This is a genomic window from Mycobacterium sp. NGS67 (assembly GCF_059812185.1).
Map to the genome: position 1 here is coordinate 110,796 of NZ_JCALCF010000001.1, position 115,343 is coordinate 226,138.

The 115,343-nt window shown below is 67.1% G+C and carries 97 protein-coding genes, 3 tRNA genes and 4 pseudogenes (2 of these 104 cut by a window edge); 55 read left to right on the forward strand and 49 right to left on the reverse strand.

Annotation, left to right across the window (positions count from 1 at the left end):
• Nucleotides 1-454: the end of an NADPH:quinone oxidoreductase family protein gene (locus AC5Y4D_RS00610; RefSeq protein WP_499943149.1), read on the forward strand. 515 nt of this gene lie to the left of the window's left edge; only the last 454 of its 969 coding nucleotides appear in the window; its start codon lies beyond the left edge, outside the window; its stop codon occupies nt 452-454.
• Between the two features lie 67 nt (nt 455-521).
• Here the strand turns inward: AC5Y4D_RS00610 and AC5Y4D_RS00615 are convergent, their stop codons facing one another.
• On the reverse strand, nt 522-2,396 hold the full coding sequence (locus tag AC5Y4D_RS00615; protein WP_499943148.1) for an alkyl/aryl-sulfatase: 1,875 nt from the start codon (nt 2,394-2,396) through the stop codon (nt 522-524).
• A 143-nt stretch (nt 2,397-2,539) separates the two neighbouring features.
• Here AC5Y4D_RS00615 and AC5Y4D_RS00620 point away from each other — a divergent pair, with 143 nt between their 5' ends.
• Nucleotides 2,540-3,013, forward strand: coding sequence for a lipoprotein LpqH (locus AC5Y4D_RS00620; protein WP_499943147.1), 474 nt, complete (start codon nt 2,540-2,542; stop codon nt 3,011-3,013).
• Between the two features lie 35 nt (nt 3,014-3,048).
• Here the strand turns inward: AC5Y4D_RS00620 and AC5Y4D_RS00625 are convergent, their stop codons facing one another.
• From AC5Y4D_RS00625 to AC5Y4D_RS00645, 5 genes are all read right to left on the reverse strand, one after another.
• Nucleotides 3,049-4,527 (reverse strand): sensor histidine kinase, encoded by a 1,479-nt coding sequence (locus AC5Y4D_RS00625; RefSeq protein ID WP_499943146.1) that lies wholly within the window; start codon nt 4,525-4,527, stop codon nt 3,049-3,051.
• A complete protein-coding gene (locus AC5Y4D_RS00630; protein WP_499943175.1) occupies nt 4,505-5,209 on the reverse strand; it encodes a response regulator transcription factor in 705 nt (234 codons plus the stop codon). The genes AC5Y4D_RS00625 and AC5Y4D_RS00630 overlap by 23 nt, the downstream gene beginning before the upstream one ends.
• A gap of 171 nt (nt 5,210-5,380) precedes the next feature.
• Complete coding sequence (locus AC5Y4D_RS00635) at nt 5,381-5,536, reverse strand: hypothetical protein (RefSeq protein ID WP_499943145.1); 156 nt, start codon at nt 5,534-5,536, stop codon at nt 5,381-5,383.
• A gap of 10 nt (nt 5,537-5,546) precedes the next feature.
• Nucleotides 5,547-5,810 (reverse strand): hypothetical protein, encoded by a 264-nt coding sequence (locus AC5Y4D_RS00640; RefSeq protein ID WP_499943144.1) that lies wholly within the window; start codon nt 5,808-5,810, stop codon nt 5,547-5,549.
• 80 nt (nt 5,811-5,890) lie between these two features.
• Nucleotides 5,891-6,304 (reverse strand): MmcQ/YjbR family DNA-binding protein, encoded by a 414-nt coding sequence (locus AC5Y4D_RS00645; RefSeq protein WP_499943143.1) that lies wholly within the window; start codon nt 6,302-6,304, stop codon nt 5,891-5,893.
• A gap of 85 nt (nt 6,305-6,389) precedes the next feature.
• Between AC5Y4D_RS00645 and AC5Y4D_RS00650 the strand changes: the two genes are divergently transcribed.
• From AC5Y4D_RS00650 to AC5Y4D_RS00660, 3 genes and pseudogenes are all read left to right on the forward strand, one after another.
• Nucleotides 6,390-7,217: a hypothetical protein gene (locus AC5Y4D_RS00650; RefSeq protein ID WP_499943142.1), complete on the forward strand. Its 828-nt coding sequence runs from the start codon at nt 6,390-6,392 to the stop codon at nt 7,215-7,217.
• Nucleotides 7,218-7,370: 153 nt separating this feature from the next.
• Nucleotides 7,371-7,475, forward strand: a pseudogene (locus AC5Y4D_RS00655) (nuclear transport factor 2 family protein); the annotation flags it as partial.
• A 32-nt stretch (nt 7,476-7,507) separates the two neighbouring features.
• The gene (locus AC5Y4D_RS00660; RefSeq protein WP_499943141.1) at nt 7,508-8,542 is read left to right on the forward strand and encodes a phosphotransferase family protein; all 1,035 of its coding nucleotides are present in this window, start codon (nt 7,508-7,510) and stop codon (nt 8,540-8,542) included.
• A 240-nt stretch (nt 8,543-8,782) separates the two neighbouring features.
• Here the strand turns inward: AC5Y4D_RS00660 and AC5Y4D_RS00665 are convergent.
• Nucleotides 8,783-9,823, reverse strand: a pseudogene (locus AC5Y4D_RS00665) (phosphatase PAP2 family protein); the annotation flags it as partial.
• A 77-nt stretch (nt 9,824-9,900) separates the two neighbouring features.
• Between AC5Y4D_RS00665 and AC5Y4D_RS00670 the strand changes: the two are divergent.
• Nucleotides 9,901-10,296 (forward strand): YchJ family protein, encoded by a 396-nt coding sequence (locus AC5Y4D_RS00670; RefSeq protein WP_499943140.1) that lies wholly within the window; start codon nt 9,901-9,903, stop codon nt 10,294-10,296.
• On the opposite strand, the gene AC5Y4D_RS00675 is transcribed toward AC5Y4D_RS00670, so the two are convergent.
• Nucleotides 10,270-10,342, reverse strand: a tRNA-Arg gene (locus AC5Y4D_RS00675). The two genes, AC5Y4D_RS00670 and AC5Y4D_RS00675, sit on opposite strands and share 27 nt — an antisense overlap.
• A 29-nt stretch (nt 10,343-10,371) precedes the next feature.
• Nucleotides 10,372-10,463, reverse strand: a tRNA-Ser gene (locus AC5Y4D_RS00680).
• Nucleotides 10,464-10,545: 82 nt separating this feature from the next.
• On the opposite strand from AC5Y4D_RS00680, the gene AC5Y4D_RS00685 reads away from it, so the two are divergent.
• Nucleotides 10,546-11,616, forward strand: a complete 1,071-nt coding sequence (locus AC5Y4D_RS00685; protein WP_499943139.1) for an aromatic amino acid aminotransferase — start codon at nt 10,546-10,548, stop codon at nt 11,614-11,616.
• On the forward strand, nt 11,613-12,074 hold the full coding sequence (locus tag AC5Y4D_RS00690; RefSeq protein WP_499943138.1) for a DUF4334 domain-containing protein: 462 nt from the start codon (nt 11,613-11,615) through the stop codon (nt 12,072-12,074). Before AC5Y4D_RS00685 ends, AC5Y4D_RS00690 begins: the two co-directional genes overlap by 4 nt.
• 64 nt (nt 12,075-12,138) lie before the next feature.
• Here the strand turns inward: AC5Y4D_RS00690 and AC5Y4D_RS00695 are convergent, their stop codons facing one another.
• A complete protein-coding gene (locus AC5Y4D_RS00695; RefSeq protein ID WP_499990914.1) occupies nt 12,139-12,738 on the reverse strand; it encodes a TIGR03086 family metal-binding protein in 600 nt (199 codons plus the stop codon).
• Nucleotides 12,739-12,762: 24 nt separating this feature from the next.
• On the opposite strand from AC5Y4D_RS00695, the gene AC5Y4D_RS00700 reads away from it, so the two are divergent.
• Entirely contained in the window at nt 12,763-13,587 is an 825-nt protein-coding gene (locus AC5Y4D_RS00700) for a crotonase/enoyl-CoA hydratase family protein (RefSeq protein WP_499943136.1), read from the forward strand.
• Here AC5Y4D_RS00700 and AC5Y4D_RS00705 read toward each other — a convergent pair.
• Entirely contained in the window at nt 13,574-13,960 is a 387-nt protein-coding gene (locus AC5Y4D_RS00705; protein WP_499943135.1) for a hypothetical protein, read from the reverse strand. The two genes, AC5Y4D_RS00700 and AC5Y4D_RS00705, sit on opposite strands and share 14 nt — an antisense overlap.
• A gap of 25 nt (nt 13,961-13,985) precedes the next feature.
• Here AC5Y4D_RS00705 and lipE point away from each other — a divergent pair, with 25 nt between their 5' ends.
• Entirely contained in the window at nt 13,986-15,227 is a 1,242-nt protein-coding gene (gene lipE, locus AC5Y4D_RS00710) for a lipase LipE (protein ID WP_499943134.1), read from the forward strand.
• A 39-nt stretch (nt 15,228-15,266) separates the two neighbouring features.
• Nucleotides 15,267-16,373: an Rv2629 family ribosome hibernation factor gene (locus AC5Y4D_RS00715; RefSeq protein WP_499943133.1), complete on the forward strand. Its 1,107-nt coding sequence runs from the start codon at nt 15,267-15,269 to the stop codon at nt 16,371-16,373.
• A gap of 16 nt (nt 16,374-16,389) precedes the next feature.
• On the opposite strand, the gene AC5Y4D_RS00720 is transcribed toward AC5Y4D_RS00715, so the two are convergent.
• Nucleotides 16,390-16,476, reverse strand: a tRNA-Ser gene (locus AC5Y4D_RS00720).
• A 23-nt stretch (nt 16,477-16,499) separates the two neighbouring features.
• On the opposite strand from AC5Y4D_RS00720, the gene AC5Y4D_RS00725 reads away from it, so the two are divergent.
• Nucleotides 16,500-17,468 (forward strand): NAD(P)H-quinone oxidoreductase, encoded by a 969-nt coding sequence (locus AC5Y4D_RS00725; protein WP_499943132.1) that lies wholly within the window; start codon nt 16,500-16,502, stop codon nt 17,466-17,468.
• Nucleotides 17,469-17,475: 7 nt separating this feature from the next.
• Here the strand turns inward: AC5Y4D_RS00725 and AC5Y4D_RS00730 are convergent, their stop codons facing one another.
• Nucleotides 17,476-18,672 carry a cysteine desulfurase-like protein gene (locus tag AC5Y4D_RS00730; protein ID WP_499943131.1) on the reverse strand — a complete coding sequence of 399 codons (1,197 nt, stop codon included), beginning with the start codon at nt 18,670-18,672 and terminating at the stop codon, nt 17,476-17,478.
• A 129-nt stretch (nt 18,673-18,801) separates the two neighbouring features.
• Between AC5Y4D_RS00730 and AC5Y4D_RS00735 the strand changes: the two genes are divergently transcribed.
• From AC5Y4D_RS00735 to AC5Y4D_RS00805, 15 genes are all read left to right on the forward strand, one after another.
• Nucleotides 18,802-20,763 carry a DUF6541 family protein gene (locus AC5Y4D_RS00735; RefSeq protein ID WP_499943130.1) on the forward strand — a complete coding sequence of 654 codons (1,962 nt, stop codon included), beginning with the start codon at nt 18,802-18,804 and terminating at the stop codon, nt 20,761-20,763.
• A gap of 28 nt (nt 20,764-20,791) precedes the next feature.
• On the forward strand, nt 20,792-21,319 hold the full coding sequence (locus tag AC5Y4D_RS00740) for a bacterial proteasome activator family protein (protein ID WP_499943129.1): 528 nt from the start codon (nt 20,792-20,794) through the stop codon (nt 21,317-21,319).
• 4 nt (nt 21,320-21,323) lie between these two features.
• Nucleotides 21,324-22,121, forward strand: a complete 798-nt coding sequence (gene wzt, locus AC5Y4D_RS00745; RefSeq protein ID WP_499943128.1) for a galactan export ABC transporter ATP-binding subunit Wzt/RfbE — start codon at nt 21,324-21,326, stop codon at nt 22,119-22,121.
• Complete coding sequence (glfT1, locus tag AC5Y4D_RS00750) at nt 22,114-23,028, forward strand: galactofuranosyltransferase GlfT1 (protein ID WP_499943127.1); 915 nt, start codon at nt 22,114-22,116, stop codon at nt 23,026-23,028. The genes wzt and glfT1 overlap by 8 nt, the downstream gene beginning before the upstream one ends.
• Nucleotides 23,025-23,855, forward strand: coding sequence for a galactan export ABC transporter permease subunit Wzm/RfbD (gene wzm / locus AC5Y4D_RS00755; RefSeq protein WP_499943126.1), 831 nt, complete (start codon nt 23,025-23,027; stop codon nt 23,853-23,855). The genes glfT1 and wzm overlap by 4 nt, the downstream gene beginning before the upstream one ends.
• Nucleotides 23,856-23,862: 7 nt before the next feature.
• Nucleotides 23,863-24,720, forward strand: a complete 858-nt coding sequence (locus AC5Y4D_RS00760; protein ID WP_499943125.1) for a class I SAM-dependent methyltransferase — start codon at nt 23,863-23,865, stop codon at nt 24,718-24,720.
• A 97-nt stretch (nt 24,721-24,817) separates the two neighbouring features.
• Nucleotides 24,818-25,279, forward strand: coding sequence for a GTP cyclohydrolase I (locus AC5Y4D_RS00765; protein WP_499943124.1), 462 nt, complete (start codon nt 24,818-24,820; stop codon nt 25,277-25,279).
• Between the two features lie 2 nt (nt 25,280-25,281).
• Nucleotides 25,282-25,809: a 6-carboxytetrahydropterin synthase gene (locus AC5Y4D_RS00770; RefSeq protein WP_499943123.1), complete on the forward strand. Its 528-nt coding sequence runs from the start codon at nt 25,282-25,284 to the stop codon at nt 25,807-25,809.
• A gap of 111 nt (nt 25,810-25,920) precedes the next feature.
• Nucleotides 25,921-26,406: a GreA/GreB family elongation factor gene (locus AC5Y4D_RS00775; protein WP_499943122.1), complete on the forward strand. Its 486-nt coding sequence runs from the start codon at nt 25,921-25,923 to the stop codon at nt 26,404-26,406.
• Nucleotides 26,407-26,492: 86 nt separating this feature from the next.
• On the forward strand, nt 26,493-26,858 hold the full coding sequence (locus AC5Y4D_RS00780; RefSeq protein WP_499943174.1) for a GtrA family protein: 366 nt from the start codon (nt 26,493-26,495) through the stop codon (nt 26,856-26,858).
• A 32-nt stretch (nt 26,859-26,890) separates the two neighbouring features.
• Nucleotides 26,891-28,264 (forward strand): decaprenylphosphoryl-beta-D-ribose oxidase, encoded by a 1,374-nt coding sequence (dprE1, locus tag AC5Y4D_RS00785; protein WP_499943121.1) that lies wholly within the window; start codon nt 26,891-26,893, stop codon nt 28,262-28,264.
• A complete protein-coding gene (dprE2, locus tag AC5Y4D_RS00790; protein ID WP_499943120.1) occupies nt 28,265-29,029 on the forward strand; it encodes a decaprenylphospho-beta-D-erythro-pentofuranosid-2-ulose 2-reductase in 765 nt (254 codons plus the stop codon).
• 2 nt (nt 29,030-29,031) lie between these two features.
• A complete protein-coding gene (locus tag AC5Y4D_RS00795) occupies nt 29,032-31,107 on the forward strand; it encodes a galactan 5-O-arabinofuranosyltransferase (RefSeq protein ID WP_499943119.1) in 2,076 nt (691 codons plus the stop codon).
• A complete protein-coding gene (locus tag AC5Y4D_RS00800) occupies nt 31,107-34,382 on the forward strand; it encodes an arabinosyltransferase domain-containing protein (protein WP_499943118.1) in 3,276 nt (1,091 codons plus the stop codon). Before AC5Y4D_RS00795 ends, AC5Y4D_RS00800 begins: the two co-directional genes overlap by 1 nt.
• 144 nt (nt 34,383-34,526) lie before the next feature.
• Nucleotides 34,527-38,693: a serine/threonine-protein kinase gene (locus tag AC5Y4D_RS00805; protein WP_500036133.1), complete on the forward strand. Its 4,167-nt coding sequence runs from the start codon at nt 34,527-34,529 to the stop codon at nt 38,691-38,693.
• A 12-nt stretch (nt 38,694-38,705) separates the two neighbouring features.
• On the opposite strand, the gene AC5Y4D_RS00810 is transcribed toward AC5Y4D_RS00805, so the two are convergent.
• Complete coding sequence (locus tag AC5Y4D_RS00810) at nt 38,706-39,836, reverse strand: BTAD domain-containing putative transcriptional regulator (protein WP_500036134.1); 1,131 nt, start codon at nt 39,834-39,836, stop codon at nt 38,706-38,708.
• A 202-nt stretch (nt 39,837-40,038) separates the two neighbouring features.
• On the opposite strand from AC5Y4D_RS00810, the gene AC5Y4D_RS00815 reads away from it, so the two are divergent.
• Both AC5Y4D_RS00815 and embB read left to right on the forward strand, forming a co-directional pair.
• The gene (locus tag AC5Y4D_RS00815) at nt 40,039-43,365 is read left to right on the forward strand and encodes an arabinosyltransferase domain-containing protein (protein WP_500036135.1); all 3,327 of its coding nucleotides are present in this window, start codon (nt 40,039-40,041) and stop codon (nt 43,363-43,365) included.
• On the forward strand, nt 43,362-46,643 hold the full coding sequence (gene embB, locus AC5Y4D_RS00820; protein ID WP_499943115.1) for an arabinosyltransferase EmbB: 3,282 nt from the start codon (nt 43,362-43,364) through the stop codon (nt 46,641-46,643). The genes AC5Y4D_RS00815 and embB overlap by 4 nt, the downstream gene beginning before the upstream one ends.
• On the opposite strand, the gene AC5Y4D_RS00825 is transcribed toward embB, so the two are convergent.
• Nucleotides 46,640-48,112 (reverse strand): arylsulfotransferase family protein, encoded by a 1,473-nt coding sequence (locus tag AC5Y4D_RS00825; RefSeq protein ID WP_499943114.1) that lies wholly within the window; start codon nt 48,110-48,112, stop codon nt 46,640-46,642. The two genes, embB and AC5Y4D_RS00825, sit on opposite strands and share 4 nt — an antisense overlap.
• 64 nt (nt 48,113-48,176) lie before the next feature.
• Here AC5Y4D_RS00825 and AC5Y4D_RS00830 point away from each other — a divergent pair, with 64 nt between their 5' ends.
• The 3 genes from AC5Y4D_RS00830 (at nt 48,177) to AC5Y4D_RS00840 (ending at nt 51,628) form a co-directional block, all read left to right on the forward strand.
• A complete protein-coding gene (locus AC5Y4D_RS00830) occupies nt 48,177-49,052 on the forward strand; it encodes an SGNH/GDSL hydrolase family protein (RefSeq protein ID WP_499943113.1) in 876 nt (291 codons plus the stop codon).
• Nucleotides 49,053-49,350: 298 nt separating this feature from the next.
• Nucleotides 49,351-49,803, forward strand: a complete 453-nt coding sequence (locus AC5Y4D_RS00835) for a hypothetical protein (RefSeq protein ID WP_499943112.1) — start codon at nt 49,351-49,353, stop codon at nt 49,801-49,803.
• A gap of 25 nt (nt 49,804-49,828) precedes the next feature.
• Nucleotides 49,829-51,628: an acyl-CoA dehydrogenase family protein gene (locus tag AC5Y4D_RS00840; protein ID WP_499943111.1), complete on the forward strand. Its 1,800-nt coding sequence runs from the start codon at nt 49,829-49,831 to the stop codon at nt 51,626-51,628.
• A gap of 57 nt (nt 51,629-51,685) precedes the next feature.
• Here AC5Y4D_RS00840 and AC5Y4D_RS00845 read toward each other — a convergent pair whose 3' ends face one another.
• The 11 genes from AC5Y4D_RS00845 to glf form a co-directional block, all read right to left on the reverse strand.
• Nucleotides 51,686-53,260: an acyl-CoA carboxylase subunit beta gene (locus AC5Y4D_RS00845; protein WP_499943110.1), complete on the reverse strand. Its 1,575-nt coding sequence runs from the start codon at nt 53,258-53,260 to the stop codon at nt 51,686-51,688.
• Between the two features lie 27 nt (nt 53,261-53,287).
• A complete protein-coding gene (pks13, locus tag AC5Y4D_RS00850; RefSeq protein ID WP_499943109.1) occupies nt 53,288-58,528 on the reverse strand; it encodes a polyketide synthase Pks13 in 5,241 nt (1,746 codons plus the stop codon).
• A gap of 22 nt (nt 58,529-58,550) precedes the next feature.
• A complete protein-coding gene (gene fadD32 / locus AC5Y4D_RS00855; RefSeq protein ID WP_499943108.1) occupies nt 58,551-60,440 on the reverse strand; it encodes a long-chain-fatty-acid--AMP ligase FadD32 in 1,890 nt (629 codons plus the stop codon).
• 290 nt (nt 60,441-60,730) lie between these two features.
• Entirely contained in the window at nt 60,731-61,744 is a 1,014-nt protein-coding gene (culp6, locus tag AC5Y4D_RS00860; RefSeq protein WP_499943107.1) for a carboxylesterase Culp6, read from the reverse strand.
• Nucleotides 61,745-61,925: 181 nt separating this feature from the next.
• Nucleotides 61,926-62,825: an esterase family protein gene (locus AC5Y4D_RS00865; RefSeq protein WP_499943173.1), complete on the reverse strand. Its 900-nt coding sequence runs from the start codon at nt 62,823-62,825 to the stop codon at nt 61,926-61,928.
• A gap of 132 nt (nt 62,826-62,957) precedes the next feature.
• Nucleotides 62,958-63,992 (reverse strand): esterase family protein, encoded by a 1,035-nt coding sequence (locus tag AC5Y4D_RS00870; RefSeq protein ID WP_499943106.1) that lies wholly within the window; start codon nt 63,990-63,992, stop codon nt 62,958-62,960.
• A gap of 346 nt (nt 63,993-64,338) precedes the next feature.
• Nucleotides 64,339-66,318 (reverse strand): terminal beta-(1->2)-arabinofuranosyltransferase, encoded by a 1,980-nt coding sequence (gene aftB / locus AC5Y4D_RS00875; RefSeq protein WP_499943105.1) that lies wholly within the window; start codon nt 66,316-66,318, stop codon nt 64,339-64,341.
• Entirely contained in the window at nt 66,305-67,219 is a 915-nt protein-coding gene (locus AC5Y4D_RS00880) for a decaprenyl-phosphate phosphoribosyltransferase (RefSeq protein ID WP_499943104.1), read from the reverse strand. The genes aftB and AC5Y4D_RS00880 overlap by 14 nt, the downstream gene beginning before the upstream one ends.
• Entirely contained in the window at nt 67,216-67,764 is a 549-nt protein-coding gene (locus AC5Y4D_RS00885; protein ID WP_499943103.1) for a phosphatase PAP2 family protein, read from the reverse strand. Before AC5Y4D_RS00885 ends, AC5Y4D_RS00880 begins: the two co-directional genes overlap by 4 nt.
• Nucleotides 67,757-69,652 carry a glycosyltransferase gene (locus AC5Y4D_RS00890; protein WP_499943102.1) on the reverse strand — a complete coding sequence of 632 codons (1,896 nt, stop codon included), beginning with the start codon at nt 69,650-69,652 and terminating at the stop codon, nt 67,757-67,759. Before AC5Y4D_RS00890 ends, AC5Y4D_RS00885 begins: the two co-directional genes overlap by 8 nt.
• Entirely contained in the window at nt 69,649-70,860 is a 1,212-nt protein-coding gene (gene glf / locus AC5Y4D_RS00895; protein WP_499990910.1) for a UDP-galactopyranose mutase, read from the reverse strand. The genes AC5Y4D_RS00890 and glf overlap by 4 nt, the downstream gene beginning before the upstream one ends.
• Before the next feature lie 230 nt (nt 70,861-71,090).
• Here glf and AC5Y4D_RS00900 point away from each other — a divergent pair, with 230 nt between their 5' ends.
• The 3 genes from AC5Y4D_RS00900 to AC5Y4D_RS00910 all read left to right on the forward strand — a co-directional run bounded on the left by AC5Y4D_RS00900 (nt 71,091) and on the right by AC5Y4D_RS00910 (nt 75,792).
• Complete coding sequence (locus tag AC5Y4D_RS00900) at nt 71,091-72,122, forward strand: hypothetical protein (RefSeq protein WP_499943100.1); 1,032 nt, start codon at nt 71,091-71,093, stop codon at nt 72,120-72,122.
• Between the two features lie 124 nt (nt 72,123-72,246).
• Entirely contained in the window at nt 72,247-73,866 is a 1,620-nt protein-coding gene (locus tag AC5Y4D_RS00905; protein WP_499943099.1) for an N-acetylmuramoyl-L-alanine amidase, read from the forward strand.
• Nucleotides 73,867-73,875: 9 nt separating this feature from the next.
• Nucleotides 73,876-75,792 carry a spermine/spermidine synthase domain-containing protein gene (locus tag AC5Y4D_RS00910; protein ID WP_499943098.1) on the forward strand — a complete coding sequence of 639 codons (1,917 nt, stop codon included), beginning with the start codon at nt 73,876-73,878 and terminating at the stop codon, nt 75,790-75,792.
• On the opposite strand, the gene AC5Y4D_RS00915 is transcribed toward AC5Y4D_RS00910, so the two are convergent.
• A complete protein-coding gene (locus AC5Y4D_RS00915) occupies nt 75,789-77,168 on the reverse strand; it encodes an HNH endonuclease signature motif containing protein (RefSeq protein ID WP_499990909.1) in 1,380 nt (459 codons plus the stop codon). The two genes, AC5Y4D_RS00910 and AC5Y4D_RS00915, sit on opposite strands and share 4 nt — an antisense overlap.
• Before the next feature lie 244 nt (nt 77,169-77,412).
• On the opposite strand from AC5Y4D_RS00915, the gene AC5Y4D_RS00920 reads away from it, so the two are divergent.
• A complete protein-coding gene (locus tag AC5Y4D_RS00920; protein ID WP_499943096.1) occupies nt 77,413-78,930 on the forward strand; it encodes a PE family protein in 1,518 nt (505 codons plus the stop codon).
• Here the strand turns inward: AC5Y4D_RS00920 and AC5Y4D_RS00925 are convergent.
• The 7 genes from AC5Y4D_RS00925 to AC5Y4D_RS00955 all read right to left on the reverse strand — a co-directional run bounded on the left by AC5Y4D_RS00925 (nt 78,927) and on the right by AC5Y4D_RS00955 (nt 84,648).
• Nucleotides 78,927-79,385: a DUF350 domain-containing protein gene (locus AC5Y4D_RS00925; protein ID WP_499943095.1), complete on the reverse strand. Its 459-nt coding sequence runs from the start codon at nt 79,383-79,385 to the stop codon at nt 78,927-78,929. The genes AC5Y4D_RS00920 and AC5Y4D_RS00925 overlap by 4 nt on opposite strands.
• A gap of 13 nt (nt 79,386-79,398) precedes the next feature.
• Entirely contained in the window at nt 79,399-80,565 is a 1,167-nt protein-coding gene (locus tag AC5Y4D_RS00930; protein WP_499943094.1) for a glutathionylspermidine synthase family protein, read from the reverse strand.
• Nucleotides 80,562-81,368: a hypothetical protein gene (locus AC5Y4D_RS00935; protein ID WP_499943093.1), complete on the reverse strand. Its 807-nt coding sequence runs from the start codon at nt 81,366-81,368 to the stop codon at nt 80,562-80,564. The genes AC5Y4D_RS00930 and AC5Y4D_RS00935 overlap by 4 nt, the downstream gene beginning before the upstream one ends.
• Nucleotides 81,369-81,435: 67 nt before the next feature.
• A complete protein-coding gene (locus AC5Y4D_RS00940) occupies nt 81,436-82,260 on the reverse strand; it encodes an HAD family hydrolase (protein ID WP_499943172.1) in 825 nt (274 codons plus the stop codon).
• Nucleotides 82,261-82,291: 31 nt separating this feature from the next.
• A complete protein-coding gene (locus AC5Y4D_RS00945) occupies nt 82,292-83,095 on the reverse strand; it encodes a lysophospholipid acyltransferase family protein (protein ID WP_499943092.1) in 804 nt (267 codons plus the stop codon).
• Between the two features lie 32 nt (nt 83,096-83,127).
• Nucleotides 83,128-83,871: a lysophospholipid acyltransferase family protein gene (locus AC5Y4D_RS00950; protein WP_500036136.1), complete on the reverse strand. Its 744-nt coding sequence runs from the start codon at nt 83,869-83,871 to the stop codon at nt 83,128-83,130.
• Nucleotides 83,872-83,874: 3 nt separating this feature from the next.
• Nucleotides 83,875-84,648: a lysophospholipid acyltransferase family protein gene (locus AC5Y4D_RS00955; RefSeq protein ID WP_499943090.1), complete on the reverse strand. Its 774-nt coding sequence runs from the start codon at nt 84,646-84,648 to the stop codon at nt 83,875-83,877.
• Between the two features lie 98 nt (nt 84,649-84,746).
• Here AC5Y4D_RS00955 and AC5Y4D_RS00960 point away from each other — a divergent pair, with 98 nt between their 5' ends.
• Complete coding sequence (locus AC5Y4D_RS00960; protein WP_499943089.1) at nt 84,747-86,297, forward strand: Rieske 2Fe-2S domain-containing protein; 1,551 nt, start codon at nt 84,747-84,749, stop codon at nt 86,295-86,297.
• Nucleotides 86,294-86,632, forward strand: coding sequence for a hypothetical protein (locus tag AC5Y4D_RS00965; RefSeq protein WP_499943088.1), 339 nt, complete (start codon nt 86,294-86,296; stop codon nt 86,630-86,632). Before AC5Y4D_RS00960 ends, AC5Y4D_RS00965 begins: the two co-directional genes overlap by 4 nt.
• Nucleotides 86,633-86,697: 65 nt before the next feature.
• Here AC5Y4D_RS00965 and AC5Y4D_RS00970 read toward each other — a convergent pair whose 3' ends face one another.
• A complete protein-coding gene (locus tag AC5Y4D_RS00970) occupies nt 86,698-88,278 on the reverse strand; it encodes a phytoene desaturase family protein (protein WP_499943087.1) in 1,581 nt (526 codons plus the stop codon).
• Between the two features lie 60 nt (nt 88,279-88,338).
• Nucleotides 88,339-88,950: a TetR/AcrR family transcriptional regulator gene (locus tag AC5Y4D_RS00975; RefSeq protein ID WP_499943086.1), complete on the reverse strand. Its 612-nt coding sequence runs from the start codon at nt 88,948-88,950 to the stop codon at nt 88,339-88,341.
• 72 nt (nt 88,951-89,022) lie between these two features.
• Between AC5Y4D_RS00975 and AC5Y4D_RS00980 the strand changes: the two genes are divergently transcribed.
• On the forward strand, nt 89,023-89,517 hold the full coding sequence (locus AC5Y4D_RS00980; protein WP_499943085.1) for a DUF2834 domain-containing protein: 495 nt from the start codon (nt 89,023-89,025) through the stop codon (nt 89,515-89,517).
• Here AC5Y4D_RS00980 and AC5Y4D_RS00985 read toward each other — a convergent pair.
• Nucleotides 89,514-90,650, reverse strand: a complete 1,137-nt coding sequence (locus AC5Y4D_RS00985; protein WP_499943084.1) for a GGDEF domain-containing protein — start codon at nt 90,648-90,650, stop codon at nt 89,514-89,516. The two genes, AC5Y4D_RS00980 and AC5Y4D_RS00985, sit on opposite strands and share 4 nt — an antisense overlap.
• Before the next feature lie 87 nt (nt 90,651-90,737).
• A complete protein-coding gene (gene serS / locus AC5Y4D_RS00990) occupies nt 90,738-91,997 on the reverse strand; it encodes a serine--tRNA ligase (protein WP_499943083.1) in 1,260 nt (419 codons plus the stop codon).
• A gap of 89 nt (nt 91,998-92,086) precedes the next feature.
• On the opposite strand from serS, the gene AC5Y4D_RS00995 reads away from it, so the two are divergent.
• The 3 genes and pseudogenes from AC5Y4D_RS00995 (at nt 92,087) to AC5Y4D_RS01005 (ending at nt 94,121) form a co-directional block, all read left to right on the forward strand.
• Nucleotides 92,087-93,490 carry a septum formation family protein gene (locus tag AC5Y4D_RS00995; protein WP_499943082.1) on the forward strand — a complete coding sequence of 468 codons (1,404 nt, stop codon included), beginning with the start codon at nt 92,087-92,089 and terminating at the stop codon, nt 93,488-93,490.
• Between the two features lie 4 nt (nt 93,491-93,494).
• Nucleotides 93,495-93,912, forward strand: a pseudogene (locus AC5Y4D_RS01000) (metallopeptidase family protein).
• Nucleotides 93,909-94,121, forward strand: coding sequence for a hypothetical protein (locus tag AC5Y4D_RS01005; RefSeq protein ID WP_499943081.1), 213 nt, complete (start codon nt 93,909-93,911; stop codon nt 94,119-94,121). The pseudogene AC5Y4D_RS01000 and the gene AC5Y4D_RS01005 overlap by 4 nt, the downstream one beginning before the upstream one ends.
• Here AC5Y4D_RS01005 and AC5Y4D_RS01010 read toward each other — a convergent pair.
• Complete coding sequence (locus AC5Y4D_RS01010; protein ID WP_499943080.1) at nt 94,098-94,808, reverse strand: histidine phosphatase family protein; 711 nt, start codon at nt 94,806-94,808, stop codon at nt 94,098-94,100. The genes AC5Y4D_RS01005 and AC5Y4D_RS01010 overlap by 24 nt on opposite strands.
• Before the next feature lie 2 nt (nt 94,809-94,810).
• Nucleotides 94,811-95,734, reverse strand: coding sequence for a prephenate dehydratase (gene pheA, locus AC5Y4D_RS01015; protein WP_499943079.1), 924 nt, complete (start codon nt 95,732-95,734; stop codon nt 94,811-94,813).
• A 97-nt stretch (nt 95,735-95,831) separates the two neighbouring features.
• On the opposite strand from pheA, the gene AC5Y4D_RS01020 reads away from it, so the two are divergent.
• From AC5Y4D_RS01020 to AC5Y4D_RS01030, 3 genes are all read left to right on the forward strand, one after another.
• Nucleotides 95,832-96,617, forward strand: a complete 786-nt coding sequence (locus tag AC5Y4D_RS01020; protein ID WP_499943078.1) for a DUF2470 domain-containing protein — start codon at nt 95,832-95,834, stop codon at nt 96,615-96,617.
• 48 nt (nt 96,618-96,665) lie between these two features.
• Nucleotides 96,666-97,802: an LCP family protein gene (locus AC5Y4D_RS01025; RefSeq protein ID WP_499943077.1), complete on the forward strand. Its 1,137-nt coding sequence runs from the start codon at nt 96,666-96,668 to the stop codon at nt 97,800-97,802.
• A gap of 142 nt (nt 97,803-97,944) precedes the next feature.
• Nucleotides 97,945-98,499: a ferritin gene (locus tag AC5Y4D_RS01030; RefSeq protein WP_499943076.1), complete on the forward strand. Its 555-nt coding sequence runs from the start codon at nt 97,945-97,947 to the stop codon at nt 98,497-98,499.
• Here AC5Y4D_RS01030 and AC5Y4D_RS01035 read toward each other — a convergent pair.
• Nucleotides 98,496-99,314, reverse strand: a complete 819-nt coding sequence (locus tag AC5Y4D_RS01035; protein ID WP_499943075.1) for a glycerophosphodiester phosphodiesterase — start codon at nt 99,312-99,314, stop codon at nt 98,496-98,498. The two genes, AC5Y4D_RS01030 and AC5Y4D_RS01035, sit on opposite strands and share 4 nt — an antisense overlap.
• 4 nt (nt 99,315-99,318) lie before the next feature.
• Nucleotides 99,319-100,353: a DUF4328 domain-containing protein gene (locus AC5Y4D_RS01040; RefSeq protein WP_499943074.1), complete on the reverse strand. Its 1,035-nt coding sequence runs from the start codon at nt 100,351-100,353 to the stop codon at nt 99,319-99,321.
• Between the two features lie 423 nt (nt 100,354-100,776).
• Here AC5Y4D_RS01040 and AC5Y4D_RS01045 point away from each other — a divergent pair, with 423 nt between their 5' ends.
• From AC5Y4D_RS01045 to rraA, 8 genes are all read left to right on the forward strand, one after another.
• On the forward strand, nt 100,777-100,929 hold the full coding sequence (locus AC5Y4D_RS01045) for a hypothetical protein (protein WP_499943073.1): 153 nt from the start codon (nt 100,777-100,779) through the stop codon (nt 100,927-100,929).
• A gap of 127 nt (nt 100,930-101,056) precedes the next feature.
• The gene (locus tag AC5Y4D_RS01050) at nt 101,057-101,680 is read left to right on the forward strand and encodes a superoxide dismutase (protein WP_499990888.1); all 624 of its coding nucleotides are present in this window, start codon (nt 101,057-101,059) and stop codon (nt 101,678-101,680) included.
• Between the two features lie 171 nt (nt 101,681-101,851).
• Nucleotides 101,852-102,385 (forward strand): peptidase, encoded by a 534-nt coding sequence (locus tag AC5Y4D_RS01055; protein WP_499943071.1) that lies wholly within the window; start codon nt 101,852-101,854, stop codon nt 102,383-102,385.
• Nucleotides 102,386-102,946: 561 nt separating this feature from the next.
• Complete coding sequence (locus AC5Y4D_RS01060; protein WP_499943070.1) at nt 102,947-103,345, forward strand: transcriptional regulator; 399 nt, start codon at nt 102,947-102,949, stop codon at nt 103,343-103,345.
• 99 nt (nt 103,346-103,444) lie between these two features.
• A complete protein-coding gene (locus AC5Y4D_RS01065) occupies nt 103,445-104,101 on the forward strand; it encodes a DUF6474 family protein (RefSeq protein ID WP_499943069.1) in 657 nt (218 codons plus the stop codon).
• 7 nt (nt 104,102-104,108) lie between these two features.
• Nucleotides 104,109-104,285, forward strand: coding sequence for a hypothetical protein (locus AC5Y4D_RS01070; protein WP_499943068.1), 177 nt, complete (start codon nt 104,109-104,111; stop codon nt 104,283-104,285).
• Nucleotides 104,286-104,365: 80 nt separating this feature from the next.
• Nucleotides 104,366-104,827 carry an Rv3852 family protein gene (locus AC5Y4D_RS01075; protein ID WP_499943067.1) on the forward strand — a complete coding sequence of 154 codons (462 nt, stop codon included), beginning with the start codon at nt 104,366-104,368 and terminating at the stop codon, nt 104,825-104,827.
• An 8-nt stretch (nt 104,828-104,835) separates the two neighbouring features.
• Nucleotides 104,836-105,321, forward strand: coding sequence for a ribonuclease E activity regulator RraA (gene rraA / locus AC5Y4D_RS01080; RefSeq protein WP_499943066.1), 486 nt, complete (start codon nt 104,836-104,838; stop codon nt 105,319-105,321).
• A 10-nt stretch (nt 105,322-105,331) separates the two neighbouring features.
• On the opposite strand, the gene AC5Y4D_RS01085 is transcribed toward rraA, so the two are convergent.
• The 3 genes and pseudogenes from AC5Y4D_RS01085 to AC5Y4D_RS01095 all read right to left on the reverse strand — a co-directional run.
• Nucleotides 105,332-106,801: a flavin-containing monooxygenase gene (locus AC5Y4D_RS01085; protein ID WP_499943065.1), complete on the reverse strand. Its 1,470-nt coding sequence runs from the start codon at nt 106,799-106,801 to the stop codon at nt 105,332-105,334.
• A 50-nt stretch (nt 106,802-106,851) separates the two neighbouring features.
• Nucleotides 106,852-107,394 carry a hypothetical protein gene (locus tag AC5Y4D_RS01090; RefSeq protein ID WP_499943176.1) on the reverse strand — a complete coding sequence of 181 codons (543 nt, stop codon included), beginning with the start codon at nt 107,392-107,394 and terminating at the stop codon, nt 106,852-106,854.
• Nucleotides 107,395-107,502: 108 nt separating this feature from the next.
• Nucleotides 107,503-107,601: pseudogene (locus AC5Y4D_RS01095) on the reverse strand (DUF2510 domain-containing protein); the annotation flags it as partial.
• A 119-nt stretch (nt 107,602-107,720) separates the two neighbouring features.
• Between AC5Y4D_RS01095 and dinB the strand changes: the two are divergent.
• Nucleotides 107,721-108,920: a DNA polymerase IV gene (gene dinB, locus AC5Y4D_RS01100; protein ID WP_499990880.1), complete on the forward strand. Its 1,200-nt coding sequence runs from the start codon at nt 107,721-107,723 to the stop codon at nt 108,918-108,920.
• On the opposite strand, the gene AC5Y4D_RS01105 is transcribed toward dinB, so the two are convergent.
• Both AC5Y4D_RS01105 and AC5Y4D_RS01110 read right to left on the reverse strand, forming a co-directional pair.
• Nucleotides 108,917-109,927, reverse strand: a complete 1,011-nt coding sequence (locus tag AC5Y4D_RS01105; RefSeq protein ID WP_499943063.1) for a PHP domain-containing protein — start codon at nt 109,925-109,927, stop codon at nt 108,917-108,919. The genes dinB and AC5Y4D_RS01105 overlap by 4 nt on opposite strands.
• Nucleotides 109,927-110,352 carry a hypothetical protein gene (locus AC5Y4D_RS01110; RefSeq protein ID WP_499943062.1) on the reverse strand — a complete coding sequence of 142 codons (426 nt, stop codon included), beginning with the start codon at nt 110,350-110,352 and terminating at the stop codon, nt 109,927-109,929. The genes AC5Y4D_RS01105 and AC5Y4D_RS01110 overlap by 1 nt, the downstream gene beginning before the upstream one ends.
• Before the next feature lie 39 nt (nt 110,353-110,391).
• Between AC5Y4D_RS01110 and AC5Y4D_RS01115 the strand changes: the two genes are divergently transcribed.
• On the forward strand, nt 110,392-111,240 hold the full coding sequence (locus AC5Y4D_RS01115) for an LLM class F420-dependent oxidoreductase (protein ID WP_499943061.1): 849 nt from the start codon (nt 110,392-110,394) through the stop codon (nt 111,238-111,240).
• A 320-nt stretch (nt 111,241-111,560) separates the two neighbouring features.
• On the opposite strand, the gene AC5Y4D_RS01120 is transcribed toward AC5Y4D_RS01115, so the two are convergent.
• Both AC5Y4D_RS01120 and gltB read right to left on the reverse strand, forming a co-directional pair.
• On the reverse strand, nt 111,561-113,027 hold the full coding sequence (locus AC5Y4D_RS01120) for a glutamate synthase subunit beta (protein WP_499943060.1): 1,467 nt from the start codon (nt 113,025-113,027) through the stop codon (nt 111,561-111,563).
• Nucleotides 113,020-115,343, reverse strand: partial view of a glutamate synthase large subunit gene (gltB, locus tag AC5Y4D_RS01125; protein WP_499943059.1) — the 3' portion only. Its footprint extends 2,260 nt past the window's final position; the window shows 2,324 of its 4,584 coding nt (coding positions 2,261-4,584); its start codon lies beyond the right edge, outside the window; the stop codon is at nt 113,020-113,022. Before gltB ends, AC5Y4D_RS01120 begins: the two co-directional genes overlap by 8 nt.

The window sequence follows — 115,343 nt, forward strand, 5'->3', positions numbered from 1 at the left end:
GGAAAAGCTCGACCTGTGCCGGCAACGTGGCGCCGAAGCCGCCGTCGACTACGACAACGAGGACTTCAAGCTACGCATCCGCGAACTCACCGGTGACAGCGCGCGCGTGGTGCTCGACCCGGTGGGCGGGTCCTACGCGGAGCCGGCGCTGCGCGGTCTGGCCCGCGGCGGGATCTTCGTCACCCTGGGCTACGCCGCCGGTTCCATTCCGGCCATTCCGCTGAATCTGGTTATGCTGAAGGACATCACGATCCGCGGCATGGAAATTCGCACCTTCATGAGCGACTACCCGAAGCAGTGCACGCGGGACATCGCCGAGCTGTCGAAGTTGTTCGCGGACGGCAGGATACGGCCTCATATTGGCGCCCGCTTCCCGTTGGCCCAAACCGCCGCCGCGCTGCGCTATGTCGCCGACCGCAAAGTGCTCGGCAAGGTGATCATCGACGTCCCGTAACCCCGGCGAGCAGACGCAAAAGCCCCTCAATTCGGCACGAATTGGGGGCTTTTGCGTCTGCTCGCGCTCAAGGGGTGACGATGTTGAAGTTCGGGTCCGGATCGTCGAGCGCCCCGATCAACGACTGCAGCGCCGCCTGATCGCCGGATAACTCCAACCCGGGTGAGGTGAAGTCGCCGATCGCCACCAGCAGCAGCCGAGACTTGTTGGCCAGCTTGACAGTAACGGTCGCGGTGTCGGGATCTGCCGGTGTGCGGCGATGCACGAGCACGCCGTTGCGCAGGCTCAACCGGTAGTTGACATCCGCGTCGGTGAAGGTGACGTCGACGGAGAGGTCGAGATCCCAGCTGCGGGGGCCGTTCACCCGAATGGCCAGGCTGTCGAACACCTGATCCGGGGTCAACTGCGACAGCAGAGACGGCGAGGTGATCTGCGTCGCCGTGCCGAAATTGCCCACCCGCAGTTCGGTGGCGCCACTGACGAAGAAGTTTCGCCACGTCGCGTTCTCCGCGCCGTAGCCCAACTGTTCCAACGTATCGGCATAGAGCTCACGCGCCGCCGCGTGGTGCTCGTCGGTGAACATGGCGTGATCGAGTAGCGTTGCGGCCCAGCGGAAGTCGCCGGAATCGAATGCGGCCCGGGCAAGTTCGACGACTCGGTCAATGCCGCCGATGGCCTCGACGTAGCGCGGACCGAGGGCTTCGGGCGGGTGCGGCCACAACCGGCCCGGGTTGCCGTCGAACCAGCCCATGTAGCGCTGGTAGACCGCTTTCACGTTGTGGCTGACCGACCCGTAGTACCCGCGGGCATGCCACGCCTGGTCCAATGCCGGTGGCAGTTGGAACATTTCGGCGATCTCCGCCCCGGTATAGCCCTGATTCAGCAGCCGCAGCGTCTGGTCGTGCAGATACGCGTAGAGGTCTCGCTGCAGCGACAGGAATTCGACGATCCGGTCGTGGCCCCAGGTCGGCCAGTGGTGGGAGGCGAACACTACGTCGGCGCGATCGGCGAAACTGTCGATCGCTTCGGTGAGATAACCCGACCAGGCACGCGGATCGCGGACCAGTGCACCGCGCAGCGTCAGCAGGTTGTGCAGGTTGTGGGTGGCGTTCTCGGCCATGCACAGCGCGCGGAATCGCGGGAAATAGAAATGCATTTCGGCGGGCGCCTCGGTGCCGGGCGCCATCTGAAACTCGATCTCCACCCCGTCGATGGTGTGCGTCTCCCCTGTCGTCCGGATGTCGACGGTGGGCACGATCAACGCGACTTCACCTACCGATCCAGCCTGGCCCAGCCCACAACCGACCTGCCCCTGCGGCCCACGATCCAGCAACGAGCCGTACATATAGGACGCGCGGCGCGTCATCGCCGGCCCGGCATAGACGTTCTCCTGGACGGCGTGCGCGGTAAACCCTTCCGGCGCCAGCACCGCCACCTTTCCGGCATCCACGTCAGCCTGCGAGGTGACTCCGAGCACGCCACCGAAATGGTCACCGTGGCTATGGGTGTAGATCACCGCGACGACGGGACGCTCACCGCCGCGATGGGTCCGGTACAACTCCATCGCGGCCGCGGCTGTCTCGGTGGAGATCAGCGGGTCGATCACGATCACTCCGGTGTCGCCCTCGATGAAGCTGATGTTGGAGAGGTCCAGTCCGCGGACCTGGTAGATGCCCGGCACCACTTCGTACAGACCCTGTTTGGCCGCCAGCGTCGATTGCCGCCACAGGCTGGGGTGCACCGACGTGGGCGCCGGACCGTCCAGGAAGGCGTAGGCGTCGTTGTCCCACACCACCCGGCCGTCGGCTGCCTTGATCACGCACGGGGACAGCGCGGCTATGAAACCACGGTCGGCGTCGTCGAAATCCCTTGTGTCGTGCAGCGGTAGCGAGTGCTTGCCGTGCGCCGACTCGATGACTGCGGTAGGGGGCTTGTGGTCCATCGGTCCTACCTTTCCACCCTCGCGGGACGCCAGAAAGAGGAAAATCTTTTTCGTTCTGCCTAGCAATTCAGTCCACTTTCCGCGCATACTGCCGTGGCGGACCGCACTGAAGACGGGCCGTTTCATTGGGCAAAGGAGCACAGGTGAAGCGTGGACTGACGGTCGCGGTGGCCGGAGCGGCCATTCTGGTCGCGGGTGTTTCGGGTTGTTCGAGTGACAAGCCAAAGTCGAGCAGCAGCAGTTCTTCGTCGGCAGCCAGCGGAGGCGGCGGCGCTTCCGGCACCAAGGTCCTCATCGACGGCCAGGACCAGAACGTGACCGGGACGACGGTATGCACCAATGCGGGCGGCACCGTCAACATCGCGATCGGCGGCTCGGCCACCGGTATCGGCGCGGTGCTCTCCGACGCCAACCCTCCCGAGGTGAAGTCGGTCGCGCTCGGCAACGTCAACGGGGTTTCCCTCGGCTACGCCCCCGGGACACCTGACGCCAAGGCAGAGGCGACCAAGAACGGCAACTCCTACAAGATCAGCGGCACCGCCACCGGCGTGGACATGGCCAACCCCATGCAGCCGGTCAAGAAGTCGTTCGAGATCAACGTCACCTGCTCGGGCTGACGATCTGAGGCGAGGGCGCGGGCGGTTGCCGGCCGCTAAGAGACATTGCCGGGCAACCGCACCGCGAACTCGGTATGACCGGGCGAGCTGTTCACCGTGATCGTGCCGTTGTGGGCTCGGACGACGGCGGAGACGATCGCCAGGCCCAGCCCGGTGCTGCCGGCTTTACGTGAGCGCGAGCTGTCGCCGCGCACGAATCGCTCGAACACCTCCGTCTGCTGTGCCGCCGGGATCCCGGGGCCGTCGTCGATGACCTGTAGCAGGACGTGATTCGGCTCTGTGCTCAACCGGGTGGTGACAACGGTGCCGGCGCTGGTGTGGACGCGGGCGTTGGCAAGCAGATTGGCCAGCACCTGGTGCAACCGCGCGTCGTCACCCACCACCAGCACCGGTTCGGGGGGCAGGTCGAGTTCCCACTGGTGATCCGGTCCGGCGACGTGCGCATCACTGACAGCGTCGACCGCCAGACGCGACAGATCCACCGGTTCGCGCTCCAGCGGCCGGCCCGAGTCGAGCCGGGCCAACAACAGCAGGTCCTCGACCAGGCGGGTGATCCGCTCGGTCTCGGAGGCGACCCGGCTCATGGCGTGCTCCACGGCTGCGTGGTCGTCACCCATGCGCTGGGCGAGTTCGGTGTAGCCGCGGATCGCGGCCAGCGGGGTGCGCAGTTCGTGGCTGGCGTCGGCGACGAATTGGCGCACCCGGGTCTCGCTGGCCTGCCGCGTCGACAACGCTGCGGCGATGTGGTCGAGCATCCGGTTGAGCGCCGAACCGAGCTGGCCCACTTCGGTTTCGGGGTTGGCATCGGATTCGGGCACCCGCACCGGAAGTTCGACTTCACCGCGGTCCAGCGGCAGATCGACGACTTCGGTCGCGGTTTGTGCCACCCGCCGCAGCGGCGCCAATGCCCGCCGGATGATCACCGCGCCGGCGGTGGTCGCGGCCACCAGCGCCACGACGGTGACAATGCCGAAGATGACCAGCATCCGAAGTTCGGTGGCGTCGATATTGGACATGGACAGGCCGGTGACGATCACGTCGGCCCGATTGCGGCTCGGGGCCGCCACCACCCGGTAACGACCCAGGCCGTCGAGATTCAACGTCACCGGCGTACGGCTACCGGCGATCTGCTCCAGCTGCGCCTTGGCCGTCGGAGTCAGGGCGTCCCGGGCACCACTGCCGGTCAGATATCCCGCGTCCACCGTTTCGCCGTCGCTGACAACGGCGGCGACCATGCCCGCCGGTTGTCCCGGGGCATCGAGGAACCTAGGACCAGGACCGGTCTTGACATAGCGGGGTTCGTGGCGGCGCGACTCGGGGTACATCAGCGACGAGCGGTACGAGGTGCCGCTGAGTTGGCTGTCGAGTTGCGCCAGCAGATGATGTCGCAGCGCGAGTTCGGTGGCCACCGTGATCCCGACACAGACGATGGCCAGCACGGCGACCTGACCCACCAGCAGCCGCAGTCGCAGCGACCACTCGCGCGGCGGCCTAGCGCGCCGGCTTGAGGACATACCCCGCGCCGCGCAGCGTGTGGATCATCGGTTCGCGACCACTGTCGATCTTCTTGCGCAGGTAGGAGATGTAGAGCTCGACGATGTTGGACCGGCCGCCGAAGTCGTAACTCCATACCCGGTCCAGGATCTGCGCCTTGCTCAGCACCCGCTTGGCGTTTCGCATCATGAACCGCAGCAGCTCGAACTCGGTGGAGGTCAACGTAATCGGTTCGCCGGCGCGCGAGACTTCGTGGCTGTCTTCGTCGAGCACGAGATCCCCGACGACGAGTTGCGCGCCGCTGTCGACGGTGGTTACCCCGGTGCGTCGCAAGAGGGCACGCAACCGCAGCACCACCTCTTCGATGCTGAACGGTTTGGTGACGTAATCGTCTCCGCCGGCGGTCAATCCGGCGATGCGGTCCTCCACCGCGTCCTTGGCCGTGAGCAACAGCACCGGAAGGCGCGGATTGTCTTGCCGCAACTTCCGCAGGACGTCCAGGCCGCTCATGTCCGGCAGCATCACGTCGAGGACCACGACGTCGGGTCGTTCGGCGCGAGCGGTTGCGATGGCCGACGAACCATCGCCGGCGGTTGCGATATTCCAGCCCTCGTACCGCAGGGCCATCGAGACCATCTCGGCGAGCACGGGTTCGTCGTCGACCACGAGCACGGTGACCGGTTGACCGTCGGTGCGGCACATGACGACCCGCTCGACGGAGGTTCTGGGAGACGCCACGCGTTCCAGTATCCGCTCAGGCCGATAGGGCGAAGCTATGGCGTCACTGTGTGTCAGCTGTGAAACGACGCGGCGAAACTAGAAAGGTCGCGCGACCGCTGCTGCGATCACGCGACCGTTCTATCGACGAAGAAGTCAGTACCAGTTACGCCGTCCGGCCACCGGACGACCGACCGAGCCCAAGGCCCACATCACCGCGCCGATGACCAGCAAGACGACTCCGAGGACCGTCAGCACTTTCACGCTGAAGACAAATCCTAAGATGAGCAAGATTGCGCCGACGAGAATCATGACATTTCCTTTACAGAGCAGGGATGTGATCGATTGATTGCATCGCACTGGGTTCCGGCAAACGTGGCGTATGGCAATTCGTCACTTTTGGATTTACGCCCATGTAATTCAGCGGGCCTGCAATCACCGTTACCGCAACGGTTCCCGCTGAAGCACAACTGGTGGCCTCGCCTTTGAAGTATCCGCGCTGCCAGGTCGCGAGGACTCCGATGAGCAGCCACACCAGCACAATTGCACCGAGTATTCCGCGACCGCGCACCATAGTTACCTCCATTGATCCCGAAACCAATTTGACGTGTGATGAGCGTTGCCCGTCGGACCTGTGTCTAAACATGAATGGGGTCCGGCGGCGCACTAACCGAGTCGATCGGCGAGCCAGATCTGGGCGCGTCTTTTCGATGCGCGCGACAACCACGCGTCGGCCACCAACTCGCGCAATTCGGCGACGCCGATTTCACTCAACCGACTGCCCCGAACCAACACCGACGGATGCCCGTCGAAGCGGGGAGTGGTGAAAAACGGCGACCCGGGATCCTGTACCAGCGCGAGCTTGTCGCTCTCAGAGTCCACCCACAGCATGATCACGTCGGCATAGCGTGCGCCGGTCTGCGGATCGGCGCAGTCGGGCTGAGGGGTGCGGAAGAACACGAACGACTTGCCGCCCACCTGGTAAATGGAGTTGCCCTTCGGGCCCTCGATGCGCTTGACATGAGGCATCGACGCGGCCAATTCGTGTACGTCAGCAACCCGCGCCGGTCGATCGGCCATAGCGACCAGGATAGTCGCCGGCACCCGTGATCGGGATCGGTAGCATGATGCGACAACCCTTGCAGCCAAGGAGGTTAGCGGCGCCGTGCCCGACACGCTGTTCGCGGACGTCTCGGAATATCAAGTGCCGGTGGATGACTCGTATCCGTATCAGGTGCTGTCGATTCGCGTCTGCGACGGCACCTATCGGGACCACAACTTCGCGCGCAACTACGCGTGGATGCGCACCGCATTGGACAGCGGCCTAATGACTTTCGGCATCGTCTACACCTACGTCCGGCCGAACTGGCTGGCCAACGCCAACACCGTATGCTCGATGATCGACGCCCAAGGCGGGTTGCATCCGCGGGTGTCGTTGATGCTCGACGTCGAGTCAGGCGGCAATCCGCCGGGCGACGGGTCGGGCTGGATCAACCAGTTGTACTGGAATCTGGCCGAATACGCGGGATCGGCGGCGCGAATTATTGGATACGCCAACGCCTACGACTTCTTCAACATGTGGCCGGTGCGACCGCCGGGTCTGCGGGTGGTGGCAGCCGGTTACGGGTCCAATCCGAATCTGCCCGGTCAGGTCGCCCACCAATACACCGACGGCCAGGGGTACAGCCCGAATCTGCCCCAAGGTGCGCCACCATTCGGCAGGTGCGACATGAACTCCGCGAATGGACTGACACCGCAACAATTTGCCGCCGCATGCGGCATCGCGACGAACGGAGGACCGTTGATGGCGCTCAGTGACGAGGAACAACGCGAACTGTTGACCAAGGTGCGCGAGATCTGGGATCAGCTACGCGGACCCGAGGGTGCCGGCTGGCCGCAGCTCGGGAAGAACGATGCGGGCCAGGACCTCACGCCGGTGGATGCGATCGCTGAGATCAAGAAAACAGTGGAAAAACTCCCGTCCTCGACATAGCGCGCACGAAACCCATTCGGACACAACATCTTAAGGCCGCGTTGATCATCGGCAGGCGGCCGGCGGCGCCTAAAGCCGGATCGGCGCGTGCGGAGGTTCGGCAAGGGTCCCCTACGCTTTTGGCAGACGGTCGACAAGTTGCAAAGGAGCAGCATGGCTCGTACGCCGCAGGAAGTGTTCGCCGATCATGGCCAGGCGCGCGGCAAGCAGGAGATCCGCGCGGTGTTCGTCGAGGGTCTCGACGATCTGCCCGACGCCGACGGTCCGGCCCGACACACCCCGCGCACCAAATGACCGCCGTCGATTTGGATGCGGTAGCCCGGTGGATGTCCGAGCAGGGCCTGGGCGAAGGGCCGTTGCAAGACGTCGCCCCCATCACCGGCGGGACGCAGAACGTGATGTTGCGCTTCGCCAGGTCGGGCCGGTCCTATGTGCTGCGTCGGGGTCCTCAGCACCTGCGCGCCCGCACCAACAGCGTGATACTGCGGGAAACCAAGGTGCTCGCCGGGCTGGCGGGCACCGACGTGCCACATCCGCGCTTGATCGCCACGTGCGCCGACACCGCCGTGCTCGGCGACGCGGTCTTCTACCTGATGGAACCCATCGACGGTTTCAACGCCGGCGAGGGTTTGCCGCCGCTGCATGCCGGTGACGCCGCGGTGCGGTTCGGCATGGGTCTGTCGATGGCCGACGCGCTGGCCAAGCTCGGCGCGGTCGACCACGTCGCCGCCGGGCTCGCCGACTTCGGTAAGCCGGAGGGATTCCTGGAACGTCAAGTGCCGCGGTGGCTTTCGGAGCTGGAGTCCTACCAGGAGTACGAGGGCTACCCCGGCCCGGACATCCCGGGCATCGACGAGATCGCGGGCTGGCTGGAGAGCAACCGACCGACGAGCTGGAAACCCGGCATCATGCACGGCGACTACCACGCGGCCAACGTGATGTTCTCCCGCACCGGCCCGGAGGTGGTGGCTATCTGCGACTGGGAGATGTCCACCATCGGCGACCCGCTGCTGGATCTCGGTTGGCTGCTGGCGACCTGGCGGCAGGACGACGGGTCAGCGGTCTTCAGCCACGCCCTGGGCGGGACCGACGGATTGGCCAGCACCGACGACCTCGTGCAGCGCTACGCCGCGAACACCACCCGGGACCTGTCGAACATCACCTGGTACACCGTGCTGGCCTGCTTCAAGCTCGGCATCGTGATCGAAGGCACGCTGGCGCGCGCGTGTGCCGGCAAGGCCGAGAAGGCGGTCGGCGACATGCTGCACGCCGCCACGGTGCACCTGTTCGAGCGTGCCCTCGGCATGATCGAGACCCGGGCCTGACAGGACTGCGTTCCCGGCGCCGAGGAAAACGGCGTAGAAACCGAGGCTGAAGAGCACCATCGCCGCGACCAGGAGGGCGCCGGAGAACGCCGGATGGCGCGCCATCGCCGGTGCCAGGAACCGGCAGCACGCCAGCAGGACCGCCAGAAAAGCCACACCGGAGCCGACCAACGCCGGGCGCGACCATTTGTTGCCTCGCACCGGCTCGCGCAAGGCCGACTCCAACGTCAGGCACAACACCGCACCCGCGATCAGATCCACGCCGTAGTGATAGCCGAAACCAAGCGTCGCCACGACGGTTCCCACCAGCCAGAACGCGCCTCCCCACCGCAGCCAGCGCGGACCGCCGCGGGAATGCAGGAACACGGCCAGCGCCCAGGCGGTGTGCATCGACGGCATGCAGTTACGCGCCGTCAGCTCGTCGAACGCTATTGCCTGCGGCGACAGGATCCGCGGCAGGGTGTGGGGCCAGAAGTCGCCGACCTGGAAGCCGCTGCCGGCGGGGCCGAAGGCGAACTCCGGGCCGACCACCGGAAACACCACATAGATCAACGGTCCGACCAGGCCGAGTATCAGAAACGTCCGCACCAGGAAGTGGCGCGGCCAGCCGGCGGAGTTGACGTGGCGCAGTTGATAGACCACGACGACCATGGCGGCGAGAGGCAACTCGATGTACACCCAGTGCAGCACGGCGGTGAGAACCGGGCCGCCCGCCTCGAACAGCCGACCGACCAACCACGACGGTTGCCCGAGCGCGTGATCGGCAAGGAAGGCGTATTCGTCGAGAACCGTCGGCCGGACGACAGCGGTGATGCGCAACCAGGTGTCGCCGACCTTGGTCGCCATGATCACCAGGAAGCCGAGGGCGATCCCGTGCAGGGCGGTCGCGCGCCGGACGCCCGTCCAGCGCCACCATGCCACGAAGACCAGCCCGGTCAGCACGATCATCGGTCCGTTGCCGAACGTCAACGCCGCACCGCGCAGCCAGCGCTCCGCAGCAAAGACGACGTCGAGCGCCACGGCTAGCGACAACGCCCAGATCCGGCATCGGGTGGACACACCCACGATGCCCACGGCCAGCCCGACCCACGAGACCGTTGTCGACTTCGGGGTGGCGATGTAGTCGCTGATCAGGCTGTGTAGCGGACCCTGGAAACCCCAGCAGCTGGCGACGATCTGCAGACCCACCAGCAGCGCCGTACCCGCCACGACGACGACCGTGACCCAGCTCGGCGCCGACCGGGCACGCAACTGCGGTCGTCGCGCGTGGTCAGTGAACACCAGTCGGATTTTAGGTGTCGTACAGGGGTCAGAGCTATCGATTCAGCCAGTCTTTATCAACCGACTAAGTTGGCCGAATGACCGAACTGCTCGGGCCCGAGTGTCCGTGCGGCAGCGGCGCCGGCTATCCGGCGTGTTGCGGACCGTTGCATCACGGCGATCGGCAGGCCCGCACGGCGGAGGAATTGATGCGGTCGAGGTACTCGGCATATGCCCGCGGCGACGCCGACTATGTGTTCCGGACCTGGCATCCGCGGACGCGGCCTCCGGACGTCGCTATCGATCCCCGGATCAGGTGGACGCGGCTACGGGTGACCGATGTCGGCGACGAGGTAGTGGAGTTCGTTGCCAGCTTCGAGTTCGACGGGCGGGTTGACGAGATGCGCGAACGCAGCCGGTTCGAGCGGCGGGCCGGGCGATGGTTTTACGTCGAGGACGAAATGCAGCGCGCCCGAAGGGATTCGAACCCCTAACCTTCTGATCCGTAGTCAGATGCTCTATCCGTTGAGCTACGGGCGCCGGTCTTTAGTTGTACAGCGGGTGTTGCGTGGCGGAGGCGAGAGGATTTGAACCTCCGGTTCCCTTTGAGGGGAACAACTCATTAGCAGTGAGCCCCATTCGGCCGCTCTGGCACGCCTCCATGGCCTTCCAAAGGGTACCCGACCCCGGAACCCGGAGCCGCCGGAGGCATAGCGTACACAGCCGCGTCATATGCTGTCGAAGTGACCGCCCGCCTGCGGCCCGCGCTGGCCGGGCTGCCAGTTTACGTTCCCGGCAAGACCGTGCCGGGCGCGATCAAACTGGCCAGCAACGAAACGGTGTTCGGCCCGCTGCCCAGCGTCCGCGCCGCCATCGGGAACGCCACCGAGCTGATCAACCGGTACCCGGACAACGGATGCGTACAGCTCAAGGCCGCGCTGGCCCGTCATATCGGTCCCGACTTCGCACCCGAGCACGTCGCCGTCGGCTGCGGTTCGGTCAGCCTGTGCCAGCAGTTGGTGCAGATCACCGCGTCGGTGGGCGACGAGGTGATCTTCGGGTGGCGCAGCTTCGAGCTGTACCCGCCGCAGGTCCAGGTCGCCGGCGCCATACCGGTCCAGATCCCGCTGACCGACCACACCTTCGACCTGGACGCGATGCGGGCCGCGGTCACCGAGCGCACCCGGCTGATCTTCGTCTGCAACCCCAACAATCCGACGTCCACCGTCGTCGACCCGGACGCGCTGAGCCGGTTCGTCGAGGCCGTGCCGTCGGACATCCTGATCGTCATCGACGAGGCCTATGTCGAGTACATCCGCGACGGCATGGCGCCGGACAGCCTGGGACTCGTGCGCGCGCACGACAACGTCGTCGTGCTGCGCACCTTCTCCAAGGCCTACGGGCTGGCGGGGCTGCGGGTGGGTTACGCGATCGGCCACCCCGACGTGATCACCGCACTCGACCAGGTCTACGTGCCGTTCACCGCGACGAGCGTCTCGCAGGCCGCGGCGATCGCCTCGCTGGACGCCTCCGACGAACTGCTGGCCCGCACCGACGCCGTCGTCGCCGAACGTCGACGGGTCAGCGCGGAGTTGCGGGACGCCGGCTTCACGCTGCCGTCGTCGCAGGCCAACTTCGTCTGGCTGCCACTGGGCCCCCGCACCCGCGACTTCGTACAGCAGGCCGCCAACGCGCTGATCGTGGTCCGCCCCTACGGCACCGACGGTGTCCGGGTCACGGTGACCGCCGACCCATCCGAGAACGACGCCCTGCTGCGGTTCGCCCGCGGCTGGATTGGAGGAGACGCACGATGAGTGTTGCCCGCAAGCAGTTCACCGAATTCAAGGAACGCGACGGCGTCATCCCGGACGCCGAACTCGACGATTTCTGGGCGACACTCGAGCCCGCGACCGTCGACGGCATGCTCGGTGAATGGGAGGGCGGCGAATTCGTCACCGCCCACCGCGCCGTCGGGTCCCTGGCCAAGATCAACTGGTTCGGCAAGACCTTCAAGTCGGTCACCGACGTGCAGCCGTTGGTCTGCCTGGACGCCGAGGGGAACAAATACTCCAACGTCGAGCGGATGAACGGCGAGGCCAGCCTGTGGCTGGAGGAATTCCGCGGCGAGGTGACCGCCACGATGGTCTACGACGGCGCTCCCGTCCACGACCACTTCAAGAAGATCGACGACGACGCGGTGATGGGCATCATGAACGGCAAAGGCGTCCTGGACGGCGGTCGGTACTACTACTTCTACCTGGAACGGGTCTAGCCGCTTCGGCGTTCGTCGCCGAGCGTGCCGCCACTGCGAAAAAACGGCAAGTTTTTCGCAGTAGTTACACGCTCGGCGCGGACCAACCCGGGTCGCGTCCGGTGAAAGCGACCAGCCGGTCCAACGGCGACGCATCCGCCGGCACCGGGACGGGCTGATCGAAACCGGCTGCACCGCGCTGTTCCGGGCGGATTATCTGCTGCGCCAGCCCGAGCACGTACTCCGACAGCGAGTCCGGGGCGTGCACGTCGTGACCCACCGCCACCGCGTAATCCCAACCGTGCACCAGGAATTCGATCGAGAACACCGCGACCGCGACCCGGGCCGGCATCGGGTTCGTGCCCAACCGCACCTCGCCGTCCAGACCGTGCTTGTGCCAGGCGTCCAGGGCCGGACGGGACGCGCTGACCACCAGCGCCTCCACCGAGTCGGTGTCCTGCGGCACCGAGATGTCCGCCCCGACCATGCCGCCCAGCGACACGATCGAATTGAGCAGGTGCCGGGTCAGCTGCTTGACGTCGAACTCCGCGCACGGCGTCTGCTTGGCGCTGTCCTCGCGGCTGATCGGGTGCAGCACCTGCTGGAGCACCGCGAGGGTTGCTTCGGCGCTGGCCAGCTCGTCGGTAGGCGGAGAATCCGGGCCGGGTCGCAAGTCTGAGGGCATACCCGTCACGCTACGGTCTCGGCTATGGCCGATACATACGAATCCGTCACCGTCGAGATCAAAGACCAGGTCGCGCAGGTGACGCTGATCGGCCCGGGCAAAGGCAACGCGATGGGACCCGCGTTCTGGTCGGAGTTGCCCGAGCTGTTCCCGGCGCTGGACGCCGACCCCGAAGTGCGGGCGATCGTGCTGACCGGCTCGGGCCGCAACTTCAGCTACGGCCTGGACGTGCCGGCGATGGGCGGGTCGTTCACGCCGCTGCTGTCCGGCGACGCGCTGGCCGGTCCGCGCGCGGTGTTCCACCGGGAGATCAAGCGGATGCAGGGCGCGATCACCGCCGTCGCCGACTGCCGGACGCCCACCATCGCCGCGGTTCACGGCTGGTGCATCGGCGGCGGCGTCGACCTGATTTCGGCAGTGGACATCCGCTACGCCAGCGCCGACGCGAAGTTCTCGGTGCGTGAGGTCAAGCTGGCGATCGTCGCCGACGTGGGCAGCCTGGCCCGGCTGCCGCTGATCCTCAACGACGGGCACCTGCGCGAGCTCGCGCTGACCGGCAAAGACATCGACGCCGCCCGCGCCGAGAAGATCGGCCTGGTCAACGACGTGTACGCCGACGCCGACGCCACGCTGGTCGCCGCGCACGCCACCGCCGCCGAGATCGCCGCCAACCCGCCGCTGACCGTGCACGGCATCAAGGACGTCCTGGACCAGCAGCGCATCGCGGCGGTATCGGAGAGCCTGCGCTACGTCGCCACCTGGAACGCGGCGTTCCTGCCGTCCAAAGACCTGACCGAGGGCATCTCGGCCACGTTCGCCAAGCGCCCGCCGCAGTTCACCGGCGAATAAGACTCAGGCGCAGGGCAACAGCGAGCCAACCGGTGGCGATTACCAACCCGGCGAACTCCAGCCAGCCCACGGCTGCCCCGGCGTGATGCTTGGTGTCCACCAGGTGGCTGACCGCGTGCAGCGCCCAGTGCGCGGTGGCGAAGGCCAGCGCAGGCACCCGCCAGGACGGCCAGCGCAGCGCGCCGAGCAGCAATAAGCCCAGCGGGAACTCGAACGAGGCGTTGTCGAAGATGTAGTGGGTGTTGCGTACCCCGAACGCCCCGAGGGTGTGGAAGAAGGTTCCCGGCGCCACCGCCATGAACAGTCCCAGGCCAACGGAGTAGAAGCCGAACACCAGCAGGATCACCTCGACATAGCGTGCGCGCGTGAGCATGGGCTCAAAGCTAGGCTGTGGCCACATGAGCCCGACACCAGACGGCAGAATTCGGGTCCCGTCCGACCTGGACGCCGTGACGGCGATCGGCGACGAGGACCACTCCGAGATCGACAGGGCTGGCATCGACCGGATCTGGCAGGCGGCCAGGCACTGGTATCGGGCCGGCATGCACCCGGCCATCCAGCTGTGCATCCGGCGCAACGGCCGGGTGGTGCTCAACCGTGCCATCGGCCACGGCTGGGGAAACGCCCCGACCGACGCACCCGACGCCGAGAAAGTCCCCGTCAGCACCGACACACCGTTCTGCGTCTACTCGGCGTCCAAAGGCATTACCGCGACCGTCGTGCACATGCTCGTCGAACGCGGAGTCTTCACCCTGGACGACCGGGTGTGTCAATACATCCCCAGCTACACCAGCCACGGTAAGGACCGGACCACCATCCGGCACGTGCTGAACCACAGCGCGGGCGTCCCCTTCCCCACCGGGCCCCGGCCGGACCTCAAACGCGCCGACGACCACGAATACGCCCAGGAGCAGCTGGGCAAACTGCGCCCGCTGTACCGGCCGGGACGCGTGCACATCTACCACGCGCTGACCTGGGGACCGCTCATGCGCGAAATCGTCTACGCGGCCACCGGCAAAGACATCCGCGATGTCCTGGCCAGTGAGATCCTCGAGCCGCTGGGCTTCCGCTGGACCAACTTCGGCGTCGCCCCGCAGGACGTGCCGCTGGTCGCCCCGAGTCACCCGACCGGCAAACCGTTGCCGCCGGTGATCGCGGCGATCTTCCGCAAGGCGGTCGGCGGAACGGTGCACGAGATCATCCCGTACACCAACACGCGGGCGTTCCTGACGACCGTGGTGCCGTCCTCCAACACCGTCTCCACCGCGGACGAATTGTCGCGGTTCGCCGAGATCTGGCGACGGGGCGGGGAACTCGACGGCGTGCGCGTCATCAGCCCGGAACGCATGTACGGCGCCGTGCAGGAGGCGCGGCGGCTGCGGCCCGACTTCGCGGTGGGCCTGCAGCCCGCCCGGTGGGGAACCGGCTTCATGCTGGGCACCGACCGGTTCGGACCGTTCGGCCGCAACGCCGCGACGGCGTTCGGCAACCTCGGGCTGGCCAACATCGCGATCTGGGCGGACCCGGCGCGCGGCCTGGCCGCCGGGGTGATCAGCAGCGGAAAACCCGGCAAGGACCCGGAGATCAAGCGCTACACCGCGCTGATGGACACCATCGCCGATTCGATCCCGCAGATTTGAACTGCGTTTGTTCGGGATGTGCGCGGGCATCTAGAGGGGATGGATTCCGAACGCTTTCGTCCCCTGCTGGACACCTCCGGCCCATTCGTGTCGGTGTACTTCGAAGACACACACAACACGCACGACGCCGAGGCGCAGCTCGAGCTCCGGTGGCGGGCCGTCCGTGAGGAACTGGAGGCCCGCGACGTCGTCGAATCGGTGATCGGCGACCTCGAGAAAGCGGTGATGGATCTGCGCCCGCCGATCGGCTGGAGCGGTCGCGCGCTGGTCGCCGGCACCGACGGGGTGGTGATCAACGAACACCTGCTGCGCCCGACCGCCACGACTCTGATCCGTGTCTCCGACCTGCCTTATATCGTGCCGATCGTCGAGCACGGCTTTGAGACCCCGGCGTATGTGTTGGTCGAGGTGGATCACACCGGTGCCGACATCACCACCCACGTCGACGGTGTCTTCGAAACCGAGACCGTCGACGGCGGCGGCTATCCGGTGCACAAGGCGTCCGGTGCCGAGAACGCCGGCTACGGCGACCCGCAACAGCGCACCGAGGAAGCTGCCCGCAAGAACATCCGCGCGGTGGCCGACCGCGTCACCGAATGGGTGGACGAGATGTCGGCCGACACCGTGTTCGTGGTCGGCGAAGTGCGCTCACGTTCGGACCTGCTTGCCGCGTTCCCGGAACGGGTCGGCGAGCGCGCGCTGGCGCTCGAAGTGGGAGCACGAAACAGCGGGCACGACTCCGCCGAGGTCCAGGGCCAGATCGAAGCCTGGTTCGTAAAGCGGCGGCTCAGGATGATCGACGACGCCGCGGAACGGTTCGCCGCCGAGATCGGCCGGGAATCCGGTCGTGCGGCCGAAGGTCTGGGTGCCGTGTGCTCCGCGCTGCGCCAAGGTGCCGTCGAGACGCTGATCGTAGGAGACATCGGCGACGCGACCGTGGTTGCCGATGCGGACATGACCACCGTGGCACCGGACGCCAACGTGCTGTCCGAGCAGGGCGCGGCACCGGAGAAAACGCTGCGCGCCGACGAAGCCCTGCCGTTGCTCGCCATCTCGACAGGCGCTGCGCTGGTCCGCACTGACGAGCGGATCGATCCTGCGGACGGGATCGCCGCGGTGCTGCGGTACGCGCCGACGCTGCACTGATCGGCGTCGGAAAAAGCGGTGGCGGAGGGATTTGAACCCCCGGACGGTTTTAGCCGTCTCTCGCTTTCAAGGCGAGTGCATTAGGCCGCTCTGCCACGCCACCGCCGACAAGACTAGCGTGACGACATGCGTGCCATCGTCGCCGAATCCGCAGAGCAGCTGGCCTGGCAGGACGTCCCCGATGCGGCTGCCGGCCCGGGCGAGGTACTGATCAAGGTCGCCGCGGCCGGCGTCAACCGCGCCGACGTGCTGCAGGCCGCCGGCAAGTATCCGCCGCCGAAGGGTGCCAGCGAGATCATCGGCATGGAGGTCAGCGGCACGGTCGTCGAAGTCGGCTCCGATGTTGCCAATTGGTCTGTCGGGCAAGAGGTTTGCGCATTGCTCGCCGGCGGCGGCTATGCCGAATACGTCGCGGTGCCGGCGGGACAGGTGATGCCGGTTCCCGAACGCGTCGACCTCATCGACGCCGCCGGGATACCGGAAGTGGCGTGCACGGTGTGGTCGAACCTGGTCATGACCGCCCGCCTCGGTCCCGGCCAGCTCGTGCTGCTGCACGGCGGTGCCAGCGGCATCGGGACCCACGCCATTCAGGTGGCGCGCGCGCTGGAAGCGCGGGTCGCGGTCACCGCCGGGTCACCGGAGAAACTGGAACTCTGCCGAGAGCTGGGCGCCGAGATCACCATTTCCTACAAAGACGACGACTTCGTGGCGCGGTTGCAGGAGCAGGGAGGTGCGAACGTGATCCTCGACATCATGGGTGCGGCCTACCTGGACCGCAACATCGACGCCTTGGCCACCGACGGGCAGCTGATCGTGATCGGCATGCAGGGCGGGGTGAAAGCCGAACTGAACCTGGGCAAGCTGCTGACCAAGCGCGCGCGGGTCGTCGGCACCACGTTGCGGGCTCGTCCGGTCAGCGGGCCGAACAGCAAGAGTGCCGTCGTCGAGGCGGTGACGGCATCGGTGTGGCCGATGTTCGCCAGCGGCGCGGTCCGGCCGGTGATCGGCACCCGGATGCCCATCGAGCAGGCGGCGGAGGCTCATCAATTGATGGTGTCGGGCAAGACTTTTGGCAAGATCCTGCTGACCGTCTAGCCCGGGCTCAGCCCAGCGACGCCAGCGCCCGCACCAACTGGTCGACCTCGGCCATCGTCGAGTAGTGCGCCAGTCCGACCGTGACAGCACCGCCGATGTCGTCGGCACCCAACACGTCGAGCACCCGGGACCCGGCGTTGGCGATCGCCAGAATGCCGTTGTCCGCCAACCGCTGGACCACCCGGTCGGCCGGCACTTCGTTGACGACGAAGCTGACCACCGGTATCCGCGCCTCGGGACGGCCGAGCGGGATCACCAGCGGCAGCGACCGCAGCGACGTCATCAGATAGTCGTAGATCCGATTCAGATATGCCGACGCGGAGTGCATCGACACCGACAGCCGTTCCCGTCGGCTGCCCCGAGCCGACTCGTCCAGTGAGGCCAGATATTCGACGCTGGCCACCACTCCGGCCAGCAGGCCGAACTGGTGCACGCCGACCTCCAGTCGTGCCGGACCGCTGGCGTAGGAGTCGGTGGACACCGAACCGAAGGTGTTGATCAGGGCCGGGTCGCGGAACACCATCGCCCCGATGGGCGGTCCGCCCCAGCCCACCGCGTTCACCGTCACCACATCGGCGTCGGTTTCCTTGATATCGAACAACCGGTACGGCGCGGCGGCGGAGTGATCGACCACCACCAGGCCGCCGACGTCGTGCACCAGCTTGGTCATCGCGCGCAGGTCGGTGACGGTGCCCAGCGAGCCCGACGCCGACGTCACGGCAACCAGCCGGGTCGACTTGCCGACCAAACTCTCCCACTGCCAGGTCGGCAGTTCACCGGTCTCGATGTCGACCTCGGCCCACTTGACTTTGGCGCCGTACCGGTGCGCCGCGCGCAGCCAAGGAGCGATGTTCGCCTCGTCGTCCAGCCGGCTGACGACCACCTCATAACCCAGCCCGGAGCGCGCGGACGACGCATCGGCCAGTGCCGACAGCAACACCGCGCGGTCACAGCCCAGCACCACGCCACCCGGATCGGCATTCACCAGGTCGGCCACCGCCTCCCGGGCCGCTTCCAGGATCGCGGCGCTGCGCCGGGCCGACGGGTGCGCCCCGACCGTGCTGGCGCCTGCCCGGCGGAAAGCCGTCGACACGGTGGTGGCGACCGAGTCGGGAATCAGCATGCCGGTCGGCGCATCGAAGTGGACCCACCCGTCACCGAGCGACGGGTGCAGTCCACGCACCCGGGCGACGTCGTAGGCCATGCCAGCCACCTTAGGGCTCTCGGATGCATTCGCCATTTTGCGAACGAATGGTCGGTAGCGGGTGCGCCAGAGACGTTCCGGCCGTTACGGCCTCCCGAGCGGGTGCACCCGGCCAGCCATACTAGTCGAGTGAGCTTGTGGTTCGGAACGCTGATCGCACTGATCCTGCTGATCGCACCGGGTGCCATCGTCGCACGTATCGCGCAGCTGAACTGGCCTGTCGCGATTGCGGTCGGCCCGCCGCTGACCTACGGCGTGGTGGCCCTGGCGATCGTCCCGTACGGTGCCCTCGGCATCCCCTGGAACGGCTGGACGGCGCTGGCCGCGCTGGCCGTCGTCTGCGTCTTGGCGACGGTCGCGACCCTGCTGCTGGCCCGCTTCCGCGACGGGGTGGCCGAGGCCGGCGAGGTGAGCTTCGGCCCCGGCCTGCTGGTCGCGGCCGGGGTGGTGTTGGGGGTGGTGCTGATCGGCTGGGCGGCCTTCGCCGGCATACCGCACTGGCAGTCGATCCCCAGCACCTGGGATGCGGTCTGGCACGCCAACGAAGTGCGCTGGATCCTCGAGACCGGCCAGGCGTCGCCCACGCACATGGGCGAGCTGCGCAACGTCGAGACCCACGCGTTGCTGTACTACCCGTCGGTGTTCCACGCGCTGACCGCGGTGCTGTGCCAGCTGTCCGGCGCGGCGGCCGCCACCGGCTACACGCTGACCTCGCTTGGGGCCGCGATCTGGCTGTTTCCGGTCAGCGCGGCGGTGCTCACGTGGAAGGCGCTGCGGCTGCGCGCCAGCCAATGGGTGACCGCCGCGACCGCGGCGACGGCGGCGGCGTTGTCGGCGTCGTTCACCGCGGTGCCCTATGTGGAGTTCGACACCGCCGCCATGCCGAATCTGGCGGCCTACGGGGTGGCCATCCCGGCCATGGCGCTGATCACCTCCACGGTCCGGCACTGGGACCGCATCCCGGTGGCGGTGCTGGCCCTGGTCGGCGTCTTCTCGGTGCACATCACCGGCGGCATCATCACCGTGCTGCTGGTGGGCGCGTGGTGGCTGTTCGAATGCCTGTGGCACCCCGCGAAGAGCCGGCTGGTTGATCTGCTGACCCTGGCCGGCGTCGGCGCCGCAGCCGGGCTGATCCTGCTGCCGCAGTTCTTGAGCGTCACCAAGCAGGAAGACATCATCGCCGGTCACTCGTTTCTGACCTACCTGAGCATGCGGCATGGCCTGTTCGATGCCGTGTTCATGCACTCCAGGCATCTGAACGACTTCCCCTACCAGTGGGGGCTGAGCCTCCTGTGCGCCGTCGGCGGGTTCATCATGCTGGTCAAGAAGATCTGGTGGCCGCTGGCGGTCTGGCTGCTCTTCATCGTGATCAACGTCGACGCAGGCACGCCGCTGTGGGGTCCGTTCGGGAGGGTGGCCGGATTACTCGGCGAGTTCTTCTACAAGGATCCGCGTCGAATCGCGGCGGCCACGACGCCATTGTTCAACCTGATGGCGGCCGTCGCCCTGGTCGCGATCGCAGTGGCGGTGGTGGGTCTAGCCAAGCGACTGGTCAAGCGGGAGGTGTCGCCGCGGGCCTGGACAACGGCCACTGCGGCGCTGATCCTCGCCGTCACGCTGGGCAGCGCGGTGCATTACTTCCCGCGACACCGTTTCCTGTTCGGCGACAAGTACGACCAGATCATGGTCAATCAGCAGGACCTGGACGCCATGGCCTATCTGGCGAATCTGCCCGGCGCGCGCGACACCAGGATCGGCAACTCCAACGTCGACGGCACCGCCTGGATGTACGCCGTTGCCGGGCTGGACCCGCTGTGGACGCACTACGACTATCCGGTTCAGATGGGCCCGGGACCCAACCGCTACATCTTCTGGGCCTACGCCAGAAAAGGCGATTCCGACAAGCGGGTCCCCGAGGCGATCAAAGCGCTCAACATCCGGTACGTCCTGGCCAGCGGTCCGACAGTGCGCGGGTTCAAGATTCCCGACGGGCTAATCTCACTGGACAAGTCGCCGTACTGGACCATGATCTACGACAACGGCGGCGCCCAGATCTACGAATGGCACGACTACGCGGCGACACACCGCTGACCAGGCACGCACGAGGACGGTGAATGGGTTGAGTACGGGCAACGACGATGACGACGGCATCGAAATCATCGGCGGCGTCGATCCGCGCCTGATGGCGATGCAGCCTGCAGAAGACGACTCCGACGAACGCTCGCTGACCGACCTCGTCGAGCAGCCGGCCAAGGTGATGCGCATCGGCACCATGATCAAGCAGCTGCTCGAAGAGGTGCGGGCCGCGCCGCTCGACGACGCCAGCCGCACGCGGCTGCGCGACATCCACGCCACCAGCATCCGGGAACTCGAGGACGGCTTGGCGCCGGAGCTGCGCGAAGAGCTGGAACGGCTGACGCTGCCGTTCAACGAGGACACACCGCCTTCGGACGCCGAACTGCGCATCGCTCAGGCCCAGTTGGTCGGCTGGCTGGAGGGCCTGTTCCACGGCATCCAAACCGCGCTGTTCGCCCAGCAGATGGCCGCCCGCGCGCAGCTGGAACAGATGCGCCAGGGCGCCTTGCCGCCGGGGATCGGAAAGCCGAGCCAAGGCGGCGGCGCGCACGGCACCGGCCAGTACCTGTAGAACCGTGTCGAGCGGCCCGCACATCGAGACCCGCGACGCGTGGGTGGAGTTCCCCATCTTCGATGCCAAGTCGCGCTCGTTGAAGAAGGCATTCCTGGGCAAGGCGGGCGGTGCCATCGGGCGCAACGCCTCCAACGTGGTGGTCATCGAGGCGTTGCGGGACATCACCATGTCGCTCGAACTCGGCGACCGCGTCGGCCTGGTCGGGCACAACGGCGCCGGGAAATCGACTCTGCTGCGCCTACTTTCGGGCATCTACGAACCGACGCGGGGCTGGGCGAAGGTGACCGGCCGGGTCGCGCCGGTGTTCGATCTGGGCATCGGCATGGACCCGGAGATCTCCGGTTACGAGAACATCATCATCCGTGGCCTGTTCCTCGGGCAGACCCGCAAGCAGATGCTGGCCAAGGTCGACGAGATCGCCGAGTTCACCGAACTCGGCGACTACCTGTCCATGCCGCTGCGTACCTACTCCACCGGTATGCGAGTCCGATTGGCGATGGGTGTGGTGACCAGCATCGACCCGGAGATTCTGCTGCTCGACGAGGGCATCGGGGCGGTGGACGCCGAGTTCCTCAAGAAGGCGCAGTCACGTCTGCAGAGCCTGGTGGAGCGGTCCGGAATCCTGGTATTCGCAAGCCATTCCAACGAATTCCTGGCCCGGCTGTGCAAGACCGCAATGTGGATAGACCACGGCGTCATCAAACAACGCGGCGCAATCGAAGACGTGGTGCGCGCCTACGAGGGCGAGGACGCGGCCCGGCACGTGCGTGAAGTCCTCGCCGAGAACGCGCGTGACTGAATCCGTGTTCGCCGTCGTGGTCACCCACCGGCGCCCCGAGGAACTCGCACGCTCGCTCGACATGCTGTGCCGCCAGACCCGGGTACCGGACAAACTGATCGTCGTCGACAACGACGATTCCGGGGACAACCGGGTGCGCGATCTCGTTGCGGGACAACGAGTCCCAGCTATCTATCTGCCGTCCCGCCGAAACCTCGGCGGCGCCGGCGGGTTCGCGCTGGGCATGTTGCTGGCGTTGGCACACGGTGCGGACTGGATCTGGCTGGCCGACGACGACGGATACGCGCACGGCACCGAAGTGCTGGCCACCCTGCTGGCGTGCGCGGACAAGTACGGCCTGGCCGAGGTATCACCGATGGTGTGCAACATCGACGACCCGGAGTTGTTGGCCTTTCCGCTACGGCGTGGCCTCGAATGGCGCAGGCGCACCAGCGAATTACGCACCGATCCTGCTCAGGACCTGCTGCCCGGCATCGCGTCGCTGTTCAACGGCGCACTGTTCCGGGCGGCCACCTTGGAGGCGATCGGCGTGCCGGATCTGCGTCTGTTCATCCGCGGCGACGAGGTCGAGATGCACCGCCGCCTGGTCCGTTCCGGTCTGCCGTTCGGCACCTGCCTGGACGCGGTGTACCTGCACCCGTGCGGCTCAGCCGAATTCAAACCGATCCTCGGCGGCCGCATGCACACCCAGTATCCTGACGATCCGAGCAAGAGGTTCTTCACCTACCGCAACCGCGGCTACGTGTTGTCCCAGCCGGGGCTGCGCAAACTGCTTCTGCAGGAATGGGTTCGGTTTGCCTGGTTTTTCCTGGTGACCCGCCGCGACCCTGCCGGCCTGCTGGAGTGGATTCGGTTGCGTCGGCTGGGACGACGAGAGCGATTCGAACGGCCAGGAGGTTCGACATGACGTTCGTTGACGCGGCCGCTCAGTCCAAGACGTTCGCCCGCGCCCGCGGCGATCTGGTCACCGGCTTCCATCGCCGCGAGCTGTGGCTGCACCTGGGCTGGCAGGACATCAAGCAGCGGTACCGCCGTTCGGTGCTGGGCCCGTTCTGGATCACCATCGCCACCGGTACCACCGCGGTGGCGATGGGCGGGCTGTACTCCAAGCTGTTCCACCTCGACCTGTCGGTGCATCTGCCGTATGTCACCCTCGGCCTGATCATCTGGAACCTGATCAACGCCGCGATCCTGGAGGGCGCCGACGTCTTCGTCGCGAACGAGGGGTTGATCAAGCAACTGCCGACGCCGCTGAGCGTGCACGTGTACCGGCTGGTGTGGCGGCAACTGATCCTGTTCGCGCACAACATCGTCATCTATCTCGTCGTCGCCGTCATCTTTCCCAAGCCATGGTCCTGGGCGGACCTGTCGGTCATCCCGGCGCTGGCGCTGATCATGCTCAACTGCGTGTGGGTGTCGTTGTGCTTCGGCATCCTGGCGACGCGCTACCGCGACATCGGCCCGTTGCTGAATTCCGTTGTGCAGCTGCTGTTCTTCATGACTCCGATCATCTGGAACGACGAGAGTCTGCGCCAGCAGGGCGCCGGCCGGTGGTCGAAGATCGTCGAACTCAACCCCCTTCTGCACTACCTCGACATCGTGCGCGCGCCGCTGCTCGGCGCCCCCCAGGAGTTGCGGCACTGGGCGGTGGTCGTGGTGCTGACGGTGGTCGGGTGGGCGCTGGCCGCGGTCGCCATGCGCCAATACCGGGCGCGCGTGCCGTATTGGGTTTAGGACGGTGATGAGTGATCCCGGCACCGGGAAAGCCGGGGGAGTCAGAAAAACCGATGCCGGCCTGCTCACCGGCGTCTCGGAGACGGCGCTGTTGACCCTGCGCGGCAGGGCCTATCAGGCGGGCCGCCCGGACGCGATCATCGACGACCCGATGGCCATCGAACTCGTCGACTCCATCGACTTCGACTTCGAGAAGTTCGGTCGCCGCAAGGGTCAGGAGATGGCGTTGCGCTCGCTGGCGGTCGACAGGTGCGCGCTCGCCTACCTCACCAAGCACCCCCGCGCCACCGTGGTCGCACTCGCAGAGGGCTTCCAGACCAGCTTCTGGCGGCTGAGCAGCGCCCTGCCGGATGCGCGGTTTCGCTGGGTGTCGATCGATCTGGCGCCGGTGATCGAGCTGCGGCAGCGACTCCTGCCCCGATCGCCCCGGATCACCGAACTGGCCCAGTCCGCTCTGGACTACAGCTGGATGGAGAAGATCGACACGAGCGACGGTGTGTTCATCACCGCCGAGGGACTGCTGATGTACCTGCAACCGCACCAAGCGCTCGGACTCATCGCTGCCTGCGCCGGTCATTTCGCCGGCGGCCAGATGTTCTTCGACCTGCCGCCAACCATCCTGAAGAAGCTGGCCCCCAAGGGAATCCGTTCGTCCAAGCATTACCGGGTACCACCGATGCCGTTCAGCCTCTCGGCGCGTCGACTGGCAGACCTGGCCGGCACCGTGCCCGGGATCCGCGCGGTGCACGATGTGCCGATCCCGAAGGGCCGGGGTGTGTTCTTCGGCACCCTCTACCCCGCGATCTGGCAGTTCCCGCCGCTCAAGCCGTTCCGAGGGGCCTACACCCTGGTCGAATTCGGCTGACGCGGAGCCCGTGCACCCGGCTCCCGGGAGCCGCGTTGAGGATCGTTCCAAGAATCCTTTGAGAATCCGCCAAGGATGCGGCCAGAGGCTATGCCGCATGCTGCGTCATGACAACGGATCCGCGCTCACCGTCGGAGCACTGCTGCAATTCCCGGTCGGCCGCGACACCGAACCGCCGGCCGAGCTCGAGTTGGTGCGGCCGATCCCGTTCCAAGCCCTCTGCGAGGAGCACCTGCTGCCGTTCTACGGCGCGGTGCACATCGGCTACATGCACAGCGGAAAACCGTTGCGGCAGGCCAAGTTCACCCGAATCGTCGAAGCATGCTCGGGCGGCATCCAGATCCAGCAACGCATGACGACCCGGATGGGTCTGTGGCTGCACCACGAGCTCGCCCCGCACGGGGTGGGCGTGCTCGTCGAAGGCGCCTACGCCTGCGCGGCGACACACACCGACTCCACCACTCTGGCGTTCTACGGCTCGCTGCGCCACAGCGCCGAGGAGCAACGTGACTTCATCACCCGCACCACACAAGAACTCGTCAAACTAGGCGCCGAATGACCATGACCGATCTCGTTTTCGCCAACAGAGTCCATACCGCCACGATGCATCGTGACGATGCCCCGATCGGCCGAACGGCGCAGTCGCATCTGCGCAGACGGTTCGGGGAACTGCGTTGCTGCCGCCGATCGTGGTCCGACGACGGCAAGGGACTGCACCTGCACGGTCACCAGCTGACGTTCGAAGTCGAATTCGCCTGTGCCGAAACCGATGCCGGCACCGGTGAGGTGCTCGGGAGCCGGCTACTGCAGGACATCCACGCAGCAGTGCGCCGGCAGTTCGAGGGCACCACCCTGATCGCCGCCAACGATCCGCAACGCGAATTGTTCGAACTGCTGGCCGAGCGTGGGGTGGTCGACATCCGGATCGTGGACAGCGCGGCAATGGAGGCCTCGGCGGCGTGGGTCTTCGACGCGGCGGAACGGATCGTCACACAGGCAACGGGCGGCCGTGTCTGGGTGTCCCGCATCGCCGCCCACGAGAGCGGCAGCAAGGTGATCACCATGACGGCGCTACCGGCCAAGGACTGAGGGCTTAGAAGGTTTTACGCCCGGGTAAACGCGTACGGAATACCAGTGACGACCAGGTTGGTTGTGGTGTATCACTGAAAAGCCACAAATCCGGACGAAAGGTCGCCGCAGGTGAGCGAGGAAGCCCAGTCAACGGACCTGGCGGCAGCGGCACGCGAGAACCTCGCCGCCGAACTCGACCGGCTCAGGCAGCGCCGCGACCGGCTGGAAGTCGAGGTCAAGAACGACCGCGGCATGGTCGGCGACCATGGCGACGCGGCCGAAGCCATCCAGCGCGCCGACGAACTCGCCATCCTCGGTGACCGGATCCACGAACTCGACCGCCGACTCAAGGCGGGACCATCCACGACGGACCCGTCGGACACGCTGCCCGGTGGCACCGAGGTGACGCTACGGTTCGCCGACGGCGAAGTGGTCACGATGCACGTGATCTCGATCGTGGAGGAAACCCCGGTCGGGCACGAGGCCGAGACGCTGACCGCGCGCAGCCCGCTGGGCCAGGCGCTGGCAGGCCACCAGGCCGGCGACACGATCACCTACTCCACCCCGCAGGGCCCGACCCAGGTCGAACTGATTTCGGTGAAGCTGCCCTCCTAGACTTCGACCCGATGATCCCGCCAGAGCCCGATGCCGTGCCGGTCGCCCAGGACCAGCACACGCACCTGCATCTGACCACCCAGGCGCTGCGCTTCATCATCACCGGTGTCTTCGCGGCCATCGTCGACTTCAGCGTCTACGTGGCGCTCTACAAAGGCCTGGGCCTGCAGGTCGACTTGTCGAAATTCATCAGCGTCGTGATCGGCACGATCACCGCTTACCTGATCAACCGGCGTTGGACGTTTCAGGCGGCGCCCAGCCGTGCGCGGTTTGCCGCCGTCATGGCGTTGTACGGGGTCACCTTCGCAGTCCAGATCGGTCTGAACCATCTGTGTCTGGCGCTGCTGCACTACCGCAGCTGGGCGATCCCGGTGGCGTTCGTGATCGCACAGGGGGTCGCGACGGTCATCAACTTCGTCGTGCAACGAACCGTGATCTTCCGCGTCCGCTGAGCCTCGTTGGGCTCGCGGTACCCTCTTTGACGATGTCGAGCAGCGATCTGTCCACCACGACCACCCGGCTCACCGGTTGGGGACGAACGGCACCCTCGGTAGCCGAGGTCCTGCGCACCCCCGACCCCGAGGTCATCGTCCGCGCGGTCGCGCAGGCCGGGCCCCGGGGCGTCCTGGCCAGAGGGCTGGGCCGGTCCTACGGCGACAACGCGCAGAACGGCGGCGGGCTGGTCATCGACATGACCGCGCTGAACAGGATCCATTCGCTGAGCGCCGACACCAGACTGGCCGATGTCGACGCCGGGGTGAACCTGGACCAGCTGATGAAGGCGGCGCTGCCGCTGGGGTTGTGGGTTCCGGTGCTGCCCGGCACCCGGCAGGTCACCATCGGCGGGGCGATCGGCTGCGACATCCACGGCAAGAACCACCACAGCGCCGGCAGCTTCGGCGACCACGTGCGGTCCATGGAATTGCTGACCGCCGACGGGCAGATCCGACACCTGACGCCCGACGGCGAGGAAGCCGAGCTGTTCTGGGCCACCGTCGGCGGCAACGGCCTGACCGGGATCATCCTGCGCGCCACCATCGAGATGACACCCACCGAGACCGCGTACTTCATCGCCGACGGCGACGTCACCGCGAGCCTCGAGGAAACCATCGCCTTCCACAGTGACGGCAGCGAGGCCAACTACACCTACTCCAGCGCGTGGTTCGACGCGATCAGCGCACCGCCCAAGCTGGGCCGTGCCGCGATCTCCCGCGGCTCGCTGGCCACCCTGGACCAGCTGCCGGCCAAATTGCAGCGCGACCCACTGAAATTCGATGCGCCGCAACTGCTTACGCTGCCCGACATCTTCCCCAACGGGCTGGCCGCCAAGTACACCTTCATGCCGATCGGCGAGCTGTGGTACCGCAAATCCGGAACCTACCGCGGCAAGGTGCAGAACCTGACGCAGTTCTACCACCCGCTGGACATGTTCGGGGAATGGAACCGGGCCTACGGTCCGGCCGGCTTCGGCCAGTACCAATTCGTCGTGCCCACCACCGCCGTCGACGAGTTCAAACGGATCATCGGCGACATCCAGAAGTCCGGGCACTACTCGTTTCTGAACGTGTTCAAGCTGTTCGGCCCGGGGAACCGGGCACCGCTGAGTTTTCCGATCTCCGGCTGGAACGTGTGCGTGGACTTCCCGATCAAGCCGGGACTCAACGAATTCCTCAACGAACTCGACCGCCGGGTACTGGAATTCGGCGGCCGGGTCTACACCGCCAAGGACTCCCGGGTGAGTGCCGAGACCTTCCACGCCATGTACCCGCGCATCGACGAGTGGATCGCGGTGCGCCGCAAGGTTGACCCGTCGGGGGTGTTCGCCTCCGACATGGCCCGACGTTTGGAGCTGCTCTAGATGGTGCTTGACGCCGTAGGCAATCCGCAGACCATCCTGCTGCTCGGAGGCACGTCCGAGATCGGGCTGGCCATCTGCGAACGGTATCTGCGCAACGCGGCCGCGCGAATCGTGTTGGCCTGCATGCCGGAAGACCCCGGCCGCGACGACGCGGTCGCACAGTTGAAGGCCGCGGGCGCGAAGTCGGTGGAGGTCGTCGATTTCGACGCGGTGGAGACCGACACCCACCCGAAGGTGATCGAGCAGTGCTTCGCCGGCGGCGACATCGATGTCGCCATCGTCGCGTTCGGCCTGCTCGGTGACGCCGAGGAGTTGTGGCAGAACCAGCGCAAGGCCGTGCAGATCGCCGAAATCAACTACACCGCAGCAATTTCGGTGGGCGTGCTGCTCGGCGAGAAGATGCGCGCCCAGGGTTTCGGTCAGATCATCGCGATGAGCACCGTCGCCGGAGAACGGGTGCGCCGGTCCAACTTCGTCTACGGGTCCACCAAGGCCGGCCTGGACGGTTTCTACCTCGGGCTCGGTGAGGCGTTGCGCGAGTACGGCGTTCGGGTGCTGGTGATCCGGCCCGGCCAGGTACGCACCCGGATGAGTGCCCACATCAAGGAAGCCCCGTTGACCGTCGACAAGGAGTACGTCGCCAACCTCGCGGTGACCGCGGCCGCAAAAGGTAAGGATTTGGTTTGGGCGCCAGCAGCATTCCGCTACGTGATGATGGTGTTGCGGCACGTCCCGCGGAAGATCTTCCGCAAGCTGCCCATCTGAGAATGCCGAGCAGACGCAAAAGCCCCCAAATCGGGCACGAATCGGGGGCTTTTGCGTTCCCCCGCAAGCGGGAGGTGCCCCCAGCTCGCGGGGGGAAGGTGCCCCCGGCTCGCGCGGGGAACGTGCCCCCGGCTGGCGCGGGGAAGGTGCTGGCCACCGCCGGCCAGATGGTCCTGGCGGCCCTGGTTGCCGTCGTGGTGTCCGTCGTTTCGCTGCTGGCCATCTCCCGAGTGCAGTGGCCGGCTTTCCCGTCGTCCAACCAGCTGCACGCGTTGACCACCGTCGGTCAGGTCGGCTGTCTGGCCGGGTTGCTGGTCGCCGGAACGGTCTGGCGGCGTGGGCGTTTCCGCCGCCTGGCCCAGTTGGGCGCGCTGGTGTTCGTCTCTGCGTTCACCGTCGTGACGCTCGGCATGCCGCTGGGAGCCACCAAGCTCTACCTGTTCGGCATCTCCGTCGACCAACAATTCCGCACCGAGTATCTGACCCGGCTGGCCGACGACCCCGGGCTGCGCGACATGACCTACCTGGGGCTGCCGCCGTTCTACCCGCCGGGCTGGTTCTGGATCGGCGGACGGGTGGCGGCGCTGACGGGGACCCCGGCCTGGGAGATGTTCAAGCCGTGGGCGATCACCTCGATCGCCGTCGCGGTCGCGGTGGCGCTGGTGCTGTGGTGGCGGATGATCCGGTTCGAGTACGCGCTGCTGGTCACCGTCGCGACGACGGCGGTCACCCTGGCCTACAGTTCGCCCGAGCCCTACGCCGCGATGATCACCGTGCTGCTGCCACCGGTGCTGGTGCTGACCTGGTCGGGCCTGCGCGCCGGCGCTCGCCTCCCCGCCGAGCGTCACGCCAGCGTGGCATCCGACACCGACGGTCACGCTGGCGTGACGCTCGGCGAAAATTCGCGCGGCGGGTGGGCCGCGATCGTCGGCGCTGGCCTGTTCCTGGGCTACACCGCCACCTGGTACACGCTGCTGTTCGGCTACACCGCGTTCACGGTGACCCTGATGGCGCTGCTGCTGGCCGCGTCGCGCTGGCGAACCGACCGGGCGGCGGCCCTGCAACCGCTGTACCGGTTGCTCGTTATGGGCGTCATCGCCGCCGCCATCGGATCCATCACCTGGTTGCCGTTCCTGCTGCGCGCGCTGCGCGACCCGGTCAGCAACACCGGCAGCGCCCAGCATTACCTGCCGGCCGACGGCGCCCAGCTGACCTTCCCGATGCTGCAGTTCTCGCTGCTGGGCGCGATCTGCATGCTGGGCACACTGTGGCTGGTGATCCGGGCGCGCACGTCGGTGCGGGCCGGCGGCCTGGCGCTCGGGGTGCTGGCGGTGTACCTGTGGTCGCTGCTGTCGATGCTGACCACGCTGGCGCGCACGACCCTGCTGTCGTTCCGGCTGCAGCCGGCGTTGACCGTGCTGCTGGTGGCGGCCGGGGTTTTCGGGTTCGTCGAGGCCGTCACCGCGTTGGCCGGCCGCAGCCGCGTGGTGCTGCCTGCGGCCGCGGCGATCGGGCTGACCGGCGCCATCGCGTTCAGCCAGGACATCCCCGACGTGTTGCGGTCCGACCTGACCATCGCCTACACCGACACCGACGGCGACGGCCAGCGCGGGGACCGTCGGCCGCCCGGCGCGGAGAAGTATTACCCGGCCGTCGACGCCGCCATACAGAAGGTCACCGGCAAACCGCGCGATGAGACGGTGGTGCTCACCGCCGACTACAGCTTCCTGTCCTTCTACCCCTACTGGGGTTTCCAAGGACTGACGTCGCACTACGCCAACCCGCTGGCACAGTTCGACAAGCGGGCCGCGGAAATCCAGTCCTGGTCCAAGCTCAAGACGGCTGACGAACTCGTCCAGGCGCTGGACAAACTGCCCTGGCCGCCGCCGACCGTCTTCGTGATGCGCCGCGGCGCCGGCAACACCTACACCCTGCGCCTGGCCGAGGACGTCTACCCCAACCAGCCCAACGTGCGCCGGTACACCGTGGACCTCAAGGCCGCGCTGTTCGCCGATCCGCGTTTCGCCGTCGAGACCATCGGTCCGTTCGTGGTGGCCATCCGAAAGCCGGGCGACTGATGGCCACCGAAACCTCACCGCAGAACGCCGAGCAATTAGCATCTACCTCCGTGGGCGATGCGGGCGCAAACTACCGGATCGCTCGGCTCGTCGCCGTCGTCGCGGGCCTGCTGGGCACCGTTCTTGCGCTGGCGACCCCGCTGCTACCGGTCGAACAGACCACCGCCCAGCTCAACTGGCCGCAGAACGGCACCTTCGGCAGCGTCGACGCGCCGTTGTTCAGTTACGTGGCCACCGACCTCGACATCAGCGTTCCCTGCCAGGCCGCCGCGGGGCTGGCGGGTCCGCAGAACGCCGGCAAGACCGTGCTGCTCTCGACAGTGCCCAAACAAGCCCCCAAAGCGGTCGACCGGGGGCTGCTGTTGCAGCGGGTCAACGAGGACCTGGTGCTGATCGTGCGCAACGTGCCGGTGGTGGCGGCGCCGATGAGCGAGGTGCTCGGGCCGTCCTGCCAGCGCCTGACATTCACCGCGCACCCCGACCGGGTGATCGGCGAATTCGTCGGCCTGCGCCAAGGCCCGACAACCGAGCACCCCGGCCAACCGCTGCGCGGGGAGAAGAGCGGCTACGACTTCCGCCCGCAGATCGTGGGTGTGTTCACCGACCTGTCCGGGCCGGCGCCGCCGGGATTGAGTTTCTCCGCGACCGTCGACACCCGCTACAGCAGCAGCCCGACCGTGCTGAAGATGGCCGCGATGATCCTCGGCGTGCTGATGACCGCGGCATCCCTGATCGCGCTGCACGTCCTGGACACCGCCGACGGCACCCGGCACCGGCGGTTCCTGCCGTCCCGCTGGTGGTCGATCGGGGGCCTGGACGCGCTGGTGATCGCGGTGCTGGTGTGGTGGCACTTCGTCGGCGCCAACACCTCCGACGACGGCTACATCCTGACCATGGCCCGGGTGTCCGAGCACGCGGGATACATGGCGAACTACTACCGCTGGTTCGGCACACCCGAGGCGCCGTTCGGCTGGTACTACGACCTGCTGGCGGTATGGGCGCACGTCTCCACGGCCAGCATCTGGATGCGGCTGCCGGTCCTGGCGATGGCGCTGACCTGCTGGTGGGTGATCAGCCGGGAGGTCATCCCGCGGCTGGGATACGCCGTCAAGAAGAGCCGGGCCGCGGCGTGGACGGCGGCCGGCATGTTCCTGGCCGTGTGGCTGCCGCTGGACAACGGGCTGCGACCGGAGCCGATCATCGCGCTGGGCATCCTGCTGACCTGGTGTTCGGTGGAGCGGGCGGTGGCCACCAGCCGGTTGTTGCCGGTAGCGATGGCCTGCGTCATCGGCGCGCTGACACTGTTCTCCGGACCCACCGGTATTGCGTCCATCGGTGCGCTGCTGGTCGCGATCGGCCCGTTGCGCACCATCCTGCACCGCCGATCCAAGCAGTTCGGCCTGCTGCCGTTGGTGACGCCGATCCTGGCCGCGACCACGGTCACGGCGATCCTGATCTTCCGCGATCAGACGTTGGCCGGCGAAGCGCAGGCCACCCTGCTCAAGCAGGCGGTGGGCCCCAGCCTGAAATGGTTCGACGAGCACATCCGCTACGAGCGGCTGTTCATGCCCAGCCCCGACGGTTCGGTGGCACGCCGCTTCGCGGTGCTGGCGTTGCTGCTCGCGCTGGCCATCGCGGTGGCGGTGTCGTTGCGCAAAGGACGGATTCCGGGCACCGCTGCCGGGCCGAGCCGGCGCATCATCGGCATCACCATCATCTCGTTCCTGGCGATGATGTTCACCCCGACCAAATGGACGCACCACTTCGGGGTGTTCGCCGGGCTGGCCGGTTCGCTGGGGGCGCTGGCCGCGGTGGCGGTGACCGGCTCGGCCATGCGATCCCGCCGCAACCGCACTGTGTTCGCGGCGGTGGTGATCTTTGTGATGGCGCTGTCTTTCGCCAGTGTCAACGGCTGGTGGTACGTATCGAATTTCGGTGTGCCGTGGTCGAATTCGTTCCCGAAGTGGCGCTGGTCGCTGACCACCGCGCTGCTCGAGCTCACGGTGATCGTGCTGCTGATAGCCGCCTGGTTCCATTTCAGCTCCACCGACGACGACGCGCCGCCGAAGACCCGCTACGGTGCGAGACTGTCGCGAATCCTGCAGTCCCCGTTGGCAATTGCGGCGTGGCTGTTGGTGCTGCTGGAGGTGACCTCGCTGACCTCGGCGATGATCTCGCAGTACCCGGCCTGGACGGTGGGCCGGTCGAACCTGCAAGCACTGACCGGCAAAACCTGCGGACTGGCCGAGGACGTCCTGGTGGAGCTGGATCCCGGCGCCGGGATGCTCGAGCCGGTTTCGGCACCGGTGGCCGACGCCCTGGGCGCCGGTCTTTCAGAAGCCTTCTCGCCCAATGGGATTCCCGCCGATGTCACCGCGGACCCGGTGATGGAACGCCCGGGCGACCGCAATTTCGCCAGCGACGACGCAGTGGTCACCGGCAGCGACCCGGGCACCGAGGGCGGCACCACCGCCGCACCCGGCATCAACGGCTCCCGCGCGCGCTTGCCGTTCAACCTGGATCCGGCCCGCGTGCCGGTGCTGGGCAGTTGGCGCTCCGGCATCCAGGTGCCCGCCATGCTGCGGTCGGGCTGGTATCGGCTGCCGCCGAAGGATCAACGCGGCAAGACACCGCTGCTGGTGGTGACGGCGGCCGGCCGGTTCGACTCGCGTGAGATCCAGGTGCAGTGGGCCACCGACGACCAGGCTGCCGCCGGAAAGCACGGCGGATCAATGGAATTCGCCGACGTCGGTGCGGTACCCGCCTGGCGCAATCTGCGCGCGCCGCTGTCGGCGATCCCCGATTCCGCCACCCAGATCCGCCTGGTGGCCGACGACGACGACCTGGCGCCGCAGCACTGGATCGGACTGACGCCGCCGCGGATTCCGAAACTGCGCACGCTGCAGGACGTGGTGGGATCCAACGATCCGGTGTTCCTGGACTGGCTGGTGGGGCTGGCGTTCCCCTGCCAGCGACCGTTCGGCCACCAGAACGGCGTCGTCGAGGCACCCAAGTGGCGCATCCTGCCGGACCGGTTCGGCGCCGAAGCCAACTCGCCGGTGATGGACAACCTGGGCGGCGGCCCGCTGGGCATCACCGAACTGTTGGCGCATGCGACCACGGTGGCCAGCTACCTCAAGGACGACTGGTTCCGGGACTGGGGCGCGTTGCAGCGTTTGACCCCCTTCTATCCCGACGCCGTGCCGGCCCGCCTGGAACTGGGCACGGTGACCCGCAGCGGGTTGTGGGATCCGGCGCCGCTGCGCAAGAGCTGACCGGTGTTTGGCGTACCGGATCCCTTGACGCCGCAGGCCGGACCGTAGCTGGGAATATGCGGCGGCGCTGTCGACACCTTGGCATATGGTGAGACGACTGCCATCGTTGGAACCTGGCTGGCTGGATCGTCAAGGGGCGGGCCGATGAAAGAAACTGCGTTCGGTCGGTACCGGCTGGAGGGGTTGCTGGGCCGCGGCGGCATGGGAGAAGTGTGGCGGGCGCACGATACGCAGACCGACCGCGATGTGGCGCTGAAGTTGTTGCCGACCCAGTGGGCGCAGGATGACGTATTCCGCCAGCGCTTTCGCCGGGAAGCACACGCCGCGGCCAGTCTCAACGAGCCGCACATCGTCCCCATTCACCATTACGGCGAAGTCGACGGTCGGCTCTATGTCGAGATGCGCCTCATCGAGGGTCAGGACCTACAGACCCTGCTCAAGGACGGCCCGCTCGCCCCGGCCCGGGCGGTGGCAATAATCGAGCAGGTCGCCATGGCGTTGGACGCCGTCCACCGCACCGGTCTGGTACATCGCGACGTCAAACCCTCGAACATTCTGATCACTCGATACGACTTCGCGTACCTGATCGACTTCGGCATCGCCCGCGCCGCTCGGGAAACCGGGCTGACCGGAGCCGGCAACATCATCGGCTCGATGCAGTACATGGCTCCGGAGCGGTTCCGCGACAACAAGGGTGATATGCGCGCCGATGTCTATGCGTTGGCGTGCGTGCTGGTGCAATGCGTCACGGGAGTCCCGCCTTTCCCCGGTGAGGATCCCGAACAGCAGATGATGGCGCACCTGACCGCGCCCCCGCCGCGACCGTCTCAGATCACCCGGGCCGTCCCTGAAGAGTTCGATGCTGTCGTCGGCAAGGGAATGGCGAAGAACCCTGACGCGCGTTACCAGACCGCGCTCCAATTGAGCGAGGCGGCTCGCCTGGCCCTGAACACCAATGTGGATGCGGGCGGATTGCCGCCGAAGCAAGCCCATGCACCCGTCATGTCGACCACCACTTCCGAAGCGCCGGAAACGATCTCGGACGACATCGCGGTGGCTGCGGGCCCTGCCCGATCCCCCGCCGAAAAGTACTCGTCGTTCGATCGCCGGTCCGTGAGATCAGGTGCAGCCATCGACGATCTGCTGGAGCGAGCTGTAGCGGCGGTCAGCGGGCCATATGCGACGTCCAAGTCTGCTGCGGTGCCGCAAGACCCGGTCGACGCCAGACCCGACGCCGGACCCGACGACGCCGACGATCTGTGGAACGAAAGCACCGGCAGCGGCGAAATCCGGCGCCTGACAATCCTTTCCGCCGAACTGGTCGGTGCAACCCGACTGGCCGCGCGGGTCGACCCGGAGACCCAGCGCGTGATCATCCGTCGCTACCGCGACAAGGTCCGCCAAATCTCGGTTCGGTATGAGGGACATCTCGCGTCCGCGACGGCGGACGGGCTGATGGTCGTCTTCGGCTATCCTCGCGCGCACGACGACGATGTTCACCGAGCGGTATATGCGGGCTTGGAGATCGCCCGCGAGCTGGAAAGCCTGAGCCGGCAAGCGAAAAGCAAGTTCGACGCCAACGTGGATGTCCGGGTGGGTATTCACCGCGGCGCGGTGCACCTGGACGACACTGAAGACGACCTGTACGGGCTCACCGCCAGTCTGGCGGTGGAAGTTTCGGCGCAGGCGCCGACGGGCGGCGTCGCCGTCACACAGTCGGTTGCGCCCCTGATCCGCGACACGTTCGAACTGGCGGAGTTGCCCGGGGCGTCGTTCAGCGTCGCCGAGGTCGTCCAGTTGTTTCAGGTGATCGGCGAGCGGGTCGACCCCGCCCCACTCCCGCGGGGTCCGCTCGTCGGCCGCCAGCGCGAACTCGCCCGGCTGCACAAGAGTTGGTCGCGGGCACAGGCGGGCACACTGACCATCCCCGCAATGGTGTTCCGCGGCGAAGCCGGAATCGGAAAGAGCAGGCTCGCGGCGGCGGCTATCGATGTTGTGCGGCGGGACTCAGGCCAAGTCGTCGAGTTGGTCGGTTCGCCTTTGCATCCTGACGTGGGTCTGCACCCGATGCGGGTGCTGCTGGAACGTCGATGTGCCATCACTCGTCTCACCGGACCCGAACAGCGGCTGCACCTTTTGCGGGTGGAGATCGAAGCGCAACGGCTGGACCCAGACGGCCTACTTCCGTTGCTGGCACCCGTGATTGGGATCGACGCCGTCCACGGCTACGAACCAGTGCCGGCCGCAGCGCAGAAACTGCAGGACTTGATCGCCGCAGCGCTGAAGCGCTATCTGCTTGCCTGCTTTCACGGCGGCCCCGGATTACTCGTGGCCGAAGACGCTCACTGGTTCGACCCCTCCACCCTCGGCCTGCTAGGCGAAGTGCTGGACGAAACCGGCGGCCGCCTGCTCGTCGTGATCACCGGCCGAGGTGAAGATTGGACACCGAATCACTGGCAGGCCAAGGTGTTTGATCTGGCGCCGTTGACCGAGGCCGAATCGGACCAGCTCGCCCTGACTCTTGATCCCACGGTGAGTCCCGAAGATTGCGCGGCGGTGCGTGCCCGGTGTGGTGGTGTCCCGTTCTTCATCGAGCAGGTCGTCAGCGGGATGGATGCTGCGAACGAAGGGACCCGCGCCGCGTTACCCGACCGGTTGTATGAGCCGTTGTTCGCGCGGCTGTTGGCCACTCCCAACGTGGTACCCGTCGTCTCCGCGGCCGCGATCATCGGGCGGCAGGTCGAGCGGAATCTCCTCGTCGCGGTGGCTGCGTCGAGCGCGGATGAAGTGGACGACATCATCGATGAGCTCGAGGACGCCAAAATCCTGGAACCGCAAGGCCCGGACGCCTGGCGCTTTCGCCATGAGTTGTTCCGGGAGGCGGCGGCCGAGATCGCGCCGCCCGGCGTTCGCCGGGAATTGCACGCCAAAGTCGCCGACGCGATGACCCAGGGAGCCGTCGGAACCCCGGACTGGCCACAGGTTGCAGCGCATTACGAACAGGCCGAACGGCACGCCGAGGCCGCCTCCGCGTATGAGCAGGCCTCCGCCGATGCAAGGCGCCGCGGAGCTCTGGCCGAGGCGCGCAGTTATCTGACGCACGCCCTGAACCAACTCGGGCATTGTCCGCCAAGCGCAGACCGGGACCGTCGGGAGATAGGACCGCGCCTGGAACGGTGGTTGCTCACCGCCACGGCGGAGGGGTATCAAAGCCCCGAGGTCACCGACGATGTGGAGCGCTGCCTGCAACTCGTCGGCAAAGACCTTGCCGAGGATCAGCTGTTCGGGGTTCTGTTTGCGGTCAGCAGCTACTACATCAGCCGCGGGGACATGCGGCGGGCGAGCCAGACGGCGGATGCGTTGCGCAGCAACGCCCAAGGCGCCAAGCAGTGGTGGAGTCCCGCCGTCGACTGCATCCACGGAATGGTCGCCTTCATGCGGGGGGAATATGCCGGCGCCCGTTGCCTGTTCGAGCAGGCCACAGTCGGCTTGGCCGATGACGAGCAGCGCAACATGGACGAGTCCTGGTTCATTCCGCACGACACCGTCGCCTTGGCCCACGAACATCTAGGGGTCTACCACCTGCTGCACGGTGACCTCGCTGCGGCCGAAGCCTCCATCGCAAGAGCGATGCAGCGGGCCGACACTCTCGGATTTCCGCTCGGGCCCTACAACCACGTGTATGCGATCGACATCGAAATCTGGATACAAACCGATGCCGGCAACTTGGATCGCGCCGCCGAGCTGGTGACCGACATGCTGGCCAAGGCCGAGCGGTACGGGTTCGTCTTCTGGCAGCTGTTCGGACTTGCCGTGCGAGCAAAAGTCGAGGCCGAAACTTTGTTGCGCTCAGCTGATCCCGATGCGGATGCACTGACCGCTCAGATCGAGACCACAACGCAGCTGACCGACTTGTGGCGTTCGCTGGGGTTGTACGCGTACCAGACGCGCTATGACTGCGTTATCGGGCAGCTGCTGATCGCCGCCGGCCGGCGCCACGAGGCCCGCGCGCGAATCGATCTCGCCCTCCAAATCGCCGACGACACCGAAATGCATTTATGGGATGCCGAACTGCTCCGAGTCCGGGCGCGCACCCACACCGATCCAGACAGCACGGCCGCGGATCTCGTTGCGGCCATAGAACTGGCCCGGCGGCAGGATGCGCCCCTGTTCGAATTACGTTCCGCGCTAGACGATTTCGAGCTGCGCGGTGACGATGCGCGAGACATCCTCACCGAGGCGCTGGATCGCCTCCCCGCCAACTGCACGGCACCTGAAGCGGTGGCGGCGCAGGCGATTCTCGGGTGTTAGCCGACCGCGCCGTTATTGGCCCTGGTCGACCTCGAAGACGAACTCCACGCCGCCGATGCAGATATGGTCGCCATGGGAAAGTCCGGCGCTGCCCCGGATCAACTGTCCCTGCACCTCGACACCGTTCGTCGACCGCAGATCGGTGATCACGAAACCCGTTCCGGTGTCGCTGATTACGGCGTGATGACGGCTGACGTCGGTGTCGTCGAGCACGAGGTCGTTGTCGGGAAAGCGGCCGATCCGGGTGGCCGGGCCGGCCAGCGGGTGTCGCCGTCCGGAGCTGTCGCGCAGCGCGGCCGTCGGAGGCGCGAACGTCGTGTGGGTTTCGGTCCGGTAAGCACCGCGCTTGCGGGTGTTCACCGCACCCCGTTTGGTGGGTAGCGGTTCCTGACGCAGGATTCGCTCGTAGAGCGCGCTGACGGTCGGTCCCGGGTCGATGCCGAGGCCCTCGGCCAGTGCTGTCTTCAACTGGCGATAGGCACCCAGCGCATCGGACTGACGTTCGGTGACGTAGTAGGCGGTGATCAGCTGAGCCCACAGCGGTTCCCGGTAGGGATGCTCGGCGGTCAGCGCTTCGAGCTCACCGATCACCGCATCGGCACGGCCGCAGGCGATCTCGGCTTCGGCCCGGGCGCTGTGCGCGGCCACCTTGTCCTCCACGAGCTTGGCCGCGACCACCGTGACGAACTCGAAGTCCCGCAGGTCGTCGAGCACCGGGCCGCGCCACTCGGCCAGCGCCGCCGAGAGATGACCGCTGGCCTCTTCGAACCGTCCGGCTGCGGCGGCCTGGACGCCCGCGGCTTTCGCGACGGCAAACCGTCCCAGGTCGCAATCGGCGTCGGCGACAGTGAGTTGGTAACCCGGCGGCGCGCTGGGCAGCACCGAGTTGGGGTCCACGCCGGCGGTACGCAGCAGTCGGCGCAGGTTGGAGATGTGGGACTGGATGCTGGTGCGCGCGGCCGGCACCGGAGAGCCGTCCCACACCGCGTCGGTCAACGAGTCGACCGACACCGGCCGATTGCGATTGACCAGCAGCATGGCCAGCACCGCACGTTGTTTGGCCGGACCCACCGGCACGGGGACGTCGTCGACCAGCAGCTGCAGCGGACCCAGGGCCCCAAACCCGAGTGCCGAGTTCGTCATCGCGCTGCCAGCCTTCCGGTCATACCTGTTGTGACGAATTATGCGACGCCGGCAACCGATACGACTGCACACGAGCGTGCACAAATGTACGGCCCGACCGGCGTGTCGGTGAACATCTGCGCACCTTCGCGGGCCGGAGAGTGACTCGTGCGCGGCCCTGCATCCGAAAAGCGCTCAGCAGCGTCGCCTACGATCGAGCCTCGTGTCCCCCGACGGTACTGAGCGATCTCACCGGATCGCCCGTTTGACAGCCGTCGTCGCCGGGTTCGCCGGCCTGCTGTTGTGCCTGCTGGTTCCGCTGCTGCCGGTGCGGCAAACCACCACGACAATCCTGTGGCCGCAAGGCACCAAGGACGGCCAGGCAACAGGGGATGTCAGCCAGATCACGGCACCGCTGGTGTCGGGTGCGCCGCGGGCGATCGACATCTCCGTCCCGTGCTCGGCGATCGCCACGCTGCCGGCTGACGGCGGCCTGGTCCTGTCCACGCTGCCGGCCGACGGCTTCCAGACCGGCAAGCACGGGTTGTTCGTGCGGGCCAACAAGGACACCGTCGTCGTCGCGTTCCGGGACACGGTGGCCACCGTCGCCCCTCGCGCGGCGATCGCCGCAGGCGGGTGCTCGGTACTGCACATCTGGGCCGACGCCGGCGGCGCCGGGGCGGACTTCGTCGGCATCCCCGGCGCGGCCGGAAAGCTCCCTCCTGAGAAGAAACCGCAGGTCGGCGGGATATTCACGGACCTCAAAGTGCCCGCGCAGCCCGGCCTGTCGGCGCGGGTGGACGTCGACACCCGGTTCATCCTCGCGCCCACCACGATGAAGGCCCTCGCGATGGCTGCGGGTGTGCTGGCCGTGCTGATCGCCATCGGTGCGCTGGGAGCGCTGGACCGGCTCAGCCGCGGCGACACGGTGCGCCACTGGCGTTCGTCCATCGCATGGTTGAGCCGGTACCGTCCCCGGTTGCACCGGTCCCGGATCTGGCGGGTCGGCCTGGCGACCTGGCTGGCCGACGCCGGGGTCATCGGAACGCTGCTGGGATGGCACGTCATCGGCGCCATCTCCTCCGACGACGGCTACAACCTCACCATCGCCCGGGTCGCGCCGAAGGCCGGTTACGTCGCCAACTACTACCGCTACTTCGGCACCACAGATGCGCCGTTCGACTGGTATCTGAGCCTGCTCTCGAAGATGGCCACTGTCAGCACGGCCGGCGTGTGGATGCGGCTACCCGCCACCCTGGCCGGCATCGCGTGCTGGCTGATCATCAGCCGCTGTGTGCTGCGCCGACTGGGACCGGGCAGCAACGGACTGGCCGCCAACCCGGTCGCGGTGTGGACCGCCGGCGCGGTGTTCATCGCCGCCTGGCTGCCGTTCAACAACGCGCTGCGACCCGAGCCGATAATCGCGCTGGGCGTACTGGCCACCTGGATGATGGTGGAACGTTCGATCGCGCTGGCACGCCTGGCGGCCGCCGCCGTCGCGATCATCATCGCCGCGCTCACCGCGACGCTGGCACCGCAAGGGCTGATTGCGGTCGCCGCGTTGCTGACCGGTGCCCGTGCCGTCGCGCAGACCATCAGGCGCCGGCGCGACACCGACGGACTGCTGGCCCCGCTGATCGTGCTGGCGGCGACGTTGTCGCTGATTACCGTCGTGGTGTTCCGCAGCCAGACGCTGGCCACGGTCGCCGAGTCCGCCCGCATCAAGTACACCGTCGGGCCGACCATCGCCTGGTATCAGGACTTTCTGCGCTACTACTTCCTGACCGTGGAAAGCAACGCCGACGGCTCGATGGCACGCCGGTTCGCCGGGTTGATCCTGCTGCTGTGCCTGTTCGGGATGCTGTTCGTGCTGCTGCGCCGCGGCCGGGTGCCCGGGCTGGCCACCGGCCCGGCTTGGCGCTTACTCGGCACCACGGCCATCGGTTTGCTGCTGCTCACGTTCACCCCCACCAAGTGGGCGATTCAGTTCGGCGTCTTCGCCGGGCTCACCGGGGCGTTGGGCGCGGTCACCGCGTTCAGCGTGGCGCGGATCGGGCTGCACAGCCGACGCAACCTGGCGTTGTACGTCACCGCGCTGCTGTTCGTGCTGGCCTGGGCGACCTCGGGTATCAACGGCTGGTTCTACGTCGGCAACTACGGCGTCCCGTGGTACGACATCCAGCCCGTGGTGGCCAGTTTCCCGGTGACGTACATCTTCTTGTTCTTGTCGATCGGCACCGGACTGCTGGCTGCTTGGTACCACTTCCGGATGGATTACGCGGGTCACACCGAGGTCAAGAACAACCGGCGCAACCGGGTGCTGGCGTCCACTCCGCTGCTGGTGGTGGCGGTGATCATGGTGCTGGGCGAGGTCGGGTCGATGGCCAAGGGCGCGGTGTTCCGCTATCCGCTCTACACCACCGCCAAGGCGAACCTGGCCGCGCTCACCAAGCCCGACAGTTGCGCCATGGCCGACGACGTGCTGGCCGAGCCCGACTCCAATGCCGGGATGCTGCAACCGGTTCCGGGTCAGCAGTTCGGGCCGGACGGACCGTTGGGCGGGGTCAATCCGGTCGGTTTCAAGCCCGAGGGGGTGGGCGAGGACCTGAAGTCCGACCCGGTGGTCAGCAAACCCGGGGTGGTCAATTCCGACGCCTCCCCCAACAAACCCAACGCCGCCATCACCGACTCGGCGGGCACCGCCGGCGGCAAGGGTCCCGTCGGCGTCAACGGCTCGCACGCGGCGCTGCCGTTCGGGCTGGACCCTGCGCGCACCCCGGTGATGGGCAGCTACGGCGAGAACAACCTGGCCGCCCGCGCCACCTCGGCCTGGTACCAGCTGCCCGCCCGCCGCCCGGACCGGCCGCTGGTGGTGGTCTCGGCCGCCGGCGCCATCTGGTCCTACAAGGAGGACGGCGACTTCATGTACGGGCAGTCCCTGAAGCTGCAGTGGGGCGTGACCAAGCCCGATGGCAGCACCACGCCGCTCGGTGAGGTGTTCCCGATCGACCTCGGGCCACAACCGGCGTGGCGCAACCTGCGCTTCCCGTTCGCCTGGGCACCGCCGGAAGCCAACACCGCCCGCATCGTCGCCTACGACCCGAACCTGAGCTCCGAGCAGTGGTTCGCATTCACCCCGCCCCGGGTGCCGGAGCTGGAGCCATTGCAGCGGCTGATCGGATCGCAGGACCCGGTGCTGATGGACATCGCCACCGCCGCTAACTTCCCGTGCCAGCGGCCGTTCTCCGAGCATCTGGGCATCGCCGAACTGCCCGAGTACCGCATCCTGCCCGACCACAAGCAGACCGCGGTGTCGTCGAACCTGTGGCAGTCAGCCTCGACCGGCGGACCGTTCATGTTCACTCAGGCACTGCTGTGGACGTCGACGATCTCGACGTATCTCGACGGTGACTGGTATCGCGACTGGGGCTCGGTGGAGCAGTATCACCGGCTGGTGCCGTCCGATGAGGCGCCGGACGCTGCCGTCGAGCAGGGCGTGATCACGGTGTCGGGCTGGAGCCGGCGCGGACCGATCAGGGCGCTGCCATGACCCTCGGCGCGAGCGGGCCTGGCGCGAGCAGACGCAAAAGCCCCCAAAATCGGGCGGATTCGGGGGCTTTTGCGTCTGCTCGCGCAACGAAGCGGGAGGTGCCCCCAGCTCGCGCAACGAAGTGGGTGGCCACCGTCGCCGGACTGATCGGCTTCGTGCTGTCGGTCGCCACGCCGCTGCTGCCGGTCGTGCAGACCACCGCGATGCTGAACTGGCCACAGAACGGCCAACTGAACAGCGTGACGTCGCCGCTGATCTCGCTGACGCCGGTCGACTTCAAAGCCTCGGTGCCGTGCAGCATTGAACGCGACATGCCCGCCGACGGCGGCGTCATCCTGGGCACGGCACCCAAGCAGGGCAAGGACGCCAACCTGCAGGCGCTGTTCGTCGTCGTCAGCGCCAAACGCGTCGACGTCACCGACCGCAACGTGGTGATCCTGTCCGTGCCGCGCGACCTGATGCGCTCACCGGACTGCGAGCGCATCGACATCTCCTCGACGCACGCCGGCACCTTCGCCCATTTCGTCGGGCTCAAAGACCCCGGCGGCGCACCGCTGCGCAGCGGCTTCCCCGACCCGAACCTGCGTCCGCAGATCGTCGGGGTGTTCACCGACCTCAGCGGACCGGCGCCGCCGCAGCTGAAGCTCTCGGCCACCGTCGACACCCGCTTCTCCACCACCCCGACCACCCTGAAACTGCTGGCCATCGTCGGCGCGATCGTGGCCACCCTGGTCGCGCTCCTCGCGTTGTGGCGCCTCGACCAACTCGACGGGCACCGGATGCGCCGCTGGATACCGGCGAACTGGCGCAAGTTCACCCTGCTCGACGGCGTGGTGATCTTCGCGTTCCTGCTCTGGCACGTGATCGGGGCCAACTCGTCCGACGACGGCTACATCCTGGGCATGGCACGGGTCGCCGACCAAGCCGGCTACATGTCGAACTATTTCCGCTGGTTCGGCAGCCCGGAGGACCCGTTCGGCTGGTACTACAACCTGCTGGCCCTGATGACCCACGTCAGCGACGCCAGCATCTGGATGCGGCTGCCCGACCTGTTCGCCGGCCTGGTGTGCTGGCTGCTGCTGTCCCGGGAGGTGCTGCCCCGACTCGGCCCGGCGGTGGCCGCCAGCAAACCCGCCAACTGGGCCGCGGCGATGGTGCTGCTGACCGCCTGGATGCCGTTCAACAACGGCCTGCGCCCCGAGGGCATCATCGCGCTCGGCTCGCTGGTCACCTATGTGCTGATCGAACGGTCGATGCGCTACAGCCGCCTGACGCCCGCGGCGCTGGCCGTCATCACCGCGGCGTTCACCCTCGGCGTGCAGCCGACCGGGCTGATCGCGGTGGCCGCGCTGGTGGCCGGCGGCCGCCCGATCCTGCGGATCCTGGCCAAACGCCGCCGCATGGTCGGCGGGACGTTGCCGTTGCTCGCGCCGATGCTGGCCGCCGGCACCATCATCCTGACCGTGGTGTTCGCCGACCAGACGTTGTCGACGGTGTGGGAGGCCACCCGGGTCCGCGGCAAGATCGGGCCCAGCCAGGCCTGGTACACCGAGAACCTGCGCTACTACTACCTGATCCTGCCGACCGTCGATGGCTCGCTCTCGCGCCGCTTCGGTTTCCTGATCACCGCGCTGTGCCTGTTCACCGCCGTGTTCATCATGTTGCGCCGCAAGCGGGTTCCCGGCGTGGCGCGCGGGCCGGCGTGGCGGCTGATGGGCGTCATCTTCGGCACCATGTTCTTCCTGATGTTCACCCCGACCAAGTGGGTGCACCACTTCGGGTTGTTCGCGGCGGTGGGCGCGGCGATGGCCGCGCTGACGACGGTGCTGGTGTCGCCGGCAGTGTTGCGCTGGTCGCGCAACCGGATGGCGTTCCTGGCGGCGGTGTTCTTCCTGCTGGCGTTGTGTTTCGCCACCACCAACGGCTGGTGGTACGTGTCCAGCTACGGTGTGCCGTTCAACAGCTCGATGCCGAAAATCGCCGGAATCACGGTCAGCACAATGTTTTTCGTTCTGTTCGTGCTTGCCGCGGTGTACGCGGCCTGGCTGCACTTCGCGCCGCGCGGCAGCGGGGAGGGCAGGCTGGCCCGGTCGCTGACCAGCGCCCCGGTGGCGCTGGCGGCCGGCTTCATGGTGCTGACGTTCGTGGCCTCGATGGGCATCGGGATCGTGCGCCAGTACCCCACCTACTCCAACGGATGGTCGAACGTGCGTGCCTTCGCCGGCGGCTGCGGGTTGGCCGACGACGTGCTCGTCGAGCCTGACCCCAACAACGGGTTCATGACGCCGCTACCCGGCGAATACGGTCCGCTGGGTCCGTTGGGCGGCTCCGGTCCCATCGGCTTCTCCCCGAACGGGGTGCCCGAACACACCGTCGCCGAGGCGGTGGTGATGAAGCCCAACCAGCCCGGCACCGACTACGACTGGGACGCCCCGACCAAGCTGAAGACGCCCGGCGTCAACGGCTCGACGGTGCCGTTGCCCTACCAGCTCGACCCCGCCCGGGTGCCGCTGGCGGGCACCTACACCACCGGCGCGCAGCAACAGAGCAGGCTGACTTCGGCGTGGTATCAGTTGCCTAAGCTCGACGACGCTCATCCGCTGGTGGTGATCACCGCCGCGGGCAAGATCACCGGCAACTCCGTGCTGCATCACTACACGACCGGGCAGACCGTGGTGCTGGAATACGCCCGCCAAGGCGCCGGGCCGTTGGTGCCGGCCGGGCGGATGGTGCCCGACGACCTGTACGGCGAGCAGCCCAAGGCGTGGCGCAACCTGCGGTTCGCGCGGGAGAAGATGCCGGCCGACGCGGTCGCCGTGCGCGTGGTTGCCGAGGACCTGTCGCTGACGCCGGAGGACTGGCTCGCGGTGACCCCGCCGCGGGTGCCCGAGCTGCGGTCGCTGCAGGAGTATGTCGGGTCCACGCAGCCGGTGCTGCTGGACTGGGCGGTCGGGTTGGCTTTCCCCTGCCAGCAGCCGATGCTGCACACCAACGGCGTCACCGAGATTCCGCGGTTCCGCATCACCCCGGACTATTCGGCCAAGAAGCTGGACACCGACACCTGGGAGGACGGCGTCAACGGCGGCCTGCTGGGCATCACCGACCTGCTGCTGCGTGCGCACGTGATGGCGACGTATCTGTCCCGGGACTGGGCTCGCGACTGGGGGTCGCTGCGCAAGTTCGACACGCTGGTAGACGCGCCGCCCGCGCGGCTGGACCTGGGCGAGGCCACCCGCAGCGGGTTGTGGTCGCCGGGACACATCCGGTACAAGCCTTAGCGGGGCAGCGGCGGCGACTGGTTGATGACGGCACCGCCCGCGTCCAGCGCCTGCAGCTGGTAGTAGCCGCCGCCGCTGCCCTGCAGTGGTATCGGGGTGTCGTAACCCGCCCAGTCAACCGTGGTCAACGGCGTCATGGTGGTGCTGTCCGGGCCGTGCAGCAACCGCCAGCGGCGCACGGCGGTGGCACCGTTCCAGATCGCGCGGGCGGTGTCGCCGGTCAGCACCAGTTGCGGGGGCACGACGGGATCGCCGGTCCAGACGTCGAGAAACGCGCGGTAGGTGCCGTCGGCCAACGTCGCGTCGTAGACCAGTTCGCCGTCGGCGCCGAACTCAGAAATGCGACCCGCGGTGCCCCAGCCAACGAACGTGTGCCCGCCGGGAAGCGGTTGCAGGTTCCCCATGGCGCCGGCGCTGAGGTTGCCGGGGTGTGGCTGCGCGCGGACGAGAGTGGCTCTGCGCGCGGCGAAGTCCAGGTGGATCCATTTCAGGCTGCTGGGCACCGTTCCGCCGCCGGGCTGGGCGCGGCTGCCTTCGAAGTGGTTGTCGAACAATGTCAGCGTGTCGGCGGCCGGCATCGCGGCGTCGTGCTGGAAGGCGAACTCGACACCGTCGCCCAACTCGAAGGTCGAGTGTCTGCCACCGAGTTGCCAGTTGATCGCACCGCTGCGCGCATCCACATTGAGCACGGTGGACAGCGCGCGCATGCTGATCAGCAGGTTGCCGGCGGGATCCAGCGCGATCGAGTTCATGTGGTACGGGTCGAGCACCTGCCCCGCGGTGTACCTGGCCGGGGAGTCGGCGACCGGCACATGGCTGAGCGCGTCCCATCGGAACAACGTCTTCTTCGCCGCGACGTCGACCACCGTGGCGATGCAGTTGTAGATGCGGCCGTCTCTGGGTCCGCCGATAGCCGTGAGGTCCGTCGTCACCTCTTGATAGGCGGTGATCAACGCGTGCCCGTCCGGCGTGAGCCGGAATTCATGGATGTCCGACGACAGATCGCCACCGGGGGTGACGGTGGCGATCAGGTTGTAATGCTCGTCGGCGATACAAGCGACGCCGACGCCGTGGCTGCCCACCTTCAATCCTTGCCACCAGGTCAGCACGGGCCGGCCCTGCAGAGTTTGCACCCGCAGGTTGCCGCCGGTCTGCCCGGGCGGCAGTTCGCTGTGCCAAACCACTCTCCCGCGCCGGTCGGCGACGACGAGTATCGAAGTGTGTGGGGCACCGCTGCCCGGGTTGGCGGCAGTGGTGCCGGAGACGAAGAAAATGTGGCCGGGGGAACCACCGGGGTTGTCGACGTTGACGGTGTAGCCCAAGGACCTCGCCGAGACCTCGATCCCTCCCGGCGGAGGCGGCGGGGGTGCCGACGGCGCAGCGGCCAACCGGTCGTTTTGCGTAGCGCACGCCGCCGCGCCGCCGGCTACCACCACGCCAGCCGCGGCGCCGAACTGTCGCCTCGTCATCCCGGCCGGCACCCGGTTATTACACCAGGGGTGCACATCGGATCCGGATGAAACACTGGGATGCATGTGGTGGTGGACGCGTCTGGGCATCGCCACGCTGGTGGGGTGCCTGGGCGTCGGCTGTGCGGCGCCGCAACCAGGCGGTCCCGGTTCGGCCGCGCGGTCCCACTACGTCGCGCTGGGCGACTCCTTCGCAGCCGCGCCGGGCGTGCCGGAACCGGCCGAACCCCAGGGCTGTCACAAGTCGACCAACAACTATCCCACCGTGCTGGCCCGACGACTCGACGCTGCGTCTTTCCGCGACGTCACCTGTAGTGGCGCGACGACCGACGACATCTACAGCCGGGCCCAGCAGACCGGGGACGGCCTGATGCCGCGCCAACTCGAGGCGCTCAGCACGACCACCGAACTGATCACCATCACCATCGGCGCCAACGACGTCGGACTCGCCGGTGACGCCGAATCCTGCGAAGTCGAGGCGTCGAATCCGCGTCCGTGCACCGGCAAGTTCGTCGTGGGTGACGTCGACCGGATTTCCGGCCTGATCGACGCGCAGGTGCCGGTGTGGTCGACGATGGTCGACGAGGTCCGGGCCAGGGCGCCGCGCGCCCGGATCATCTTCGTGGGATACGGGTTGCTGATACGCCCGGGCGGCTGCTATCCCGAGCAGCCCATCCTGCCCCACGATGCGAACTATCTGCAGGCCAAGATCGACGAACTTGGCGACCGGCAGCGACAACTCGCCGCCGCCAAGGGCATCGAGTACTTCGACACCCGTCCGCTGTCGCGGGGCCACGACATGTGCGCCCCGCCCGCCGACCGCTATGTCGAGGGGTATGTGACGCGCAATCGGGCGGTGCCGTTGCACCCCACCGCGCTGGGCGCCGTTGCGGTCGGAAATGCGCTTACCGACTATCTGGTCTTGACCGAAAACCAATAATTGACGGCGCGGCCAATTGGTCGCCGGGTTTTTGTTAGTTTGGTAAAGCAACCTCGCGCCGAGGTGTCACAATCCGCTGGTCAACGGCCAGAACAGCTGGTTTCGAAGCGCTTAGACATTTGGTTTACAAGAATGGCGATTAACATCGCCACCGCCTCAAGTCTGCCTTCGAATCTCGATGGTTGAAAAACGCAAATCCGGTCAATAGACAGTTCGGGATCGGGCTCATTCAACACGAAATGGTAGGCAAATGCGCTCGTTGAAACGGTTGGCAACGTCCGTAGTGACACTGACGGTCATGGCCGCCTCCGGGATGACGCTCGGGACCGGAGCGGCGTCCGCAACCTCACGGGTGCCGATGAATCCAGACCTGCGCAACTGCGACTACAGCCTTGTCAAGACCGCGCTGATCCGGCCGAAGACGATCCTCGGGCGCGGCACGGCCGACTTCCGTGTCTCCGGGTCGACGGTCGTCGCCGACGTCGACATGGTGATCGCCAACAACGGGGGCGGACACTACGACGTCGGGGTGATCCAGGTGCCCCGGCCGTCGTCGGCTACCTGCGGGCCCGGGGATCCGGGCACCACGTTCGCCGGCTTGGACACCGACGCCGCCGGGGTCGGGCACGTGACCATTACCGCGCCGCTGCGGCAGGGCACCACGGGGGTGTGGGTGATCGTCGAGTCGCCGAACCCGAACAGCCAGATTCCGGGCGAGTTCTACACCACGGAATTTCTCGCGCCCGTCTAGTTCCGATCTGTAATACCGTCGCGGCATGACCCAGTACGACTCGCCATACGGGTCGGAGGCCGTGGATCGGCTGCCGTTCTCGACACCGGAGAAATCGCAGCGGTATCAAACCGAGCGATACGGCGGGGCGACCGGTCTCAACTGGTATCTGACCGACCCCACGCTGCAGTTCATCACGGCCTACTACCTCACCCCCGACGAGCTCGCCGTCGTCGAGCCCCACCTGGTAGACATCGGCGCCCTGATGGGTGGGCCGGTGACGCGCTGGGCCGACGAGACCGACCGCAACCCGCCGCGCTTGGAACGCTACGACCGGTGGGGTCACGACATCAGCCGGGTCGTGATGCCCGAATCGTTCATCCAGTCCAAACGTGTTGTCCTGGAAGGCCAGCAGGCGTTGCGCCAGGCCGCCCGCGGCGCCGGATTCAGTTCGTCGCTGCCGATGTTCACGGCGAACTACCTGCTCGACCAGGCCGACATCGGCATGGGTTGCGCGCTGGGCACCGGCGGCGGGATGGTGCAGTCGTTGGTGGCGGCCTACGCCCCGCCCGACGTGCGCGACCACGTGCTGGCCAAGTTCGACTCCGGGGAGTGGGCCGGGGAGACCGCGCAGCTGCTCACCGAGCGCACCGGCGGTTCGGATCTGGGCGCGCTGGAGACCACGGCGCGACGCTCCGGTGACGCGTGGCTGCTCAACGGCTTCAAATGGTTCGCGTCGAACTGCGCCGGCGAGGCGTTCGTGGTGCTCGCCAAGCCCGAAGATGCGCCCGACTCCAGCCGCGGGGTGGCCAACTTCCTGGTGCTGCGCACCCGCCGCGACGGTTCCCGTAACGGGGTCCGGGTACGGCGACTCAAGGACAAGCTCGGCACCCGTTCGGTGGCCTCGGGCGAGGTGGAGTTCGTCGACGCCGAGGCTTTCCTGCTCTCGGGTGAGCCGTCGGGTGAAGCCGGGCCGTCCGACGGCAAGGGCCTGGGCCGGATGATGGAGCTGACCAACGCGGCGCGGCTGGGCATTGCGTTGTTCGCACTCGGTAACGCGCGCCGCGCGCTGGTCGAATCGCTGTGTTATGCGCGGCAGCGGCGGGCGTTCGGCGCGGCGCTGATCGACAAGCCGTTGATGCGGCGCAAATTGGCCGAGATGATCGTCGACGTGGAAGCCGCGCAGGCGCTGGTGTTCGACGGCCTGGGCGCAGCCAACCACCGTCAGCCGCGCCGCATCCGGCAGCGCATCGCGGTGCCGGTCACCAAACTCAAGGTGTGCCGGCTGGGCATCACCGCCGCCTCCGACGCGATCGAGATCCACGGCGGCAACGGCTACATCGAAACCTGGCCGGTGGCAAGGCTTTTACGCGACGCGCAGGTGAACACCATCTGGGAGGGCCCGGACAACATCCTGTGCCTGGACGTGCGGCGCGGCATCGTGCAGACCCGCGCGCACGAGTCGCTGCTGACCAGGATGCGCGATGCGGTGTCGGTGTCCGACGACGACCCGACGACCGCGCTGGTGGCCGACCGGATCGACGACCTCGACGCGGCGATCACCGCGTGGGAGAAGCTGGACGGCGACCTGGCCGAAGCGCGCCTGTTCCCGCTGGCCCAGTTCATCGGCGACGTGTACGCCGGTGCGTTGCTCACCGAGCAGGCGGCGTGGGAGCGGGAGGCGCGTGGCGGCGGCCGCAAGGCGCTGGTAGCGCGGTTGTATGTGCGGCGCTACCTCGCCGATCGCGGGCCGCTGCGCGGGATCGACGCCGATTCCGACGAGGCGCTGGACCGCTTCGACGAACTCGCCGACGGGACGTTGCGACTCCCCCGCGAGCAGACGTAAAAGCCCCCAAATTCGGCACGAATTAGGGGCTTTTACGTCTGCTCGCGCAACCTTGGGCTAGACCGGGATCAGGCCGTGCTTGCGGGCCAGCCGGGCCCAGTTCTGCTTGTCCCGCAACAGGTGCATCGACCTGCGCAGCAGCAACCGGGTCTCGTGCGGGTCGACCACCGCGTCGATGAACCCGCGTTCGGCGGCGATCCACGGGATCGCCATGTTGAGGTTGTAGCCCTCGATGAAGTCCTTCTTGATCTGCTGGGCCTCGGGCGTGGTCGGGTCCGGGAAGCGCTTCATCAGCAGCTGCGCGGCCCCTTCGGCGCCGATCACGGCGATCCGCGCGGTGGGCCAGGCGAAGTTGAAGTCCGCGGTCAGCTGCCGCGAACCCATTACCGCATACGCGCCGCCGTAGGACTTGCGGATGGTGATCGTCACCTTCGGCACGTCCGCCTCCACGACGGAGTACAGGAACCGGCCGCCGCGCTTGATGATGCCGCGCTTCTCCTCCTCGGCGCCCGGCAGGAACCCGGGGGTGTCCACCACGAACACCAGCGGCAGCTGGAAGGAATCGCAGAACCTGATGAACCGCGCCGCCTTGTCCGAGGCTTCGTTGTCGATGGCCCCGGACAGGTACATGGGCTGGTTGGCGATGACGCCGACCGGGCGCCCGTCGATGCGGGCGAACCCGGTGATGATGGCCGGTCCGTGCTGCGCGGCGACGTCCAGGAAGTCGCCGTCGTCGAAGATGCGCAGCAGGATCTCGTGCATGTCGTAGGCCGCGTTGTCGGAGTCCGGGACGATCGAGTCCAGCTCGAGGTCCGTCGGGGTGACCTCCGGTTCCAGTCCGGGATTGATGACCGGCGGCTTGCCGAAGCAGTTCGACGGCAGGAACGACAGGAACTCCCGCACGTACTGGAAGGCCTCGGCCTCGGAGTTGACGACCTGGTGGATGTTGCCGTAGCGGGCCTGTGCGTCGGACCCGCCGAGTTCGTCGAGGGTGACGTCCTCGCCGGTGACCTCGCGGATCACGTCGGGACCGGTGACGAAGAAGTAGCCCTGGTCGCGCACCGAGACCAGCAGGTCGTCCTGGATCGGCGAATAGACCGCACCGCCGGCGCACTTGCCGAAGATCAGCGAGATCTGCGGCACCACCCCGGACAGCGCCTCGTGACGCTGGCCCAGTTCGGCGTACCAGGCCAGCGAGGTCACCGCGTCCTGGATGCGGGCGCCGCCGGAGTCCTGGATACCGACGATCGGGCAGCCGACCATCGCGCACCACTCCATCAGCCGGGCGACCTTGCGGCCGAACATCTCCCCGACGGTGCCCTGGAACACCGTCTGGTCGTGGGAGAACACCCCGACCGGGCGGCCGTCGATCAGCGCGTGCCCGGTGACGACGCCGTCGCCGTACAGGGCGTTGGGATCACCCGGCGTCTTGCACAGCGCCCCGATCTCGAAGAAGGTGCCGGGGTCGACCAGCGCGTGCACGCGGGCGCGGGCACTCGGGATGCCCTTCTTGTCCCGCTTGGCCGCGGCCTTCTCCCCACCGGGCTCTTTGGCCTGTTCCAGACGTTCCCGCAGCTCGGCGAGCTTCTCGGCGGTGGTGTGAAGTACCGGTGTCTGCTCTGTTCCCGTCACTGCGTGCCTGCCTCGGTCGTCGGAGCTCTAGATCTCTTTCAGGGCGCGGCTCATGTGCTCGCCGACCTTGGCGATGATCGGCTCGTCGATGGCCTGGATGTGCTCGCCACCGATCTGCACGACTTCGAGGTCGGACACATACTCGCCCCAGCCGCCGTCCGGCTGGCGGACGGCATACCGCGGCTCGAACATGATCGCGTCGTCATGGTATCGATCGGCCATGTAGAGCGTGACGTGGCCGTCGAACGGCTGGATCTCGGCGGTGTCGATCGCCCGGTTGTCCAGGTAGGACGTGCGCTGGTGCTCGATGATCCCGGCCGGGATCTGCACGCCGCTCTGGCTGATCGCGTCGAGCACGAACCGCACCTGGCCCTCGTCGTCGAGCTGCTCGAGGTGCTCGTACGGGATCGCCGGGACGGTGACGTTGAACGTCTTCTCGGCGAACTTGGCGTACCGGTCCCAGCGCTTGCGGATCTCCTCCTTGGTCTGCGGGATCTCCTCGCCGGCGCGTACCGCGTCGATCAGACCCACGAACCGGACATCCTTGCCCTGCTGCTTCAGCCCGATCGCACACGCGTAGGCCAGCACCCCGCCCAGCGACCAGCCGACCAGGATGTAGGGCCCGTCGCCCTGCATCTCGATCAGCTTCGGGACGTACTGCGCGGCCCGCTCCTCGATCGACCCCTCGACCCGTTCGAAGCCGTACATCGGTGTGTCCGCCGGCAGCCGGTTCAGCAGCGGCTCGTAGACCACCGTGGATCCGCCGGCCGGGTGGAACACGAACACCGGCGCGGCGTTGCTGCCCTCGGGACGAGGCCGCAGGGTGCGCACGAAGCCGTCGATCACGCCGGCCTCCAGGTACTCGCGCACCTTGTCGGCCAGCGCCTCGATGTTCTCCGAGCTCAGCACGTCCTCGACGGTGATCGGCCCTTCGGCGCGCTCGGACAGCCGCTGGGCCAGCTTGGCGGCCTTGTCCTCGTCTAGCTTGGGCAGCGGGTTGAAGATGCCGCCCGCGGACTTGCCGGTGACGATCGCCCAGGTGGCGAAGACGACGCGCTCGGCCGCGTCGCGCGGCGGCACGTCGGAGTTCAGCGCCTTGGCCACAGCCTCCTGGCTGAGCGCGTCGGCCGCCGCCGCGAGGTTGGTCCCCGCGGGTCCCGAGGGGTCGGTCGGGGGCGGCGGAATGGTCACGTCCGACGGCGGGGGCTGGGTCTCGGGCTCGGCCTGCGGGTCGGGCGCCGGCGCCGCCGCCGTGGCGGGCGTTGCGCCGCTGAGCAACTCGGCCTGCGCGCGGGCGATCTCCTCGGAGGTCTGCGTTTTCTGCTGCTCGTGCAGCGCCTCGACCTCGTCGCGGTGCTCGACGGCGTACTCGATCAGCTTCTCGACGTTGTACAGGTTGGCGTCGCGCACCGCGGTCAACTGGATCGGCGGCAGGTCGAAGTCGTACTCGACGCGGTTCTTGATCCGCACCGCCATCAGCGAGTCCAGGCCGAGTTCGATCAGCGGCACCTCCCACGGCAGGTCCTCGGGCTCGTAGCCCATGGCCGCGCCGACGATGGTGCCCAACCGCTCGGCGATGGTCTCCCCGGACTCCGGGGACCATCGGCCGACGTCCGACCGCAGGTAGCGGTTGGTCAGGCTGTCGGAGAGGGTCTCGGCGTCGTCTTCTTCGACGGGCGCCGCCTCGACCGCGACGGGACTCGCGATCGAAGTGCCGGCGCCGACGGCGGCGGGCAGCACGGATTCGGCGCCGCCGCGGGTCAGCAGCGCGTCGTAGACCAGCGTGAAGGACTCGTCGATGCGGGCGTGCACCTGCACCGAGGCGCCGTTGGGGTGCCTGGTCAGCGTAGTCACCAGCCGGGCGCCCTCACCGGGCACCGCGCGTTGCTCCGCGGCGGTCAGCTGCGCGTCCGGCAGCACCGCGCCCGCCGCGGCTTTGACCAGCGCGGCCAGGTCTGTCTTGTCCCGGGGCGCGTACTCCCACACGTGCCGCCCGTCCGGCAGCGCGACGTGGTTGCCCGGCATCAGCACCGAGCTGTCGCCGGCGAAGTGCGCGTCGAGCCAGTGCTCTTTGCGCTTGAACCGGGTCGGCGGGATGTTCGCGTAATCTTCGGGGCCGCCCGCCCGGGTGAACAGAGTCCGCACGTCCAGGTCGTGGCCGTGTACGAAGAGCTGCGCCATGGTCGAGATGATCGACTCGACCTCGTCCTGCTTGCGGGCCAGCGTCGGGATCAGCTGCGCGTCGTGCAGACCCGCGTCCGCGGTGGTCAGCCCGACCTGCATCAGAGCCACCGGGTTGGGGGCGAGCTCCAGGAACGTGGTGTGCCCGCTGTCCACGGCGTTGCGGATGCCGTGGGTGAAGTAGACGCTGTGCCGCAGGCCCTTCTTCCAGTAGTCCACGTCGTGGATCGGCTCGCTGCCCGGCTTGATGTAGCGGCCCTCGTGCACGGTCGAGTAGATCCCGGCCGTCGGGCTCGTCGCGTTGATGCCCTGCAGTTCGGCGGCCAGCTCGCCCAGCAGCGGGTCCATCTGCTGGGTGTGGCTGGCGCCCTTGGTCTGGAACTTGCGGGCGAACTTGCCCTCCGATTCGGCGCGCGCGATGATCGCGTCGACCTGCTCGGGCGGGCCGCCGATCACGGTCTGGGTCGGCGCGGCGTAGACGCACACCTCCAGGTCCGGGAAGTCGGAGAACACCGTCTTGATCTCGTCGGCGGAGTACTCGACCAGCGCCATCAGCCGGATGTACTCGCCGAACAGCATCGCCTCGCCCTCGCCCATCAGGTGCGAGCGCGAGCAGATGGTGCGGGTGGCGTCGCGCAGCGACAGACCGCCGGCGAAGTACGCCGACGCCGCCTCGCCCAGCGACTGCCCGACCACCGCCGCCGGCTTGGCGCCGTGGTGCTTGAGCAACTCGCCCAGCGCGATCTGGATCGCGAAGATGGTGACCTGAGTGGTCTCGATGCCGTAGTCCTGGGAGTCATCCAGGATCAGCTCCAGCACCGAGTAGCCCAGCTCGTCCTGGACCAGCGCGTCGACCTTCTCGATCCACTGCGCGAAGACCTCGTTGCGCAGATACAGGCTCTTGCCCATCTTGCGGTGCTGCGCACCGAAGCCGGCCAGCACCCAGACCGGGCCGTTGGTGACCGGGCCGTCGACGCTGAACACGTTGGGTCGTTGCTTGCCCTCGGCGATCGCGCGCAGCCCCTTGACGGCTTCTTCGTGGTCGTGGGCCAGCACCACAGCGCGGGACCGGCCGTGGTTGCGCCGGGACAGCGAACGCCCGATCGACTCCAGCGACGACGCCTGACCTTCGGGGCTTTCCATCCAGTCGGCGAGTTCGGCTGCGGCCACCTTCTTGCGGGAGGTCAGGAACGCCGACACCACCAGCGGGATCGCCGGCGGTGGAAGTTCTTGTGTCGCAAGCTCTTCCAGAGCGGCGGCCTTGAGCGCCAACGCCTCTTCGGTGACGCCGGGCAGCTCCGGTTCGTCGTCCTCGGCCGCCGCCGGCCCGTCACTGATGATCTCGCCGTATTCGTCGAACCGCAGCGAATGACCCTGCCCGTCGGCCAGGTCGCCGCCGGCCGAGACCACCGCGGCCTGCGGCGCGGTCTCCGGTTCGGGCTCCCGCTCGATCACGTCGCGGGGCAGGACTTCGCGCACCACCAGGTGCGCGTTGGCGCCGCCGAAGCCGAAGCTGGACACCCCGGCCAGCGCGAAGCCGCTGTAGCGCGGCCAGTCGGTCGGCTCGGTGACCACTTTCAGCCGCATCGCGTCGAAGTCGATGTAGGGGCTGGGACCGGCGAAGTTGATCGACGGCGGTAGCTTGTCGTGCTGCAACGCCAGCACCACCTTGGCCATGCTGGCCGCGCCGGCGGCCGACTCCAGGTGTCCCACATTGGTTTTCACCGCGCCCAGCAGGGCCGGCCGGTCCGCCGGGCGTCCCTTGCCGACGACGCGGCCCAGCGCCTCGGCCTCGATCGGGTCGCCCAGGATGGTGCCGGTGCCGTGCGCCTCGATGTAGTCGACGGTGCGCGGGTCGATGCCGGCGTCCTTGTAGGCCCGGCGCAGCACCTCGGCCTGCGCGTCCTGGTTCGGGGCGATCAGACCGTTGGACCGGCCGTCATGGTTGACCGCGCTGCCGGCGATGACCGCCAGGATCTGGTCGCCGTCGCGGCGGGCGTCGTCGACCCGCTTGAGCACCAACATGCCGGCGCCCTCCGAGCGGGTGTAGCCGTCGGCGTCCGACGAGAAGGACTTGATCCGGCCGTCCGGCGACAGCACCGCGCCGATCTCGTCGAATCCCAGCGTCACCATCGGGGTGATCAGCGCGTTCACCCCGCCGGCGACGACGACGTCCGCTTCGCCGTTGCGCAGCGCCTGCACGCCCTGGTGGATCGCCACCAGCGAACTGGAGCACGCGGTGTCCAGCGTGACCGACGGACCGCGGAAGTCGTAGAAGTAGGACACCCGGTTGGCGATGATCGAGCTGGCGGTGCCGGTGATCGCATACGGGTGGGCGACGGTCGGGTCGGACACGGCCAGGAAGCTGTAGTCGTTGGTGGAGGCGCCGACGTACACGCCGACCGCCTCGCCGCGCAGGCTGGACGCCGGGATGCGGGCGTGCTCGAGCGCCTCCCAGGTCAACTCCAGCGCCATCCGCTGCTGCGGGTCGATGTTGTCGGCCTCGGTCTTGGCCACCGCGAAGAATTCGGAGTCGAAGCCCTTGATGTCTTTGAGGTAGCCGCCGCGGGTGCGGGCCTTGGCGACCCGCTCGGCCAGCCGCGGCTCGGCCAGGAACTCCGTCCAGCGGTCCTCCGGGAGGTCCGTGATGGCGTCGCGGCCTTCCAGCAGCGCCTGCCAGGTCTCGTCCGGGGAGTTCATCTCGCCGGGCAATCGGGTGGACAGGCCCACGATCGCGATGTCGACCCGCTCGGCGGGTCCGTTGCGGGTCCAGTCGGAGTTGTCGGCGCCGTCGTCTTCCCGCTCCGGCTCGCCCTCGATGATGCGGGTGGCCAGCGACTCGATCGTCGGGTGCTGGAACGCCACCGCCACCGACAACGTGACACCGGTGAGGTCCTCGATGTCGGCGGCCATGGCCACCGCGTCCCGCGAGGCCAGCCCCAACTCGACCATCGGCACCGACTCGTCGATGTCGTCGGGTGACTTGCCGACGGCATTGCCCACCCATTCGCGTAGCCAGCGGCGCATCTCGGGGACGGTCAGGTCGGTCTTGCCCCCGGTCGACGGAGACTCGGTGATGTCAGACATTGCTTACCTTGTTCGGTTCGTTTCAGTCGTTGGTGGCGAAGGCCGTCGGAGACCCGACGCCGCTGCGCAGGCTGCCGTCCAGGTAGGCCGTCCGGCACGCGCGGCGCCCGATCTTGCCACTCGAAGTACGCGGAATCGTCCCCGCCGACACCAGCAACAGGTCGCGCACGGTCACGCCGTGCCGCACGGCGATGGCCGCCCGGATGTCGTCGGCGATCGGTTGGTACTCGAGCTTGTGCGTACCGGCTGCGCGCTCGGCGACGATCACCAGTTGCTCGGAGGTGTCGTCGGGGTCGGCGCTCAGACCGGTGTGCGGGTCGTCGAAAACCTGCTGCGGCAACTGGTTGGCCGGGACGGAGAAGGCCGCCACATATCCGGTCCGTAACGCCTTGCTGGCTTCCTGCGCCGAGTACTCGAGGTCCTGCGGGTAGTGGTTGCGGCCGTCGATGATGACCAGGTCCTTGATCCGGCCCGCGATATAGAGATGCCCGTCGTGGTAGGTGCCGTAGTCGCCGGTGCGTACCCAGAGCCCGTCGTCCGCGGCACCCTCGGCGTGCGACTGGGGCACGCGGGACTTCAAGATGTTCTTGAAGGTCTCCGTGGTCTCGGCTTCCTTGTTCCAGTAGCCGACGCCCAGGTTCTGACCGTGCAACCAGATCTCGCCGACCTGCCCGTCGGGCAGCTCGCTGGCCGTGTCCACGTCGACGATGACCGCCCACTCGTCGACGCCGATCTTGCCCGCCGAGACCTGGGCGACGGCGTTCGGCGCGTCCGGGGCCACCTCCACGAAGCGCTGGTTGTTCAGTTCCTCACGGTCGACGTGGATGATCCTCGGCGGCTCGTCGTGGGGGGTGGTAGAGACGAACAGGGTCGCCTCGGCCAGCCCGTAGGAGGGTTTGACCGCCGTCTCCGGGAAACCGTAGGGACGGAACGCGTCGTAGAACTTGCGCATCGACGCCGGTGAAACCGGTTCGCTGCCGTTCAGAATTGCCTTGACGTTGCTCAGATCCAGCGGCGGCTCGCCCTCCTTGGGCACTCCCCGCACCGCGGCATGCTCGAACGCGAAGTTCGGTGCGGCCGAGAACACCCCGCCGGTCTCGCCGGGTTTGCGGGCCAGCTCACGGATCCAGCGCCCGGGACGGCGCACGAACGCGGCCGGCGTCATGAACGTGAAGCTCTGGCCCAGCACCGGCGCGCACAGTGCGGTGATCAGGCCCATGTCGTGGAAGAACGGCAGCCAGCTCAGGCCGCGGTCGCCTTCCTCGCCCTGCAGCGCAACCAGCGTCTGCAGCACGTTGGTGGGCAGGTTCAGGTGGGTGATCTGCACACCGGTCGGGGTGCGGGTGGAGCCGGAGGTGTACTGCAGATAGGCGATGGTGTCCTCGTTGGCATCGGTTTCCTGCCAGGTCGCGCCGACTTCGGTCGGCACCGCATCCACGGCGATGACACGTGGCCGTTCCTTGGCCGCGCGGGCGCGGATGAACTTGCGCACCCCCTCGGCCGATTCGGTGGTGGTCAGGATCGTCGACGGAGTGCAGTCGTCGAGCACGGCGTGCAACCGGCCGACGTGACCGGGCTCGGCCGGGTCGAACAGCGGCACCGCGATCCGCCCGGAGTACAGCGCACCGAAGAACGAAACGAGGTAGTCCAAGTTCTGCGGGCACAGGATGGCGATGCGGTCACCGGGTTGGGTGACCTGTTGCAGCCGGGCACCGACGGCGCGGTTGCGGGCGCTGAACTCCGACCAGAGGATGTCGCGTTCGACACCGTCGCGTTCGGTGGAGTAGTCCAGGAACCGGTACGCGAGTTTGTCGCCGCGCACCTTCGCCCACTTCTCGACGTGTTTGACCAGATTGGTGTTAGCCGGGAACCTGATCTTGCCGTTCACGACGAACGGGTTGTGGTAAGCCATTTTCTCAAGCTCTCCTGTCACGAACTCTCTGTGTCACCGGCTTTGCGGCGGGTACTCCAATACGGGCTAGCGGGCGCCGACGTCGAAAATCTGCGCGCGATATGACCGCGACCCGCACCCCGCCGGGGTCTGTCGCTGCCAACCTCGACCCAACCGGGTCAACCACATGCTCTTAGTTTTCTCTTAATGTTAAGGGGCGCGTAGCGGCGCACCAAATCACAAGGTACGCCTGATCCCGCTCGCTACCGCCGCGCTACGGAGTGTGTCTAACTGCCTTGTCGGCACACCGCTCACCCGTGCTTGGGATGCGGCGCCTTGTCCAGTACGCCCTGCGCCCAGTTCAACGTCCACTGGGTGGCCGACTGCCCGTCCGAACTCCAGAAATCGGTCGTCGCGTACAGCGCGTGGATGGGGTGCCCCGCCCCCCCGGCCAGCGTATTCAGCGTGGTCGGAAGGTTGGCCGGGCTGAACGCTTCCTTCGGCGCGGCGCAGATCAGGTCGCCCTCGGCGCAGATCTCGTTGGTGCGACCGTTGAGCGCGCCGAACCCGCCCGGCCGTGGGCCGGTCATCGTCAAGCCCAGAGTGGCCAGCACCGGCACCTCGTGCAGGGTGACCTCAGCACCCACCCCCGGCGGCGTGGGCGGAATGTTGTTACCAACCTCACCTTGTCGGCGACCGTCGGCGATCAACGTCACACCGAGAACCAGATCCTCGTCGACGGGACCCTGACCGTTGCCGATGTTGTTGGCGATGTCACCGGCGATCACCGCGCCCTGCGAGAAGCCGATGATCACGTAGCTGGTCAGCGGGCACCGGTTGTTCATGTCGGTGATCGCCTTGACCGTGGCGCGGGTGCCTTCGGCGCGGCTGTCGTCGTACTTCATCTGGGTGTCGCCGGACAGCGGTCGTTGAAACTCCGCCGTGTACGGAACGGTGTAGGTCTGAACCCGGCTCGCGGGGAACTGCTGGCTGATCGGCCCGGTCACCTTGAGCAGCAACGCCAGCGGGTGCAACGTGGGGTTGAACGGGTCCTCGGTCGGCGAGGACTCCCAGGTGCCCGGCACGGACACCAACTGCACGTCGGGACAGGAGGCGTCCTGGCTAGCCGGACGCGGCTTCTTGTGCTGCGACGAGGTCGTCGGCCCGGTCGGCAGCACGCCCGGGGGCACCGCGCTGGGCGGCACGTCGCGATGGCGCAGCATCATCACCCCGGCGGCGATGACCATGGCCACGACCAGGGCCATGGAGGCGGCCGCCAACCAGGCGAGGCGCTTGTGTCGGCGCTGGCGGGCAGTGTTGGCCATGTTCTCCTGCTAACAGAGTCCGGTACGGGAGGGCGAGTGCTGTCCGGGGCATGCGCACCGTCGCGCCCTACCCGCACCCGCCTTTACACGGTACCGGCCCGCAGGCTCAGTCAGATCGTGGCGACCCGCTGCACCCGGCCACGCCGCTCACACCAGCGTGGCGACCCGCTGCACCCGGCTACTAGCGAATCGCGCCGACGATGTCGCCGGACATCGCGCCCAGCTGCGCCGCCCACGAACCCCAGCCGTTGTCGCCGCCGCCCGGGAAGTCGAAGTGCCCGTTGTGCCCGCCGACTTCGCGGTAGTGCTGGTAGAACGAGCGGCTGTTGCCCATTGCGGTGTCCGGAGTGCCGAGCATCGCAGCGGGGTTGCTGGCACCGCCGCTGGTCGGGCTCCACACCCAGACGCGGGTGTTGTTCGCGGCGAGCAGCGCCTCGTGCACCCACGGGTCATGCCACTTCCAGCGACCCAGCTGTGGGGCTCCCCACATGCCGTTGCCGTCCACGCCGCCGAACTGCTGCAAACCGGCCAGAATTGCGCCGTTGCTGAAGGTTTCCGACGGGTAGAGGAACCCGGACAGCGAGCCGGCGAAACCGAACCTGTCGGGATGGAAGGTCGCCAGCGCCATCGCGCCGTACCCGCCCTGAGAGGCGCCGACTACGCCGTGTCCGCCCGGCGCCAGACCTTTGTTGGCGGCCAGCCAATCCGGCAGCTCACTGGAAAGGAATGTGTCCCACTGCTTGCTGCCGTCCTGCTCCCAGTTGGTGTACATGCTGAAGGCGCCCCCGGCCGGGGCGGCCACCGAGATGCCCTTGCCGGCCAGGGTGTTGAACGCGTTGCCGGCGGTGACCCAGTTGCTGACATCGGGGTTGGCGTCGGCCGCGTCCAGCAGGTACACCGCGTGCGGTCCACCCGCCAGGAAGGCCACCGGGATGTCTCGGCCCATTGCCGCCGACGGCACCATCAGGGTCTCGTACGGGGCTGCCTTCGCTGCACCCGGACACGTCCCCGCCACCACACCGAACGTGATCGACAGCACCGCGACGCCGAGCAGCCGTAGCAGCAACGACAGACCCCTCATGTCCACCTCCACCGTGTCCACCTACCGGAAGGTAGCTAACCACACCGGTATCGACGGGATAAAGGGGCGCTAACAACCAACGGCGGCGACCCATAGGTCGCCGCCGTCAGTTGCGTGTTGCCTGGCGCGGGTTTAGGTGCCCGCGGTCGGAGCCGTGGCCGCGGTGGCCGGGCCGGCGCCGGGGGTCGCACCCAGCGTGGACTGGATGTCACCCTTCATCGCGTTCAGCTGCGCACCCCAGTACGGCCAGTCGTGCGTGCCGTTGGCGTCGAAGTTGAACACCGCGTTGTGGCCACCGGCCGCGTTGTAGGCGTTCTGGAACTTGATGTTGCTGTCCCGAACGAAGCCCTCGAGGAACTTGGCGGGCAGGTTGTCGCCACCCAGCTCGGACGGCTTGCCGTTACCGCAGTAGATCCAGATGCGGGTGTTGTTGGCGACCAGCTGGCCGACCTGCAGCGTCGGGTCGTTGCGGGCCCACGCCGGGTCGCTCGTCGGACCCCACATGTCGTCCTTCTTGTAGCCACCGGCGTCGCCCATGGCCAGACCGATCAGCGACGGGCCCATCCCCTGCGACGGGTCCAGCAGCGCCGACAGCGAGCCGGCGTAGATGAACTGGCTGGGGTGGTAAGCGGCCAGGATCAGCGCGGACGAGCCGGCCATCGACAGACCCACCGCGGCGCTACCGGTCGGCTTGACCGACTTGTTGGCGGCCAGGTACGCGGGCAGCTCGTTGGTCAGGAAGGTCTCCCACTTGTAGGTGGTGCAGCCCGCCTTACCGCAGGCCGGCTTGTACCAGTCGCTGTAAAAGCTGGACTGCCCGCCGACCGGCATGACCACAGCCAGACCCGACTGCAGGTACCACTCGAATGCCGGGGTGTTGATGTCCCAGCCGTTGAAGTCCTCCTGAGCGCGCATGCCGTCGAGCAGGTACAGGGCCGGCGCGTTGGCGCCACCGCTCTGGAACTGGACCTTGATCTCGCGGCCCATTGCCGCCGAAGGCACCTGCAGGTACTCCACCGGGAGGCCCGGACGCGAGAACGCACTCGCGGTCGCCGAGCCGCCGACGAAACCGACCAGGCTCGCGAGCAGGGCCGCACCCACGGCTCCCACAGCGAGTCGGCGCGGCATACCCGTCACGGCGCCACGAAACCTGTCAACAAGCTTCATTCCTTGCTTCCTCATCCTCATCCTTGTGCGCGTCCTTAATGCATCGTCTTGCTTGGGGGCGCGTCCCGAATTGGGTCAGACTGCACGCACGCGGCGCTGCAGTGCTTCTGTAGTCAACCACATCTTCCGGCACCGGCTCTCCTCCAGGGAGTCGCTGGGCGCCTCCATCGGCGCGGTTTCGGTGTGATCGACAACGTTGAAAACGCATCCGAGATCGGCGTTTCCGCATGTGCCCGTCATCGGGTGGCCGCTGGTGACGGCTGAAATGACAGTTTGCTATCAGAGTCGGAACCGCGGTCGTGGGCCCCGCGGCACGGAAATCGGGAAAAAAATCTTGGCGATCGCGTCACTCACGAGGAGGCGCGGCCGGTACGTGCGGCACCTCGAGTCCGCACTTGATCAGCGCGTTGCGCGGGATCCGGTCGATGCGGTACTGGGTGAACTCGTAGGCGTGCAGCACGTTGGACACGAAGCGGCGCACGCTCATCGGGGCACGTACCGAGTTCAGCACAGCCTGGGTCTCCGGGCAGCGCAGCGCCGCTTCGGCTTCAGCCACCCACTGGGGGTCGAGGTAGCCCGGGATGCCCGGCGGCCACTTCACCCACGGCCCGTCGGCCACCACCCAGTCGGGGAACAGATTCTTGTCGTGGCCGATCCGGCCGTGCTTGAGCCGTTCGGTGTGCGCGGCCAACGGGTTCGCCAGCCCGATCTGGTCGATCACCCGGACGTCCAGGCCGACGTTCATGCCCAGCATCCCGAGGTTGGTGAAAAACACCGCGTGCTGCGGCTTTTGGTCTGCCGGGATGCCAGGGGCGCTGCCCGGCGGGATCATCGGCACCAGATCCCATCGGGTGTAGTTGCCCGACGGCAACAGCAACGCGCCTCCCGGGGTGTTGTCGAGCGCGACCAGCACGGCGGCCATCCGCGGGTAATCCAGGTAGTCGGCCGCGGTCAGCGGATGCGCGCGCCCGGTTGCCTGGGCGTAGAAGCGCCGCTCGTCGACGATTCCGGAGTACGTGACGTGGGTGGCGTCGTCACCCATTCCGGGGGAGTTCGCCGCCCACAGCGACCATCCGGCCACCCCCAGCCACAGCGCGCTGACCGCGCCGGCCAGCCAGTAACCGGTCTCCCGGCTGAAATCCTTGCCGTCGGGGATCATCACCGGGATCACCGCTACGGGTGCCAGCAAACAGAACACCGGTGTCAGCAGTACCCGGGCGTGCATGAAGTCACCGCCTTGGCGGATCCAGTAGAACCCCTGCAGCAGGCCGCTGACGACCATGAAGATCACCACGGCCGCCGGACTCTGCACCGACCTGGCTATCCGGCCGTAGTCGGGCGCCAGCGCGGGCCGGATGAACGACCGCCGCCGCCGCGCCAGCATCAGGATGACTCCCAGCGGGACCAGCAGCACCAGCGGAAGCCAGAGCAGATAGGGCTGGTTGAAGTTGGCCAGGTAGATCAAGCCCTGGGACAACTTGTCGCCGGCGGCGTCCTTGGCCAGGGCGGTACTGGGCACCAGCAATCCGTAGTAGCCCATCCGAAAGATCTGGTAGCCGACCGGCAGCAGACCACCCGCCGCCACGATCAGCGCCCGGTCGCGCCAATTGCGCGCCGCGATCAGCAACATGATCAGCGCCACCCCGCCGATCAGCGCCAATTCCGGCCGGACCAGCACGCTGCATCCGGCGACGAAGGCCAGCGCGAGGATGAAGGCCCAGGCCTGGGGGCGGACCCGCAGCGGCTGCGCCCAGCAGACCATCATCCACCACAGCAAACCCAGATAGGCCAGTACCAGCCCGTTCTCCAGACCCGAGGTGGCGAAGTCGCGGGCCGGCGGCAGCGCGATGTAGACGAGCGCCCCGGCGGGCAGCATGATCGCCCGCCGGCCCCGCAGGCTCGGTGCATACAACCGCGCCGTGCCCAACATCAGCAGGACGACGCCGAGCACCGACAGCGTCAGCGCCGCGGCCAGCGCGACGTACTCCAGGCGGACCGGCTCGCCCAGCCAGCTGATGACGTACAGCAGATAGGTCCAGACCGTCGAGGTGTTGGCCTCGACGCGTTCGCCCATGTTGAACACCGGCCCGTTGCCGGCCAACAGATTCCGCACCGTGCGCAGCACGATCAGTCCGTCGTCGGCGATCCAGCGTCGTTGCCAGGCCCCCCAGCCGAACAGCACCGCGACCACCGCCACGCTGATCCACAGGCTGACCCGGACCATGACGGTGTAGGGAAAGGCGGGCCACTTGACGCGCCGGACCGCCGGCCGGCGAGCCAGCGCAGCCTGCTGGAGCGCGCGGAACCGTTCGCTAGCCGAAAGCAACAGCAGCACCCACTGTTGCGATCCACGCCAGCGCCAGCAGTTGCAGCACCCGGTCGCGCAGCGCGATGTCCTCGGGCTCTCCGGCCAGCCCGCCGTCGACGTCCACGGCGTAACGCAGGATCGCGATGGTGAACGGGATCATCGACACCGCGTACCACGACCCTTTGGCGCCGTCGCGCTCGAACGCCCACAGCCCGTAGCACAGCACCACCGCGGTGGCCGACATTGTCCAGACGAATCGCAGGTAGGTGCTGGTGTAGCTTTCCAGCGACTTGCGGATCTGAGCCCCGGTGCGTTCGGCCAGCTGCAGCTCGGCGTAGCGCTTGCCGGCCACCATGAACAGCGATCCGAAGGCGGCCGTCAGCAGGAACCATTGGGACAGGTGGGTGTCGGTGGCCGCGCCGCCGGCGATGGCGCGGATCAGATACGCCGACGACACGATGCAGACGTCGATCACCGCTTGGTGCTTGAGGCCGAAGCAATACCCCATCTGCATGACGAGGTAGACCGCCATGACGACCGCCAGGTTCGGCGTCAGCCAGTACGAAATACCGAGCGAGACGACACCCAGGACCACCGCCAGGGTGTAGGCCAGCCATTCGGGCACCACCCCGGCCGCGATCGGCCGGAACCGCTTGGTCGGGTGTTCGCGGTCGGCCTCGACGTCGCGCGCGTCGTTGACCAGATAGACCGCCGAGGCCGCCAGGCTGAACACCGCGAAGGCCACGCCGACCTTGGTCGCCATGTCCAGCCAGTCGTAACGCTGACCCCGGCCCGCGGCGGCCAACGGCGCGGCCAGCACCAATACGTTCTTCACCCACTGCCGCGGCCGGATCGCCTTGATCACACCGGTGACCAGGTTGCCGGGCGGTCCGGTCTTCTCGGCCAGGTCTTCGCTCATCGCAGCCACCTTTGTCGAACCGTGCTGTCCACCCGCACGGTTGCCGCGGCGACCCCGGCGCCCAGAGCCACACCGGCCACCACGTCGCTGGGATAGTGCACGCCCAGCAGTATCCGGGACAGCGCCATGGGCGGAATCAGTGCCGCCGGCAGCGGCAGCCCGGTAGCGCGGCGCAGCAGCAGCGCCGCGGCCGTCGTCGACGTGGCGTGCGCGGAGGGGAAACTGAGCCGGCTGGGGGTGCCGACGTTGACCGCGACGGCGGGATGTTTGGGACGGGTGCGTCGCACCACCCGCTTGACCACGACCGCCGCGGCGTGCGCCGCGAACGCGCCGGCCCCGGCCACGACCCAGTCGCGGCGGCGGGCCGGCGACAGGATCGCGCCCACCAGCGACACGATCAGCCAGCCGATGCTGTGCTCGCCGAAGTGCGACAGCGCACGCGCCGCGCTCAGCGCACCCGGCCGATCTGCCAGCGCGGACTGGACGGCCACCATCGCCGCGATCTCCCCCGACGGCGGCTCCCCCGACGGGACGGCTTCAGCCATGACGCGCTGCCGCGTCGGCCGGTAGCAGCACCGACTCCCACTTCTGCTTGCTGGACAGCACCGGCAGCGACTCGCGGTACAGCCGGCGCATCTCGTCGAACCGGCGTGCCAGCTGGCGCTGGCGGCGCAACGACTGCGCCAGCAGCGCGAACATCTTGGCCCGGTCGCGCTGCCGGTAGACCACACCACAGCCGTCGGCGGTGGTGACCGTGACGCCGTCGACCGTGCACAACCGGAACCAGCGCGCGTCCTGGGTCGGCACGTTGTACTCGGGCCGCTGATGGGCCGCGGGATCGGCGGCCTTGAGGTTGTGCAGGATTCCGCGCGCCAGCCGGTAGCTGATCGTCACCGGATTCACCGGCGGCTTCATGGCTTTGCTCTGGTGTGCCGGTGGGGGCAGCTCGCTGGCGGCCGGCAGCACCACCGCGTCCGGGTACTCCTTGCGCAGCCGATGGACCTCCGGCAGGGCGGATTCCAGGATGGAGAAGATGTGCTCCGGGCCGGCCAGGAAGTCGTCGATCGCCCGGTTCTGAATCGCCACCGTCGAATATTCAAGGCAGGCAAGGTGTTTGAGCGTCGCCTTGAGGTGGCTGCGGACAAGGCCGGAGACGTCACCGTCCCAGTGCATGGCCGCCACCACCAGCCGGTTGCGCAGGTGGAAGTAGGCCTGCCAGTCGATGGCGTCGTCCTTGTCGCTCCACGCCATGTGCCAGATCGCCGCGCCGGGCAGCGTGACGGTCGGGTAGCCGTGCTCGGCGGCACGCAGCCCGTAGTCCGCGTCGTCCCACTTGATGAACAGCGGCAGCGGCTGGCCCAGGTCCTCGGCGACCTGGCGCGGGATCATGCACGTCCACCAGCCGTTGTAGTTGACGTCGATGCGCCGGTGCAGCAGCTTGCTCTTGTCCTCGCTGTCGTTGAGCGGGTACTCGGCGAAGTCGTGGTCGTATTCGGCGTGCGGGGCGGCGGTCCACATGAAATTCGACTGGTCGACGACCTCGCCCATGATGTGCAGGTGCGACGGCTCCTGCAAGTTCAGCATCTGCCCGCCGACCAGCATCGGGGTCTTGGCGAACCGGCTCATCGCCAGCACCCGCAGGATCGAGTCCGGCTCGATGCGGATGTCGTCGTCCATGAACAGGATCTGTTGGCAGTCGGTGTTTTTCAGCGCCTCGTACATCACCCGGCTGTAGCCGCCGGAGCCACCGAGGTTGGGCTGGTCGTGAATCGACAGCCGGTTGCCCAGCCGCTCGGCCGCGGCCGGGAAGTCCGGGTGGTCACGCACCTTGCGGGTGCCCTGGTCGGGCACGATCACCGCGCCGATCACCTCGTCGACCAACGGGTCGGCGGTGAGGTCGCGCAGCGCGTTGGCGCAGTCGGCGGGCCGGTTGAAGGTCGGGATCCCGACCGCGACGTTGGCGGTTCCCGGCGCGGGCACGGCCGCGTACCAGCCACCGCTGCGCAGCGTGACCGCGGTGTCGGTGGTGATGTCGAACCAGATCCAGCCGCCGTCCTCGAACGGCTTGAGCGCGACCTCGATCTCCAAAACCGCGGGGGCGTCCTCGGTGCCGCCGAAGGGGTGGCCCTCGATGTAGATGCGTGCGCCGGTGGCCTTGGTCCGGTAGACGTCGACGCGTCCGGCTCCGGTCAGCTCGACCCGCAGCACCACCGAGGTACAGATGGACCAGCGCCGCCAGTAGCTGGCCGGGAACGCGTTGAAATAGGTCGCGAACGACACCTCGGACTCCGCGCCGATCTGCAACGACGTGCGGCTGGTGGCGTGGGCGCGACGTGCGTTGGTGGTCGATTCCTCCAGATACAGCTTGCGCACGTCGAGGGGCTCACCGGGACGCGGCAGGAGGATGCGGGACAGCAGACTGACGGCGGTCATACAGATGTTTCCTCGATTAGCGGCGCGCCGTCGCGAAGGTGCGGCGCGACGACGTTGTCGTACATGCTCAGAGCGCTGGCTATGGCCATGTGCATATCCAGATATTGGTAGGTGCCCAATCGCCCGCCGAACAGCACCTTCGATGTCGCGGTCTCCGACTTCGCCCGGGCCCGATAGGCGGCCAACAGGGCGCGGTCGGCCTCGGTGTTGATCGGGTAGTAGGGCTCGTCGTCGTCTTCGGCGAACCTCGAGTACTCGCGCATGATCACCGTCTTGTCCGTCGGGTAAGTGCGCTCGGTGTGGAAATGGCGGAACTCGTGGATGCGGGTGTAGGGGACGTCGGGGTCGTTGTAGTTCATCACCGGGGTGCCCTGGAAATCCCCGATCGGCAGCACTTCGAGTTCGAAATCCAGTGTGCGCCAGCCCAGTCGGCCCTCGGCGTAGTCGAAGTAGCGGTCCAGCGGACCGGTGTACACCACCGGCGCCTCGGGATTGTCCCGGCGTAGTGCGTCGCGGACGTCGAACCAGTCGGTGTCCAGCCGGACCTCGATGCGGTCGTCGGCGGCCATGTTCTGCAGCCAGGCGGTGTAACCGTCGACGGGCAGGCCTTCGTAGGTGTCGCTGAAGTAGCGGTTGTCGAAGGTGTAGCGCACCGGCAGCCGGGTGATGTTGGCCGCGGGCAGTTCTTTGGGGTCGGTCTGCCACTGCTTGGCGGTGTAGCCCTTCACGAAGGCCTCGTAGAGGGGACGGCCGATCAGCGAGATGGCCTTCTCTTCCAGGTTCTGCGCGTCGGCGGTCTCGATTTCCGATGCCTGCTCGGCGATCAGCTGCCGCGCTTCCTCCGGGCTGAAATAGCGGCCGAAGAACTGCGACACCAGACCCAGACCCATCGGGAACTGGTAGGCCTGCCCGTTGTGCATCGCGAACACCCGGTGCTGGTAGTTCGTGAAGTCGGTGAACTGCCGCACGTAGTCCCACACCTTCTTGTTCGAGGTGTGGAACAGGTGCGCCCCGTACTTGTGCACTTCGATCCCGGTCTGCGGCTCGGGCTCGGAATAGGCGTTGCCGCCGATGTGCGGGCGGCGCTCGACGACGAGAACCCGCTTGTCGAGTTGGGTCGCCACGCGCTCGGCGATCGTCAGGCCGAAAAATCCGGAGCCGACGACGAAGAGGTCATAGCGAGGGGAAGAGTCGAAGCGCGTGGACATCGGTTGCCTAGGGTATCGGACCTGCGCGCCGAAACCCGACTAGGCGGGTCGCGCGGGGCCGGGTTTTCCCAGGTACGCGAGCACGAAGCGGCGGGCCGCCCGACGAACGTCACACCTGTGAACCACTCGCCTCACGATTCGGTATCGCCACACCAGTCACACCAATCCCACTCGTACCATCGGTGGTGCGGGTTTACTGCCTGCAGCCAAGACATATTGAGGAGACTTCCGTGCCGAACCGTCGCCGACGCAAGTTCTCGACAGCCATGAGCGCGGTCGCCGCCCTGGCAGTCGCAAGTCCGTGCGCGTACTTCCTGGTCTACGAATCGACAGCCGACACCAAGCCGGTGGAACACCACGAGTTCAAGCAGGCAGCTAACGTTGCCGACCTGCCGGGCGAGCTGATATCCGCGCTCTCGCAGGGGCTTTCGCAGTTCGGTGTCAACTTGCCGCCGGTGCCCGCGCTGGGCGGCAGCAGCTCCCCCAGCACCGGCCTGGGCACCGCCGGGCTGGGCACCAGTCCCGGCCTGGCCAGTCCTGGTCTCGGCGGGACCAGCCTGACGCCGGGCCTGTCGCCGAGCACGCCGGGGTCGCTGGCACTGCCTGGCACCACCGTGTCGCCGACGACCGGGGGCGCGGGCGTCAACCCGGCTCTGAGCAACCCGGGTCTGACCAGCCCGACCGGGGTCGCGCCGGGTCTCAGCCCGGCCACCGGCCTGAGCCCGGCCGCCGGTGCCGCCACCGGTGAAGTTCCGATCTCGGCGCCGGTCGGTCTGGACCCGGGCGCCGACGGCACCTATCCGATCCTGGGTGACACCTCTGGCCTGGGCGGAGCCGGCACCGGGCTGGCGCCGGTCAGTCCCGTGGCCTCGGGAAGCAGCGGCGGAGGCGGCGGCCTGGTCAGTGACCTGATGCAGGCGGCCAACCAGCTGGGCGCCAGCCAGGCCATCGACCTGCTCAAAGGCCTGATCATGCCGGCGCTCATGCAGGGCGTCCAGGGTGGCGCGGGTGCACCGGCAGCTGCGGGCGCCGGCGCCACACCGGCACTGCCGGCGGTTCCCGGCATCCCCGCCGCAGCTGCCACCGTGCCCGGCGCCGCAGCCGCGGCGGTCCCGGGTGCCGTGTCCGCCCTGCCCGGCGCGGCGGCCGCATTGCCCGGGGCGGCGGCCGCGGTTCCTGGGGCGGTAGCCGCAATACCCGGCGCGGCCGCAGCCATCCCGGCGGCAGCCACGGCCGCCGTACCCGAGGCGCCACCCGTCTAGCACGCCGCAGAACCTGTCACCTGACGACACCGCAGAGTCCCCTCTGCGGTGTCGTCGACATGTTTCTGCCGTAACTGCCGTGTCGCCTCATAAGAAACACCAGACACACACGTAACATCGGCTGATGCCTCACGGTCGGGCTCCGACGATGCTGCTCACCGCGTTCGCGGCGACGGTCGTCATCGCGTCGTGGCTGTTGATCGGCCAGCCGCACGACACCCGTCCGGCGCCGGCGACCGGCGACACCCAGCTCGCCGAGCAGCCCCTGGTGGGTCTCGGGGGAGGTGTGACCGTCCGGGAACTCTCCCAGACCACGCCGTTCTCGCTGGTCGCCTTCACTGGTGACCTGGCCGGGACCTCGACCCGGGTCCGCGCCCGGCGGTCCGACGGGTCGTGGGGACCGTGGTATCAGACGGAGTACCAAACGGCGGCGCCGAACGGCCCGGCGGCGCCCGACGATCCGCGCAGTACCGATCCTGTGTTCGTCGGCACCACGACCGCCGTGCAGATCGCGGTCACCAGACCGACGGATGCGCCGGTGACACAGGCGCCGCCCGCACCCGCCGACCGGGGCGGATTGGGCTATCGACCGGCCAGCAGGGAACAACCGTTCGGGCAGAACATCTCGGCGATCCTCATCTCGCCACCGCAGGCCCCGGCCGAAATCCACCCGACCCCACCGGCTGGGGTGACGATGCCGGGGCAGGCCCCGCCCATCATCAGCCGCGCACAGTGGGGCGCCGATGAATCGTTGCGTTGCGGCAGCCCGCAGTACGACCGGGCGGTCCGGGCCGGCGTCGTCCACCACACCGCGGGCAGCAACGACTACTCGCCACTGGAATCGGCCGGCATCGTCAAGGCGATCTACACCTACCACTCCAAGACCTTGGGCTGGTGCGACATCGCCTACAACGCGTTGGTCGACAAGTACGGGCAGGTATTCGAAGGCAGCGCCGGCGGGCTGACCAAGCCGGTGGAAGGGTTCCACACCGGCGGATTCAATCGCGAAACCTGGGGTGTGGCGATGATCGGCAACTTCGACGACGTGGCGCCCACCCCCATCCAGTTGCGCACCACGGGCCGCCTGCTGGGCTGGCGGCTGGGGATGGCCGACGTCGACCCGAAGGGCGCGGTGGAACTGGAGTCAGAGGGCGGTTCCTACACGGTGTTTCCGGCCGGTGCGGTGGCCAAGCTGCCGGCCATCTTCACCCATCGCGACGTCGGCAACACCGATTGCCCGGGCAACGCGGCGTATGCCTTGATGGACGAGATCCGCGACCTCGCAGCGCATTTCAACGATCCGCCGGAGGAGCTGATCAAGGCGCTGGAAGGCGGCGCGATCTATCAGCGCTGGCAGGCGATGGGTGGCATGAACAGTGTGCTGGGTGCCCCGACGTCACCAGAGGACGACGGTGCCGCCGGATCGCGGTTCGTCACGTTCGCCAAGGGCGCGATGTATTGGTCCGAGGCGACCGGCGTGCAGCCGGTCACCGGCGCCATCTACGACGCCTGGGCGGCCCAGAGTTACGAACGCGGCCAGCTCGGGTTGCCCACCAGCGCAGAGATTCAGGAACCGCTGCGCATCACCCAGAACTTCCAGCACGGAACGCTCAACTTCGAGCGGCTCACCGGCGACATCACCGAAGTCGTCGACGGGATCACCACGCCCCTGTCGACACAACCGCCGAGCGGTCCGAACGTACCGGACGAACACTTCTCGCTGCCCGCGCATCCACCCAACTAGTCTGGCCGGGTGCCCGAAACCCCGTACCTCACGATCGATCTGGACCGGGTACGGGGCAACTTCTGCGCGCTGCGCAACGTACTGCCCGCCGCCCAGATCCGCTATGCCGTCAAGGCGAACCCGGCTCGGCCCATCCTGCGTGTGCTGGCCGACGAGGGCGCGGCGTTCGACGTCGCCTCCGTCGGTGAGGTCGACGCCTGTGTTGCGGCCGGTATCGACGGCACGCGGCTGGCGTTCGGGAACACCGTCAAGAAACCGGCGACGGTGGCCTCCGCATATGCCGGCGGGGTGCGGCGTTTCGCCTTCGACTCCGAACACGATCTGGCCGTCATCGCCGAGCACGCCCCCGGGGCAGAGGTGGAATGCCGGATAGCGCCTGCGTTTCCGTCATCGGTGACACCGTTCGGCCACAAGTTCGGGTGTGCGCCACAGGCGGCTCCCGGTCTGCTGCGTCGTGCGGGTGAGCTCGGGCTGACAGCGGCGGGGGTGTGTTTCCACGTCGGTTCGCAGCAGCCCCAGCCTTCTGCCTGGGAGTTGGGCATTCGCTGTGCGGCAACCATTTTCGATGCGGTCGGCGTACTGACGACGATCAACGTGGGTGGCGGGTTTCCTATTGGGTACGCGGCGACGGCACCGGAACTTTCTGAGATTGCAGATGTCATCACGGTGGCCATCCGAAGCTATTTCGGCTCGCGCACACCACATCTCGTGCTGGAGCCGGGCCGGGTGATCGTGGGATCGGCTGGGACCATCTCGTGCGAAGTGGTGTCGGTGCGCACCGGAACCGACGGACGGCGTTGGGTTTATCTGGACATCGGTCGCTACGGCGGTCTCGCCGAAACCGAGAACGAATACATCCGCTACCGGCTGCGGACGCCTCGTGACAGCGACCCGGTGGCGGACGCCGTGCTCGCCGGCCCGACCTGCGACGGCGACGACGTGCTCTATCAAAATTATCCGCTGCCGGTCACGCTGCGTCCCGGTGATTCCGTCCGCATCGAGGACGCCGGCGCATACACGACCAGCTACGCGTCGGTGAGCTTCAACGGGTTCGATCCGCTGCCAACGTATTTCGCGCCGGGCGGGGAGACCGGACGGACGATCGTCGAGCCGCTAGGCCCTGGCCTGACTCGGCATTGGGAATTGTCCGACGTGCTCTGCGACGTCCGAACCGACTATCAGCACCTCGTTATCGGCCGAACTGCCCAGGGCATAACACTATTCAGCGACGGTGACCGGCAAAGCACGGAGCTGAGCCAGCTGGTCTACCACGAGGCGCTTCTGGTCCCGGCGTTGCTACTGGCCGACAAGGTCGAGCGGGTACTGATCATCGGCTCCGGTGAGGGCGTGGTGAGCCAACTGGCCGTGGCCGCCGGGGCCACCCGCGTCGACCACGTCGACATCGACCGCACAGCGGTGCGGCTGTGCGCCGAACACTTGCCGTACGGCTACACGATGGACGAATTACATAGAGCGGAAAGGGGACTCGGTGCGGTCACCATGCACTACGGTGACGGCTGGGACTTCGTAGAGCAGGCCTCCGACCTGTACGACATCGTCGTAGTCGACCTTCCCGACGAACGAACCGCGCCGGCGCAGCACAACCGGCTGTACGACATCGGCTTCCTGCAGCGGTGCCGTGAGATCGCCGGCGTTGCGGTCGGTCAGGCGGGTTGCCCGACGCTGTGGCGCAACGACACCTTGCGCTCCTCGTGGCGGCGCTTCGGCGAAACGTTCGACACCGTAGTGTATTTCGGTAGCGACGAGCACGAGTGGGCGTTTCTGTCCGGCTTGTCGCAACCAGTTGGGCAGGACCCGGTAGCGCTCATGTCGGCACGGCTCCCGGGGCTGGCCTACCGTCCCCGCACCATCGATGCCGCCGCACTGACGGCTAGCAGCGTTCCGCCGATGTCGTTGCGCCACTAGGGTTCTTCGTCGTCGTCGGGTTGGACGGGTTTTTCGGGGTGGTGCATGCAGTTGATGCGGGGTTGGCCATAGTCGAGGTTTTTGGGTGGAATCCATTCGGTGCGGCCGCGGGTCTTGCGGGTGGTGTATTTGCGTCGTTCGACCATCCGGTTGTGCGGTGCGCAGGCCAGAGTGAGTTCGTCGATGACGGTGCGCCGTGTTTTCAGCCAAGACTCCACGTGATGGACCTGGGTCCAGTAGCCCTTGACGGTGCAGCCCGGGCAGGTGCAACCCCGCTCCTTGGACAGCAGCACCAGCCGCTGCTCGGGGGAAGCGATCCGTTTGCCGTGATAGAGAGCTTTGGTTTTGTCCTTGTCGAACACCGCCAAATATTGGTAGGCATGCGAGGCTTGGGCGATCACATCGGCCATCGGCAACAAGGTGCCTCCCGCGGTCAGCCCGTGCCCGGCGCCGGCTTCGAGTTCGGCCAGGGTGGTGGTGATCACGATGCAGGTCGGCAACCCGTGATGGCGACCCAGCTTCTTCGACATCAACAACGCGCGCAGCGCGGCCAGCAGCCCGTCGTGGTTGCGCTGTTCGGCGCTGCGGGCATCGCGCTGCACCGCTTCCTGCGGGGCGCGTCCGTCGACGGTCGGGTGTTCGTCTGCGGGGTTACACATGCCCGGGGCGCCCAGTTTGGCCAGCACCGGCTCCAGGGTGGCCCGCAGCTGCGGGGAGATCAGACCGGTGAGCTTGGACGTGCCATCGGACTGCTGGCGCCCGATGGTGATGCCGCGTCTGCTGCGGGCCCGCTCGGCCTCGTCGGCTTCGTCGGGCACGAAGTCGCCGTCGGGCTTGAGACAGTCCTTGAGCACCTGGGCATATTCGGCCAGTTCATCGGGGCGAAACCCGGTGGCCACCAACACCAGCTTGGCTTCGGCATCAGCGCGGGTGGCCACATCAACGGCCTCGGGCAATTTCTTGAAGAACTTGCGAATCACCGAAACCTGTTCGCTGCCGATCAACCCTTGGCGCTCAGCGGCGGCGGTGTGGGCCAGCACCGGCTCCAGCGGCTCACCGGTCAACGCGCGGCGCGGACCCAGATCGGCGGCCTCGGCCACACAGCGGTCAGCTTCGGACTTACTGATCCGCAACCGGTTGGCCAACGCCACTGCCACCGTGCCGCCCAACTCCTCATTGGTCGCGGTCTCCACGAGCTGATTGACGATCACATGACCAGGCACCCGCAATTTGCGCACCACCCGCTGCAGGCGTTCCCGCACCGCCAACGACCCGGCCGTATCCAGCCGGTCGAAACTCAACCCACACGCCCTATCGGCGAATGCCTCCAGCCCGCCGAGAACCTCCTCGATCTCCGCGTCCGTGCTGGCTGGCATACCGCTGATTTTACGAACCGGCACCGACAAGCACGCGAAGCCAAAGACCAAGCTGTGCACAAACATTCAACTGTGGATAAGGGCTGATGCGGATCCCGACCGGTCGACATCCCGCAATAGCGCCGGACGTTCGGTCACCGTCCGCACATCGTCGACGCACTGAATCACCGAATTTCCCACGAGCGCGGGCCTCGCGACTTACGCTCAGATTGAATTCATAGTTTGTCGCGGGGAGGTCAGCGCCGTGTCATTTGTGGTCACCACGCCGGACTGGGTAACGACGGCGGCCGGAAGTCTGGCGAATCTCGGCTCGACGCTGCAGGATGCGGCGGCCGTCGCCGCCGTCCCCACCACCACAGTCGCGGCGGCGGCCGCGGACGAGGTGTCGGCCGCGATCTCGGAGCTGTTCGGGGTCTTCGGGCGAGAATTCCAAGGCGTCAATAGCCAGGCCGCGGCATTCCACGCCGAGTTCGTGCGCCTCCTCGGCGCCGGTTCGGCGGCATACGTGAGCGCCGAGATCGCCAATGCCGGACAGGCTTTGGCAAGCGCTCTCCCCAGCGCTGCCCCGGCCGTTCCGGGCGGCGCCTACGGCGAGCTGGTGGTCAATACGGCCACCAATTTGCAGGCCCTCGGCGGCGCATGGGCCGCTGATCCGTTCCCGTTCGCCCGGCAGTTCCTTGCCAACCAGCAGGGTTACGCGCTGCAGATCGCCACGGCTGTTGCCAACTTCCCTGCCACACTGCCGCAGTTGCCGGCCGCCATAGAAGCGGCCGTTCAGCAGTTCTTGTCCTTCAACCCCGCGGCCTTCGCGCAGCAGTTCATCACCGTCCAGACCGGCTTCGCCCAGACGTTTGTGACGTCGGCGATCAACGGAACCGTCGGGTTGATGACCGGGCTGCCGACCTTCGCGACGGGTCTGCAGACGGCTTTCCAGACTTTGCTGACCGGCAACTACACCGGCGCGGTCTCTGATTTCGGGCGGGCAGGCCTAGGGCTGTTGGTCACTGGGATCGATCCCGGCACTGTGATCTTCGGTGGTACTGGGGTAACTCCTTTGCCGCCTTCGATTAACGTGACCGCCACTTTGAATCCCAGGGTGTTAGGTCCGTTGGGTGACCTCTTCGCCATCATGAACATTCCAGGACAGGAGGCGCAGTACTTCACCAATCTGATACCGCCGTCGATCCCCCGGCAGATTGCGCAGAACTTCACCAATGTTATCGATACCTTGACTGTTCCGAGCATTTCGGCATTCGCCACACTGGACGCACATCTTCTGCCTACCCCTGCGGTTAGCGCGTCACTGAGCACCTTCTTCGGGCTGCCCTTGGTCGCAACCTACGCGGCAGCGGGCGCTCCATTAGCAACGCTCAATGCGATAGCCGAGAGCGCGGAGACTTTCGGGCAAGCGCTGGCGACGGGGAACTATCTCGGTGCGGCGGCCACGCTGTTCGATGCGCCCGCCGTAGCGTTGAACGGCTTCCTCAACGGCAATGTCCCCATCGATACGACGATCAACCTTCCGGTGCCGGTAGTTGGCGATGTCGGACTCGTGCTGCACTTGCCGTCCGACGGGCTCCTCGTTCCTCCGCATCCGGTCACCGCGACCATCAATGTGCCGGCCATCAATGTGCCGGCCATCGTGGTGATTCCGCCACAGTCGATTCCCGTCACCATCCTGGGCACGCCGTTCTCCGGCCTGATCCCGCTCCTGGTGAACTACGCACCGCAGCAACTCGCCGCGGCCATCAGGCCCACCTAGAGAATCGCCACCGACACCACGATGCCCAGCGCGAACTGCGCCGCGGCCACCATGAGCGCCTCGTAGCTGAACTCGTCGGCGTAAAACAACGCATGCATGTCGATGCCGATCACCAGCGCGGCGATCCGCATCATCACCACCTGCGCCGTGATACCGATCAGCCCGAAGACCGCCGAGGCCAGCAGCCCTCCCGCCAGATTCCCCGACGACGAGTAGATGGCCACCACCACGATGAAGGCCATGCTGACCATGCCGGCCGCCGACACGATGATCGCGTTCGGCTTGCCGGCGTTGACCATCTTGCGCAGCGGGCCCGGGGTGGTCAGGTCGATGGCGTAGAACCCGACGACCATCAGCACCAAGCCGAGGATCGAGTAGAGGATGATTGCCGCAGCGCCACTGCCCAGCCAGCTCCAATAGTCCGAATGCGGCAGCGCCACAACGGTTTTCGTCATCGGTTCTCTCCGTTCACTTCAGCGGGATGCGATGCGGGACGAAGGCGGCGCCGTCGTCGGTGATGAGTCCGGCGGTCTCCCGGATACCAAGACCCGCCGACGTGTCGCCCACTATCCACGCGCCCAAAGCGGGCCGCATGTCGTCGAATTCCGGTAGCGGGTCCAACAATTGGTAGACGAAGCCCTCTTCGCCGTAGAAACCGCCGGTGGCGGTTTCCATCCCGGCGCCGACGATCGTGACGTTGGCGCCCTCCCGGCCCAGCTTGGGCTTGCGCACGTATTCGGTCAGTTCATGCGGATCGTCGAGGTAGGCGGGCAGCAAGTTCGGATGCCCGGGGTACATCTCCCAGAGCACGGCCAGGATCGCCTTGTTCGACAGCAGTGTCTTCCACAGCGGTTCGATCCACATCGTCTGCGGCAGGCCGGCCGCCACGTGCTTGCCGAACTGGTCCTCGAGCACCCATTCCCACGGATGCAGTTTGAACATCGCCCGGATCGGGTCCTCTTCCAGATCGACGAACCGTTCCAGCGCGGAGTCCCAGCCCACGTCCTCGATCAGTAGCCCGACGGTGTGAAATCCCGCCTCGGCCGCCGTCTCCTGCATGTAAGTAGTAGTGATCTGATCCTCGCCAGTCGCTTCGACCCCGGACCACGCGAAGTGTAATTCGTTGCTGGGCAACAGGTCACGGACCACCTTCCAGCGGTCCACCAGTTGTTCGTGCAGTGAGTTCCACTGATCGTCTTCCGCGAACTTGTCTTTCAGCCAATACCACTGCACGATCGCGGCTTCCAGCAGGGTGGTCGGCGTATCGGCGTTGTACTCCAGCAACACCGCGGGCCGTCGCCCGTCGTAGCGTAAGTCGAAGCGCCCGTAGACATGTGGATCGGAGCGGCGCCAGGACTCGGCGATGTGCGGCCAACTCCATTCCGGCAGACCGAAATCGGCGTACCGCTCCATGAGCACCACCTGCTCGACGGCGTTCAGGCACATCGAATGCAGCAACTCGACGTCGGCTTCCAGCGCCAGGATCTCGTCCATCTCGAACTCGTAGTACACCGACTCGTCCCAGTAGGGCCGGTCGGCGCCGCTGGCGTCACGCGCCGGTGTGCCGTACACGAGTCCTTGCGATTCGACGATCGACTGCCAATTGGGCCGCGGCTGTGTCCTGCCGCGTTTCACGAGCCGCCGCTCCCGCCCTTGCCGCCGCTGCCGCCGATGCCGCCGCGCTGAATAGTGCTGCCCGACTTGGTGGTCACCGTCGCGCCCTTGGGGATGGTGGTGGTGCCGCCGGACGGCCGTTGACCGACCGATCCCGAACTGCCGTAGTAGTAGCGGTAGGAGTGCCCGCCCCAGATGAAGAAGCCGTTCAAGCCCGGTGTGTGACCCGTGCAGTAGCTGTCGGGGACGATCACCGGCTGACCGTTCGGGTCATCCCGAACGCACTGGGCGGTCACGTGGCTCGGCGTCAGCAACCAGTACCCGACTCCCGCCACCAGCCCCACCACGCCGACCGCGGCGGCGGAGCCCATCAGGATGCGTTTCTGCCGCTTGCGCTTGGCTTCGGCCGCCAGCCGCGCCTCTTCGGCTTCGCGTTGCTGGTCCTCGTACTTCTGCCGGGCACGCAACTCGGCCGGGGTCGGAGGGCGGGGCTTCGTGGTGGCGGCGTCCTGAAACTGGATGCTGCCCAACGGTTTCGGCTTGGACGGGGCATCCGGCGGACGGGGCGACGGCGGCCTACCCGGTTCGGGACGGTTCGCTCCGAACGTGCTCTTGCGGGGTCCGCTCGGCGGGACCGGCGGAGTCGGTGGGGTGTTCGGCAACAGCTTGGGTGGTATCGGAGGTTTGGCCGGGTCCCGCGACTCGATCTTCCCGTGCGGTAGCAGCTTGGGAGGCGTCTCCGGCTTGGGCTGGTCGGTCCCGCCGGTTCCGGACCCACGGCCCTCGGGCTCACCGCCGTCCGGCGGGTCTGGTTCTGACCCCACTAGCTGCCCTCCGGTCCCGGAAACGCGAACACGCGGGCAGTCTCCCACACCGGACCGGAAATAATCCTCAAGACCACCAACGCTCCAGCACGCGGGCGACGCCGTCGTCGCTGTTGCGGGCCGTGACCTCGTCGGCGGCGGCAAGCGCTTCCGGGTGCGCGTTACCCATCGCGACCCCCAGGCCGGCCCGTACCAGCATCGGGATGTCGTTGGGCATGTCACCGAAGGCGACGGCGTCCGCGACGTCGATTCCCAGCGGTTCGGCGACCTCGCGCAGTCCGGTGGCCTTGCTGATGCCGCGCGGCACCACCTCGAGCAGACCGTTGTTGGTCGAATACGTCAGGTCGCCCTCGTCGCCGATCTGCCCGGCGAGCGCCGCAGCCATGTCCGCGCTGCGTGCGCCGGCCTTGCGGATCAACAGCTTGATCGCAGGCGCGCTCAGCAGATCCTCGATGGACACCTCGGTGTTGTCGGGGTTGAGCCACGCATGCTCGTAGCCCGGTGAGCTGACGAACTGCGGGGTGGCCGTGTCATGCGCGCGTTCCCCGATCCGCTCGACGGCCAGTCCCGCCCCCGGCAGGACCCGTCGGGTGATGTCGGCCAGCGCGGCCAACGCATCCACCGACAGCGTGCGCGCCGACACGACCCGGTCGTGTTCGGGATCGTAGATGACGGCGCCGTTGGCGCAGACCGCCATCGGTGCGAAGCCCAGGGCGTCGACGACCGGCCTGACCCAGCGCGGCGGGCGGCCGGTGGCCAGCACGAAGCGGGCGCCGCCGGCGACGGCGGCCAGCACGGCGGCGCGGGTACGCGGGGTGAGGGTCTCGTCCTCGTCGAACAGCGTGCCGTCGACGTCGCATCCGATGAGTGCGGGAGGTGTCGACGAAGAAATCCGTTGCGAATTCGGTTGCGGGGACGCGTTGTTACGGTCGGCCGGAGTCGTCAGCGCGGTCCGCCTTCTTTCGTTTCTTCGCGTCCACACCCTGTTGCGCACGCTTTTGCGCTCGCTCGGCCAGTTCGGCGACCCGGAACTCCTTGGACTCGTCCGGGGTTGGCGCACTGCCGCCCAGCCGGCGCGGCACCCAGTACTCGCCTTCAGGGTGCGGGTACTCCTCCTGCACCCAATAGAGCATCGACTCCATCGCCTGGCGCAGCGTGGCGTTGTATTCGTCGACGGTGCCCGTCGGCCACAACGGCGGACCGATTGCCGCGGTGATCGGAACCTTGCTGCGCACCAGCTTTTTCGGGTGGTCCTTCGGCCAGATGCGGTGTGCGCCCCAGACAATCATCGGGATGATGGGCACGTTGGCCTCCATCGCCATTCGCGCCGCCCCGGTCTTGAAGGGCCGCAATTCGAAACTGCGGCTGATGGTCGCCTCGGGGTGCACCCCGACGAGTTCGCCCTCGCGCAGGCGTTGCACCGCCACCGAGTACGCCTCGGCCCCCTGGGAACGGTCCACCGGGATCAGCTGGATGTGCTTGATCACGTAGTTGACCGCTTTCACCTCCGCCATCTCGGCTTTGATCATGAACCGCAGCCGCCGCTTTCGTTCCTTGGCGGCCAGCGACGCGGGAATCCAGTCGACGTAGCTGGTGTGATTGAGGGCGACGATCGCCCCGCCGCGCTCGGGGATGTTCTCCAGGCCGTAGTAAGTGATCTTGTTGCCATTCAGCGCCATGGCCGACGGCACGAGATACTCCAAAAACCGGAAGACTGGCTCAGCCACTTTTTGACCTCCTGCCCTACCGAATACGTTAGCTATTTTCGGCCGGCGGCTCTCGCCGCACTCTCGTCGGCGTCCATTTGCGCGGCCTCCTCCAACGTCGGCGCCGCGCCGCCCAACCGCCGCGGCACCCAATTTTCGCCAGTTGGATGAGAATAGTTCCGTTGCACCTGGTGCAACAGCGAAGTCATCGTCTCGTGTAGCAGTTCGTTCGTCCCTGCGACGTCCTGGACGGCGCGCAATGGCGGACCTATCGCCACGGTGATCGGCACCTTATTGCGACCCAACTGCCTGGGCAGGCCCTTGGTCCAGATGCGCTGGGACCCCCAGACGATGATCGGGACGATCGGGACGTCGGCTTCCACGGCCATCCGAGCGGCGCCCGTCTTGAAGTCTTTGAGCTCGAAACTGCGGCTGATTGTCGCCTCCGGGAAAACCGCGACTGCCTCGCCCTCCCGCAATCGCTCGACAGCAACCGCGTAGGCGCCGGCGCCGGCGCTGCGATCGACCGGAATGGCCCGGTTGTGCTTCATCATGAAGCCGACGATCTTGACCTTCTGCAATTCGACCTTGACCATCGGCCGCACGCGCCGGCCGCCCGGCCGTCGAAAAGCCAACGCGGCCAGTGCCCAGTCGATAAAGCTCGTGTGGTTGATCGCGACGACGCAGCCGCCCTGATCGGGAACGTTCTCGTCGCCCAGATAAGTGACTCGGCTACCGGTGATTCGCAGAAACGTCCTCGCTACGAACTCGCTGGCACGGTAAACGGGTTCGGCCACGGGTCAATGCTCCGAAGGACCGGCGGCACGCTCGGCACGGCGGGCGGCCTTCACGGCCGCTTCCTCGGCGTCCAGGCGGGCCGCGTCGGCCATCGACGGTGCGCCTCCACCGAGCCGGTGCGGCACCCAGAACTCACCCGCGGGATGCGGTCCGTATTGCTCCTGCGCCCGGATCAGCAGGTGCTGCATCCGGGAATGCAACAGGGCGGTCAGTTCTGCGGTGGGCAGCGTGGGCTGGATGGGTTCGCCGACGATCACCTGGATCGGCACCTTGGGGCGGAACAGCTTCTTCGGGTGGTCCTTGGTCCAGATCCGCTGGGCGCCCCAGATGACGTGCGGGACGATCGGCACGCCGGCCTCCACCGCCATCCGCGCCGCCCCGGACTTGAACTCCTTGATCTCGAAACTGCGGCTGATGGTCGCCTCGGGGTAGACACCGACCAGTTCACCGGCCTTGAGGTTCTCCACGGCCGCGGCGTAGGAAGCCGCACCGCTCTCCCGGTCCACCGGGATGTGGCGGAAGGCGCGCATCAGCGGACCGGTGAATTTGTGGTCGAAGACTTCCTGTTTGGCCATGAACCGCACCTTGCGGCCCAGACCCTGCCGGTATGCGGGTAGACCGGCCAGGGTGAAGTCCAGGTATCCGGTGTGGTTGATGGCGACGACGGCGCCGCCGCTGGTCGGTAAGTTCTCGACGCCCGTCACGGTGATCTTGAGACCCTGTATCCGAAATACCAGGCGGGCGAGCGTAATGGCGGTGCCATATGCCGGTTCCACAGCAATTCAGCCTAGTGCTCCCGGCGGCTGCGGCGAGACCCCGGCCCGTGACTCAAGCTAAGCTCGAGGCTGCAATCGCAGTCAGCTGAGAGGTATTTGTGCAGGTCACAAGCGTCGGGCATGCCGGCTTCCTGATCCAGACCCGGGCAGGGCGCATCCTGTGCGACCCCTGGGTCAACCCGGCGTACTTCGGATCCTGGTTCCCTTTCCCAGACAACACCGGCCTGGACTGGGACGCCCTCGGCGACTGCGACTACCTATACGTCTCGCACCTGCACAAAGACCACTTCGACGCCAAGCTGCTCACCGCCCACGTCAACAAGGACGCGGTGGTCCTGCTGCCCGACTTCCCGGTGCCGGACCTGCGCAACGAACTCGAGAAACTAGGGTTCCACCGGTTCTTCGAGACCACCGACTCCGTCCAGCACCGGCTGTCCGGGCCCAAGGGCGACCTCGAGATCATGGTCATCGCGCTGCGGGCCCCCGCCGACGGACCCATCGGCGATTCGGCGTTGGTGGTTTCCGACGGGGAGACCACGGTGTTCAACATGAACGACGCCCGTCCGGTCGATCTGGACGTGCTGGCCGCCGACTTCGGCGACATCGACGTGCATCTGCTGCAGTATTCGGGCGCGATCTGGTACCCGATGGTCTACGACATGCCGGCGCGCGCCAAGGAGGCATTCGGCACCCAGAAGCGCCAGCGGCAGATGGACCGCGCCCGCCAGTACATCGCACAGGTGGGCGCCACGTGGGTGGTGCCGTCGGCCGGGCCGCCGTGCTTTCTGGACCCCGAGCTGCGTCACCTCAACGACGACCATGGCGATCCGGCCAACATCTTTCCCGACCAGATGGTGTTCCTCGACCAGATGCGCCGCCACGGTCACGAAGGCGGCCTGCTGATGATCCCTGGATCGACGGCGGATTTCACCGGCTCGAGGCTCAATTCGCTGACTCATCCGGTGCCCACCGAAGAGGTCGAGGCGATCTTCACCACCGGCAAGGCGGCCTACATCGCCGACTTCGCCGAGCGTATGGCGCCGGTGTTGGCTGCCGAGAAGGCCCGTTGGGCACCGGCCACCGGCGAGCCGCTGCTGGAGCCGCTGCGCGCGTTGTTCGAGCCGATCATGTTGGCGAGCAACGAAATCTGCGACGGCATCGGATATCCGGTGGAACTGGTCATCGGTCCCGAGACGGTGATCCTCGACTTTCCGAAACGCGCGGTGCGCGAACGCATTCCCGACGAGAAGGTGCGCTACGGGTTCGCCATCCAACCGGAGTTGGTGCGGACCGTGCTGCGCGATGAGGAACCGGACTGGGTCAACACAATCTTCTTGTCCACCCGGTTCAAAGCGTGGCGCGTCGGCGGTTACAACGAATACCTGTACACGTTCTTCAAGTGCCTGACCGACGAGCGGATCGCGTACGCCGACGGCTGGTTCGCCGAGTCGCATGACGACACCGCGTCGATCACCATGGACGGCTGGGAGATTCAGCGCCGGTGCCCGCACCTCAAGGCCGATTTGTCCAAATTCGGTGTGATCGAGGGCGATACGCTGACGTGCAACCTGCACGGTTGGCAGTGGCGGCTGCAGGACGGTCGCTGCCTGACCACTCGGGGGCACGAGTTGCGGAGCGGAAAAGCATGAGCAGCACGACGGACTGGTGCTATGACGACGGCGTGGTCCAGTTGGATCGGATGGCGATCACGTTGCGGCGCTACCACTTTCCGTCCGGTACGGCCAAAGTGATCGGGTTGGACCAGATTCGCGAGTACAAGGCCGAGGCGCTTGGCTTGTTCACCGTCCGGTTCAACCTGTGGGGCAGCCCGGATTTCCGGCGCTGGCTGCCGTTGGACCTCTACCGGCCGCTGAAGTCGACGCTGGTCACTCTCGACATACCGGGATCCAAGCCGGCGTTCACCCCCGCGCGCCCGGACGAGTTCTTGGCCTGCCTGGAGGAGTTGTTGGGTCAGCGCGGCTAACCGAACGTGTTGGTACTGCGAATTTCCGGCTGTTTTTTCGCAACTGGAACACGCTCGGCGAAAGATCAGCGATCGGCCAGTGCGGCCTGGCCGGCGTTGTAGCCGGGGGTGAACGTGATCCCGGGTCCGCCGTGGCAACCAGCGCTCCCCAGGTACAGTCCTTCGACCGGGATCGGCTGGCCGATATAGCCTTTGGGGCCGGGCCTGTTCTGTCCGACCTGGTCGGAGTGCAGCAGCCCGTGGCAGTAGTCGCCGCCGGGCGCCCCGAACATCACGCCCATGTGTTTGGGCGTGAACGTGGTGTGCCGGATGATGCTGCGCTCGAAATTGGGTGCCAGGCGGGTGATCTTGTCGATCACCCGCTGACCCATCTCGACCTTGGCCTGACCGTAGCGACCTTCTTCTTGCAACCCGCCCTCGATCGGGAAGAACAGCGCGAACGCCGACGCGGCGTGCTTGCCTTCGGGCGCCAGGTCCGGGTCGTGCACGGACGGGATCTGCAACACCAGGGTCGGGTCGGCCGGGACGATGCCGCGCCGGCAGTCCTCCCATTGCTGCTGAACTTCCTCGGGTGTGCAGAAGATTCCGATCGAGGCTTGCAGAGTGGGGTCGTTGAGTGCCTCGTAGGGTGCGGCGAACTGCGGTGGCTCGTCCAGCGCGAAGTGCATCTGCAGGTAGCTGCCGCGATGGTCGATGCGTGCGTACCGCTCGCGGATATCGGCGGGCAGCAGCGCGGGATCGATCAGGTCGTTGACTGTGACGTCAGGGGCGATCGCCGAGACGACGATCGGGGCGAAAAGGGTGTCCCCCGCCTCGGTGCGTACGCCACGGACCCGGCCGTCGGCGACGAGGATCTCGCTCACCTTGGACCGCAACCGGACTTCCCCGCCGTTCCCCTCCAACACGTGTGCCAAATGTGCGGTGAGCGCGCCGATGCCGCCGCGCAGTTTCTTCATCTGGACGAAGTCACCCTCGGGGATGCCGAGACCGAAGGCCAGCGCGGCGGCGCTGCCCGGTGTGGACGGCCCGCGATACAGGGTGTTCACCGCGAGCATGGTCATCGACCCGCGGATGGCGCCGTGCTTCTCCCGGTCCGGAAAATAGCGGTCGAGCACCTCGGTGACCGAACCGAACAGCATGTCGTCGATCGCCGACCGCTCGAATTCGTTGGTGGCACAGGCGTACATCTCGTCGAAGGTCTTGGGCACGGTGCCGGCCTCGAAGCGCCCCAATGCTCGCGTCGGCGCCTGTGCCCACATCAGCAGTCCACCCATGCCGGCGACGGCGTCGGCGCCGTGCACCTCGTTGAGATGGGCGAACATCTTCATCGGATCGGAGTATTGGACGAGCGGGTCGTCGCCGACGCCGCGCAGCGCGACCGACATCACCTCCAGGTCGACTGTCGGCAGCTCGTCCAGGCCCAGCTCGCTGATCACCTCCGCCGAGGTCGGAAACTGCACCGAGCCGGCGATCTCGAATTGATAGCCGTCGAACAGCTCGACGGTCGAGGCCATGCCGCCCGCGTAGAGCTTGCCGTCCAGACAGAGGGTGCGCAGCCCGGCTCTTTGCAGCAGCACCGCGGCGGTCAGGCCGTTGTGCCCGGCTCCGATGACGATCGCGTCGTATGTGGTTTCAGAATCAGCCATGCCGACCTCCCGGCATGGAGGCTGGCACGCCCCCAAAGTTTTGTCAATTATGACGAAACTTCAGCCGGCGGCCCAGGTGTCGGTGATGCCGGCCCGCAACGACTCGAGCGCCAGTTGACTCACCCTGGCCAGCTCCCCGAGCGAGCGGTCGGCACCGAGCATCCAGGCTTCCATCGCCCCGAACACCGCGGCGGCGATGCAGCGGGCGGTCACCGTCATGCGCAGCCGGGCGTCGGGCTCTTCGGTACTTCGGCCGCGCCGCTGCAACTGCACCTGGATGGCGTCGGCGAAATCGGCCTGGACGTCCTGGATGTGCCGGACGATCCGGCCCGGGTCGATCTCGCCGCCCCGCAACGCGGCGATCTTCGTCACCGCTTCCACGTCGTACGGGAACGCGAAGATGGCCGCTTGGACCGAGTCGATGACGGCTTCGTCGACGGGCCTGGCCTCCAGCGCAGCGCGGAACCAGTTCAGCCCGGTGTAGTCCGCGAACAGCAGGTCATGCTTGGAACCGAAGTGCCGGTAGAAGGTCCGCAGCGAAACGCCGGCGTCGGCGGCGATCTGTTCGGCCGTCGTGTCCGCCACGCCCTGGGCCAGAAAGCGCACCACCGCCGCCTGGCGCAGTGCGTCGCGGGTGCGTTCACTGCGCGCGGTCTGCGCGGGTCGGACCATCTGGGTAACCTACCTTCAGCATTTGTTTTGACAATATTGACAAAACTTCTGGCCCGGGGTGAGACTGCGCCCATGGTCTCGCTCATCGTGCACGCTGTCCTGGGTATCGCAGTCATCTGCTGGATCGTCAAGTCGAATCCGGCGGTCTACGCACGGCCCGTCGACGGCCCGCTGTTCTCCCCACTGGAACTGATGTACTACGGGGTCGGTATCGCCTCGATCGCGCTGGGCTGGTATTTCAACTTCCGCTTCGTGCAGGGGTACGCCCCGCACGGGGTCAGCGGGACGCACAACCCGATCTGGGGTCCCGGGAGTTGGACGCAGTACATCCAGTTGATGTTCGTCAACCCGGCGGCGGGTTCGGCGGGGCAGGACTACACGATCGCCAATGTCATTCTGCTGCCGCTGTTTTCGATCGTCGACGGTTACCGACGCGGCCTCAAACGCCCGTGGCTGTATTTCGTCAGCAGCCTGTTCACCAGCTTCGCGTTCGCGTTCGCGTTCTATTTCGCCACGATCGAGCGCCAGCATCGGCACGAGCGGGCCGGCGCGAAGGTGGCTGTCTAGGCGCTGAGTTCGTCGCCGAAGTACCCGGCGTCGCGCGGCAGCGGCGTCGTGTCGCGGCGGCCCGGCGCCGGACGGTGATGGCAGACCCGATTGCCGCCGCCCCGTTTGGCGGTGTACATCGCGGCATCCGCTGCCGAGATCAGTTCGACCAGCAGGTCGTCGTCGGCTGGATCGCGGCCGCTGCAATAGACGCTGGCGGTGCCCACACTTGCGGTCAGCATGAACGGCAGCGCCGCTACGGCGTCGCAGATGGCCTGCGACCGGCGCTGCACTTCGGTGGGGAGCCAGATGTCGGCGATCACGAATTCTTCCCCGCCGACCCGGCCGATGACGGCGGTGTCGTCGGTGTTCTCCTGCAACGCGCGCGCCACCGCCATCAGCGCGTCGTCTCCCACGCTGTGCCCGTACCGGTCGTTGAGTTGCTTGAAGCGGTCCAGGTCGATCACCGTCACCACCAGGTGCGCGGGCGCGGAGGCATCCCGCCACAAGTCGCGCCGCGCCCGCCGATAGAACGCGCGCCGGTTGAGCAGCCCGGTGAGTTGGTCGCGCTCGGCCCGCACGGCATCGGTTCCCAGCGTGTGCACCACCGCCTGGATGCCGAACGGCACCGCCAGGTTCAGCGTCAACAGCAACGCGTATCCACACAGTGCGGCCATCGGGTTGTACAGCGCGGCCATCCGGACGACTTCGAACGCCCCTACCGCCGCCGTGACGAGGAAGTTGTAGGCCATCAACCGGGCCGGGTGGAACATCGCCGTGTAGGTAGCCATCGTCGCGAACGCCGTGCACGTCAGCAAGCCGGCGGTGGGGTGGCTTTGGGACAGCGCGGCCAGCGCGATGCTGACATCGGAGAGCACCACGAACCGGATGGCCTGCGCACGGGTGGGCCAGCGCAGCGCCCACATGACTGCGCCCAGGGCGGCGCCGGCGCCCGCGGCAACGGCGCAGGCGACCTGCACGGGCCCTCGGGGTCCGGTCGGCGTCCAGATCGTCGCCACGGCGATCAGCGCCAGGGATGCGGCAATCGTGGTGATCGTGGTCCGGGTCAGGACCTCCATACCTCGGGTGCGCAGGTGGGAACTCAGCTGCTCGTAGTGGTCGGACTGCCGCCACCAACGCGCGAGCCAACTCATCGCCTACTCCCAATTCCCCCAAATCCCCTTGCGGGGGCAGATCTCAGGAAAACAGCTGCGCGACAAATTGTCTAGTTGAGCGAACTATTAGCTGGCGGGTTCGATCAGCTCGGTCCCGACGAACGGCACCAGCGCCGCGGGAACCCGGACGCTGCCGTCGGGAAGCTGGTGGTTCTCCAGGATCGACACCAGCCACCGCGTGGTGGCCAGTGTGCCGTTGAGCGTCGCCGCGATCTGCGGCTTGCCACCCGCGTCCCGGTACCGGGTGGCCAGCCGGCGGGCCTGGAACGTCGTGCAATTCGACGTCGAGGTCAGCTCCCGATAGGTGCCCTGGGTCGGCACCCACGCCTCGCAGTCGAATTTGCGGGCGGCCGACGAGCCCAGGTCGCCGGCGGCCACGTCGATCACCCGGTACGGCACCTCGATGTGCGCCAGCATCTCGCGCTGCCAGCCCAGCAGCCGCTGATGCTCGGCCTCGGCCTCCTCGGGCCGGCAATAGACGAAACCTTCGACCTTGTCGAACTGATGCACCCGGATGATGCCGCGGGTGTCCTTGCCGTAGCTGCCGGCCTCCCGACGGAAGCACGACGACCAGCCCGCGTACCGCAACGGGCCGGCGGACAGGTCCAGGATCTCGTCGCAGTGGTAACCGGCCAACGGCACTTCCGAGGTCCCGACGAGATAGAGGTCGTCGGCCTCGAGCCGGTACACCTCGTCGGCGTGGGCGCCCAGGAAGCCGGTGCCACTCATCACCTCGGGACGTACCAGGACCGGCGGGATCATCGGGATGAAGCCGTTCTCGACGGCCACCCGCAACCCCAGTTGCAGTAGCCCCAGTTGCAGAAGCGCGCCGCGGCCGGTCAGGAAATAGAACCGGGACCCGGAGACCTTGGCCCCGCGCTGCATGTCGATCAGGCCCAGCGACTCGCCCAGTTCCAGGTGATCCTTCGGACGATCCAGCTGGGGTGGTTCCCCGACGACGTCGAGGACGGCGAAGTCTGCCTCGCCACCGGCCGGAACGCCGTCGATGATCACATTCGAGATCGACATGTGCGCCGCGGTGAAGGCCGACTCGGCGGCCGCTTGCTCGGCCTCGGCGGCTTTGACCTGTTCGGCGAGGTCCTTGGCGCGCTGCAGGAGTGCCGGCCGCTCCTGCGCCGACGCCTTGCCCACGGATTTGCTGGCGGCCTTCTGCTCGGCGCGCAGCGAGTCTGCGGCCGAGATCGCCGCCCGCCGCGCCGCGTCGGCGTCCGCCAGGGCGTCCACCAGGGCCGGGTCTTCGCCGCGGCTGAGTTGGGAACGTCGAACGGCGTCGGGGTCTTCCCGGAGCAGCTTCAGGTCGATCACGGCCGCAAGACTACTTTCGTCACGGCGGCCGGTTCGTCCTGGTCTCACAACTGCAACATTCGTAACAGCACCCGCGCGGCCCTGTCAGAATGGAGCCGATGTTGGATCTGCGAAAGAAACCACCCGCGGTCACGGACGAGGTGGACGAGGTCGACGAGGTCGACGAGGCTTCGGCGGACGAGCCGGACGCGATTGTCACCGACCGGGCGCCGGAGCCCCCGGACGGGTTTCGGTGGCCGCGCGGCCTGCAGCCCTCCGCCACCAGACGGGCGCTGTTGCTGACCGCTCTCGGTGGCCTGCTGATCGCCGGGCTGGTGACCGCACTGCCCACCATCGGCACCGGATCGGGACGCCTGGTCGGCTATCTCGACAGCGACCCGGTGCCCAGCACGGGATCCAAGAGCAGCGGCGCCTTCAGCCGCGCCACCAGCGGAGATTGTCTGAACTGGCCGGACGGCACACCGGAATCCGCCACCGTCGTCAACTGCGCCGAGGACCACCGGTTCGAGGTCGCCGAGGCGGTGGATCTGCGCACCTTCCCGGGTTCGGAATACGGCCCGAACGCCGCTCCCCCGTCGCCGACCCGGATTCAGCAGATCAACACCGAGCAGTGTGAACCCGCCGTGCGCCGCTATCTCGGCACCAAGTTCGACCCCAACAGCAAGTTCACCGTCAGCATGCTGTGGTCGGGTGACCGGGCGTGGCGTCAGGGCGGCGAACGCCGCATGTTGTGCGGTCTGCAGTTGCCCGGGCCCAACAACCTGCAGGTCGCGTTCAAGGGCAAGGTCGCCGAAATCGACCAGTCCAAGGTTTGGCCGGCCGGCACCTGCCTGGGCATCGACTCGGTCACCAATCAGCCGGTCGACGTCCCCGTCGACTGCACCGCACCGCACGCCATGGAAGTCACCGGCACCGTCAACCTCGCCGAGAAGTTTCCGACCGGCATGCCCGCCGAGGCCGAGCAGGACGGGTTCATCAAGGACGCGTGCACCCGGATGACCGACGCCTACCTGGCCCCGGTCAAGTTGCGGACCACGACCTTGACCCTGATCTACCCCACGGTGTCGCTGCCCAGCTGGGCGGCCGGCAGCCGCGAAGTCGCCTGCAGCATCGGCGCGACGCTGGGCAACGGCGGCTGGGCGACGTTGCTCAACAGCGCCAAGGGCCCGCTGTTGATCAACGGTCAACCGCCGGTACCGCCGCCCGACATCCCCCAGGAGCGGCTCACCCTTCCGCAGGTTCCGGTCCAGGTGCCCACTCAGCCGCCGGCGGCGCCGACCCAGCAGCAACAGACCCCCAGCGCCCCGCCGGGTAATCAGCACCTGCCCAACCAACAGCCGGTGGTGACACCGACCCGGGCGCCGTCCTCGCCCGCCTCCCAAGCGCCACCGGCCCAGGCTCCCCCGGCCCAGGCTCCCCCGGCCGATGGCGGCGCGCCGCCGCCGCAGGCACCGGACGTCCCGGCACCCGCCGAGCCGCCGCCACCGAGCTAGCCACGTGCCCGTCCGGATGGACCCGCAGCGGTTCGACGAACTGGTCTCCGATGCGCTCGACCTGATTCCCGAACAGTTGACGGCGGCCATGGACAACGTCGTGATACTGGTCGCCGACCGCCATCCGCAGGACGACGATCTGCTCGGCCTCTACGAGGGAATTGCGCTGACCGAACGCGACTCCGACTACGCCGGCGCGCTGCCGGACGCGATCACCATCTACCGCGAAGCGCTGCTGGATGTCTGTGAATCCGACAACGAGGTCGTCGAACAGGTGGCGATCACCGTCGTCCACGAAATCGCCCACCACTTCGGGATCGACGACGACCGGCTCGACGAGTTGGGCTGGGGCTGAAGTTTTCGCCCTGAATCCGCGGGGGATCCCGCATTTGTCGGCGCCTGGTGTTATGAACGAGTTATGAGCGCAGGCTGCCGCGACTGCCGGGCAAACTTGGACCATTGCCATGGCACTTTGATCATTCATTCCCTGAGCCGCCCGGAATGCACCGACACCGACTGTGCGATCCCCGAGCTGTTCACGCACGTTTTCGTCATCGACTGCGATGCGGTCGGGTGCGCGTGCTCGCAGCAGTCCGACGAGGGCAGATCAGCCCATTGGATCGGTGCCTGACGAGGTGCTGGTCTGGAGGGCGTCCTGCACCGGCGTCGCGGCAGGTTCCGGGTAGAACGGCGGGGTCAGCGCGCCCCACTGCACGCAGCTCCAGCGCCCGTCGGTGATCGGGGTCAACACCACCGATTCGGCGTTGTTCAGCGGGTTGTCCAGCACGAAGGTGCCGTCCACGCCGGCCAGCACCGCCGAGGCCAGCCGGATCGCCGCCCCGTGGCTGACCACGACGATGTCGCCGTCCCAGGCGTCGTCGTCCAGGTACCGCATCCGCAGGTCGGTGAGCACGGGTACGTAGCGGTCCAGGACGTCGTCGGCGGTTTCGCCGCCGGGCAATGGAACGTTTCGCTCGCCGAGGTGCCACCGCTTGTAGACCGCGGTGAACTCGGCCACCGCTTCGTCGTCGTTGCGGTTCTCCAGCTCACCCACTTGGACCTCGTGGATGCCGGACAGCTCCACGGTCGCAAGGTCGAGTTCCCCGCCGATCACCGCCGCCGTTTCCGATGCCCGGATGGCCACCGAATGCGCCAGGATGCCGGGCTTGCGAGGCGTGCCCAAGCCCTCGTGCGCGAATGCCCGGGCCTGATCGCGGCCCAACGGCGTCAGTGCCGCTCCCGGCGGCAGAGTGTCCAGCCTGCGCTCGACATTGCCGAAGGACTGTCCGTGGCGCAGTAACACCAACCGGCCACCCATCGCTATGCCTCCCCCCGTCCGTCCCGCAACCGCTCCAGCCAGCTCGTCGACTCGTCCGACGACGGCGGCAGCACCCCCGCTGCCTGGCCGGTCGGCCAGGAACCCAGATAACGCACGTCGGCACAACGACGGTGCAGCGCCTTGAGTGCCTCGGCGACGGCGTCGTCGTCGAGGTGGCCGACGCAATCGACGAAGAACATGTAGGTGCCCAGTCCGGTACGGGTGGGCCGGGATTCGATGCGGGTCAGATCGATTCCGCGGATGCCGAACTCGGTGAGTGCCATCAGCAGCGCGCCGGGCGCGTTCTCGATCCGCAGCACGGCCGACGTCCGGTCGGCTCCGGTGCGGGCGGGCGGCGGGCCGGGTGGTCCGATCAAGACGAACCGGGTCCGTGCGTTGGACTCGTCGACAACCCCCTCGGCCAACGCCGGCAGCGAATAGTGCGCGGCCGCCAACGGCGACGTGACCGCCGCATCCACCCGGCCCTCGGCGACCTGACGGGCGGCGTCGGCGTTGGAATACGCGGGGCACAGCTCGACGCCGGGCAGATGCGCGTTGAGCCACTGGCGCACCTGCGCGGCGGCCACCGGGAAGGCCGCCAGGGTGCGTACGTCGGCGGCGGTCAGGCCGGACCTGACGACGATGGTGAAGGCGACGTCCAGCGTCGTCTCGGCGAACACCTGCAGCGGCGATCCGATGGCCAGACTGTCCAGGGTGGGTGCCAGCGACCCGTCGATCGAGTTCTCGATCGGTACGCAGGCGAAGTCAGCGGCGCCGGTGCGCACCGCGTCCAGAGCCGCGGATGTGCTGTCTACCGGCATTCCCGCCACGTCACGGTGCTCGGGGACCAACCCGGCATCGGCGATCTGCAGCAGCGCTGCCTCGGTGAACGTCCCTTCCGGTCCGAGGTAAGCGATGCGGGCCACAGCCACAACCCTAACGGCGCGCCGCCCGGGAGTATCGGCTCTTGCGACTTACCCGACCCTAAGTTACGTTAGCCTTACCTAAAAATAGGAGGTAACGGTGCTACCGGTCACAAACCCTACGCCGACGACGGCTGAGCGCATTCGCAGCGCCTGCGTGCGCGCCGGCGGCGCCCTGCTGGCGGTCGAGGGCGCGGATCCGGTGGCCACGGCTGTGCACCACCTGCTTTACGACGGCACCTTCGCGGTCGCGGTTCCCAACGGCACGGCCGGCTGTGACGACGGTTGTGGGTCGCAGGCGCTGCTGGAACTGACCGACTATGCGCCGTTGCCGGTACGCGAACCGGTCCGGTCCCTGGTCTGGGTGCGCGGCCGCCTGCACCGGGTTCCACCTGGGGCGGTGACCAAGCTGCTGGACCTGATCGCCACCGAGAACCCCAACCCGGCGCTGCTGCAGGTCGATACGCCCCGGTCGGGGCCACCTTGTGCCGCCGAGACGCGGTACACCTTGCTGCGGCTGGAAATCGACTCCGTGGTGGTCACCGACGCCACCGGAGCCGAGCCGGTCAGCGTCGACGACCTGCTCGCCGCGCGACCCGACCCGTTCTGTGAGATCGAATCGACGCTCCTGTGGCACCTGGCCACGGCGCACGACGACGTCGTCGCGCGCTTGGTGTCCCGACTACCCGCGCCGCTACGGCGCGGCCACATCCGGCCACTCGGTCTGGACCGCTACGGCGTGCGGTTTCGGATCGAGGGCAACGACGGCGACCACGACATCAGGCTGCCGTTCCACAAGCCGGTCGACGACATGAACGGGCTCAGCCAAGCCATTCGCGTCCTGATGGGCTGCCCCTTCGTCAACGGCCTGCGCGCCCGCCGGTAGCGCCCCAGCCGGCTACCCGGCGCGAGACCGGCCGCGTAAATTGTCCGGGTGAACGGCGATCGATCACCGCAGCGCCCGCACTTTCGCGGTCCCGCCAGACCGGCCCCGCCGGAACCCTCGCAGGTGATTCGCCGCCAGAGCAGCCCGGGACCCATGCCACCGCGCCCGGCAGCACCGACGTCCCCTCCCCCGCTTCCTCGCTTACCACGCCCGCGCCGCAGACGTCGCCGGCTTCGGACGTTCGCGCTGAGTCTGCTGGTCCTCGTGTTGCTGGCCACCGCCGGCATGCTGGGACTCACCTTGTGGTTCGACTCGGCGGTGCACCGCGCGACGGTGCTCACCGACTATCCCGGCCGACCGGGTCCGGGCCGCGGCACCAACTGGCTGCTGGTGGGCTCCGACAGCCGTCAGGACCTGTCCGCCGAACAGCAGCAGGACCTGGCCACCGGCGGCGACGTCGGCTCCGGCCGCACCGACACGATCATGCTGGTGCACGTGTCCGGTCTCGGGTCCGGTGGGCCCGCAACGCTGGTCTCCATCCCGCGTGATTCCTACGTGCCCATCCCGGGCCACGGCCGGGACAAGATCAACGCCGCGTTCGTGCTGGGTGGGGCTCCGTTGCTGGCGCAGACGGTCGAGCAAGCCACCGGCCTGCATCTGGACCACTACGCCGAAGTCGGCTTCGCCGGATTCGCGGTGCTGGTCGACGCGCTGGGCGGCGTGCGGGTGTGCCCCGCCGAGGCGATCCACGACCCGTTGGCCGGCCTCGACCTGCCCGCCGGTTGCCAGCAGCTCAACGGTCGCAGCGCCCTGGGCTACGTCCGGTCCCGGGCTACGCCGCGGGCGGATCTGGACAGGATGATCCACCAGCGGCAGTTCATGTCGGCGCTGCTGGAGCGCGCAGCCAGCCCAGCGGTGTGGCTGAATCCGTGGCGCTGGTATTCGGTTCCGCGTGCCGCCGCCGGGGCCCTGACGGTGGACCGCGGCGACCACGCGTGGGACCTGGCGCGGCTCGGCTGGTCGCTGCACGGCCGCGCCACTGCCATGACCGTGCCGATCGGCGAGTTCACCGACAGCGGCTCCGGTGCGGTCGTGGTGTGGAATCACGACGCGGCGAGTGCTTTGTTCGACGCCCTGGCCGCCGACGCGCCGGTGCCGGTGGCCGCGCTGGACAGCCAACCCTGACGCACATTTTTCGGCATATCAATTAGGCAAAGCTCGCCTATCTGAGCATGACTTAATTGCGGACAATCGCTTAGGAAGACCTTTCCTGACTAAGCACATCCTTCGTTGCCGGTGGCCTTCTAGCTGGACTAACCTGCTTTACATGACGGATTATGACGGTCCCAGGACCAAATTCCACGCATTAATGCAGGAGCAGATTTTCAACGAATTCACCGCCGCGCAGCAATACGTCGCAATTGCGGTCTATTTCGACAGCGAAGACCTCCCGCAATTGGCGAAGCACTTTTACGCGCAGGCGGTCGAGGAACGGAATCACGCGATGATGCTCGTCCAGCATCTGCTCGATCGCGACCTGCGGGTGGAGATCCCGCGGGTGGATGCCGTGCGCAACCAGTTCGACCGGCCCCGTGAGGCGCTGGCGCTGGCCCTCGATCAGGAACGTGCCGTCACCGACCAGGTCAGCCGGTTGACTGCGGCGGCGCGCGACGAGGGCGATCACCTGGGCGAGCAGTTCATGCAGTGGTTCCTGAAGGAACAGATCGAAGAGGTGGCGCTGATGTCCACGCTGGTGCGGGTCGCCGACCGGGCCGGAGCCAACCTCTTCGAACTCGAGACCTTCGTCGCCCGCGAGGTGTCCAAGGCGCCGGCGGGGCCGGATGCGCCGCACGCCGCAGGCGGTCACCTGGCGAGCGGCTAGCCGCTCTTCTCGTTCGTGTCCTCCAACCACGCCTTGGTGCGGCCGGGGTGGTTGGTGGCGATCCAGGCCACCCCTACCTCCCGGCAGAAATCGACGTCGGCGTGTTCGTCGACCGTCCAGCAGTACACCGACCGGCCCTGAGCGGCGGATCGGTCGACCAGTTGCGGATAGTCGCGCAACGCGGCAAGCGAGGGTCCCACCGCGGTCGCGCCCACGGCGGTGGCGGCGCTGCTGCTCAAGTAGCGACCGGTCTTACCGAGCAGCACGGTCGGAAGCATCGGCGCGGCACGCCGGATCCGCCACACCGCGGCGGCCGAGAAGGACATGACGACCGCCCGGGACCGGTCCGCGGACGGCGGCGCGGCGATGCCGAAGCGGTGCAGCAACGCCAGCAGCTTGTTCTCCACCAACGAGCCGTAGCGCACCGGATGCTTGGTCTCGATGAAGATCTTGACCGGACGGTTCCAATCCAGCACCAATGCGACCAGGGCGTCCAGCGTCAGCAGGCTGGTGTCCCCGTGCGCGCCGTCCGGGCGCCAGCTGTCGTGCCAGGAGCCGTAGTCCAGCTCACGCAACTCGGCCAACGTCGCGGTGCTGACCGGCCCCTCTCCGGAGGAGGTGCGATCCAGCCGGCGGTCGTGCACACAGACCAGGTGGCCGTCGCGGGTCAACCGCACGTCGCATTCGACCCCGTCAGCACCCTGTTTGAGAGCTTGGTCGTAGGCGGCCAGCGTGTGCTCGGGACGGACGAACGACGCACCGCGGTGGGCCACCACGAAGGGGTGCCCGGCGAGGACCTCGTCCGCCCGCGTCATATGCCTATGCTGCCGGTTCCTGTCCCTCCGGCTCAACCGCAGCGGCAGGCACGGACCTGTTCGGCTGATCCGGCTCGACGACGAGCCAGCGGTGGGCGGGCCGCTCGACCGGCTTGCGCTCGAAACCTTCGAAGACCCGCGCGACCGCACCGACGGTGACCGCCGCCACCAGGTACCCGAGCACCACCATGAGGTTGTTGTTCGCGATGCCCTGCGCGTCGCTGGCCAGGGAGGTTGCGATCGCGAACAGCGACACCGCATAGCTGACGACCCAGGCGAGCCACCAGATGGTGATCGGCTTGCGCAGCCGCTCGTAAGTGTCCTCGACCAGAGCGAGTTCGATGACGTACACGGGTGCCATCACCAGGTTGGCGAACGGCAGCAGGCATCCAGCCCACAATCGCCGGGGCGGACGATGCTCGGGTATCCCGTGATGGGTGAAAGCGGCCGCGCGCCGCGCGATCAGCCACTTGACCAGCACCACGAAGCAGCCCAGCATCGCCGCCAGGACGGCCACGCTGGCGGCGATACCCAGCCAATCCGCCGCGCCGGCCAGCAGCGAGTTCAGCAGCGCGTCTCGGTTGTACATCAGCAGTCCGTAGCGCACCGCGTACATCAGCGCCGCGGCGGCCAGCACCAGCTGAGTGGCGAACATCAGGGCACGCACCAACTCGGGGGTGGGCCCTGTCTTCGCGGGCGCGTCCGCTGATGCGGGAGCCAGTTCGGGCACCCGGTCCACCAGGCCCCACCGAGGTATCGCGGCGTAGCGGGGGGTCGGGCCGAGCGGTCGTCGGCCGCGGCGAATCGGCGGTGCGGCACCAGGACGGACCGCTATCCAGCGGAATCCCGGCGGGAGGCGGGGCGCCACGCGCGGAGCGACGGGAGCGGCGGGCGGCCGTGGTGCGCCCCACTGGGAACTTGCTGGTGGTGACGTGTCGGGAAGCGGTGCCATCAGCGCGCCTCGGCAGCGCGGGCACCACATGCGCTGCCTGTCGCGCACATTCCACCGAGTGCCGCACTGGGAGCACACCTGAATCACCGCACCAGACTAACCGCGGTGGAACACCCGGACGCCCCGGCACGTGACGTAGACCACAGCTACCAATACCTATCCACAATTTCCACAGGTTTATCCACACCAGTGGTGAGTGGCGGAGACAGCCTCTATCGGCCCGATCGGGCGGCGACTGTGGATAACATTGCGGTAACAAAGCGCGCCATCGACAGCCCAGAGCGCACCCCGAGCGAAATGCATTGCAGCGCTAACAAAGCTGCGTACCCCGTTTCGGGCCGATCGAAACCGGCGGCAACGACCCGATTTCGGGTGCCGAAGCCGCCTGGTTTTCCACGCTGCGCGCCAGGCGTTATGATCGCGAACACAACCTCGGATGTGACTCACCTCACTCGCGGGTATCGAGGACCATCTGGGGGCTGGAGTGAACGTGCAGGTGGAGGGGGTCTGATGGCCACACACTCGTTCGGCCCGGGCTCGACCCCGTCGAACTCCTATAACGGATCGGCCGCCTGGAGCCACGCGTATGTCGTCGCGGGGCTGCGCGCCGGTCTGATCGCGCTGGCGCTGTTGGCCGTGCTGGCACTCATCGCGCTGTCCTGAATCCGGTTACCGGGTCGTCCTTGCGGCCTAGGCGGTCTTAGAGCAGGGTTGAATAGGTGAGGCCGCCGTGCGGCGGAATCCTGCGAACGACACGTCAGATGATCGGCTCATCGAAGGAAGGAACGCCGTGGCTGAATACACCCTGCCCGACTTGGACTGGGACTACGCAGCGCTGGAACCACACATCTCCGGTCAGATCAACGAGATCCACCACAGTAAGCATCACGCCACCTACGTCAAGGGTGTCAATGACGCGGTCGCCAAGCTCGAAGAGGCCCGCGCCAAGGACGACCACGCGGCGATCTTCCTGAACGAGAAGAACCTGGCCTTCCACTTGGGTGGCCACGTCAACCACAGCATCTGGTGGAAGAACCTGTCGCCGAACGGCGGCGACAAGCCGACCGGTGACCTCGCCGCGGCAATCGACGATCAGTTCGGGTCCTTCGACAAGTTCCGCGCGCAGTTCAGCGCCGCGGCCAACGGCCTGCAGGGATCCGGTTGGGCGGTGCTGGGATACGACACCCTGGGCGGACGTCTGCTGACCTTCCAGCTCTACGACCAGCAGGCCAACGTGCCGCTCGGCATCATCCCGCTGCTGCAGGTCGACATGTGGGAGCACGCGTTCTACCTGCAGTACAAGAACGTCAAGGCCGACTACGTCAAAGCGTTCTGGAACGTCGTCAACTGGGCTGACGTGCAGGACCGGTACGCGGCGGCGACTTCGAAGAGTTCGGGGTTGATCTTCCCCTGATTGCTTGTTTCGGACTGGGGCGTCGCGCGAATTGCGCGGCGCCCTTGTCCTCTGTCGGCGACGTGTCGAGTTGCACGGCACAAAAAGCCCGCGCATTCTTAGTTACTCGGGCTACATTTAGTTGAGCATTGCCAGCGTGGTTACTTCGGATGGACGCGATTCGGAGGCGAGATGGATGCTGAATCCGGTGGACCTATCGGCGTTGCTCCCTTTCATTCCCGCGGTGCCCTGAAAGGGTTTGTCATCTCTGGACGTTGGCCAGATTCCACCAAAGAGTGGGCCCAACTGTTGATGGTGGCGGTGCGGGTCGCGTCGTTGCCCGGGTTGCTTTCCACCACAACCGTATTCGGGGCCCGCGAAGAATTGCCCGACGAACCCGAACCAGGCACCGTCGGCCTGGTACTGGCCGAGGGCACGGTGTTCGGGGAAAAGGCTATCCAGCCGGGTTATTTCGCGGAGCACCAACCTCCGGCGCTGCTGATGTTGCACCCGCCGTCGGAAACGATGCCGTCGTTGCCGGAGTGCACGGGTGCGGCGTCGGGTTGTGTCCTGCTGCCCGGGTTGCCCTATCTGGGCTTGGAGCACCGGGCAGCCTGGGTGGAGGCGGAGGCCGATGGCACCATCACGTCGATGGTGAGCCGGGTCGGTGTCGACCCGATCAGCCACCCCGATACCGCGATCCTGGCGATGCTGCTCGCCGCATAGGGCACGATGGCGTTCGCTACGGCGCAAACTTTTCGGTAGTCCCGCCACACGGTCGCTTCGTCTCGGCAGCGGCGTGGCCGACACCGGTTGTCGCTCGGGCGGGAACTCGACGGCTGCGCATCGCCCGAAGCCGTGCCGGCGGTCGCGGCGCGGTCGTCCCGACGGCCTCCCGGCGGCGCCGCAGGTCGGGTCCGGTGGACTTCGCGGGGTCAGACAGCAAAGTAGCCGATTGCGGCATCGGCGTCTTGCCCTGGTTGCCCAGAGTCGGGCGTTCGCGTCGGATCCGGGCTAGTCGCTTCGCTCATCGAGCTTGTGGACCGCGAATCACCGGGTCCGCGCGGGAGGTGTATTCTGCGGATAACCTGTGAATCCGGTCATTTTGTGGACACCGAGCCGATTCGTTCGGATGCTCGTCGGGGGTGTCTCGCGCGATTGCCCGAAACGCGGGTACCCAATACCTCCGGGTTTGCACTTGGTTTGTGGACGACAACGTCGCTACCATGATCAGCAAATACCTAGAGGTACCGATTGGTCTGATTAGCCCCGGTGGAGGTCATATCGATGAGCACGACGTTCGCTGCCCGCCTGAACCGCCTGTTCGACACGGTGTATCCACCCGGGAGGGGTCCGCACACGTCGGCGGAGGTGATCGCCGCGCTCAAGGCGGAGGGCATCACGATGTCGGCTCCCTACCTCTCGCAGCTACGTTCCGGCAACCGCACGAACCCGTCGTCTGCGACCATGACCGCCCTCGCCAACTTCTTTCGGATCAAGCCGGCTTACTTCACCGACGACGACTACTACGAGAAGCTCGACACCGAGTTGCAGTTCTACGCCATGGTGCGTGACGACGCGGTACGCCGTATCGCCGTTCGGGCGCACGCATTGCCGTTGGAGGCACAGCAGAAGGTGCTGGACCGGATCGACGAGCTGCGCCGCGCCGAGGGTATCGACTCCTAACTGACCTGGCGGACCGCCGACGGCCTGCCCAGATTAGGGTTGGCCCAGTGCTCGCGTGTGCGCACGCTGAGCCACGAGATATCGGGAGGCGGGAAGGGTATGGGGCTGTTCGGCAAGCGAAAGAGCCGCGCGACACGTCGCGCCGAAGCCCGCGCGATCAAGGCCCGCGCCAAGCTGGAGGCTCGGCTCGCCGCGAAAAACGAACGACGGCGCATCAAGTCCGCCCAGAAGGCCGCCGACAAGGCGTTCAAGGCGCAGCTCAGGGCGCAGAAGGACAGCGACCGGGCCGCGCTGAAGATCGCCGAGACCGAGCTCAAGGCGGTGCGCGAAGGCAAGTTGTTCTCTCCCACCCGAGTCCGTCGGGTGCTGACCGTTTCCCGCCTGCTGGCCCCGATCCTGACCCCGTTGGTCTACCGCGCGGCCATCACCGCCCGCGGATTGATCGACCAGCGCCGAGCCGACCGGTTGGGAATTCCACTGGCCCAGATCGGACAGTTCTCCGGTCCCGGTGCCCGGCTTTCGGCGCGGATCGCGGGGGCCGAGCAGTCGCTGCGCAGCGTGCAGGACAAGAAGCCCAAGGACGCCGAGACCAAACAGTTCGTGGCCGCCATCACAGAACGGCTCGCCGACTTGTCCGCCGCCGTAACCGCGGCGGAGAACATGCCGACGGCGCGGCGCCGGACCGCCCACGCCGCCATCTCGTCGCAACTCGACGGCATCGAGGCCGACCTGCTGGCGCGTCTCGGGTTGGGCTGACGCGCTCGTGCCGTCGAAGGTGTTCGTCGCGCTTGCGTTGCTGTGCGCCGTCTTGGCGGTGACCGCCGCGACCTCGGCCACCCCGCAGGACCCCGGCGCGGACATGCCGGTCTGGCCGTTCGTGCTCGGGACCGTCGTCGCCGTCGGTGTCGCGGCCATCTGGCAGGTGCGGCGCAGACCGTAGCCGAACCGGACCCGGCTGGCATGATGGGACCCGAGTGTTGAGCGACCCGAGCGACGAAGTAGCCACAAAGGAGCGGCCGCATGGCAGACCCGCAGGATCGACCCGAGGGCGAATCCGACGCCAACCCGCCGGCCCAGAAAGCCCCGGCCAAGAAGGCACCGGCCAAAAAAGTGCCGGCCAAGAAGGTCCCGGGCGAGGCCGCCAAAGCCCCCGCCAAGAAGGCGACGGCGAAAAAGGCGCCCGCCAAGAAAGCTCCGGCCAAGAAGGTACCCCCGGTGGTGGCCGAACCGGCTCCGAAGCCGGTCGAGGCAGCGGCCGATAAGCCCGCGGAGTTACCGCCCCAGCGCGCCGAGACCAACGGGCAGTTGGCTGCAGCCAAAGATGCGGCCGCGCAAGCCAAGTCGACCGTGGAACAGGCTAAGAACCCGCTGCCGGCCGAGCAGCCCGTTCCGTCCACGCTGCAGTCTCCCGTCCCGGTGGCGGTGGCGATCGTCCTGAGCCTGCTGGCGCTGCTGCTGGTCCGGCAGTTGCGCCGCCGTTGAGCGACGCGGTGCCCATATCCTTTCGACCGACCGCCGACCTGGTCGACGACATCGGTCCCGACGTGCGCAGCTGTGACCTGCAGTTCCGTCAGTTCGGCGGCCGTGCCGAGTTCGCCGGTCCGATCAGTACGGTGCGCTGTTTCCAGGACAATGCGCTGCTCAAATCGGTGCTCTCACAGCCCGGCTCGGGCGGGGTCCTGGTGATCGATGGCGCCGGCTCGCTGCACACCGCGTTGGTCGGTGATCTCATCGCCGAGTTGGCCCGTTCCAACGACTGGGCGGGCCTGGTCGTCAACGGAGCGGTGCGCGATGCCGCCGCGTTGCGCGGCCTCGACATCGGCATCAAGGCATTGGGCACCAATCCGCGTAAGAGCACCAAGACCGGCGCCGGTGAACGCGACGTCGAAGTGGCGCTGGGCGGTGTGACTTTCGTGCCGGGCCATGTGGCCTACAGCGACGACGACGGCATCGTCGTCATCGCCGCAGCAGACTGACTCTGACGGGCTAAACCGCTACGGCGGCAGGCTTTTTGGCGAACCGCAGACCTTCGGCGTCGACCTTGCCTCGCCGGATCAGGTGGATGTCGCGCAGGTAATTCTGGTTGAGCCGCCACGGGGTTCGCGAGCCCTGCTTGGGCAGCTCGTCCAGGGAGCGCAGCACGTACCCCGGGGTGAACTCCATGAACGGCCGCTCTTCGACGTCGGCTGCCGGCTCGTCGACCACAACGGTGTCGAATCCGTTGGCGTCCATGTGATTCAGCAATCGGCACACGAACTCCGAAACCAGGTCGGCCTTCAGCGTCCAGGATGCGTTGGTGTAACCGACGGTGTACGCCATGTTCGGGATGCCCGACAGCATCATGCCCTTGTAAGCCATCGTCCTGGTCAGGTCGACGGACTGTCCGTCGATGGTAGTGGTGGCGCCCCCGAACAGTTGCAGGTTCAAACCCGTTGCGGTGATGATGATGTCGGCCTGGAGTTCTTGACCCGAGTTGAGCCGGATGCCGGTCGGGGTGAACCGTTCGATGGTGTCGGTGACCACGTCGACTTTTCCGTGTCTGATGGCGCGGAACAGGTCCCCGTTGGGCACCAGGCACAGCCGCTGGTCCCACGGGTTGTAATGCGGACCGAAGTGCTTGCGCACGTCATAGCCCTCCGGCAGCTGACGCTGCGCGAAGCCCATCAACATCTTGCGCATACGTCGTGGCCACTTCTGGCAGGCGGCGTACATGATCCGTTGTTGGGCAACATTTTTCCACCGGATGGCGGTATAGGCCGCCTTCTCGGGCAGGACGCGGTTGAGCCGGTCGGCGATGGCGTCCTCCTCGGGCTGCGACACGATGTAGGTGGGCGAGCGCTGCAGCATCGTGACGTGCTTGGCTCCCGAATTCGCCAGTGCCGGAACGAGAGTGACGGAGGTGGCGCCGCTGCCGATCACCACCACGTTCTTGTCCTGGTAGTCCAGGTCCGGTGGCCAGTGCTGCGGGTGGATGATGGGCCCGGTGAAGTCTTCGGATCCGACGAACTTCGGCGTGAAGCCTTCGTCGTAGTTGTAGTAGCCGCTGCACAGGAACAGAAACGAACAGGTGAGCGTGCTCGTCGCGCCGTTGCTCTCGACCTGGATCGTCCAGTGGTTCTCCGCAGACGACCAGTCGGCGCCGACCACCCGCTGATTGAACCGGATGTGCTTGTCGATGCCGTACATGGCCGCGGTGCTCTTGACGTATTCGAGGATCGGCTTGCCGTCGGCGATCGCCTGACGTTCGGTCCAGGGCCGGAACCGGAAGCCCAGCGTGTACATGTCGGAGTCGGAACGAATCCCGGGATAGCGGAACAGGTCCCAGGTACCGCCCATCTGCGGCCGGCGCTCCAGAATGGCGTAACTCTTCGTCGGGCAGCGGTCCTGCAGGTGCCAGGCGGCACTCACTCCCGAGATGCCGGCGCCGACGATGACGACGTCGAGGTGCTCAGTCATAGTCGTCACGCTACCCGCCGTGGTCCCCCCGCGATCCCGAGGAATTGCGATCAGCTGGTCAGCAAGAACAGCAAGCCGACAATGACAACGAAAAGTACCAGTCCGCCGACGAACGCAAGCACATTCTTCTGCACCGGATGGCGGTCCGGCCATTTCGAATAGGCACCGGGGATCGTGTCCCTGACCTGTTGCCGGGCGGCAGGCCCGTAAAGCGCCAGCCTGATCCCTGAGGCCGCCAGAAACCGGGCAATCTCGTCGATGTCCCAATACAACTCACCGAGGGTGATCTCCAGCGGCGCACCGTCACGACGGCCGAGTATCAGCCGCCATATCACGTAGCGGCCGATGTCGGGCACGTGCACCAGGGCCGCCGAGTAGATGTCGCCGAGCCGCACCGCATGCCTTCGGCCCAGCCAATCCGAATAGACAAGGGTTTCACCGCGGCGGGCCAGCCGGGGACGCAGCGCATACATGAACAGCATCACGAGCAGCGCGACAAATACTGGCGTCACCACGGCCAACGCCGCATACACGTGGGCGAACGCCATCCTCGCAAGAGCGACGACGGCGACAATCGGGATCAAGATGAGCAATGCGGGAAATTTCGGCTTGATCACAACATCTGTCGCCGTCGTCGTACTGTGCGACGAAGGGTGGTGCGGCACGCCGCTAGCTTGCGGGCGTTGTTCGGGGGTGGAGACGCTCGATCGGTGGTGCTCCGTCCAACGCCGGCCATCCCACCATCTTTCGCTACCGCGGCGCTCGGGGTCGGCGTACCAACCAGGCGTCGGTGCTGACATCGCAACCCCCCACGAAGTGTCTGAGCGTGTTCGTATCAAAGACTTACTTCACGACGAGGCGCTACGGAAGGGCGTTCGCGACGCGGGCACCAAGACTTGTCGGATCCCCATGCGAACATATGTTCGTGCGAGTCGAGGCGTCCATCCTGCATGCGGATCTGGACTCGTTCTATGCCTCCGTCGAGCAGCGCGACGATCCGGCGCTGCGGGGTCGTCCGGTGATCGTCGGTGGCGGTGTGGTGCTGGCCGCCAGTTACGAGGCCAAGGCTTACGGGGTGCGCACCGCGATGGGCGGGGCTCAGGCGCGCCGGCTGTGTCCGGACGCGGTGGTCGTCCCGCCGCGGATGCATGCCTACTCCAAGGCCAGCGACGATGTGTTCGAGGTGTTCCGCGACTGCACGCCGGTCGTGGAACCCCTATCGGTGGACGAGGCGTTTCTCGACGTCGGGGGGTTGCACCGACTGCGTGGTCCGCCGGTGCGGATCGCGGCGCGGTTGCGCTCCGAGGTGCGCGAGCGGGTCGGGCTACCCATCACCGTCGGGATCGCGCGGACCAAGTTCCTGGCCAAGGTCGCGAGCCAGGAAGCCAAGCCGGACGGACTGTTGCTGGTGCCGCCCGATCGAGAGCTGGGCTTCTTGCACCCGCTGCCGGTGCGCCGGCTGTGGGGGGTGGGCGCGGTCACCGCCGACAAGCTGCAGGCCCACGGCATCACGACGGTCGGGCAGGTCGCCGAGCTCAGCGAATCGATGCTGGCCTCGATGTTGGGTCCCGGGATGGGGCACCAGCTCTACGCGCTGTCCCGGAACATCGACCGCCGCCGGGTGATCACCGGGGTCCGCCGCCGGTCGGTGGGTGCCCAGCGAGCGCTGGGCCGGGCAGGTACCGCCATGTCACCTGCCGAGGTCGACGCCGTGGTGGTCAACCTGATCGACCGGATCACCGGCCGGATGCGCGCCGCGGGACGTACCGGACGCACGGTGGTGCTGCGGCTGCGGTTCGAGGACTTCAGCCGCGCCACGCGATCGCAGACCATGCCGTGGGCCACCGCCTCGACGCAGCCCATCCTGGCCACCGCCCGGCGCCTGGTCGCCGCCGCCGCGCCGCTGATCGCCGAGCGGGGTCTGACGCTGGTGGGGTTCGCGGTATCCGGGATCGACCGCAGCGGCGCGCAGCAGCTCACGCTGCCGTTCGACGGGGAATCGCCGGCAGTGGATGCCGCCGTCGACGCGATTCACCGCCGTTACGGCAAGTCGGCGCTGACCCGTGCGGTGCTGGTCGGCCGGGATCCCGGCCTGGAGATGCCGCACCTACCGGATTAGGAGGCTGATTGTGCCCAGTCCAACAGCCGCTCGACCGGCCAGGTGTTGACGATGCGTTCCGCCGGGATTTCCGCGTCCAGCGCGCGCTGCGCGCCATAGCCCAGGAAGTCCAGCTGGCCGGGCGCGTGGGCGTCGGTGTCGATGCTGAACACGCAGCCGATGTCTCGGGCCAGGTTGAGCAGCCGGGTGGGCGGGTCGCGGCGCTCGGGGCGAGAGTTGATCTCGACGGCGGTGCCGTGGTCACGGCAGGCGGTGAACACCTTCTCGGCGTCGAACTTCGACTCCGGGCGCATCCCGCGACCGCCGGTGACCAGCCGGCCGGTGCAGTGGCCCAGCACGTCGGTGTGGGGGTTGCTCACCGCGTTGACCATCCGCCGGGTCATCGCCGCGGGCTCCATCGCCAGCTTCGAGTGCACGCTTGCCACCACGACGTCGAGCCGGTCCAGCAGTTCGGTCTCCTGGTCCAGGCTGCCGTCGTCGAGGATGTCGACCTCGATGCCGGTCAGGATCCGCATCGGCGCGAATTGATCCCGCAGCCCGTCGATCACGTCCAGCTGCTTGCGCAACCGATCCGGAGACAGGCCGTTGGCGATGGTCAACCGCGGCGAATGATCGGTCAGCGCGCAGTATTCGTGGCCCAGCGCCGCGGCGGCGGCCATCATCTCGTCGATCGGCGCGGACCCGTCCGACCAGTTCGAATGCAGGTGCAGGTCCCCGCGCAGCGCGGCCCGGATTTCGCCGCCGCCGAGATCTTCAGCGCTGGAACGCAATTCGACCAGTTGGTCGGGTTCGCGACCGGCCCAGGCCTGTGCGATGACCTTCGCCGTCTTGGGTCCGATGCCCGGGATCGACTGCCAGCTGTCGGCCTGGCCGTGTCGCTCCATCGCCGCTTCGTCGAGCTTCTCCAGGATGTCGGCGGCATTGCGGTAGGCCATCACCCGTCGGGAATCCTGACGGCTGCGGTCCTTGTAGTACGCGATCTGTCGCAGCGCGGCGACCGGGTCCATCAGAGCAACTGCTCGACGACGAATCCGGCCAGGACGACGGCGAAGCCGCCCATCTCACCGAGGATGAGCAGCGTCATGACCAGACGCGTTCCGGGGGCCGGCGGGTCGAACTGGTTCTCGGTGTCGCGCTTGGCTCCGTGCAGGATGTAGCTGCCGATGGCGGCCACGAAGAAGAACACCGCCACCATCGTCGCGACCAGGTTCACCCAGGTGGGCCAGGCGCTGAGCTCGACGAACGGCGCGAACAGCAGCGTGGCGAAGGAGTACAGCAGCGCCGCGCGGTGTGCGATGTCGACGTAGGGGTGTGCGCGGTGGTCGTCGGAGACCATGATCTGGCGGTATTTCCACACCCCGAGACCGAGCGCGAGCAGAAAGATCAGGCCGGCCGCCAGCAGCGTGAGTTTGGTGTCTAGTCCAAGAGTCATCGTTCGGCCCAGTCTAATTGCGCGACTACCGTCGGGTTCATGCGATTCGCGTTCAAGACCTCACCGCAGAACACCACCTGGTCCGACATGCTGGGCGTCTGGCAGGCCGCCGACGAGATCGACGTCTTCGAGTCCGGCTGGACCTTCGACCATTTCTACCCGATCTTCTCCGACTCCACCGGGCCCTGCCTGGAAGGCTGGACCACGTTGACCGCGCTGGCTCAAGCCACCAAGCGCCTCCGCCTCGGCACCCTGGTCACCGGCATCCACTACCGTCACCCCGCCGTGCTGGCCAACATGGCCGCCACCCTCGACATCATCTCCGGCGGCCGGCTCGAGCTGGGCATCGGCGCCGGCTGGAACGAGGAGGAGTCCGGGGCGTACGGCATCGAGTTGGGCACCGTCAAGGAGCGTTTCGATCGGTTCGAAGAAGCCTGTCAGGTACTGGTCAGCCTGCTCAGCCAGGAGACGACGAATTTCCACGGCAAGTTCTACCAACTCGAGAACGCGCGCAACGAACCCAAGGGCCCGCAGCGGCCGCATCCGCCCATCGCGATCGGCGGTAGCGGCGAGAAGCGCACGCTGCCGATCACCGCGCGTTATGCGCAGCACTGGAATTTCGCCGGCGGCACACCGGAGGAGTTCGCCCGCAAACGCGACGTGCTCGCCGCCCGCTGCGCCGACATCGGTCGCGACCCGAAGGAGATCACGATGTCGGCGCACCTGGGTCTGGGTCCCGACCGTGACTATGGACAACTACTCGACACGGCGGCCGCGCTCGGGGCCGAAGGACTGGACCTGGGCATCGTCTACATCGCGCCGCCGCACGACCGCGCCGTCATCGCGCCGCTGGCCGAGGCGATTCGGGACTCGGGACTTGCCGACTGAGCAAACAAGTGGTCGCTAGACAGCGAACCGTAGTAGATCTTCGGCCGTCACCAGTCGCTCGTTGCGGGCGGGAAACTCACGGCTCTTCACGGGGTGCCGAAACAGCGACCAGGCGATCCGGCCCACCTTTGACCTGGGAACGGGGTTCATATACACAGTAACCACTCCTGCGATCGGGTTAACGCAACTGGGACTCTGGGCGACCCGAAATGTGCCCTGGTGTGACGAGGCCCACAGTCAGTTATTAGACACCCAAGTCCTGGCAAACCTTTCGCGGCACGCCGCGAATTTATCAAATGTTTCTGGTGGGACTGGTGTGACTAGCGCATCGGTGCTGCGGACGGCTTGATCGGCGCCGGCAGCGCGGTCGAACCCATCAAGAAGCGGTCCACGCCGGCGGCCGCGGCGCGGCCCTCGGCAATCGCCCAGACGATCAGCGACTGGCCACGACCCATATCACCGGCCACGAACACACCCGGAACCGAAGTGTCGAAATCGTCGCCGCGGGCGACGTTTCCGCGCTCGGTCAGCTTCACCCCGAGCTCGGAGAGCAGGCCCGGCTGTTCGGGTCCGACGAATCCCATCGCCAGCAACACCAGGTCGGCTTCGAGCTCGAAATCGGTGTCCTCGACCTTGACGAACTTGCCGTCCTTCATGGTCACCTCGTGCACCTTGAGCGCAGACACGTGACCGTCCTGCCCGAGGAATTCCTCGGTGTTGACCGAGAACACCCGCTCGCCGCCTTCTTCGTGCGCTGACGCGACCCGGTACATCAGCGGGTACGTCGGCCACGGCGTCGACTCGGCGCGCGTCTCCGGCGGACGGGGCATGATCTCGAACTGGTGGATACTGGCCGCGCCCTGCCGGTGCGCGGTGCCCAGGCAGTCGGCACCGGTGTCACCGCCACCGATGATGACGACCTTCTTGTCTTTGGCCGTGATCGGCGGCTGCCCATCCTCACCGAGGACGTCATCGCCTTCCTGCACCCGGTTACCCCACGGCAGGTACTCCATCGCCTGATGGATGCCATCCAGCTCCCGGCCCGGGATCGGCAGTTCGCGCCACGCCGTGGCGCCCCCGGCCAACACGACCGCATCGAAATCGGCCAGCAGTTGCTCGGCGGTGAGGTCTTCTCCGACGTTCACGCCGGCCCGGAACTCGGTGCCTTCGGCGGCCATCTGTTCCAGCCGCCGGTCCAGGACGCGCTTTTCCATCTTGAATTCGGGGATGCCGTAGCGCAGCAACCCACCGATGCGGTCCTCGCGCTCGAACACGGTGACCTTGTGACCGGCCCGGGTAAGTTGTTGCGCCGCAGCCAATCCGGCCGGGCCCGAGCCCACCACCGCAACCGTCCGGCCGGTGTCGCAGTGCGGCAGCACCGGTTCCACCCAGCCCTCGTCGAAGGCCCGGTCGATGATCTCCAGTTCGATCTGCTTGATGGTCACCGGATCCTGGTTGATGCCCAGCACGCACGCCGGTTCACACGGCGCCGGACACAGCCGACCGGTGAAGTCGGGGAAGTTGTTCGTCGCGTGCAGCCGCTCGATCGCGTCGCGGAAGCGACCCCGCCGTACCAGGTCGTTCCACTCCGGGATCAGGTTGCCCAACGGACAGCCGTTGTGACAGAACGGAATCCCGCAGTCCATGCAGCGCGTCGCCTGCTCCTGCAGCGTCTCGGTCTCGAATTCCTCGTAGACCTCGCGCCAGTCTTTCAACCGCAACTCGACCGGGCGCCGCTTGGGCAGTTCGCGGTGGGTGTACTTGAGGAAGCCTGTGGGATCAGCCATGAGCCGCCGCCATGATCGCCTTGTCGACATCGGCGCCGTCGCGTTCGGCGTCGGCGATCGCCTCCAGCACCTTCCTGTAGTCCCGCGGCATAACCTTCACGAAGTGCCGCCGTTGGTCCCGCCAGTCGGACAGAATGCGTTGCCCGACAGCGGAATCGGTGGCATCGACGTGCGCCTGGATGGTGGCCTGCAGGAATTCCGCATCCTCGTCGTCCAAGGTCTCGACGTCCACCATCTCGGTGTTGAGATTGTCCGACAGTTCCTCGTCGGGATCGTAGACATAGGCCACCCCGCCGGACATGCCGGCGGCGAAGTTGCGGCCGGTGCGGCCCAGGATGATTACCCGTCCGCCGGTCATGTACTCGCAACCGTGGTCACCGACGCCTTCCACCACGGCGTGGGCTCCGGAGTTGCGGACGGCAAATCGCTCGCCGACCACGCCGCGCAAGTAGACCTCCCCACTGGTGGCGCCGAACAGAATCACGTTGCCCCCGATGATGTTGTCCTCGGCGACATAGTCTTCGGGCGCATTGTCCGACGGGCGCACCACGATCCGGCCGCCCGACAAGCCCTTGCCGACGTAGTCGTTGGCGTCGCCGTAGATACGCAAGGTGATGCCCTTGGGCACGAACGCCCCGAAGCTGTTGCCGGCCGATCCCTCGAAGGTGATGTCGATGGTTCCGTCCGGCAGTCCCTGTCCGCCATAGGCTTTGGTGACCTCATGACCGAGCATGGTTCCTACCGTGCGGTTCACGTTGCTGATGGTCGTGGAGAAACGGACCGGGGAACCGGCGTCGAGCGCCTCCCGGCTCATCACGATCAGCTGCTGGTCAAGCGCTTTGTCCAGGCCGTGATCTTGTCGCGAACTGCAGTACAGGTCCTGGTTCATGAACGCCGACTCGGGCTCGTGCAGCACCGGGGTCAGGTCCAGCCGGTGGGCCTTCCAGAGCGCACGCGCCAACGTGGTGTCCAGGGCGCCGGCCTGGCCGACGGCTTCGTTGATGGTGCGGAAGCCCAACTGCGCCAGGTATTCCCGGACTTCTTCGGCGATGAACATGAAGAAGTTCTCCACGAACTCCGGCTTGCCGGTGAACCGCTCCCGCAGCAGCGGGTTCTGGGTGGCAACCCCGACCGGGCAGGTGTCCAGGTGGCAGACGCGCATCATGATGCAGCCGGCCACCACCAAAGGCGCAGTGGCGAAACCGAATTCCTCCGCACCGAGCAGCGTCGCGATCATCACGTCGCGTCCGGTCTTGAGCTGTCCGTCCACCTGGACCACGATCCGGTCACGTAAACCGTTGAGCAACAACGTCTGCTGGGTCTCGGCCAGACCCAGCTCCCACGGTGCACCCGCGTGCTTCATCGAGGTCAGCGGGGTCGCACCGGTGCCGCCGTCGTGCCCGGAGATCAGCACCACGTCGGCGTGAGCCTTGGAGACCCCGGCCGCAACCGTTCCGACGCCGTTCTCGGACACCAACTTGACGTGCACCCGCGCCGAGGGGTTGGCGTTCTTCAGGTCGTGAATCAGCTGCGCGAGATCCTCGATCGAGTAGATGTCGTGGTGCGGCGGCGGCGAGATCAACCCCACACCAGGCGTGGAGTGCCGCACCGAAGCCACCCACGGGTACACCTTGTGGCCCGGAAGTTGGCCTCCCTCACCGGGTTTGGCGCCCTGTGCCATCTTGATCTGGATGTCGGTGCAATTGGTCAGGTAGTGCGAGGTGACGCCGAACCGTCCGGAGGCGACCTGCTTGATCGCGCTGCGCCGCCAGTCGCCGTTGGGATCGGGATCGAAGCGCTTGACGTTCTCGCCGCCTTCGCCGCTGTTGGAGCGGGCGCCCAGCCGGTTCATCGCGATGGCCAGCGTCTCGTGCGCCTCGGCGGAGATCGAGCCGTAGCTCATGGCCCCGGTCGAGAAGCGCTTGACGATCTCGCTGGCCGGCTCGACCTCGTCGATCGGTATCGAAGGTCGTACCCCGGCACGGAACTTCAGCAGCCCGCGCAGCGACGCCATCCGCTCGCTCTGGTCGTCGACCAACCGGGTGTATTCCTTGAAGATCGAGTACTGCCCGGTGCGGGTGGAGTGCTGCAGCTTGAACACCGTCTCCGGGTTGAACAGGTGGTATTCGCCCTCGCGGCGCCACTGGTATTCCCCGCCGACCTCGAGTTCGCGGTGCGCACGCTCGTCGGGGCGGTCCAGATACGCCAGCGCGTGGCGGGTCGCGACGTCGGCGGCGATGTCGTCCAGGGTGATCCCGCCGGTCGGGCAGGCCAGCCCGGTGAAGTACTCGTCGAGCACGTCCTCGGAGACGCCGA

Bases quoted from the DNA above. Each gene is read 5' to 3' on its own strand.
- AC5Y4D_RS00615 (WP_499943148.1), bottom strand. From the start codon at position 2,396: ATGGACCACAAGCCCCCTACCGCAGTCATCGAGTCGGCGCACGGCAAG.
- AC5Y4D_RS00625 (WP_499943146.1), bottom strand. From the start codon at position 4,527: ATGTCCTCAAGCCGGCGCGCTAGGCCGCCGCGCGAGTGGTCGCTGCGA.
- AC5Y4D_RS00630 (WP_499943175.1), bottom strand. From the start codon at position 5,209: ATGTGCCGCACCGACGGTCAACCGGTCACCGTGCTCGTGGTCGACGAC.
- AC5Y4D_RS00635 (WP_499943145.1), bottom strand. From the start codon at position 5,536: ATGATTCTCGTCGGCGCAATCTTGCTCATCTTAGGATTTGTCTTCAGC.
- AC5Y4D_RS00640 (WP_499943144.1), bottom strand. From the start codon at position 5,810: ATGGAGGTAACTATGGTGCGCGGTCGCGGAATACTCGGTGCAATTGTG.
- AC5Y4D_RS00645 (WP_499943143.1), bottom strand. From the start codon at position 6,304: ATGGCCGATCGACCGGCGCGGGTTGCTGACGTACACGAATTGGCCGCG.
- AC5Y4D_RS00660 (WP_499943141.1), top strand. From the start codon at position 7,508: ATGACCGCCGTCGATTTGGATGCGGTAGCCCGGTGGATGTCCGAGCAG.
- AC5Y4D_RS00670 (WP_499943140.1), top strand. From the start codon at position 9,901: ATGACCGAACTGCTCGGGCCCGAGTGTCCGTGCGGCAGCGGCGCCGGC.
- AC5Y4D_RS00690 (WP_499943138.1), top strand. From the start codon at position 11,613: ATGAGTGTTGCCCGCAAGCAGTTCACCGAATTCAAGGAACGCGACGGC.
- AC5Y4D_RS00695 (WP_499990914.1), bottom strand. From the start codon at position 12,738: ATGCCCTCAGACTTGCGACCCGGCCCGGATTCTCCGCCTACCGACGAG.
- AC5Y4D_RS00700 (WP_499943136.1), top strand. From the start codon at position 12,763: ATGGCCGATACATACGAATCCGTCACCGTCGAGATCAAAGACCAGGTC.
- AC5Y4D_RS00705 (WP_499943135.1), bottom strand. From the start codon at position 13,960: ATGCTCACGCGCGCACGCTATGTCGAGGTGATCCTGCTGGTGTTCGGC.
- lipE (WP_499943134.1), top strand. From the start codon at position 13,986: ATGAGCCCGACACCAGACGGCAGAATTCGGGTCCCGTCCGACCTGGAC.
- AC5Y4D_RS00715 (WP_499943133.1), top strand. From the start codon at position 15,267: ATGGATTCCGAACGCTTTCGTCCCCTGCTGGACACCTCCGGCCCATTC.
- AC5Y4D_RS00725 (WP_499943132.1), top strand. From the start codon at position 16,500: ATGCGTGCCATCGTCGCCGAATCCGCAGAGCAGCTGGCCTGGCAGGAC.
- AC5Y4D_RS00730 (WP_499943131.1), bottom strand. From the start codon at position 18,672: ATGGCCTACGACGTCGCCCGGGTGCGTGGACTGCACCCGTCGCTCGGT.
- wzm (WP_499943126.1), top strand. From the start codon at position 23,025: ATGACGTTCGTTGACGCGGCCGCTCAGTCCAAGACGTTCGCCCGCGCC.
- AC5Y4D_RS00760 (WP_499943125.1), top strand. From the start codon at position 23,863: ATGAGTGATCCCGGCACCGGGAAAGCCGGGGGAGTCAGAAAAACCGAT.
- AC5Y4D_RS00765 (WP_499943124.1), top strand. From the start codon at position 24,818: ATGCTGCGTCATGACAACGGATCCGCGCTCACCGTCGGAGCACTGCTG.
- AC5Y4D_RS00770 (WP_499943123.1), top strand. From the start codon at position 25,282: ATGACCGATCTCGTTTTCGCCAACAGAGTCCATACCGCCACGATGCAT.
- dprE1 (WP_499943121.1), top strand. From the start codon at position 26,891: ATGTCGAGCAGCGATCTGTCCACCACGACCACCCGGCTCACCGGTTGG.
- dprE2 (WP_499943120.1), top strand. From the start codon at position 28,265: ATGGTGCTTGACGCCGTAGGCAATCCGCAGACCATCCTGCTGCTCGGA.
- AC5Y4D_RS00795 (WP_499943119.1), top strand. From the start codon at position 29,032: ATGCCGAGCAGACGCAAAAGCCCCCAAATCGGGCACGAATCGGGGGCT.
- AC5Y4D_RS00800 (WP_499943118.1), top strand. From the start codon at position 31,107: ATGGCCACCGAAACCTCACCGCAGAACGCCGAGCAATTAGCATCTACC.
- AC5Y4D_RS00805 (WP_500036133.1), top strand. From the start codon at position 34,527: ATGAAAGAAACTGCGTTCGGTCGGTACCGGCTGGAGGGGTTGCTGGGC.
- AC5Y4D_RS00810 (WP_500036134.1), bottom strand. From the start codon at position 39,836: ATGACGAACTCGGCACTCGGGTTTGGGGCCCTGGGTCCGCTGCAGCTG.
- embB (WP_499943115.1), top strand. From the start codon at position 43,362: ATGACCCTCGGCGCGAGCGGGCCTGGCGCGAGCAGACGCAAAAGCCCC.
- AC5Y4D_RS00825 (WP_499943114.1), bottom strand. From the start codon at position 48,112: ATGACGAGGCGACAGTTCGGCGCCGCGGCTGGCGTGGTGGTAGCCGGC.
- AC5Y4D_RS00830 (WP_499943113.1), top strand. From the start codon at position 48,177: ATGTGGTGGTGGACGCGTCTGGGCATCGCCACGCTGGTGGGGTGCCTG.
- AC5Y4D_RS00835 (WP_499943112.1), top strand. From the start codon at position 49,351: ATGGCCGCCTCCGGGATGACGCTCGGGACCGGAGCGGCGTCCGCAACC.
- AC5Y4D_RS00840 (WP_499943111.1), top strand. From the start codon at position 49,829: ATGACCCAGTACGACTCGCCATACGGGTCGGAGGCCGTGGATCGGCTG.
- pks13 (WP_499943109.1), bottom strand. From the start codon at position 58,528: ATGTCTGACATCACCGAGTCTCCGTCGACCGGGGGCAAGACCGACCTG.
- fadD32 (WP_499943108.1), bottom strand. From the start codon at position 60,440: ATGGCTTACCACAACCCGTTCGTCGTGAACGGCAAGATCAGGTTCCCG.
- culp6 (WP_499943107.1), bottom strand. From the start codon at position 61,744: ATGGCCAACACTGCCCGCCAGCGCCGACACAAGCGCCTCGCCTGGTTG.
- AC5Y4D_RS00865 (WP_499943173.1), bottom strand. From the start codon at position 62,825: ATGAGGGGTCTGTCGTTGCTGCTACGGCTGCTCGGCGTCGCGGTGCTG.
- AC5Y4D_RS00870 (WP_499943106.1), bottom strand. From the start codon at position 63,992: ATGAAGCTTGTTGACAGGTTTCGTGGCGCCGTGACGGGTATGCCGCGC.
- AC5Y4D_RS00880 (WP_499943104.1), bottom strand. From the start codon at position 67,219: ATGAGCGAAGACCTGGCCGAGAAGACCGGACCGCCCGGCAACCTGGTC.
- AC5Y4D_RS00885 (WP_499943103.1), bottom strand. From the start codon at position 67,764: ATGGCTGAAGCCGTCCCGTCGGGGGAGCCGCCGTCGGGGGAGATCGCG.
- AC5Y4D_RS00890 (WP_499943102.1), bottom strand. From the start codon at position 69,652: ATGACCGCCGTCAGTCTGCTGTCCCGCATCCTCCTGCCGCGTCCCGGT.
- glf (WP_499990910.1), bottom strand. From the start codon at position 70,860: ATGTCCACGCGCTTCGACTCTTCCCCTCGCTATGACCTCTTCGTCGTC.
- AC5Y4D_RS00905 (WP_499943099.1), top strand. From the start codon at position 72,247: ATGCCTCACGGTCGGGCTCCGACGATGCTGCTCACCGCGTTCGCGGCG.
- AC5Y4D_RS00915 (WP_499990909.1), bottom strand. From the start codon at position 77,168: ATGCCAGCCAGCACGGACGCGGAGATCGAGGAGGTTCTCGGCGGGCTG.
- AC5Y4D_RS00925 (WP_499943095.1), bottom strand. From the start codon at position 79,385: ATGACGAAAACCGTTGTGGCGCTGCCGCATTCGGACTATTGGAGCTGG.
- AC5Y4D_RS00965 (WP_499943088.1), top strand. From the start codon at position 86,294: ATGAGCAGCACGACGGACTGGTGCTATGACGACGGCGTGGTCCAGTTG.
- AC5Y4D_RS00970 (WP_499943087.1), bottom strand. From the start codon at position 88,278: ATGGCTGATTCTGAAACCACATACGACGCGATCGTCATCGGAGCCGGG.
- AC5Y4D_RS00975 (WP_499943086.1), bottom strand. From the start codon at position 88,950: ATGGTCCGACCCGCGCAGACCGCGCGCAGTGAACGCACCCGCGACGCA.
- AC5Y4D_RS00980 (WP_499943085.1), top strand. From the start codon at position 89,023: ATGGTCTCGCTCATCGTGCACGCTGTCCTGGGTATCGCAGTCATCTGC.
- AC5Y4D_RS00985 (WP_499943084.1), bottom strand. From the start codon at position 90,650: ATGAGTTGGCTCGCGCGTTGGTGGCGGCAGTCCGACCACTACGAGCAG.
- AC5Y4D_RS00995 (WP_499943082.1), top strand. From the start codon at position 92,087: ATGGAGCCGATGTTGGATCTGCGAAAGAAACCACCCGCGGTCACGGAC.
- AC5Y4D_RS01005 (WP_499943081.1), top strand. From the start codon at position 93,909: ATGAGCGCAGGCTGCCGCGACTGCCGGGCAAACTTGGACCATTGCCAT.
- AC5Y4D_RS01010 (WP_499943080.1), bottom strand. From the start codon at position 94,808: ATGGGTGGCCGGTTGGTGTTACTGCGCCACGGACAGTCCTTCGGCAAT.
- AC5Y4D_RS01030 (WP_499943076.1), top strand. From the start codon at position 97,945: ATGACGGATTATGACGGTCCCAGGACCAAATTCCACGCATTAATGCAG.
- AC5Y4D_RS01035 (WP_499943075.1), bottom strand. From the start codon at position 99,314: ATGACGCGGGCGGACGAGGTCCTCGCCGGGCACCCCTTCGTGGTGGCC.
- AC5Y4D_RS01045 (WP_499943073.1), top strand. From the start codon at position 100,777: ATGGCCACACACTCGTTCGGCCCGGGCTCGACCCCGTCGAACTCCTAT.
- AC5Y4D_RS01055 (WP_499943071.1), top strand. From the start codon at position 101,852: ATGGATGCTGAATCCGGTGGACCTATCGGCGTTGCTCCCTTTCATTCC.
- AC5Y4D_RS01060 (WP_499943070.1), top strand. From the start codon at position 102,947: ATGAGCACGACGTTCGCTGCCCGCCTGAACCGCCTGTTCGACACGGTG.
- AC5Y4D_RS01065 (WP_499943069.1), top strand. From the start codon at position 103,445: ATGGGGCTGTTCGGCAAGCGAAAGAGCCGCGCGACACGTCGCGCCGAA.
- AC5Y4D_RS01075 (WP_499943067.1), top strand. From the start codon at position 104,366: ATGGCAGACCCGCAGGATCGACCCGAGGGCGAATCCGACGCCAACCCG.
- AC5Y4D_RS01085 (WP_499943065.1), bottom strand. From the start codon at position 106,801: ATGACTGAGCACCTCGACGTCGTCATCGTCGGCGCCGGCATCTCGGGA.
- dinB (WP_499990880.1), top strand. From the start codon at position 107,721: ATGTTCGTGCGAGTCGAGGCGTCCATCCTGCATGCGGATCTGGACTCG.
- AC5Y4D_RS01105 (WP_499943063.1), bottom strand. From the start codon at position 109,927: ATGGACCCGGTCGCCGCGCTGCGACAGATCGCGTACTACAAGGACCGC.
- AC5Y4D_RS01110 (WP_499943062.1), bottom strand. From the start codon at position 110,352: ATGACTCTTGGACTAGACACCAAACTCACGCTGCTGGCGGCCGGCCTG.
- AC5Y4D_RS01115 (WP_499943061.1), top strand. From the start codon at position 110,392: ATGCGATTCGCGTTCAAGACCTCACCGCAGAACACCACCTGGTCCGAC.
- AC5Y4D_RS01120 (WP_499943060.1), bottom strand. From the start codon at position 113,027: ATGGCTGATCCCACAGGCTTCCTCAAGTACACCCACCGCGAACTGCCC.